The sequence below is a fragment of the Amycolatopsis australiensis genome (genome assembly GCF_900119165.1).
GTDB lineage: Bacteria > Actinomycetota > Actinomycetes > Mycobacteriales > Pseudonocardiaceae > Amycolatopsis > Amycolatopsis australiensis.
Map to the genome: position 1 here is coordinate 3,942,147 of NZ_FPJG01000006.1, position 112,166 is coordinate 4,054,312.

The window sequence follows — 112,166 nt, forward strand, 5'->3', positions numbered from 1 at the left end:
TCGTCCAGTCCGACGGCCAGCTCGGGCAGCTGTCGGACGCCGTCGGGCAGGTCTACCGGTCGCTGCCGCCGCAGCAGCGCGCCCGGACCGCGATCGTGACCGACAGCTACGCGTTCGCCGCCGACCTCCAGCTCTTCGGCGCCGAGCGGGGACTGCCCGCCGTGTACAGCCCGCATCGCGGGTACTACTTCTTCGGGCATCCCGACGAGCGCTGCGACAGCGTCCTGTTCGTCGGCGACCCGAGCCCGGCGGTGGCCGGGGCGTTCGCCCACCGCCAGGACGTCGTGCCGCAGCTGATGACCGTCTTCAGTGGCCGGAAGACCTCCTGGGACGCGTTGTGGCCCCGGCTGCGCACGCAGTGATCAGTTCTTGAGCGGCTCCCACCACGCGCGGTTGTTCCGGTACCAGTCGACGGTGTCGCGCAGGCCGGTGCCGATGTCGACCCGCGGGGCGTAGCCGAGTTCGGTGGAGATCTTCGTGATGTCGACGGAGTAGCGGCGGTCGTGGCCCTTGCGGTCCTCGACCGGCCGGATCGCGGTGTGGTCGCGGCCGGTGACGGCCAGCAGCCGCTCGGTCAGCTCCCGGTTGGTCAGCTCGGCGCCGCCGCCGATGTTGTAGACCTCGCCGGGCCGCCCGCGCTCGGCGACCAGCTGGATGCCGCGGCAGTGGTCGTCCACGTGCAGCCAGTCGCGGACGTTGAGCCCGTCGCCGTACAGCGGCACCTGCAACCCGTCGACGAGGTTGGTGACGAACAACGGGATGACCTTCTCCGGGTACTGGTAGGGCCCGTAGTTGTTGGAGCACCGCGTGATCGACGCGTTGAGCCCGTGGGTGGTGAAGAACGCGCGCACCAGCAGGTCCGAAGCCGCCTTGGACGCCGAGTACGGCGAGTTGGGCGCGACCGGGTGGTCCTCGGGCCACGAGCCTTCGTCGATCGAGCCGTACACCTCGTCGGTGGACACGTGCACGAACCGGCCGGCCTCGCCGTCGAGCGCGGCCTGCAGCAGGGTCTGGGTGCCGAGCACGTTGGTGCGGACGAACTCCGCCGACCCCGCGATCGAACGGTCCACATGCGACTCCGCCGCGAAGTGGACCACCAGGTCGAGGCCCTTCAGCTCCCGCGCGACGAGGTCGGCGTCGCAGATGTCGCCGGCGACCACCCGCAGGCGCTCGTCTTCGGCGACCGGCGCCAGGTTCGCGCGGTTGCCGGCGTAGGTGAACTTGTCGAGCACCACCAGCTCGTCGGGCTCGAAGCCGGGGTAGCGGCCGGACAGCACGGCGCGGACGTAGGCCGAGCCGATGAAGCCGGCGCCGCCGGTGACCAGCATGCGCATGGGAAGGATCCTCCGGGGTTCAGACCGTGGTGAGCGGCCGCGCGCGGCGCGCGAAGTCCATGACGTACTTGCCGTAGCCGGAGCTGCCGATCCGCTCGCCCAGCGCGTAGCAGGCGTCGGCGTCGATGAAGCCCATCCGCAGCGCGATCTCCTCGAGGCAGGCGATCTGCACGCCTTGGCGCGCCTCCAGCGTCTGGACGTACTGGCCGGCGTCGAGCAGCGACTCGTGCGTGCCGGTGTCCAGCCAGGCGAAGCCGCGGCCGAGGTCGACGCAGGTCGCGCGGCCCCGGTCGAGGTAGACGTTGTTGAGGTCGCTGATCTCCAGCTCGCCGCGGGCCGACGGCCGCAGGCCCTTGGCGATCTCGACCACGTCGTTGTCGTAGAAGTACAGGCCGGTGAGCGCCCGGTTCGACTTCGGGTGCGCCGGCTTCTCCTCGATGGAGACCAGGTTGCCGTCGGCGTCGACCTCGCCGATGCCGTGCCGGTGCGGGTCGGAGACCTCGTAGCCGAACAGGACGCAGCCCTTGAGGTCGCGGGTCGCCGCGCGCAGCACGTCGGAGAAACCCTGCCCGTGGAAGATGTTGTCGCCGAGGATGAGCGCCGACGTGTCGTCGCCGACGTGCTCCTCGCCGATGAGGAACGCCTCCGCGAGGCCGTTCGGATGGGCCTGCTCGGCGTAGCCGAGCCGCAGGCCGAGGTGGGACCCGTCGCCGAGCAGCCGCCGGAACGCCGGCAGGTCGTGCGGGGTCGAGATGAGCAGGATCTCGGTGATGCCGGCGAGCATCAGGACCGACAGCGGGTAGTAGATCATCGGCTTGTTGTAGACCGGGACGAGCTGCTTGGAGACGCCGAGGGTGACCGGATGCAGCCGAGAGCCACTGCCGCCGGCGAGGATGATGCCTTTCATGGGGGCCCCACGTTCTCGGTCGGGAAGGTTCGTGACCGGCTCGACCCTAGGGGCGCGACGAGTAGGAGAATCTCCAGTCCTGGCGCCTCAGCGGCGGGCGGGCTTCTGCCGCGTCTCGGTTGTCGGCACATAGGCGGGCAGGTCCGCGGCGATCCGGAAGCCGCCGTCGGGCGTGGGACCGGCTTCCAGGCTGCCGCCGACCAGTTCGACGCGGTGGCGCAGGCTGGACAGGCCGAGCCCGGAGCCGCTGCCGGCCAGCACCGCGTCCGGCGCCCGCCGCGGCGGCGTGTTGACGACCCGGACGGCGACCCCGTCGCGCCGGTACCGCAGCTCCACCCGGATTTCGGCGCCCGCGGCGTGCTTGCGGGCGTTGGTCAGCGCCTCCTGCACGATCCGGTGGACCGTGCGCGCGATGGTCGGGGACATGTGCGCGCGCTCGCCCTCGACGTCCAGCTCCACCGGGATCCCGGCCGCGGCCGACTCCGCGACCAGCGTGGCCGGGTCGGGCACGCTGGTCGCCGAGCCGGCCGCGCCCGCCGGACCGGCCGAGCCGCGCCGCGGGCTCGGGCCCGCCATCCGCTCGGAGAGGTCGGCCGAGGTCGTGTTCAGCACCCCGACCAGGTCGCGCAGCTCGTCGAGGGCCATCGCGCCACGGGCGCGGATCTCCTCGGCCGCCTTGCGGACCTCCGGGTCGGCGGAGCTGACGCCCAGCGCGCCGGCGTGCAGGACCATCAGGCTCAGCCCGTGGGTGAGCACGTCGTGCATCTCCGCGGCGAGGCGGCGGCGTTCCTCGGCCCGTGCCTGCTCGGCCATCAGGTGCTGCTCGCGCTCGGCCCGCTCGGCGCGGTCGCGCAGCTCCTGCAGCAGCTGCTTGCGCGCGTCCAGGTACAGCACGACGACCGGCGGGCCGATCGTGCTGAGCAGGCCGACCGGGGTGATCGTCCAGCTCGGCGCCCACGGCTCGCTCCCGATGATCGCCAGCGCGGCGATGATGGCGAACGCCGTGCGCGGGCTCTCCAGGCGGACCAGGTAGATCACGATGACCGACGTGACGCGGGGCAGGATGAGCGGGCTGGCCGGGTCCACGGGGGACAGCAGCCCGGGGGCGAGCCCGTCGGCCAGCACGGTCGCGAAGGCCACGGCCATCGCGATGCCGGCGACCGTCTTCGGGAAGCGCCGCACCCCGAGCACCGAGACGTCGACCACCAGTTGCAGGACCAGGTCGGCGCGGGGGCCCGCCCAGCCGGTGGTGGGCTGGCTGTTGAGGCAGATCGCGACGTCGAGCAGGCCGAAGATCACCACGAGGCTCAGCAGGGTGGCCAGTTCGTGCTTGGCCCCGAAGCGGCCGCCGAGCCGCTCACTCAGCGTGGCCCGCGGACCTGGGGTGACGTGCGACACGGGCACCACGTTAGCTTCCGGCCCCACCGCCCGGCGGCCGGTCGGCGCTTCCCGCGCCGGACAAGCGACGAAAGTTGCCCGCCCGCGGCCGCGGCGACAACTTTCGTTGGTCGGCATTCACCCCCTCGGCCCACCTGCAACAAGGACCACCTCAAGTCTTGGTTAAATGTCCAGTTTCAACGGCCGGGGAATGCTACAAGTGTGTCACCCGTCCGGGTGGTGGCCTTCGCTGACAGCGAGCGTCGCTCCTGGTACGGTCACCTGTTAGTGGAGGAAGTGGCGCATATCGGGCGCCGGCGGCCCCTTTCCGCGGGCCGGCGGTGTCAATACTGTTCGGACAGTCAGATCCTTCGGCGGCTCTGGGGGCTGCGCGAAAGGCCCGGTTTTGCCGGGCTCGCAGGAAAGGTCGATGCGGCATGTCGGATCCTGCTCCGCAGCCGGTCCGCACCGGGGATTCGGACGCGCTGTCCCGGTGGGCGGCGCAGGCGTGGACGGAGTCCGCGCAGGCCGTGCTGGTCGACGGGACGCCCGGTGGCGGCGTCCGGGCCCTGCTGAGCGCGTTCGAAAGCTCCGGAACTGGCCAAACCGCGAATATTGTTCGCCTTTCCGGGAGGAATGGGGCCGCGTACCCCGAGTTCCACGCGCTCGCGGAACTGTTCGCCGGTGCCGCCGATCCGTCCGGGGATATCCGCCGAGCCCTGGAATTGCCCGCCGGAAACGGTTCGGCGTTGCACCGGAAATTTCGCACTTTGCGGTTTTTGCTGTTGTCGGGATTGTTGCGGGAAAAGAACCTCGTCATTGTGGTCGAAGAAGCACAGTGGTGTGACGAGTCGTCGTTGCGGTTCTTCGACTTCCTGCTGCGCTGCGGCCGCGGGGAACGCTTTCTCCTGGTGCTGTGCCGCCGTCCCGAAGAGCCCGGCACCGGCTCGTGGGCGCTGGGGCAGATCGGCGCGCAGGACCGGTGTCACCGCTGGGAAGTGACGGCCGCGAGCCCGGTCGACGCGCTGGCCGCGTTGCCCGCGCAGGCACGGACGGTGGCCACCGCGGTCGCCGTGCTCGATGATCAGGACGTGGCGCGGGTGGCCGCTTTGTGTGGATTGCCCGCGGGCCCGGTGCGGATCGCGATCATCAGAATGCGGCGGGAAAATCTGTTCACCGGAAGCGTGCTCGACCGGTCGGTCCGATCCCGGCTGCTCGCGGAAACCCCGGCCGACGAACTGGCCTGCCTGCATTTACGCGCGGCGAGGGTGCTCAACGACGACGCCCGCCCGGCCGCGGAAGTGGCCCCGCACCTGGGCGCGCTGCCGCGGCTGGAGGAGAGCTGGATGCTCGACCTGGCCCTGGAGGCGGCAGCGGCGGCGAAAACGGGCGGAAACCCCGAGGCGGCGGTGACGCACCTGACCCGAGCGGCGGCCACCGAGCCATCCCGCTTGGACGTGCGCCTGGCCCTGGCGGCGGCCCACCTGAGCACGAACCCCCAGGCGGCGATGGCGGAACTGACCAGGGCGGCGGCACACGCGGAGGACGAGCGCGACCACTGCGCACTGGCGGCGCTGTACGCACTGGCGGCCACGGCTGCGGGCACTTCGGAGGCGGGTGGCGCGGCTGCGGCAGAGGGCCGGGCGGCGGCCGCGGCCGGCGGCGCGGCTTCTGCGCAGGGCGGTGGCGCGGCCGCGACGCCGGGTGGCCGGTCCGCCCCGGCGAATGGCGCAGCCATCCCGCTCAGCGATCCTTCTCCGCTACCCGCCTCTCTCGGCGACCTCGTCGACCGGCTCGCCGCCGGATCACCCGCCGTGCCGGTGGCCGCCCTCGCCGCGGCCGCCGCGACCCGGGATGCCGCCCGTAGCCTGCTCCGCGACCGTGCCGTGGCCGCCCCGCGCGGCTCCGTCCGGCGTGCCGATGCGCGCGACCTCGCGCAGCGGGCTCTCGGGCTCGCGCTCGCCGGGCGCAGCGTCGAGGTCGCCGCCGCTTGTGCGCGGGCCGTTGTCCGGCTGCCCGTTGCCGCCGCCTCCAGTGCCGATCTGCTCGCCGCCGGGCGGACCCTGCGGCTCGTCGACGATCTGCCGAACGCCGTGCGGGCGCTCGACCAAGCCGTCGCCGAGGCCGTCGTGAGCGGTGACCGGGCCGCGCTCGGGCGGGCGCTCGCCGCCCGCTACTGCGCCCTGCGGGAGAGCGGTGACCGTGACGGCGCGCTCGCCGACGTCCGTGTCGCCGCGCTCGCCGGCGCCGGGGAACGGCCCGGCGTCACCGTCCGCGGCGCGCTCGCGATCGCTCTGCGCGACGACGACCAGCTCACCGCCGCCGAGCACATGCTGCGCGCCGTGCGCCCGCACGAACTCGACGACGCACCCGAGGAACGGCCCCTCTGGCTGCTCGGCCTCGCGCGGATCAGGGCCCTGCGCTCCGACGTCGACGGCGCACTCGAACTGCTCCGCGAAGCCGGCCGGTACCAGGAGACCGGCGGCGTCGGCAACCCCGTCTTCGCGCCGTGGTGGTTCACCGCCACGCTCCTGCTCGCCGGCACCGGACGGCACCGGGAAGCCGCCGCGTACGCCGAACGCGGGCACGATCTCGCCACGGGCTGGCCGACCGGGACGGCCCGCGGCCTCGTGCTGCTCGGGCGGGGCGTGGCCGCCTCGGGGACGCGGGCGGTGGAACTGCTCGCGGACGCGGGCCGGGTACTGGCCGCTTCGCCGTGCCGCGTCGAGTACGCGCGCGCCGAATACCTGCTGGGCAAGGCGTTGACCGGTGTCGGCGACCGCAAGACCGCGCGCCAGCACCTGCGCCAGGCCGCGTTGCTGTCGGCCTGCTCGGGCTGGCGCTCGATCGGCGCGCTCGCGCGGGAGCTGCTGGAGGAGTCGGGCGGCCGGCTGCGCCGGCCCCGCGCCGACGTGCTGACCCTCCGCGAACGCGAGGTGGCCGAGCTGGTCGCGGGCGGGGCGAGCAACCGCGACGTCGCGGGCGCGCTCTTCGTCTCGCCGCGGACCGTCGAGCTGCACCTGACCAACGTCTACCGGAAGCTGACCGTGGACAGCCGCGCCGAACTGGCCGCGGCGCTGCGGGGCAGCCGTCCGGCGGGGACGCCGAAGAGGACCGATGGGCTCGCCGGATAGGGAAGACGGCCAGGTGATCGCCACGCGGACGGCGCCGGGTGCCGCCGGGCTGCCGCACCAGCGCGGCGTCCCCCTGCCCGCGCTCGCCGAGCGCGACGAGGAGTGCGCGCTGCTGACCGGAATGCTCCACGACCTGCCCGAGGGACACTCGGCGGTCGTGACGGTCACCGGCGCGCCCGGCTGCGGCCGCAGCGCGCTGCTGGCGGCCGTCGCGGCGGCGGCCCGGGCGGCGCGGCTGCGCGTCGCACACGTGCCGTGCTGCCCGTCCGACCCCGCCGAGCCCTTCACCGTGCTGCAGCAGGTTTTCACCGGGCTCGGCGTCGCACTCCCGCCGGAGGCGACCGGGCCGGTGCCGCCGGACGAGCGCGTCCTCGGCGCGCTGTGCCGCGACCTGCACACCGCGCTGGACACGCGGCCGCTCGTGCTGGTCGTCGACGACCTGCACTGGGCCGACACCCCGTCCCGCGCCTGGCTGCACGAGCTCGCCGGGCGGCAGGCCGGGGCACCGGTGCTGCTGGTCGTCAGCCAGGTCAGCGGGCTGGACACCTGGCGTCCCCCGGCGACGGCGGCCGCGCACGCGATCCGGCTGCGCCCGCTCGGCGACGCCGCCGTGGCCGGCCTGGTCCGCGAGCAGCTGGGCGCGGAGGCCGGCGAGCGGCTGGTCGGGCACGCCGTGCGCGGCAGCGGCGGCAACCCGGCGGTGCTCGCCGAAGCACTGCAGCGGCTGCGCCTGGAACCCGGCGGCCCGGAGCTGTTTCCCCGGATCGCGAGTGAGCGCTTGCTGCGTCTGCTCGACGGCCTGCCTGCCGAGCTCACCGCCGTGCTCCGCGCGCTCGCGGTGTGCCCGGCGGGGTTCGGGCCGGCGTTGCTGGCTGAACTGGCCGGCTGCCCGCCGGAGCGGCTGGGCGATGCGCTCGCCCGGCTGCGGGCGCTGGGGCTGGCCGACGGGTTCGGCGGGCTGACCGAGCCGGACGTCGGCCAGCGGGTGCTCGGCGGGATGTCCGAAGTGGACCGTGACGCGTTCTTCGCCCGCGCGGCCAAGCTGGGCTACGACCACGGGGTCGCGAACGCGGCCGTCGCGGCGATCCTGCGGCGCACCCGGGTGGTCGGCGAGCCGTGGGCGGTGGAGGTGCTCGTCGCGGCCGCCCGGATCGGCCGGGGCGAGGAAGTGACCGCGTTGCTCAAGCGGGCGCTGCAGGAGCCGCTCGATCCGGCGCGGCGCGCGGCCGTGCTGCTCGACCTCGGGGCCGCGGAGCTGCTCGTCGACCCCGACGCCGGTGACCGGCACCTCGCCCAGGTGCTGTCCGAAGTGGACGGTGGGGGCCTCGGCGAACACCGGCTGGCGGCCGCGGACCTGCTCGTCGCGCGGGGCGGGCTGCCCGGGCGCACGCTCGTGGCCGCCTTCCGCCGCCCGGACGTCTCGGCGGCCGAGCGCGGCGCCCTGCTCGGGCTGTACTGGCTGGCCGACGGCGACCCGCACGACCGGTCGGAGGTCGGTGGCTACGGCATGCCGCCGCTGCCCGAGCGGCCGGCGGACCCGGCGCAGGCCGCCGTCGCCGCGGTCCTGCTCGCCCGCCGTGGCCTGCGGCCCGCCCGGGTGCGCGGGCTCGCGCGAGCCGCACTGGCCCAGCCGGTGGCCGAGGCGTGCTCGCTGACCATGCGGGCCGCGGCGGTCCGGGCACTGACCCTCACCGGGGACCTCGCCGAGGCGGACGCGCACGGCGAAGACGTCCTCGCGCGGGCGCGCCGCCAGGGCTTCCGCATGCTGATCGCCCGCGCCCTCGCCGAGCGGGCCGAACGGCACCTCGCGGCGGGACGGCTCACCGCCGCCGCAGCCGACCTGGCCGACGCGCACGAGCTCGTGCCGCCCCGGCACTGGCACCCGATGCTGCGCGCGAGGGTGATCGGGACCGAGGCGATGGTGCACGTGGCAGCCGGCCGCGCCGACCTCGCCCGCCGCGCGCTCGACCGGGACGCCACCGAGCCGGGACGCGGGCTCGGCGGCGCGTTCCTGCTGTACGCCCAGGGACTGGTGCTGCTGGAAGAAGGCCGCCGGGAAGCGGCACTCGCCCGGCTGCGCGAGTGCGGACGGCGGCTTTCCGCGCGCGGCTGGGCCAACCCGGAGCTGCTGCCGTGGCGCTCGGCCGCGGCGAAGTGCCTGGTGGCGGCGGGGGAGCGGGACGACGCCCGCCGGTTGCTGGCGGAGGAGCTGGCCGCGGCGAAGGAGTGGGGCACCCGCTCCGCGGTGGGTGGCGCGCACCTGGCGGCGGCGCTGGCCCTCGGCCCCGGCGACCCCGGCCACGCGGAACACCTGAAGCAGGCGGTCGAGTTGCTGCGCGGCACCGGAAGCGACCTGCGCTACGCGACGGCGCTGGCGGAGTCGGCGGGGGTCGGGGACCACCTCGCGGAAGCGGCGGCACTGGCGGCCCGCCACGGCTGGCGGAGAGTCCGAACGCGACTGGACGAGCTGACCGGCCGTCCGGCGGAAGATCCGCGGCACGGGCTGTCCGAGGCCCAGCGCCGGGTGGCGAACCTGGCGGCGGCCGGAGTGTCCAACGCGGACATAGCGGCGGCGCTGGAGGTGACGCGGCGCACGGTGGAACTGCACCTGACCAACGTGTACCGCAAGCTGGGCATCGACGGCAGGCGGCAGCTCGCCGGGGCACTGGCCGCCCGGGAGGGGTCCCTCTCCGGCGAGGAGGTCCGGCCGTGACCCTGCCGGAACGCGAGGAAGACCTGCGCCGCCTGCGGGACGCCATCGCGGCCGCCGGGGCGGGGCAGGGTTCCGTCACCGTCGTCACCGGGCAGCTCGGCGCCGGGAAAACCGCACTGCTCAAGGAAATCCGCGACACTGCCGGCTCCGGGACACGGCTGCTCACCGCCTCGGCGAGCCGGTCCGAACAGGACTTCGACTTCGGCGTCGCCTGCCAGCTGCTCGAACCGCTGGTCGCCGAGGCGGGTCCGGCCGATGCGGACCGGTGGTTCGCCGGCGACGCGGCCGCCGCCCGGTGGCTGTTCCCCGGCGTCGCCGGCTGGCCCGGCTGGCGCGGTGAGCAGGCCGAGGTGCTGACCACGCACGGCCTGCTGAGCCTGCTCGCCCGGATCGCCGCCGACCGGCCGCTCGCCGTGCTCGTCGACGACCTGCAGGACGCCGACCGCCAGTCGCTGACCTGGCTGCGGCAGTGCGCGCGGCGGATCGACGAGCTGCCCTGCGCGCTCGTCGGCACCGTCCGCGAGGGCGACCCGGGCGCCGACCGGCCCGCGATCCGCGAGCTGTGGCAGCTGGCGAAGACCCGGATCCGGCCGGCGAACCTGTCCGAAGCGGGTGTCCGCGAACTGCTCGGCGGCGACGCGCGGGCCGCCGCCTGCCACGCGGCCAGCGCCGGGAATCCCTTGTACCTCACCGAAGTCCTGCGGGACGGCCACTCGCGCGACGCCGGGCCCTCCTTGCTGCAGGAACGGCTTTCCGCGCAGCTCGCCGCGCTGCCGCCGCACGTGGGCGCCTGCGCCGAGGCGATCGCGGTGCTCGGCGAACACGCGCAGCCCTGGCTGATCGAGCACCTCACCGGCGGTGACTCGGTGGCCGTCGCGGAGGCTGTGCGGATCCTCCGGCGGCTGGGGATCCTCGGCCCGGCGTCGCCGCCGCGGTTCGCCGCGCCCGTCGTCCGGACGGCGATCGAGGCGTCGATGAGCGCGCACGAGGACCGGCGGCTGCGGGTGCGCGCGGCGACCGCGTTCCACGACGCCGGGTTCGCCGCGGAGACGGTCGCGGCCCAGCTGCTCGAACTGCCCGCGCCGTCGCCGTCGCTCTGGATGGCGGAGGAGCTGCGCACCGCCGCCGACGCGGCCACCCGGCGCGGCGAGCCCGAGACGGCCGCGCGGTACCTGCGCCGCGCCCTGCTCGACCTGCCGCCCGACTGTCCCGAACGCGGCTGGCGGCTGGTGGACCTGGCGCTCACCGAAGCCGTCTTCGACCTGCCCGCGGCGATCCGGCACCTGACGCAGGCGATCGGGCTGCTGCCGACCCCGCGCGAGCGGGCCGAGGCGGTGACCCTGCTGCCGCTGTCGGCGTTCCTGCGCCCGGAGGCGGCCGTCCTGACCGGCCGCGTCAGCCAGGCCGACACCGGCGCGCAGACCGGGCTCTGGCTGGAGGCGCGGATCCGGCTGACCCGGTGCGACGATCCCGCGTCGCTCATGAGCGCGCTCGTGCGGCTCCGCGAGCTGGGCCCGGAGCCGCCGATCCGGACGCTCGCCGAGCGCGAGCTGCTGGCGGTGCTGCTCTACGCGGCCACGCTGACCGCCGGGACGTCCGCGGACACCGTGGCGGAGCTGGCCGGCGAGCTGCTGCGCTGCGCGCCCGCGTCGTCCGCGGAACTGGCGGGTACCGCGCCGCTGCTCATCCTGGCCGCGCTCACCGCGGGCGCGATCGGCCCGACGTCGTCGTGGCTGGACAGCGCGATCGGCGAAGCGAGCGGCCGCGGACCGGTTCGGCTGGCCTCGCTGACCGGGGGCCGCGCCGCGGTGCTGGCCCACTCCGGGCAGCTCACCCGCGCCAGGGCCACGGCCGCGGAGGCGCTCGAGTTCATCGGCGGCGACCTGGCCGAGGCGTCCGCGCCGCTGGTGCTGTGCCTGGTGTCGGTCGCGGTGATCACGCGCGACGAGCGCCTGGCGGCGACGGTGCTCGGCCACTACGACGAGCCGGCGCTGGAGCGGGCCGGCCTGGCGATCCGGGCGGCGGTGCTGATGCTGCGCGGCGCGGTGACGGCGGTCGAGGACCCCCGCGGCGCGCTGGCGCGGTTCCTCGACTGCGGGGCGGTCCTGCACCGCGCGGGCTGGCGCAACCCGGCGGTGTTCCCGTGGCGCACGTGGAGCGCCTGGCTCCAGCGGCGGCTCGGCGACCACGTCTCGGCCGCGGAGCTGATCGACGAGGAGGTCCGCTGCGCCCGGCAGTGGGGCGCACCGGTGGCGCTCGGGCGCGCGCTGCGGATCCAGGCGTCCCTGCATTCGGGCGCCGAGGCCGACCGCATGGTGACGGAGTCGATCGCGGTCTCCCGGGCCTCGGAGGACCGGCTGGAGCAGGTGCGCGCGCTGCTGGCGGAGGGCGCGTCGCTGAGCGGCGCGGAGGCGGCCGACCGGTTCCGCGAGGCCCGCCGGCTGGCGGAGGGCTGCGGCGCACCGTGGCTCACCGGCCGGACGGCGGAGAACACGAGCGGCCCCGGCACCGGCCCGGGCCGGGCCACGGCCCCGGCGCTCAGCGAGGCGGAGGGCCGGGTGGTCGGGTACGTCCTCAACGGCCTGACCAACGGCGAGATCGCGGCGGAGATCAACGTGAGCCGCCGCGCGGTGGAGAAGCACCTGACGAGCTGCTACCGGAAACTGGGCATTTCGGGCCGCGCGGAACTGGCCGCGGTGTTCGGCGCGTGGGGCTTCGGGTCGCGCAGCGGGGTGTAGGTGCCGGGAAGTGCCCGGGCCGGACGGGCTTCGCGGGCGGCGCAGGCTCGCGCATGGGGCAGGTCACGCGGCGGGTGCGGGGCGGTGCCCGGTGCCGGAGCCGGGCATCGCAGGCTGAGCCGGCTCGCGCAGTGCGGTTTCGGGGCCGCGCGCCTGGGCGGCCGAACGCGCCTGGGCGGCCGAAGAGGTGCCGGGCATCCCAAGCGCAGCGCCGTCCGGGTCAGCCGGAGAGACCGGCCTCGTGGGCCAGGAGCCCGGCCTGGGTGCGGTTGGCGCAGCCCAGCTTGGTCAGCATCCGGGACACGTAGCTCTTCACCGTCGCTTCGGACAGGTGCAGCTTGGCCGCGATCGCCGCGTTCGACATGCCCTCGCCCAGGCAGATCAGCATGTCCAGCTCGCGGTCGGTGAGGTCGGACGTGCGCTCGCGCGCCTCCTGTGAGCGCTCGTGCTCGCCCGCCGAGGCGGAGACCATCCGGCGGGCCGCTTCCTTCGACAGCACCGTGTGCCCGTCGGCCGCGACGCGCACCAGGCCGATCAGGTCCTCGGGCGGTGTCGACTTGAGCAGGAAGCCCGACGCCCCCGCGCGCAGGGCCTTGAGGACGTAGCTGTCCGAGTCGAACGTCGTGAGCGCCACGAGGGCGGGCGGGTCGGGCAGCTTGACGATCCGCTCGATCGCGGTCAGCCCGTCCACCCCGGGCATCCGCAGGTCCATCAGCATGACGTCGGGCCGGAAGCGTCCCGCGGCCTCGACCGCCTCGGCGCCGTCCTGCGCCTGCCCGACGATGTCGATGTCCGCCGCGGAGGTCAGCACGGTTCGCAGGTGCGCGAGCACCATCGGCTCGTCGTCGACGATCACCAGGCGGATCGTCTTGTCGGCGTTCGCTTCGGGGGCCACACCCCGCAGTATCGCACTGCCGGGGAACCCGCCGCGCGCAGTGATCCCGATCATGCCGTGTCACAGACACCGGCCGGCCGGTGTCTTGATGCCGACCGACCAAGGAGGACCTCGTGAACACCGCACTCTGGATCGCCGCCGGGCTGCTCGCCGCCGTCGCACTGACCGGGGGTGTCAGCAAGACGTTCGTCCCGCGGCAGAAGCTCGCCGCCACCCCCGGCGGGGCCTGGACCGGCGAACGCGGCGACGGCTTCGTCCGGACGCTCGGCGTCCTCGAGCTGCTGGCCGCCGCCGGCCTGGTGCTGCCCGCCGCCCTCGGGATCGTCCCGGTGCTGGTCCCGGTGACGGCCGCCTGCTGGGTCCTGCTCATGATCGGAGCCATGCGCACCCATCTCCGCCACGGCGAGGCGAAGTTCGCCGCCCTGAACCTGACCTACCTGGCCGTCGCCGTTTTCCTCGCCTGGGGCCGCTTCGGTCCCGCGTCCTTCACCGCGTGACCACGAAAGGGGATCCGGCCGTGACCGACCACGCGACCGAAACGTTCGTCGCCCACCGCAACCTGCTCTTCACCGTCGCCTACGAGATGCTCGGCTCGGCCGCCGACGCCGAGGACGTGCTGCAGGAAACCTGGCTGCGCTGGGCCGACGTCGACCTGGCCGAGGTGCGCGAAGAGCGCGCCTACCTCGTCCGCATCACGACGCGGCTGGCGCTCAACCGCCTGCGCACCCTGCAGCGCCGCAAGGAGGCCTACGTCGGGCCGTGGCTGCCCGAGCCGCTGCTCACCGCGCCGGACGTCGCCGAGGACGTCGAACTCGCCGAAAGCGTCTCGATGGCGCTCATGCTCGTCCTCGAGACGCTGGCGCCGACCGAGCGCGCCGTCTTCGTGCTGCGGGAGGTCTTCGACTTCGGCTACGACGAGATCGCCGCCGCCGTCGGCAAGACGCCCGCGGCCGTCCGGCAGATCGCGCACCGGGCCCGGCGGCACGTCGACGCCCGCCGCCCGCGCGAGACGGTCTCCGCCCGCGAGACCCGGGCCGCGCTCGACTCCTTCCAGCGCGCCCTCGAAACCCGGGACTTCCAGGCGCTGTTCGACGTGCTCGCCCCGGACGTCGTCCTGATGAGCGACGGCGGCGGCGTCAAGCAGGCGGCCCTGCGGCCGATCACCGGCGCGGACAAGATCGTCCGGTTCATGCTCGGCGGCATCGGCCGGACCGAAGCGAACCTCACCAGCGCCCCGACGCTCGTCAACGGCAACCCCGGGCTCGTCCTGCGCCTCGACGGCGAGCTGGACGGCGTCATGGCGGTCCGCTTCGAGGGCGGCCGCATCACCGGCCTCTACTACGTGCGCAATCCGGAGAAGCTGACCCGCGTCGGCACGGAAACCGCACTGACGCTGGGCTGAGCCGCGGGTGCCGACGCCGGACAGTAGTGCGGCGGGCGCGGCTGGTGACCGCGGAACAGGTATGGAGTCAGGTACTTGTACGGGTGCGGCGACGCGGGCCCCGGCGCAAGCTTGACCGGCCCCCGATGACCGCAGGAGGTCGGAAAACCCATGGTGCAAGGCCGGTCGCGTCCCCTCCTCCGGGTCGTCGCCCCCGCGGACTCCCCGGAGCCGCGACCGGCCCCCTCCGGGCCGCGTGACCGCTACGCCGACCTCGCCGACCGGCGGCTGGCCGCCATCCTGGCCGCCGAGGACACCGCGGAGGAGCACGGCCTCAGCCCGCACACGCGCAGCACCTGCTACGTCCACCGGTGCTGGGCGCACCAGTGCGTCGGCGACCCGCTGCACGTCCTCGTCGTCACCGGCCACCGGTGGTGCCGTCGCTGCGAATGCCCGGTCGACGTCGCCGTCGACGAGACGCCGCCCGGCGCGGTGCACCTGTTCTGCCCGCGCTGCGGCCAGGCGGGTTCGGCGGCGAACCGCGAGGTTCGGCAGGCCTGCCGGACGAGCCTGGCCGCGATGCACGGCGGTGACACGCCGACGCTGTACCGCATCCCGGACGCCTGACCCGCGCGGGTTGCTTCCTCCGAGGGGCTCGCATTGACCGGCGCGCCCGGACGTCCTTACGGTTCACGGGTGGGGAAGGCCGGCACGACGGGGGGAAAGGGCAACCTGCCCGCGGACACCACGAGCTTCGTGGGACGCAAGGCCGAGGTGGCCGAGGTCAAGCACCTGCTGACGCGGGCGCGGCTGGTCACCCTGACTGGCGTGGGCGGCGTCGGCAAGACGCGGCTGGCCGTGCAGACCGCCGCGGGCCTGGCCCGCGCGTTCCCGGACGGCGTCTGGCTGGTGGAGCTGGCCGGCCTGGACGATCCGGCGCTCGTCGCGCACACCGTGCTCGAGGCGCTCGGGGTGCACGACGAAACCGGCCGGACGCCGGCGGCGGTGCTCGCCGAGCACCTGCGGGACCGGCGGCTGCTGATCATCCTGGACAACTGCGAGCACGTCCTGGACGCCTGCGCCGCGCTGGCGCACGACCTGCTGCGCGCCGCGCCGGGCCTGCGGCTGCTGGCGACCAGCCGGGAGCGGCTCGCGCTGGCCGCCGAGCACCTCTGGCCGGTGTCGCCGCTGCCGCTGCCGGAACCGGGCCGCCCGCTGCCCGGCGGCGCGTGGCTGCAGTACCCGGCGCTGACGTTGTTCGCCGAGCGCGCGGCCGCCGTCGACCCGGGCTTCGCCGTCACCGACGCGAACCAGGAGCGCGTGGCGCAGGTGTGCCGCCTGCTGGCCGGCATCCCGCTGGCGATCGAGCTCGCCGCCGTCCGGCTGCGCGTGCTGACGCTGGCCGAGCTGGAGTCCGGGCTGGGTGACTGCTTCCGGCTGCCGGGCACGGTCAAGCGCGGCGGCGAGCCGCGGCACCAGACGCTGCTGGCCGCCGTCGACTGGAGTTTCGCGTTGTGCAGCCCGCCCGAACGGCGGGTGTGGGCGCGCGTGTCGGTGTTCGCCGGCGGCTTCGACCTGCCCGCGGCCGAGCGCGTCTGCGCGGGCGGCGACGTCCGGGACGTCCTGGCCGGGCTGGTGGAGAAGTCGGTGCTGATCCGGGAAGGCGAGCGGTTCCGGCTGCTGGAGCCGCTGCGGCAGTTCGGCCGGGACAAGCTGGCGGCGTCCGGGGACGCGGCGGCCGTGTCGCGGGCGATGCGCGACCACTACCTCGAGCTGGCCGTCCGCAGCGAACGGGCCTGGTTCGGCCCGGCGCAGGCGGAGGTCTTCCGGCGGACCCGCGTCGAGCACGCGAACCTGCGGGCGGCGCTGGACTACAGCCTAACCGAGCCGGGGGAGCTGGAGACGGGCCTGCGGCTCGCGTCGACGCTGTGGTTCTACTGGGCGGGGTGCGGGGTCTTCGGCGAAGGCCGCCACTGGCTCGACCGCGCGCTGACCCTGGCCACCGAACCGGGCGCGGCACGCGCCAAGGCGTTGTGGGTCAACGGGTACGTCGCCACGTTGCAGGGCGACACCGCGGGCGCTGTCGCGATGCTGGCGGAGTGCCGGGACTACGCGCGGCGGGCCGGTGACGAGATCGCGCTGGCGTACGCGACGCACCGGCTGGGCTGCAACCTGCTGGTGGGCGACGACGTCAGGGACGCGAAGACGCTGTTCGAGGAGGCCCGGGCACGCTACCGGCAGCTGGGCGAGCTGAACAGCAACGTGATGCTGGCCGGCATCGAGCTGGCGGTGGCGTCGGTGTTCCTCGGCGACCTCGACCGCGCGGCGGAGCTGTGCGAGGAGGCGTGCGCGACGGGCGTCGCGCACGGCGAGCGGTGGGCGCACGCGTACGCGATCTTCGTCCAGGCACTGGTGGCGTTGGGCCGCGGCGACTTCGCCCGCGCGGCCGAGCACGGGCGGCACTGCCTGCGCGTCAAGCGGGAGTTCCACGACCTGCTGGGCATCGTGCTGGCGATCGAGGTGCTGGCCTGGACGGAGGCGGCCCGCGGCCGCTGGGAACCGGCGGCGACGATGCTCGGGTCGGCCCAGCCGATCTGGCAGGCGGTCGGGTTCCCGATGTTCGGCTCCCGGTTTTTCGGTGCCCCGCACGGAGAATGCGAGACGCGCACGCGCGAAGCGCTGGGCGACGGCCCGTTCGAGGCGGCCCTCCGGCGCGGCCGCGAGTTCGGCTTGGCGGAAGCGATCGCGTACGCGCTGGGCGACACGGCACCGTCACCGGCCCCGGGCCCGGCGCGGGCGACACCGCTGACGGACCGGGAACGCGAAGTGGCATCGCTGATCGCGGACGGCCGGTCCAACCAGGAGATCGCGGACAAGCTCGTGATCTCCCGCCGCACGGCGGAAGGCCACGTGAACCGCATCCTGCGCAAGCTGGAGTTCGACTCACGAACCCAGGTCGCCGCCTGGGCGGCCCGCGTGTCGCGGCTGTGAGGCCGTGCGTTGCGGCGACTCGGCAGTCACGCGCCCGAAGGCGGCCTTGGTTGCGTGTGACGCACCGAAGGCCGCCTTGGGGCGCGCGAGCGGCCCCGGGGCCCCGCGGCGCCCGGCGCTAACCGAGCCGCTCGTCCCAGTCCGTGAACGCCGCCACGAGATCGGCGCGCGCGCCGATCTCCGTCAACCGGCGCTGCTGGTCCGCGAGGTAGTACCGGTACAACGGAACCAGCCCCGCCCGCAGCTCCGGCCGGACCTCGTCCGCGGCCAGCGGGTGTCCCGCGCGGACCCGCGAGGCCAGCCGCACCAGTGACTTCGCCGGTGCGTCCGGCCGGGCCAGGTACCACTCGATCGCTTCGTCGTTGTTCGCCGCGCGGCCGGTCGGTGTCGTTCCCGAGTACAGGAACCGCACCGGGAACAGCACCGCCTTGGTGAACCACACCGGGTCCGCCAGGAGGCGCCGCGGTTCGTGGAACTCCGCCGTAACCTCCGGGGTGGCCAGCACCGCGATCGCGAACCGCGCGCTTTCCAGCAGCAGCTCCGCGGCCGGCGGCCGGGCCACCTCGGCGAGGACGTCCGCACCCAGCAGCAGCACGCCGTGGTCGGCCAGCTGGAGGCGGTCCAGCGCCGGGAACCGGCCGTCGTCGCGGCCTTCGCGCAACGCGGGCAGCGTCGCCCAGAACACCGAAAGCTTTCGGTGCACCGGGCTCCGGCCCTGCAGCTGCTCGGTCGTCGCCGCGACCGGGGCGCCGTCGGCCCCTTCGCGCAGCACCAGCGCCACGTCGATGTCGCTGGCCGCCGGGGCGTAGCCGCCGTAGGCCAGGCTGCCCAGCAGGTACGCGCCGATCAGGTCGCCGCCCAGCGCTTCCCGGTACGCGTAGGCGGCTTCGGCGGCGATGGCCCGTGCGGCGGCCGCTGCGTCCGTCGTGGTCATGCCGCCACGGTGTCGCGGCGGGCACACTCGGCGATGCGGTCGGAGACCACGCCGATCACCTGCCACGCGCGGTCGAGCACGGTGATCACCTCGTCCACCGTCCAGTCGCCGCGCCGCCGCAGCACCTCGTAGCCCATCTCGAGGTGCTCGACGTCGGCTTCGTCGTGCAGGCCGAAGTACTCGTCGCCGGGGAACGCGCGCGTGCCGGCCTGGCTGAACACCAGGCTCCCGGCTTCGAGGGCCAGGTGCGCCAGCACCGCGCGCTGCACGCCGGGCAGGATCGCGAACTGGTCGACGAACCACGACGCGCCCGCCTCGATCACCGGGTCCCAGACGACCTGGCGGTCCTCCGCGCGGCTGCGCGCGAGGATCTTGTCGTGGCCGACCTCTTCCTCCTGGTGCTCCAACGCGAGCGCCCGCAGTTCCGGGTCGCTTTCGAAGGTGACCCGGGCGCTGATCATCCGCTGGAAGGCGTTCGACCACGGCTGCAGGTACGTGAGCACCGCCTTCTTCGTCTCCGCCGACGTGCCCTCGTCGGTCAGCAGCCGGATCAGCTCCGACGACTCGTATTCCCGTTGCCGCTGCTCGTTGTGGCGGGCGACGCGCTCGACGTCCTGCTGGGTCACGATCGGCTCCTTACCGTGGTGCTGCGGGAGATCATCTTTCCGGGGAAGCTAGGCAAGATCAACAGGCGCGAGGGGCCGGTCGTAGACGGGGAACCGGAAGTACGTGGTGACGTCGCCGCGCCGGCCGGCTGTGCGGTAGCTCACCAGCTCCAGGACACGGGTTTCGGCCAGCGGACGCGGGGCCAGCGCGGCGGTCAGGAGCCGGAACCGCCCGGGGTCGACGCCTTCGCGGTGCAGCAGCGCCGCGGTGCGTTCCACGGCTTGTTCGTCGTTGGCGGCCAGATCGGGCAGCCGCAGGTACGTCGTGGACTCGGCGGCGCGGTCCAGCCCGGACCGGAACGCCAGGCAGCTCAACGCCGCTTCACCGGCGTCTTCCCGGTCACCGGCCAGGATCGCGTAGGCGGCGCGCGCGTCTTCGGCGTCGTGCCGCAACGCCACCGCCGCGACCCGGTTGACCTGGTCGAGGTCGGCGCCGTGGTTGCGGTAGTAGATCTTGACCCGCGCCTGCGCCTCGTCGGCGAGATCGACCGCGAAGAACTCGATTTCCCGGTCGCCGTCGACGGATTCGACGCGGCGGCGGGTGTCGTCCCACGCGGCGGCCATGCCGAGCCGTGCCATGGCTTCGGCCACGGCGGCTTCGCGCTGCGCGTGCGGCCACGGGTACAGCCCGAAGTAGGTCTTGTGGACGATCCGCGACGGCGGCCGCCAGGCGATCGAGTGCCACAGCGGCGCGGGCGACGGACGGCCCCCGCGCGGCGTGAACGTCTCGTGCACCCGGTCCAGCCTGCGGGAACCGCTTTCCGCGGGCAGGTGCACGTCGTGGCCGAGGCTGTCGAACAGCACCCGCAGCTCGGGATGCCGCCCGGACCAGTTCACCGACATCTCGGCCGGGAACCCGTCGTCCGCCACATAGGACGGCTCGGCGGGCGCGGTCCCGATCGGCTCGTGCGCCCACGGCGGCAGCAGGGCCCGCAGCAGCTGTGCCGTCCGGACGGACTGCTCCACCGGGACCTCGAGCACTTCACTGGCCGTAGCCCAGAGCCCGCACAGGAAGTCACCGAAGAGACGACCGTGGGCCGGATAGTTTTCCCTTGTATATTCAGGAAACTTCGGCACGCGCATCGTCACGTGCGGATGCTATCAGTTGGATGCTTGCTCAACTAAAAAGCTGCACCCGAGTGGTCGAGCCGATTGCGCCATGTGGGTTCGGCGGTGTCCGGTGCGGACACGCAGGGACACATCGGACACCGCCGTTGTCCGGTCCGGACACGAAGTGGACAGTGACCGGACAAACCGCAGGCTCACACCGGTGCCGGCACCACCGTCATCGCGTGCTTGACCAACCGGATCAGCGCGAGCTTGCTGGAGTCCCTGTCACGTGCGTCACACATGACGATCGGCACCCGGTCCGGGACGACCAGGGCCTCGCGGATCTCGTCCGCGGTGTAGCGCGGCGCGTTGTCGAAGCAGTTCACCGCGACGACGAACGGGATCTTGCGGCGCTCGAAGAAGTCGATCGCGGCGAAGCTCGTCTCCAGCCGCCGGGTGTCGACGAGCACGATCGTCCCGATCGCGCCACGCGCCAGGTCGTCCCACATGAACCAGAACCGCGCCTGGCCCGGCGTCCCGAACAGGTACAGCACGTGCCGCGGCGAGATCGTGATCCGGCCGAAGTCGAGCGCCACCGTGGTGGTGGTCTTCCGCTCCACGCCGGACAGGTCGTCGATGCCGGCGCTCGCCTCGGTCAGCACCTCTTCGGTGGTCAGCGGCGGGATCTCGCTGACCGAGCCGACCATCGTGGTCTTCCCGGCCCCGAAGCCGCCGGCCACGATGATCTTGACCGGCGTGGGGACCATTTCGTCAGTACTTGATGAGGCCATCGAGAACCGCCTGGAGTGTTTCGAGGTCCGGCGAGGCCGCCGGGTGGTGGGCAGGGGAGCGCGTGATGACGAGGCCGCGTTCGATGAGGTCGCCGACGAGCACGCGCACGACGCCCAGCGGGATCTTCACGTAGACCGCGATCTCCGCGATCGACACCGGGCGGCGGCACAGCTGCACGATCGCCTGGTGCTCCGGCCCCAGCCCGGCCGGCTCCTGCTCCGTGCGCAGGGTCATCACCTGCGTGGACAGGTCGAGCCGGGCCGTGTCCGACGGCGTCCGGCCGCTGGTGATCGTGTACGGCCGGACCAGCGGCCCGGCGGCCTCGTCGTACCAGCCTTCCTCCGAGCTCATGTGGCCTCCCGCAGGACGCCCGCCGCCTCGCGCGGCGCGGACGCCATGTAGTCCCCGACCCGCTTGACCAGGCGGCTCATCTCGTAGGCGATCATCTCGACGTCGACGTTGTCGGCGGCCAGCACGGCGAGGCACGCTCCCTGGCCCGCCGCGGAGACGAACAGGTAGCCGCGTTCCATCTCGATCATGTTCTGCAGCACCGGGCCGCGGTTGAACTGCTTGCTCACCCCCTTGGCCAGGCTCTGCAGGCTGGAGGCGATGGCCGACAGCTGGTCGGAGTCGTCCTTGCTCATGCCTGCCGACTTGCCGATCAGCAGCCCGTCGGCGGACAGCACGATGGCGTTCTGGGCGCCGACCACGCGGTTCACCACGTCGTCGAGCAGCCAGTTGAGATCGGGTTTGGCGTTCCCGTACTCGTTCATGCGTCAGAGACCTTGACTTTCCTCTGTGGACTTTCCTGTGTGCTGTCGCGGACTACGCATCGCCCGACCCGTCCCGTCCCCGGCGGGTGCCCTTGTGGAACGCCGCGAGCGTGCGCGCGGTCCCTTCCCCTGGCGCGACGACGTCGTCGCTGTCGTCGGGTTCGTTTTCGAGCTGGGCGACGAGGTTCTGCTGCGGCTCGCGCCGGGGCAGCCGGGGCCGGTCGTCGGTCGGCGCCTCGGCCGGCGTTCCGTCGAGCGCCTCCGTGATTGCCGGCGCGGCCGCGGGCACGGCGGGCAGCGAGTCGGGCGAAGCGAGCGCGCGAGCCGGGTACGGCCGGGGCTTGACGTCCCGCTTCATCGGGATCTGGCCGCTGAACGAGCTGGGCGTGTCCAGGGAATCGAGCGGGCTTTCCGCCGCCTGCGCCGCGGACGCGCCCACCGGGGCGAGGACCGCGGTGGTCTCCGCCGGGGACGACCCGGGCTCTTCGGCCGGTTCGCCGTGCCGGCCGGCCAGGTGCTGGGTGGGGATGAGCACGGTGGCGCGCAGGCCGCCGTAGCGCGAGGGGTCGAAGGTGACGGTCATGCCGAGCTTGGCCGCCAGGCGCGCGACCACGAACAGGCCGAGGCTCGAGTCGGCCCGCAGCGCCATCGCGTCGAACTCGGGCGCCTCGGCCATCATCGCGTTGGCCCACTCGCGCACGGCGTCCTTCATGCCGAGCCCCTGGTCCGAGACGTCGACGACGACCCCGCGCGCGACCAGCCGGCTGGTCACCTCGACCGGCGAGCCGGGCGGCGAGAACGACGTCGCGTTGTCGACCAGCTCGGCGACGAGGTGGATCGTGTCGGCCACCGCGGCGCCGACGATCGAGACGTCCGGCACCTGCTCGACCTGGACCCGCGCGTACTGCTCGGTTTCCGACACGGCCGCGCGCAGCACCTCCATCAGCGGCACCGGCTTGCGCCAGCGGCGGCCGGGCTGCTTGCCGCCGAGGATGATCAGGTTCTCGGTGGTGCGGCGGGCGCGGGCGGCGAGGTGGTCGAGCTGGAACAGCGAGGCCAGCTGCGTCGAGTTCTCTTCGCGGGCTTCCATCTCGTCGAGGATCTGCAGCTGCTGGTGGACCAGGACCTGGTTGCGGTGCGCGATGCCGAGGAACACGTTGTGCACGCCGCTGCGGGCCTTGGCCTCGCTGGCCGCGGCGTTGACGGCGGTCAGCTGCGCGGTGTTGAACGCCTCGGCCACCTGGCCGATCTCGTCGCGGCCGTGGTCGAGCTGCGGCAGCTCCGCGGCCAGGTCGACCGGTTCGCCGTTCTTCAGCCGCTCGACGATGTCGGGCAGCCGGTTGCGGGCGAGGTCGAGCGAGTCGTTGCGCAGCCGGGCCAGGCGGGTCATCAGCGCGCGGTCGACGAGCGAGCGGGACACCCGCACCGCGACGATGATCGCCGCCAGCGACGCGAGCAGGGCCAGGATGCTGCCGATGATCACGTTGCGCAGCTGCGCGTCGCCGGAGTCGATCGCGGCGGCGGAGACCTTGTCCGCCTGGGCGATCGCCATGTCGTTGAGGCGCTCGGCGACCTGGGTCGTCGCGTTCTGCCAGTCCGCTTCGGACACCGGCACGCTGTTCTGCTCGCCGGGGGTCCACGGGCCGTGCTTGACGAGCCCGGCTTCCGCGGCGGCCAGCTGCTTCCACGCGGCGCTGCCGGTCAGGGCTTCGTACTTGGCGCGCACGCCGGGGTCGAGGAACGGCGCGATCTGCGCCAGCTGCGTCCGGTAGAAGCCGGACAGCTGCGCGAACTGCGCGAAGTCGTCGGGCGCGAACGTCCCGGCGGAGAACGCGGTCGACACCAGCGACGTCTCGCGCGACATCATGTCACCGGCGCGGAACACCGAGGTCGCGGTGATGCCGCCGGTCGCCGCTTCGGCGTCGGGGACGATCCGGGCCTGGGTGTCGAACAGGTTGGACGCGGTGTCCATCACGCCGTTGTAGTAGGCGTTGACCTGCGCGCGGTCGATGCTGCGGAAGCTGATCTGCGAGCGCAGCACCGGCAGCTGGTCGAACTGGGACTTGAGCGCGTTCACCTTGGCCGCGATCTCGTCCGGGGCGTTGGAGATCGTCGCGGCGAACGCGTCCTTGAGCGCGGACAGCTTTTCGTCGGTGGCCTTCTGCTGTTGCTGCAGGCGTCCCGGGCCGAGCGCCGGGTCGTCCAGGTACTGCAGGGCGGACTGGCGTTCCTTCTGGAACTCGGCCAGCGCGGTGGCGGCGGGGATGGACACCTCGCGCACGGACGCCGCGACCAGCCGGACGTAGACGCCGTTGAAGAGGAAGTAGGAGGACACCGCGATCCACAGCACCAGCAGCGTCACGCTGGGAATGAGGACGGTCCTGGTCAGCCGTTTGCGGATCGACTTGTCGTAGGGCTTGTCCGACTCGTCCTGGACGTCTTTGGTCTGCACGGCGGTTCACGTACTCCTGAGTGACGGTCGGCGAAAACTCCGGACCCGGACGAGGAAGCGGACACGACGAGGGGACACAGCGGCCGCCGTCACCCGTCTTCGCCTCACCCTCCGTGTTGCCGCGGAATCGATCAGGGTCCGTTTTTTACCACGAACCCGGGTGCGGCGGTGGGCGTGACCCGTGTCCCGGACGGCGTCCCGGCAGGCGGCGAACGGCGTTCACCGAGTGCTCCGGGGCGGTTACCCGTGTTTCCTCTGGTAACGGGCCCGCGCCCGGTTTCGGCGTGCTGCACGCTGAGCCGAACGGGTGAAAGTTAATTCGGCCGCCCCGGCGTGGCGGGCGTCCGCGGGGCGGGAACGGCGGCCGCAGCTGTCCCAGCCCGATCCGATGTCTTCGGGGTCTCGGGCGGTCCCGCGCGGCATCTGCGCCGGCTCGCTGTGGCTTTACATTACCTATCTACTTGTCAAGCAAGCTGTACATCATCTATCGTCTTGTACACTCGGCCAACGGAGGAGGGTGTCATGAGCGCAGGAACAGTGCCCGCCGGTTCGACCGAGCTGTGGCGCGACCGCAAGCGTTACCTGTGGCTGATCGGCCTGGTGGTGCCGTCGCTGGCGTTCCTCGCCATCGGGCTGCGCGCGGCCACCGGGTGGGGCGGGTGGTTCTGGATCGGGCCGGTCGTGATCCTCGTGATCGTGCCCGTCATCGACCTGCTCGCCGGGCTGGACCGCGGCAACCCGCCCGACGACGTCATCGAACGGCTCGAGAACGACCGCTACTACCGGTGGATCACGTTCGCGTTCCTGCCGGTGCAGTACCTCGGGTTCGCGGCCGCGTTCTGGCTGATCGCGCACGGCGACCTGAGCGTCGCCGACAAGGCCGGGCTCGCGGTGTCGATCGGCTGCATCGGCGGCATCGGCATCAACACCGCGCACGAGCTGGGCCACAAGAAGGAAAGCCACGAGCGCTGGCTGTCGAAGATCGCGCTGGCGCAAAGCTGCTACGGCCACTTCTACATCGAGCACAACCGCGGCCACCACGTCCGCGTGGCGACGCCGGAGGACCCGGCGAGCAGCCGCGTCGGCGAAAGCTTCTACCGCTTCTGGCCGCGCACGGTCTTCGGCTCGCTGAAGTCGGCGTGGCGGCTGGAGCGCAAGCGCTACGCCCGCCGCGGCAAGCATCCGTTCCGCCTGGGCAACGACGTCCTCAACGCGTGGCTGATGTCCGCGGTGCTGTGGGCGGCGATGGTCGCCTGGCTCGGCCCCGGCATCCTGCCCTACCTGGTGATCCAGGCCGTCATCGGCTTCTCGCTGCTGGAGGTCGTCAACTACATGGAGCACTACGGCATGCTGCGGCAGCGCGTGGGCGCGCCGGGGAAGCGGCGGTACGAGCGGGTCGATCCCAGCCACAGCTGGAACTCCAACAACATCGCCACCAACGTCCTGCTGTACCACCTGCAGCGGCACAGCGACCACCACGCCAATCCGACGCGGCGCTACCAGACGCTGCGCGACTTCGCCGAATCACCGGTCCTGCCGACCGGGTACGCGGGCATGATCGTCCTGGCGCTCGTCCCGCCGCTGTGGCGCCGCGTGATGGACCCGCGGGTGCTCGCGCACTTCGACGGCGACATCTCGCGTGCCAACATCCAGCCGGCCAAGCGCGCGAAAATCCTTGCCCGGTACGGAACGCGCGTCACCGCGTCGGCGTCCGCGCGCGCCGACACCCACGGCGACGCGACCGAAGGCGGCATGTGCCCGGGCTGCGGGTACGTCTACGACGAGAAGCTCGGCGACCCCCGCGAGGGCTTCCCGGCTGGCACGCCGTGGTCGGCGATCCCGGACTCCTGGTGCTGCCCGGACTGCGGCGTGCGCGAGAAGGTCGACTTCGTCGCGCCGGGACGGGTGGGTGCGTGATGCGGATCGAAGCGGACCGCGGGAAATGCGACGGCCTCGGCATGTGCGAGGCGATGGCGCCGGACTTCTTCGAGGTCGGCGAGGACGGCACGGTCGTGGTGCTCGACGAGCGGCCCGGCGAGGAGCACCGCCGGGACGTCGCCGCCGCGGTCGACGCCTGCCCGGTGCTCGCCCTGAAGCTGACATGACGCTCGTCGTCGCCGGCGCCTCGCTGGCCGGGTTGCGCGCGGTGGAGTCGGCGCGCCGCACCGGCTACCGCGGCCGGATCGTGCTCGTCGGCGCCGAGGAGCACCTGCCCTACGACCGGCCGCCGCTGTCGAAGGCGTTGCTCGACCCGGACGGCCCGCGCGCGGCCGAGCCGTTCCACGCCGAGGGCGTGCTGCGGGACGAGCTCGGCGTCGAACTCATGCTGGGCGCTCCGGCCGAAAACCTCGACACCGCCGCGCGCGAGGTCGTCGTCGCCGGGAAGGCCGTGCCCTACCGGGCGTTGGTGATCGCGACCGGGGCGACCGCGCGCCGCCTGCCCGGCGCCCGCACCCTGCGTACCGCCGAAGACGCCGTCGCGGTGCGTGCCGCGCTGGACGCGGGCGCTCGCACCGTCGTGATCGGCGCCGGGTTCATCGGCTCGGAGGTCGCTTCGGCGGCTCGCAAGCGCGGCCTGCCGGTGACGATCGTCGAGGCCGCTCCCGTCCCGCTCGCCCGCGCGGTCGGCGAGGTCGCCGGGGCGGCGCTGGCCGGGCTGCACCGCGCGGCGGGCACCGAGCTGCGGCTCGCCACCGAGGTCACCGGCGTCGGCGGCGACGGCGTGCGCTTGGCCGGCGGCGAAATCCTGCCGGCGGACCTCGTGGTCGCCGGCATCGGCGCGGTGCCCGCGACCGGCTGGCTCGAGGGCAGCGGTTTGCCGCTCCACGAGCGCGACCGTGGCGTGGTGTGCGACGCGACTCTCGCGGCCGGACCGCCGGGTGTCTACGCCGCCGGCGACGTCGCGCACGTGCCCCATCCGCTCTTCGACGGCGAGCCGATGCGCCTGGAGCACTGGACGAACGCGGCCGAGCAGGGTGCGGCCGCGGCCCGGCACGCGCTCGACCCGGCGGCGGCGCGACCGGCGGAGTCGGTGCCGTACTTCTGGTCCGACTGGTACGGCCACCGCATCCAGTTCGTCGGCACCCCGCGCGCCGACGAGGTGGTGGCCGCGGACGGGGTGACGCTGTACCGCCGCGGCGACCGGGTCGCCGGCGCGCTCACCGTCGACCGCCCGCGCGAGATCATGAAGTACCGGCGGCGGATCGCCGCGCGGGCCCCGTGGGCTGAGGCGCTCGCATTCGCGGGCGCCGCCTAGAATGGCGATCATGAGCGGGGCACTTCCGGCACCGCCCGAGGGTGGTCAGCACCGGCGGCCGATCATCACCGCGGCGATCGAGCTGACCGCGCGGTCCGGCTGGTCGGCGGTCACGATGGCCCGGCTGGCCGAGGTCGTCGGCGTCAGCCGCCAGACCGTCTACAACGAGATCGGCTCCAAGGCCGCGCTGGCCGAGGCGATGGTCGCGCACGAGCTCGACCGGTTCCTCTCCGTCGTCGGCGCCGCGTTCGACCGGCACGAGAACGACCTCGTCGAGGCGATCTACGACGCCGTCCGCGCGGTCCTGGAGCTGGCCGACGACAACATCCTGCTGCGCGCGATCGCCTCCGCGACGCACGGCACGGCCCCGGAACTGCTCCCGCTGCTGACCACCGGCGCCGGGACGCTGCTGACGCAGGCGAAGACGATGCTGACCGCCCGCGTGGCCGCCTACCGGCCGCCGCTGACCGCCGAGCAGGTCGCCGTGGTGATCGACCTGGTCGTCCGCACGGTGCTCAGCCACGTCATGCAGCCGTCGGACACCCCGGCCCGGACCGCCGACGCGCTGGCCTGGCTCGCGGCGCGCGTCCTCGGCGTGGACGCGGCCCCGGCGCTGCGGCACACGTGACGGCTCAGCGCAGGCCGTGCCGGTCCAGCCACGCGCCGATCTCGGCGGCGATCTCCTTCGGCCGGTCCTCGTGGGCGTGGTGCCCGGCCTCCCCGCAGGCGACGACGTCGAGCGCGGCGATGTTCTCCCGGCACCACCGCGTCACTTCGTCCCCGATGAGCAGCGTCGGGGAGCCTTCGAAGGTCAGCAGCAGCTTGGGCGTGCCGGTGCTGGCGGCCAGCCACTCGTCGTAGGCCTCGATGCGGGCGACGACCTCGGGCGGCTCGCCGCCGAGCGGCAGCTGCCGCGCCCAGGCGAGCACCGGGCGGCGGCTTTCCGGCGTCGGGAACGGCGCCAGGTACGGCTCGAGATCCGCCACCGGCGTGCGGACGCCCCCGGTGAACGCCTGCCGGACGAACAGGTCCTGCTCCAGCACCATCTCCTCGCCGACGCCCGGCGTCCGGATCTTCCGCGTCCGTTCGGCCGCCTGCGGCGACACGTCGTCCCAGGCGATGGGCTTGACGATGGTCTCGTAGAAGGCCACGCCGCGGACGCGGCCGGGGTGGCGGGCGGCGTGGTCGAAGGCGAGCGCGCCACCCCAGTCGTGTCCGACGAGGACCACGTCGTCGAGGCCGAGCGCGTCGAACCAGGCGTCGAGGTGCCGGGCGTGGTCGGCGAAGGAGTACGCGATGTCCGGCTTGGGCGACCGGCCCATGCCGATGAGATCGGGCGCCAGCAGCCGTCCGCCGCCGACGTGCGGGAGGACGTTCCGCCAGCCGTAGGAGGAGCCGGGGTTGCCGTGCAGGAAGACGATCGGGGTGCCGGTGCCGGATTCTTCGTGGTGCAGCATGTCTTGTCCGTTCAGGGGTTCAGGGGCGTGTCGAGCAGGACGGTGAGTTCGCGAGTCAGCGCCTTCGTGCGCTCGCCGCGGCGGCCGCCCAGCGGGGCGAGGAGCCGGTCGAGCAGCTCGGCCACGGTCGCGATCGCGGGCTCGACGACCTCGCGGCCGCGGGCGGTGAGCGCGAGCCGGACGGTGCGGGTGTCGGCGGGGTCGCGGGTGCGCTCGACGAGCCCGCCGGCGTCGAGCGAGCGAGCGAGCTTGGAGACGTAGAGCGGTTCGAGGCCGGTCTCGTCGGCGAGTTCCCGCTGGCTGGGCGCCGCTCCGGCGCGTTCCAGGCCGGCGAGCGAGGACAGGAAGACGTACTGCGCGTGCGTCAGGCCCATCGGCGCCAGCGCGCGGTCCACCGCCACGCGCCACTTCAGGGAAAGCCGCCAGACGAGATGGCCGGGAGTGCTCATGCCAGAAACTGTACATGGCTACTATGTACATGGCCACTATCCGGCCGGAAGCGGTGCGGCGGAGTCAGGCGGCGAGTTCGCGGATGCGCGCCATGGCGGCCCGCACCTCGGCGAAGCCGGTGGTCAGCGGGCTGAGGCCGACGCGGATGCCGTCGGGACGGCGGAAGTCGATCAGCACGCCGTTTTCGATGAGCAGCCGGGAGAGCCGCTCGGCGTCCGGGTGCCGCAGGGTGACGTGCCCGCCGCGGCGGTCGTCTTCGCGCGGCGAAGCCACCGTGAAACCGAGCGGGACGAGCCACGCGTCGGCGAGGTCGATGACCCAGCGGCCCAGCGCGACGGCCTTCGCCCGCACCCGCTCGATCCCGGCCTCGGCCAGCAGCGCGACGCCTTCCTGGACGCCCACCATGCCGAGCACCGGCGGCGTCCCGGACAGCGCGCGGCGGATGCCCGGCGCGGGCACGTAGTGCTCGGCCATGGCGAACGTGTCGGCCGCGCCCATCCAGCCGGTGATGGGCTGGCCGAACTCGGCGTGGTGGCGCGCGTTGACGTACAGGAACGCGGGCGCGCCGGGCCCGGCGTTGAGGAACTTGTACGTGCACCCCACGGCGAAGTCGGCGCCCGCCGCGTCCAGCTCCACGGGCAGCGCGCCGACGCTGTGGCAGAGGTCCCAGATGGCCAGCCCGCCGCGCTCCTGCACCAGCCGCGTGATCCCGGGCAGGTCGGCGATCTCCGCCGACCGGTAGTCCACATGGGACAGCACGACCGCGGCGGTCCGGTCGCCGGTGACCGCCCCGACGTCCGCCACGGTGTCGAGCCAGCGGACCGTCTTGCCGAGTTCGGCGGCGACGCTCTCGACGAGGAACCGGTCGGTGGGGAAGTTGGCGGTGTCGGTGACGATCTCGTCGCGTCCCGGCCGCAGCGCGACGGCCGCGCGGAGCACCTTGTACAGGCACACGGACGTCGAGTCGGCGACGATGGTCTGCCCGGGTGCGGCACCGAGCGCGACGCGGCCCAGCTCGTCGCCGATCCGCTCGGGCAGGGCGAGCCAGCGCTCGTCCCAGGACCGGATGAGCCGGGCGCCCCACTGCTCGGCGACGACCTCCCGCAGCCGCTCGGCGGTGGCGCGCAGCGGTCGGCCCAGCGAGTTGCCGTCGAGGTAGGCGACGACGCCGGGATCGGTGATCGGGACGAAGCGGTCGCGGAACCCGGCGAGCTCGTCTCCGGCGTCGAGGCGTTCCGCCTCCTGCAGCGTGGTCAGCGGTTCTTCTCCTTCAGCCGCACGGCTTCCTTGCGCACCTCGGCCTGCGTGGCGCGTTCCCGGACCAGCCAGTCGGGGTTCTCTTCCTTCAGCGCTTCGATCTGCTCGGTGGTGAGCGCCTCGGTGATCCCGCCGCGGGTGAGGCCGCCGATCGAGATGCCGAGCTTCGCCGCGACGACCTGCCGCGGGTGCGGGCCGGTCCGGCGCAGCTCCCGCAGCCACTCGGGCGGGTCGGCCTGCAGCGCGTTCAGCTCGTCGCGCGAGACGACGCCCTCCCGGAACTCCGGGGGCGTGGCTTCGAGGTACACACCCAGCTTCTTCGCCGCTGTCGCGGGCTTCATCGTCTGGGTGGTCTTGTGCGACGTCATGCCGTCCAGGGTAGCCAGCGCCCCGCCCGGTAACCTGACCCGGTGACCTCGTTCCGCCTCGCGTACGTTCCGGGAGCGACGCCCGCCAAGTGGGTCCGGACCTGGGCGGAGCGGATGCCGGAGGTGCCGCTGACCCTGGTGCCGGTCGAGGCGGCCGGCGCGACGGGGCTGATCCGCGCGCGCGAGGCGGACGCGGCGTTGCTGCGGTCCCCGATCGACCGCGACGGCCTGCACGCGATCCCGCTCTACACCGAGACGACGGTGGTGGTCGTCCCCAAGGACCACCTGATCGCGGCGGCCGACGAAGTGTCCACTGCGGATTTGGCGGACGACGTCGTGCTGCACCCGCTGGACGACACGATCGAGTGGACTTCGCTCCCGGGCCGCCCGGCGGTTTCGCGCCCCGGGACGACGGCGGACGCCGTCGAGCTGGTGGCGGCGGGCGTCGGTGTGCTGGTGGTGCCGCAGTCGCTGGCCCGGCTGCACCACCGCCGTGACCTGACCTACCGCCCGGTCACCGACGCGCCGCAGTCGAGCGTGGCGCTGTCGTGGCTGGAGGACGAGACGACGGACCTGATGGAGACGTTCATCGGGATCGTCCGCGGCCGCACGGTCAACAGCACGCGCGGACGCCCGCCGCAGGCGCCCGCCGAGCGCAAGCGCCCGGAGCGCAAGCCGGCGGCGGCGAAGAAGCCGGTCCGGCGCGGGGGCGGGGCGCCGAAGCGGGGCAAGCCGCGGCGGCGGTCCTGAGCCCGGCCGGTCAGGACGTCGAGTAGACGCAGTTGCCGTCCACGCGGTCCGGCAGGTCGGGGTCGTCGAACCACAGGCCGTTCTCGCCGAGGTAGCGGAACTGGATGACGGTGCCGGGAGGCACTTCCACCGACGCCGAGCGGCGGCCGTTGGAGCGCGGGGTCAGGTGGTGGCGGCCGGGGGTCCAGTCGTTGAACGACCCGACGACGCTCACCCGCCCGGGCGGTGCCCCGACGGGGAGGCTGAAGGTGACGCGCTGGGTGCCGGCCCGGCTCTTGCTGGTCTTGATCACGCGGCGACGGCCTTTCGGGGGGAGTGGCGGAGGGGACGTGCTCGGCACTGAGCGCCGACATGATGACACAGCTGTGACGATTCGGTCACGTCCAGTGCCCGAAGGGATGACAAGGCCGCTCAACGGTTCGCCTCCGACCGGGTGGTCCTGCGGCGAACCATGATCATCTTGCTGCCGGAGCTGTGTTCAGGTGCGAAACTGACTGCCGTGACCGTCATCGTTGATCGTCATGTCAAGGACCCGTGTGCGTGGTTGCGCGCGGTGACCGGCGAGCTCGCCGGCGCGCCGCCCGCCGACACGCGCGGGGTGCTCCTGACGGTGTGGGACGGGCTGGTGGCCGCCCGGCTGGCCGGGCTGCACGCGGCGGCGGCTTCGCCGCGCTGGCGCGCCCGGCAGCGGCACGCCGAAGCGGTCGAGTTCGATCTGGCCGTCCAGCTGGCCCGCAACTGCACCGTCGGTACCGGCCTGGCCATCCCGGCCCGGCTGAGCGGGGCCGCGGTCGCCTGGCCCGTCGAGCGGGCGGACGCCGCGGTGGCCGCGATCATCGCGTTCTGCGGAACGGCGGAAACGATGCTGCGCCGGGCGGGCGAGCTGACGCCGGTGTGGGAGGACAGCCTCCTGGGCCCGGTGGCGTTGACGCGCTGGCTGGCGGACTGCTGGGCGGGCAGGCACACGGGAGACCCGTTGCGGCTGCCGGTGCCCCCGCCGCCGTGGTGGCGCTGAGGCCGGTCCGTCAGGGGAATCGCGGGGCCGGAGCGACCGGCCCCGGGCGAAAGGAGGCGGGGATGGCGCCATCGGCTGTCCCGCCGTCGAGATTCCCGCACGCGACCCGCGCGGCGGTACACGAGCTGCTGCTGGCCGAGCTGAGGTCAGCGGGAGGCCGTGCGCGCGCGGCGGGCTGCCCACGCGAGGTGGTGCTGGAGGTGTTGAGCACCCGAGTGTGCACGGCAACCGGCGACGGCGAGGACGGGCAGAGCGGATAGCGGCCAGGCCGGGACGGGGCTCGCGATCCGGTGGCCGCTGGTGCGCGCTCGCCGGTCGAGGCAATCCGGTGCACGGCCATCCCGCCGCGCGCGGCAGCCGGTCGAGCGCGGCCCGGCGGCCGCTCAAACGGCGGCAGGTCTACTCGGCCATTCCGCCGCCGCGGCAGCCGGTCGAGCCCAGCCTGCTCGGCCGGGTCAGGCCCGGCCGAGCAGCACTCCCGGCGACCCTCCGCCGTCAACGGCCGAGAATGGCCAGCACCGCCGCCACGATCCGGTCCACGCGTGCCTCGTCGGCCAGGGCCGCGGCCAGCCAGTCCTCCCGCGTCGCTCCTTCATGCGGCAACCGGTCCAGCACGCCACCACCCGCGCCGAACACCCGCCGGACCACCGCCGCCACCGCCGCCGGCGGGGCTTCTCCCCGCTCCAGCCGTGCCTCGATCGCCCGCAGCGCCCGGTCCGCCAGCTCCGCCAAGCGGATGTCGTCCGCCTCGGCCGGGTCCACCAGCGGCAGCGGGGCCGGCTCGGCCGAGCTGTCCGCCGGCATCGGCGCCACCGGCGGCCGCTTGTGCCCGAGCGGGCGTTCCACGTGCTCCGCGTGCCACTTCGGGCGCGTCCGCATGGCCGTCAGCACCGTCCGCACCTCGCGGTCGAGCGTGTCGCGGCCCGGCGGCGGCTCGCCCGTTACCTCGGCGCGGCGGGCCGCCCAGGCGTCCAGTGGCCACAGCCGGGCGCCCGCCGTCGACGGCACCCCCGCCCACACCAGCACCTGGACCGCCAGGTCGCACAGCCACGGGTCGCCGCCCAGCTCGCCGGCGAGCCACGCCGGGAGCCGGGGACGTTGCAGCGCCCCGGTTTCGCCGCGCCGCCGCCGGTGCGCGTCGACCGTTGCCGGGCCCAGCCGGCTCGCCAGCCAGCCGTCGAAGTTGCCGATCGGGCCGCTCGCGCGGTGCAGCGCGTGCTCCACCACGGCCTCGACGTCGTCGTGGAACCGGTCGAGGCAGTCCGGGCGCAGCCACTCGAGCCCGCGGACGCAGTCCGGGTGCCGTCGCCGCCGTTCCAGCGGCCGGGTGATCCGGGCGAACACCAGCGGCCACGCCACGGCGTAGACCGCCCCGCGCAAGCGGGCCAGCTCGCCCGGCGGCGCCGTCGAGGCCGCGACGGCGAGCCTGCCGTCGCGGGCCAGCCGGCGGACCCCGGCGACGTCGGCCGGCCCGATCGGCGCGTGCGTGGTGTCGAGCAACCCGTCCTCCCCGATGCCGTCGACGGGGAAATCGTCGATCAGCCGGGGAACGGGAAAAGGCCACGGCCGGGCCGAATCGCGGCGGAACTGGCCACGGACTGGCCACCGGCGAATCACCTGATCGGCGCAGCCGGTGCCGCCGATCGCGCGGAAGTTCGCGTGCCACAATCGAAATCCCATGGCACACGAGGACGGGTTGCTCCGCGAGCTCACCATTCTGCGCCGCGGCTGGGGAGTGGAAACCGAACGGCTCCGCGGCCGGCTCGGGCCGCTCATTTCCGGCTGGTGCGAAATCCACCGCACGGCGAACGACCGCGAAGCGCGCCGCGTGCTGCGCGAAGCGATTTCCGCCGCCATTGCGGACTTCCCCGCCGACGACCGGCTCGCGGTCAACGTCGCGCTCGGCATCGCCCCGGGCTCGCAGCACGCGCTGCTCAGCGACCGGGTCGGGCTCCTCGCGCAACGGCTGAGCGTCTCCGAACGCACGGCCCGGCGCCGGATCGACCGGTCGTTCGCCCGGCTGGCCGCCGAAATCGAGGCAGGCACCCGGCCCGGTGACGGCGTGCCCGACCCCGAGCAGGGCTGGTTCGTCAAGCGGCTCAAGGCCCTCGTGCGGCTGGACACCGCCGAGCCGCAGCTGATCGAGGAGCGGCTGATCGTGGCGACCCGGGACGGACTGAGCCGGATCTGCGCCCAGTTCACCGTGCCCCGCCTCGAAGACGGCCGCGACGGCGAGCGCGAGGTGGCCGCCGACGCGCAGTACGGCGTGCGGATCATCGGCGGGAACCGCGAAGGGCAGCGCCACTTCCGCTGGCTGCTCGACCTCCCGCGGCCCCTGGCGCGCGGCGGCACCCACACGTACTCGCTGGTGTTCCGGCTCCGGGACGGCCTGCCGATCCGGCCGTCCTACACGTTCGTGCCGCTGGTGACGTGCGAATCGTTCGCCGTGCGGGTCCGCTTCGACCCGTGCCGTCCGCCGCGGGTGGTGTGGCGGCTCGACCGGGTGCCGCCGTCGGTGCTGGCCGACCCGCCCCAGCCGGGCGAGCCGCTGCCGCTCGACGGCGCCGGCGAGGTCGCCCAGGAGTTCGCCGCCCCGCAGCTGGGTTACGCCTACGGCCTCCGGTGGCTCCCGCAAGATATTCCTTGACTCGAATATTCTCATCGGTGAATGCTTCGGGCCGTGGACGGGATCGCGGCAGCACTGGGCGACGCGGCGCGCTGGCGCCTCGTCGAGCTGCTCGCCGAGCGTCCGCGGTCGGTGGGCGAGCTGGCCGAGCTGACCGGCCTGCGCCAGCCCCAGACCACCAAGCACCTCCAGACGCTGGCCCGCGCCGGGCTCGTCACCGCCTTCCCGCTCGGGCAGCGTCGCGTCCACGCCCTCGAAGCCGGGCCGCTGGCAGCGTTCGCGCACCGGCTGGGCGAGCTGGCCAAGGCGACCGAAGCGCACGAAGGCGAGCGGGACGTCGTCGCGCGCTACCGCGCGGCCATCGAGGCGGAGACCGCGATCGCCGGCCGCGGCCGCCGGGCGGACGGACGCACGTTCGCCTTCGAGCGCGTGCTGGCCGCGCCCCGGGAAGTGGTCTGGCGGCACTGGACCGACCCGGACCTGCTGGCGTCGTGGTGGGTTCCGCCGTCGATGACGATCACCGCCTGCCTGCTCGAACCGCACGCGGGCGGCCGCGCGGTGCTGGCCTACCGCGACGCCGGCGGCGCATACCGTTCGGAAGGGCGCGTCCGGCACGCGCAGGAGCCCGGCCGTCTCGGCTTCGACCTGGCGGTGAAGGGAAAGGCGTCCTTCACCGCGCACTACGACCTGGAGCTGACGACGGTGCCGGACGGCACCCGGCTGCGGCTCGGCCTGCGCGTCACCGCGACGACCGTCGAGGCCGTCCCGGCCGTCGCCGGCATCGAGACCGGCTGGGGCCAGGTGCTCGACCACCTCACCGCCGTCCTCACCCGACGAAAGGGCTGACCACCATGACCGAGCCGAGCGGCCGCGCGGTGACCGCGAACCTGAGCCTCACCCTCGACGGGCGCTACCACGGACCCGGCGGCCCCGCCGACATGGGCGCGATCGTCTCGTACGCGACGACCGACGTCGCGCGGCGCCACCTGACGCGGATCTGGGAGAACGCGACGACGGCGGTGCTCGGCCGCCGCAACGCCGAAGGCTTCCTCGGCTTCTGGCCGGCCGTCGCCGCCGACGAGACCGCCGATCCCCGCGACCGCGGCTACGCGAAATGGCTGGTGGACACGGAAAAGGTGGTCTTCTCGACGACGCTGACCGAAGCGCCGTGGGAGCGCACCCGGATCGTGAACGCCCCGGCCGCGGACGTCGTCACGCAGCTGAGGACCACCGGATCGGGGGAAATCCTGGTCAACAGCAGCCCGAGCGTCATCCAGCCGCTGCTGGCGGCGGACCTGCTGGACCGGCTGTACCTGATGGTCTGCCCGGAGATCGCGGGCGGCGGCGCGCGGCTGTTCGAGGACGGCCTGCCCGCGTCGCGGTGGCGGCTGGCGCACCACGAAGCGGGGGAGCAAGGCGAACTGGCGATGGTGTACGACCGGGTGCGCTGACGTCCACAATGGACGCTGGAAAACTCAGTCCCCGCTGGGAATGCGTGGTTCACCGGTGAGCACGTATTCGCCACCACAGGTCTCGGCGAGCGACGGGCCGAACAGCTCCGCCGGCGTGAATGTGCCGGGACGGCCTTGACCGGTCAGCAGCCGGTGGGCGACTTCGGCCGCGACCGTGGCGGTGAAGGCGCTCGCGTCGGTCAGCCGTAGCCAGCCCTCCCGGTGTGTGCCGTCCGCCCACGCCACGCGCGCGTGCGCCCAGGAGTGCTCACGTGGCTTCGGGCGGTCAGGCGTCTTGACCGCCGCCAGGCGCCGGGCCAGGAACCGCCGCAGCGGTCCGATGTGCAGCAGCGTCAGCCCGGCCGGCAGGACCAGGCGCAGCAGCGCGCCGGAGGGCACTTCGCCGGAGGCGGCGTCGACGAACCGGGCTCGTGCCGCGCGTTCGGCGGCGAGCAGCTCGCCCAGTGGCATCAGCGCGCTGGTCACCTGGTCGCCGTCAGGGGTGGTCAGCCGCAACGGCTCGCCGGCGACCGGCGCGGCGGCCAGGCGCCCGCGGGCGATCCGCCGTCCTTGGAACCGCCCGCCGCCCGGCACGCCCGGCAGGCCTTCGACGAGCGTGGCGGCGAGCGCCTCGCCGACCACGCCGGCGGTGCCGGCGAGCGACGGGATCATGTCGACGCGCACCCGCTCGGCCGGCGGACGATCCCCGGCGAGCCAGGTGACGACGCTTTCCGTGGCGGTCACGCCGAAGCCCGCGCCCGCGACCAGCGTGTGTCCGCAGCGTCGGGCGGCTTCGTCGCGTTCTCGCAGCTGGAGCAGCGTCGCGACGTCGTTGGCGAGATCGACGTAGTCGCCCGACTCGAGGACGGCGTCGGCGATCACGGCGGCGGTCTGCTGGAACGGGCCCACGGTGTTGACCACGACCGCGGGCCGCTCGCGCCGGATGGCGGCGGCCATCTCGGCGGGCGACCCCGCGACGACGGACCGGGCCCGCACGGCGCGCGCGGCGGTCTCGAGCCTGCCGGCGTCGCGCCCGACGAGCGTGAGCGGCGCTTCGCGGGCGGCCAGTTCCGCGGCGATCGCGCGTCCCGTCCGTCCGGTCCCGCCGAGCAGCCACACCTCGGGTGGCCGGTGATCCGACATGGCTTTCCCTCCGTCGTAGTTGATGACATACCGTGTCATCGCGGGCCACGCTACATGACACGTCGTGTCATCGTCTAGGGTGAGCAGATGGGCCGATGGGATCCGGACGCGCGGGGCCGGCTGGAACGGGCGGCGCTGGAGTTGTTCGCCGAGCAGGGCTTCGCGGACACGACGGTGCCCCAGATCACCGAGCGCGCGGGGCTGACTACCCGGACGTTCTTCCGGTACTTCGCGGACAAGCGCGAGGTGCTGTTCTCCGGCGAAGAAGAACTGCGCGAGCGGTTCATCGAGATCATCCGGACCGCACCCGCGGACCTGACCCCGGTGCAGCTGATCCGCCACGGCCTGGAAGCGGCGGCGGAGACGATCTTCCAGCCGTTGCTGGAGTATCTCCGCACGTGGCGGGCGATCGTCGGGAGTGACGGCGCGTTGCGCGAACGCGCGCTGCGGAAGCAGGAACTCACGATCGAGGCCGTGCTGACCGTGCTGCGGGAGCGGGGAACGGACGAGCCGGCGGCCGAAATGATCGCGAAGCTGTCGAACCTGGTGCTGCAGACGGCGGTCGGCCGCTGGGTGGCGCAGCCGGTGGCGGAGCGTCCGCTGGTGGCGTTCGTCGAGGAAGTCTTCGAGCAGCTGCGCTCGACGGTCGCGGGTGAGCCGGTCCACCGGTGACGGGAACCGACTGTCCGGTTCGGACGGTGCGAGGACGCCCTGTTGCGCGGCGCCGGATCGGGGTGGGGCGGGCGGGGCTCGAACCCGCGGCCAAGGGATTATGAGTCCCCTGCTCTAACCAACTGAGCTACCGCCCCCTGGCCTCGGCGCAGGCGGCACGAGGATTTGCGTGTGCACAGAAGACTCAGTTCGCTTCAAGTTATCACAGCGGCCATCCGGGGAGACCCGGTAGGCCAAACAGGTTGAAGTGGCCGCCGGCCGGGGCAGGCTCGTCTAGGTTGCAAGGGCGTCACCGCTGACCGCGACGGCGGGAGGGGAAGCGATGGTCCCGCGAGCGACCCCGCCGGCCCCCCGCGCGATCCGGCTGGCGCTGTTGGACGCACTGACCGCCGGGGCGGGCCTGGGCTACCTGGCGCACCAGTACCGGGAGGCGCTCGTGGCGAACCTCGCGCCCATCGGCCTCGGCCTGCTGCTGACACTGGCGCTGGGATACGTGCTCCGATCGGCAATCCGGGCCCTGCACCACGCAAACCGGCGCGTGGACGCGATTCTGGCCGAGGAACTGCGCAAACCCTCGCCCCGGCCCCGGTGAACCCGCGGACTGCCGCTCAGCTCCCGCCACCGGCCGGCGAGGCAGCAGTTGTCGGATCGGCGGTGGTGGCAGGGGTCGTCCACGTCGACATCGGCGGAGCCGTAGTGGTGGGTGCGGGAACCACGATCGAGGTGGTCGGCGGTGCCGCCGGGGCGCCGTAGGTGAACCAGACCTGCCCGAACGCCTTCGGCGAGGTCTCTGTGAACATCGCCCGCACCTGGAACGTGGTCGCGGTGTACGAAGCGAGCACCGTGTTGAGCATGAACCCGTTGTACGCGGCGGGCGTGTTCGCCGACACGACCACAGTCTCCGGACCGTGCCGAGGCCGTGCGTCACCGTGCAGAAGCCGCCGGCGCCGGTGACGGCCCGACGGCCGCCGAGGCGTCGGCGAACACCACCGCGCCTCCGGTGATCACCAAGGCGCCGGCCGACGCGGCCCGTGCGGTTCGTGCGTGTGTTCCCATGACGATCCCTCCCTTCGCGACAACGCACGCGCAGCCGCTCCGCGGGCCTGCCGCTTTGTACGTCCTCTGTACGCGCCCCATGCACCCTCCCGGCCATGAGACTCGCAACCACGCTCCTGGCCGGCGCACTGGCCGCCGCGGCGTTTTCCGGGGTTGCCGCGCAGGCTCTTCCCGCCTGCCCGGTGATCGTCAGCCACGGTGGCTATCCCACCGGGCCCGACCCGTGGGAGCGCGACCAGCTGCGCGCTCCCAACAATTTCAAGGCCGTCGACAGCCTGATCGCCCAGGGCTCCGGTGGCTTCGAAGCCGACGTGCAGCTGACCAAGGTCGCCGCCGGCAGTGACGGCTCCGTCAGCGGCAAGGCCGTCATGTGGCACAACACCTCGACGAACGGGCTCGACGGCGTCAAGAAGAACATCACCGACGTCTACTGGTCCTCCGGCAGCGACAAGCTCCAGGGCCGGACGCTGCAGCGGGGCCCGTACCGGGGCGAGGGCGTCTACTCGCTGCGGCAGTGGCTCGACCACGTCGGATCCCGAGGCGCGTACGCCGAACTCGAGATCAAGCCGGAGACGAAGGTGTTCCTGATCAACGGTTCCGCCTCGGTGAAGGCGAAGGCGTGGAGCGAGATCACCGACCCGGTCCGTGAGCGCTACCGGACCCAGGCGATCACCGTGTACTCGCACGACCCGGACATCGCCGCGGCGCTGAAGTCCCGCGTGGCGGCCGGCGCCTTCCCGGCCGTGCTCGGCGGCGGACCGTCGTGGCCCGACACCGTCAAGTGGGAAGAGCCGCCGCCGTCGTGGAGCGGCAACGCGGCTAGCTGGCAGGCGAACCTCGCCACGGCGCCGAAGCGGGTCGCCACCAGCTGGACGGCCGACTACAAGAAGTGGCTGGCCGGCCGCTGCGCCTGAGCGTCCCTCAGGCGACGCGGTACCAGCCGTTCGTGATCGGCCCGGCGGTGCTCAGCTCCCGTGGTTCCAGCCGGATCCGCGTCCCGCCCGGGTGGTCGAACAGCCGGACGCCGTCGCCGAGCAGGACCGGCGCGACGTGCACCAGCACTTCGTCCAGCAGCCCCGCCTCCAGGCACCGCCGGGCCGTCGTGGCGCCCAGCACCGCGACGTACCCGTCGCCGGCCGCCGCGGCCGCTGCCGCGGCGGCCTCGCCGAGGTCGCCGAGCAGGATGAAGCCGTCCGACGGTGCCGCGTCGCGGGTCACCACGAAGACCGGGCCGGTCCAGCGGCCGCCGTAGACGCGGCCTTCCGCGGTCGTCGCCGGAGCGTACGTGCGGTGTCCCATGAGCACCGCCCCGATCTCGCCGAGCACCCGCTCGACGACCGGGTTCGGCCCGGGGCGCAGGCCGGAAAGCCAGGTCATGTCGTCGCCGGGCGCCGCGACGAAGCCGTCGAGGGACATCGTGATGTGGTACAGGAACTTGGCCATGGGTGCCGCCTTTCGGTCCGGGTCACCTCGTACCGACGGCGGCGGCGCGGAAACTCATCGGTCAGGCCGGGACGAGTTCCGCGGCGGCGTACCGGCGGGCCAGTGCCGCGCACACGATCAGCTGAATCTGGTGGAACAGCATCAGCGGCAGGACGATCAGCCCGACCTGCGCGTGCCCGAACAGGACCGTGGCCATCGGCAGGCCGCTGGCCAGGCTCTTCTTCGACCCGCAGAACACGATCGTGATCCGGTCGGCGCGGGCGAAGCCGAGCAGGCGCGCGGCCCACCCGGTCGCACCCAGCACCGCCGCCAGCAGCACGCCGCACACCACGAGCAGCACCAGCAGGTGGCCGGCGTCGAGCCGGTGCCAGATCCCCTCGGTCATGCCCGCGCTGAACGCCGTGTAGACGACCAGCAGGATCGACCCGCGGTCGAACAGCTTCAGCGGCGCCGAGTTCCGCGTGATCCAGTCCCCGATCCAGCGCCGCGCCAGCTGTCCCGCGACGAACGGCGCCAGCAGCTGCAGCACGATCCCGAGCACCGCCGAACCGTCGACACCGGCGCCGTCCCCGGCCAGCAGCAGCGCCACCAGCAGCGGGGTGAGCACGATCCCGGCCAGGTTGGACAGCGACGCGCTGCAGATCGCGGCCGCGACGTTGCCGCGCGCGATCGAGGTGAACGCGATGGACGACTGCACGGTCGAGGGCAGCACGGCGAGGAACAGCACGCCGGCGGCGAGCTGCGCGGGCAGCGCCGACGCGGGCAGCAGGAGCACGGCCAGGCCGAGCAGCGGGAACAGCACGAAGGTCGCGGCCAGCACGACCGCGTGCAGCCGCCAGTGCCGCAGCCCGTCGAGGGCTTCCTGCGTCGACAACCGGGCGCCGTAGAGGAAGAACAGCAGCCCGACGGCGACCGTGGTGGCGGTGCCGAACGCCCCGGCCACGGCGCCCGAAGCGGGCAGCAGGGTGGCGACGCCGACGGTGGCGAGGATGGCGGCGACGAACGGGTCGAGAAAACGGGACATGGATCTCCTTCCACGGAAATTCTCGCCACCGCGACGCTCATTGTGAACCCCGATGACCGGACTGACTGTTATCGCCATTCGCGATAGGCTGGGTGCGTGCTGGACCCCCGCCTGTGCCGTTCCTTCCTCGCCGTCGCCGAGACGCGCAGCTTCACCGCGGCCGCGCGCCGGCTGGGTGTCGGGCAGCCGACCGTCAGCCAGCACGTCCGCCGCCTGGAGCGCGACTCCGGTGGGCTGCTCTTCGCCCGTGACACCCACACCGTCGAGCTCACCGCGCGCGGGCAGGCGATGCTGGGCTTCGCCCAGACCATTGTGGACACCGAAGAACGCGCGGAGCGCCATTTCCGCGGCGCCGAGCTGCGCGGCCGCGTGCGCTTCGGCGTCTCGGAGGACTTCGCGCTCGGCGAGCTGCCGGAGATCCTGCGCCGGCTGCGCCGCAGCCACCCGCTGGTGGACGTCGAGCTGACCGTCGAGCTGTCGGACGTCCTCACCCAGCGGCTGCGGGCCGGCCGGCTGGACCTGGTGCTGGGGAAGCGCCGCCCGGGCGCGCACCACGGCCGGCTGCTCTGGCGCGAGCCGCTGGTCTGGATCGGCTCGGCGGCCACCGTGCTGGAGCCGGGGCAGCCGGTGCCGCTGGTGCAGTACCCGATGCCGTCGATCACGCGGCAGCTCGCCGTCGAGGTCCTCGAACGCGCCGGTCTGGAGTGGCGGGCCGCGTGCCAGACGTCGAGCCTCACCGGCCTGCGCGCCGCCGCGGCGGCCGGGCTGGGCGTCACGCTGCACGCGCGGAGCCTGGTGCCCGCCGACCTCGTCCCGCTCGACGGCCTGCCCGAGCCGGGCGACATCGAGTTCATGCTGCTCGCCCGCGAGTCGACGGAAGGACCGGCGGCCGCGCTGGAGGAGTTCGTCCTGGAGTACGTCCGGCGCTAGTCGGCTTCGCCGGTCAGGAGTCTTCGCAGGCGGCCGAGCGCGCGGTGCTGGGCGACGCGGACGGCGCCGGGCGTGGACCCGACCGCCGCGGCCGTCTCCTCGGCGGACAGCCCGACGACCACCCGCAGCACGACGATCTCGCGCTGTTTCGGCGGCAGCACGTCCAGCAGCCGGGACAGCCGTTCGGTCAGCTCGGACCGCAGCGTCCGCTGCTCCGGCCCGTCGGCCTCGGAGACGCCGTCGGGCAGCTCGGCCACCGGGTCGGTGCGGTTGCGGGCCGCGGCGCGGTGCGCGTCGGCGACCTTGTGCTGGGCGATGCCGTAGACGAACGCGAGGAACGGGCGGCCCTGGTCGCGGTAGGACGGCAGCGCGGTCAGCACGGCCAGGCAGACCTCCTGCGCGACGTCGTCGGCCGAGGCGAACGACCGCTCGTACCGTCCGACGCGGGCCCGGCAGTAGCGCACCACCAGCGGGCGGATGGTCGCCAGCAGCCGGGCGGTCGCCGCGACGTCGCCCGCGATCGCGTCCGCGACCGGCTCGTCGTGCCGCCGCCAGTGCGCGGGGAACGCCTCGCGGGGCTGCGCCGCGGCGATCTCGCGGACGAGCGCACGGCCGCGCACGCGCAGCAGCGTGCCTTCCACGTCGAGGCCGACGCGCAGCGAGTCGTGCAGCGCGGCGTTGGACTCGCGCAGCAGCTCGGTGATCGCCCGATCCCCGTACTCGGTTGCCGGCATGGTGCTCACCCTTCCGTGTCCTGCTGGTCGCCGGGCGGTGCGGCCCGGTGGCGCCTGAGGCGTTCCCGCACGTGGCGGAGGTTGGAGCGGACGGTCGCGGGCGGGATCCGCAGTGCCCGCGCGATCTGGGTGGGCGTGAACCCGTCGAGGGACCACGCCAGCACCATCCGCTGCTGGCCGGGCAGGGAGGCGAGCAGGCCGAGCAGGTCGGCGTGCTGCTCGACCAGGGCGGCCAGCTTCTCGTCGTCGCGCGGATCACCCGCCAGGCTCCAGTCCGCGCGCGCGTCACCCGCCGTGTCGAGCAGCCGCCCGGCGACCCGGCGGACCCAGGCGCGCGGGTCATCGAGCGCCGGCCACGCCTCCAGCGCGTGCAGCATCGCCTCGGCGGCGGCGTCGCGGGCCGTCTCGACCTCGAACCCGGCCTTGCAGAGGAACGCCACGAGCGGGGGGAACTCGGCGCGGAAGAACGCGTCGAAGCCGTCGTCACCGCACACGGACCCTCACCACCCCTCGCCTCCGAAGAACAAGTGCGCTGGGGTGACCGCCACGTGTAACGATCCGGTCAAGACTGCCCGGGAGGAGTAATGCGCTGCACCGGACCGGTGACGGGATGTGACGAATGGGCGCGGGCAAGCCGGGTACCCGGATTCGATGACCCAGCGAGACACGGTCCGGCGCCTGCTCGAAGCGGCCGGCCGGACCTACGCCGAGGAAGCCGGGATCAGGCTCGCCGACAAGCCGGCGCCGCTGTACCGGCTGCTGGTGCTGTCGGTGCTGCTCTCGACCCGGATCAAGGCGGCCATCGCGGTCGCCGCGGCCCGCGAGCTGCAGGCGGCGGGGATGGGCACGGCCGGGGCGATGGCGGAGGCGCCGTGGCGGCGGCGCGTGGACGCGCTCGGCCGCGCGCACTACAAGCGCTACGACGAGCAGACGGCCACAGCGCTCGGCGAAGGTGCCCGGCTCGTCCTGGACGGCTACCGCGGCGACCTGAGACGGCTGCGCGAGGCCGCGAACGGCGAATTCCGGACACTGGCGCGGCTGCTCGGGAAAGTGCCGCGGCTGGGTCCGGTCGGGGCCGGCATCTTCGCCAGGGAGGTGCAGCTGGTGTGGCCGGAGTTTCGGCCCCACCTCGACCGGAAAGCCTTGCAGGGCGCGGAAAAGCTGGGTCTGCCCGCTCAGCCGGACCGGCTCGCGAAGCTGGCCGGGCCGGACCGCGTGGCGCACCTGGCCGCGGCGCTCGTCCGGGTCACGCTGGAGCGCGGTCTCGCCGATCGGGTGACGTGATCGACATCGAGATCCCGGGAAGAGAGGCGTACTCTCATGTGTTGCAGTCTTGGTTGCCCGGAGGGTGAGCCGGGGACCGAAGCCAAAACCCCTTGACCGCCGCGGTCGCGTTCGCGCGTCCACCGGGATCAAGTCGGTTGACTCGCCGTGACAATGGGAATGAGAAAAGACAGAGGGAGGTGAACGAAGGAAATGGAAGCCACGATGACGGGCTGGGCGGAACTCGCGGCCTGCAAGGACGAGGACCCGGAACTGTTCTTCCCGATCTCCGAGGTCGGCCCCGGCGCCCGCCAGACGGCGCAGGCGAAGGCCGTGTGCGCGCGCTGCCCGGTGCGCGCCGAATGCCTCGGCTACGCGCTCGACAACGGCCTCGACCACGGCGTTTTCGGCGGCACCACCGCGGACGAACGGCGCCGGCTGGCGCGGACGGCCCCGCAGCGGCACCGAGCTGCCTGACTCGCCGCCCGGTGACCTCTCCCCGGCGGCCTCGAGCCAAAACACGGAAACCGGAAGAATTTCGAATCCGGCCTGACGTGTGCGCCCGGGCGGGTGATTCCCCGTGAATCACCTGCCCGGGCTTTTTTCACCGTGCGCCGGTATTCCCGGCGTGCTCAATCGCCGGGCCAGGTCTCCGGCAGATCCCACGCCGCGGCGGAGGCGGATTCGAACGCGGCCATCGCCGTGACCAGCCCGTCTTCGACGGTGAGCAGGCTCACCCCGAACCACCGGTACGCGTCTTCGCCGGGGCGTCGCAGGTAGGTCGCGACCGCGGGCTGGCGGTTGGCGCGTGTCGCACGCATCCGGAACCGCCCGACGCAGTGCGGCGACCCGGGATCCAGGGACAGCGCGAGTGCCGCCACGATGGCGTCACGGCTGCCGAACCACAAGGTGTAGGGCGGCATGACGGCTTGGGCGTCTTCGTGGAGCAGCCGCGCGACGGCTCGGTGGTCACCCGCCTCGTAGGCGGCGACGAATCGCTTGAGCAGCGCGGCTTCCTCGGCGGTCGGGTCGCCCACTGTCCACTCGGTACGGTGCGCGGGCAGTCGTTCACGCAGGGTCGCGCGGGCCCGCTGGAGCGCACTGTTCGCCGACGCGACGCTCGTCTCGAGCAGGCCCGCGGTGTCCTTGGCGGACCACCCCAGCACGTCCCGCAGCACGAGCGCGGCCCGCTGCCGCGGCGGCAGGTACTGGAGGGCGGCGAGGTAGGCGAGTTCGATGGTTTCGCGCTCGACGACGGCCGCGTCGGGCCCGGGAACGTCGAGCAGCCGGTCCGGGTACGGCTCGAGCCACGGCAGATCGGCGGCTTCCAGCGGCCCGGCGGGCTGCCCGGACGGCCCGAGCTGATCGGGCAGCACCCGCCGCGGCCGCCGGGCGAGCACGTCGAGGCAGGCGTTGGTGGCGATCCGGTACAGCCACGTCCGCACACCGGCGCGGCCTTCGAAGCGGTCGCGGGCCTTCCACGCGCGGAGAAAGGTTTCCTGGGTGAGGTCTTCGGCCTCGGTGAGCGAGCCCAGCATGCGGTAGCAGTGCACCTGGATTTCCCGCCGGTGCCGCTCGACCAGCGCTTCGAAGTCCGGTATGTGCCCCACCCGGGCACGCTAGCGCACGCGGGAACGCGAGCCCGGGAGCCTCCCCGGCCCGGCGCCTGGGAGACTGCTGCCGTGAGTGGAACCGTGCTGGTGCTCGGCGGACGCAGTGAGATCGGGCTGGCCGTGGCGAAACGCCTCGTCAGCGACACGACCCGGCGGTTCGTGCTGGCCGCGCGGCCGGGCGCCGACCTCGGTGCCGCCGTCACCACGCTTCGCGAAGCCGGTGCCGAAACCGTCGAAACCGCCGATTTCGACGCCGACGACCTCGCCTCGCACGGCCCTTTCCTCGACCGGATCGCCGCCGCCCACGGGCCGCTCGACGTCGTCGTCCTCGCCTTCGGCATCCTCGGCGACCAGGGCCGGGCCGAGCGGGACGCCGCCCACGCCGCCGCCATCGTGCACACCGACTACGTCGCCCAGGTCGGCGTCCTGACCCACGCCGCGAACCTGCTGCGCGCCCAGGGGCACGGCAGCCTGGTCGTCTTCTCCTCCGTCGCCGGCGTCCGCGTGCGCCGCGCCAACTACGTCTACGGCTCCGCCAAGGCCGGTCTCGACGGCTTCGCGAGCGGCCTCGCCGACGCATTGCACGGCACCGGTGTCCACCTCCTGCTGGTCCGCCCCGGCTTCGTGATCGGGCGGATGACCGAGGGCATGACTCCCGCGCCGTTCTCGAGCACGCCGGACGAAGTGGCCGACGCGACGGTCGCCGCGCTGCGCCGCCGTCGCGGGGTCGTCTGGGTGCCCGGCGTACTCCGTCCGGTCTTCTTCGCCATGCGCCTGCTGCCGCGCGCGATCTGGCGCAAACTGCCCCGGTGACGCGGTAGCCGGAACTGCTGTGGCCGCAACCACAGCACTTGCGCGTGCGCAGTCCGGCACGGTCCGTCGCGAAACGCGCCGATCCGCTCGGCCGATCGGCTGGCGTCACAGCTTTCCGACAACTTTCTCAGCTGATTCCCAGCTAACGCGGTGATCCTCGAAGGAGGTGAACCAGAGGGAAGCAAGGGGAAGTGTCGTGCTGCTGTCGTCCCGGGGGCGTCGCATCGGCGGGCGGGTCGCGCTCGGCGTCGTGTCGGCGCTGGTGCTCGGCGCCACCGGGTACGCCTGGTCGCAGCTGAGCAAACTGGACGACGGCCTGGTGACCGCCGACGTCATCCCGCCCTCCTCGCAGGTCGGCGCCGAGGACACCGCGCCCGGCGAGCCGCTGAAGGCCGCCCAGAACATCCTGCTCGTCGGGATCGACGCGCGGACCGACGCGTACGGCAACGCGTTGCCACAGAACGTGCTCGACGCGTTGCACGCCGGAGGCGGCGAAGACGGCGGCGACACCACGGACACGATGATCGTGGTCCACATCCCGGCGGGCGGCGCGGCGGCCACCGCGATCTCCATCCCGCGTGATTCCTATGTGGACATCGCGGACGGGTTCGGCAAGCACAAGATCAACTCCGCGTACAGCCGCGGCAAGAACGCCGCGATGTCCGGGTTGCGCGCCCAGGGGCTCGCCGGCGCGCAGCTGGAGGTGGCGGCGAACGAAGCGGGTGCCCGGCTCGCGATCCGGACCGTGGAGAAGTTCACCGGGCTGACGATCAACCACTACGCGGCCATCAACCTCGCGGGCTTCGACGCGCTGTCGCAGGCCGTCGGCGGCGTCGAGGTCTGCCTCAAGGCGCCCGTGCACGACAGCTACTCCGGCGCCGACTTCCCGGCCGGGCCGCAGACGCTGTCCGGGCCGCAGGCGCTCGCGTTCGTCCGCCAGCGCCACGGCCTGGCCAACGGCGACCTCGACCGGATCGCGCGGCAGCAGGCGTTCCTGTCCGGCATGGCGAAAAAGGTGCTGAGCGCGGGTACCTTCGCCGACCCGTCGAAGCTGACGGCGCTGGTCAGCGCGGTGCAGGGCTCGGTGGTGCTGGACCGGGGCTGGGACGTGCTCAGCTTCGCGCAGCAGCTGCGGGGGATGAGCTCGGGCGCGATCGCGTTCGCCACGATCCCGGTGCAGAGCCTGTCGCTGCCGACGCCGTCCGACGGTGACGCGGTGAAGGTCGACCCGGCGCAGGTCCAGCAGTTCGTCCGCACGGCGATCAGCATGCCGGCGGTGCGGGCCTCGGGCAACGACACCACCGGCGGCGTGAAGCCGGTCGCGGCGACCGCGACGCCGACACCCGCCTCGGCCCCGGCCTCGCCGACGCAACAGCCGGCGACCACCACGGCCGCCGGCTGCGTCAACTAGCGATTCACACGAACGCGGACTGTCCCGTGATCGCCTTGCCGACGATCAGCGTGTTCATCTCGCGCGTGCCCTCGAAGGAGTAGATCGCCTCGGCGTCGGCGAAGAACCGCGCGACGTCGTAGCCGAGCACGATCCCGTTGCCACCGAAGATCTCCCGGCTCCAGGCGACGACCTCGCGCATCCGCGATGTGACGAACGCCTTGGCCAGCGACGAGTGCTCGTCCTTGAAGATCCCCGCGTCCTGCAGCCGGGCCAGCTGCACCAGCATGCCCCACGACGCGGTGATGTTGCCGAGGCTCTTCACGAGCAGGTCCTGCACCAGCTGGAACTTCGCGATCGGCCGCCCGAACTGCGTGCGCTCCTGCGCGTAGGCCAGCGCGGCTTCGTAGGCGCCGATCATGACGCCCAGCGCCTGCCACGCGACGCCGCCGCGGGTGGCGCGCAGGATCTCGGCGACGTCCCGGAAGGAGTTGATGCCCTGCAGCCGGTTCGCCTCCGGCACCCGGACCTCGGTCAGGGTGATCTCGGCGTTCTCGACGATCCGGAACGCGGTCTTGCCCTGGATCTTCTCGGGCACGAAACCCGGCGTGCCCTTCTCGACGACGAACCCCTTGACGTGGTTGTCGCCGAGGTCACGAGCCCACACCACGACGTAGTCGGCGAAGGTCGCGTTGCCGATCCACTTCTTGGCGCCGTTGAGGACCCACGTGTCGCCGTGACGCTCCGCGGTGGTCCGCATGCCACCCGCGACGTCCGAGCCACCCAGGGGCTCGGTCATCGCGAACGCGCCGATCTTGTCCATCGCGGCCAGCTCGGGAAGCCAGCGGTCACGCTGCTCCCGGCTGCCGCCGCTGTAGATCGAGTACATCGCGAGTCCGTTGTGGACACCGAAGAACGTCGCGACGGACGCGTCGGTGCGGCTCATCTCCATCGCCATCATGCCCGACAGCAGGTGGCTGACGGCGGGCTTGTGCTCGCCGTAGCCCTCGTAGGGCAGGCCGGCGAGACCGGAACCGCGGAACATGCCGATCAGTTCCTTCGGGAACGTCCCGGCTTCCCAGTTCTCGTTCACCAGCGGCTTGACGTCGCGGGTCATGAACTCGCGCGCCTTGACCAGCAGCTTGCGCTCGTCGTCGGGCAGCAGCGCCTCGAAACCGTAGAAGTCGGCGGTGAGCTTGTCGGTCAGCGGTTCCATCTCAGTCCTCCTCCAATGCGGCCAGGACGGCCAGTTGCTTGCGGTCGCGCGTCTCGGCCAGTTCCGAGTACGTGGCGGAGCCGTAAGCCTTTTCGACGGCTTCGATGAGTCGTTCCTGCTCTTCGGGGCTCTGGCTCGGATTGCCCAGCCCGGCCCACATCCGCTTCATGGACTTGCCGATGTGCTCGGCCATGTGGCGGTAGCCGCCGGGGCCGCCGCCCAGATGCGACCCGAGGAACGGCCCGACCGTGGCCCACCGGATGCCGAGCGAACTCGTCAGGATGGTGTCCAGCTCGGCCGGTGTCACCACGCCCTGCTCCACCAGGTAGATCGCTTCGCGGTTCAGGGCGTTCTGCAGCCGGTTGCCGACGAACCCGGGCATCTCCTTGCGTTCCACGACCGGCGTCCGGCCGAGGGAGGTGTAGAAGTCCACAGCGGACTGAACGCTTTCTTCGGCGGTGCGCTCGCCGGGGACGACCTCGACCAGCGGGATCAGGTGCGGCGGGTTGAACGGGTGTCCGATGAGGACCCGGCTGCCGTCGATCTCGCCGGTGAAGGCGGTCGAGGGGATGGCGCTCGACGAGCTCAGCAGCAGGGCGTGCTCCGGGGCCTGCTCGACGAGCTGCTTGAAGAGGTCCTTCTTGAACTCGACGTTCTCGGGCCCGTTCTCCTGCACGACATCCGCGTCCCGCACGGCTTCGCTGACGTCGGCGGCGATGTGCACGCGGCCGGCCAGCTCCCCGGCGGTGGTGCCGAGGTGCGGGGCGAAGGTCTTCAGTGCTTCGTCGACGGCGTCGGCGAGGTCCGGGCGCGGGTCGGTGACCCGCACGGTCAGGCCGTGCCGGGCGAACAGCGCCGTCCAGGACAGGCCGATCGTGCCGGCGCCGATCACCGCCGCGGTGCGGAACGTCATGACCGCGCTCCCTTCAGGTAGTCGAAGACCGGCTTGACCGGGGCGAGCGTCAGGTCGGTGCGGATGTGGCTCGCGGAGACGACCTCCAGCACCGGCAGGTCCGCCAAGGGGGCCAGGACGTGCTGGAACAGCTGCAGCCGCGCGGGGCCCGTGTAGGCCTCCTTGACGACGACGTCGGTGATCTCGGTGCGGACCAGCTCCTGCACCCGCGGCGTGCCGTCGTAGCCGGGAATCGTCTTGAGCATGAACGTCGGGACGGTGATCTGCCGTTCCGCTTCCCGCGCGTCCAGCTCGTGGTGCTTGTAGCCCATGGTCGCGGTCGCGACCCGGAGCGTGCCGTAGTCCAGGGTGCCCACCAGGACGCCGTTGTCGACATACAGACTCGGCGATCCGGCCGCCTTCGGGTACGCGCTGATTTCGCGCCCGGAAGCCGTCGCCGGGAAGTTGTCGAGGTACATCGCGTGCAGGTACTCGCCGCGCTCGCCGTCGAAGCTGACCTCGATCGCCTGGCCGGACTCGGTGTAGGGACCGTAGCCGGAGACGTCGCCCATCTTCATGACTTCGAAGCGCACCAAGGGTTCGCCGACCCGCAGCGGCTCCGGGACGACCGCGCGCAGCGCGTCGGCGTCGGTGCGGTAGACGATGTTCAGGTACTCGCGGTCGGTGAACCTCGGCACCACCGGCGCGAACGCCGGTGCGGTCAGCGGAGTGGTCACGTGCCTGCGGACTTCGTCGATCTTCATGTCACTCACCCGTCCATCGCGGGGCGCGGCGCTCGGCGAAGGCGGTCATGCCCTCGCGGACGTCCTTGGACTGCATCAGTTTCTTGATCTCTTCGCGTTGCGCGGCCGCGGGATCCGCGGCGCGCACGACCTTCTTGACGGCGGCCAGCGCGAGCGGCGCGTTCTCCGCCAGCTTCTCGGCCAGCTGGAGCGCGACCGCGGCGGCGTCGCCGTCCGGCGTCACGCGGTTGACCAGGCCCAGCTCGCCCGCGCGGCGCCCGGTCACCGGCTCGCCGGTGAGCAGGATTTCCATCGCCAGGTGGTGCGGGATCCGCTTCGGCAGCCGGACGACGCCGCCGCCCGCGGCGATCAGGCCGCGTTTGACCTCGGGCAGGCCGAACCGCGCGGTTTCGCCGGCCACGATCAGGTCGCAGCCGAGCGCGAGTTCGAACCCGCCGCCCATCGCGAACCCTTCGACGGCGGCGATGAGGGGCTTGGCCAGCTGCGCCTCGGTCAGGCCGCCGAACCCGCGGCCCGGGATCTCCGGCGACTCGCCCTCGAGCGCCGCCTTGAGGTCCATCCCGGCGCTGAAGGTGTTGTCGGCGCCGGTGAGGACGCCCGCCCGGAGCGCGGGATCGGTTTCCAGCTCGTCCAGGGCGGCGGCCAGCCCGGCCGCGACGGCGGCGTTGACCGCGTTGCGGGCCCGCGGCCGGTCGATGGTGATCAGCAGGGTGCTGCCGATCCGTTCGGTGCGTACTTCCATCGTCGGTGCTTCTTTCAGTTCAGTTCGGCGAGGACTTCGGCGGTGTCCTGCCCGGCCACCGGGGCCAGGCGGCGGATCGACCCGGGCGTCGCGGAGAACTTCACCGGGATGCCGATCGTGCGGATCGCGCCCTCGCTGGGGTGCTCGACGGTGTCGAGCAGGTGGCCGTCGCGGACGTACGGGTCCTCGTGGGCTTTGTCGAGTTCCAGCACCGGGGCCATCGGGATGCTGTGCTTCGCGCACACCTCGGCCCATTCGGCGGTGGTCAACGCCGGCGCGCAGGCCGCGATCTGCGCGCTCAGCCACTCGTTGTCGGCACGGTCGATGGCTTCGCCGTTGACGCGCGGGTCACCGGCGAGGTCCGGGCGCCCGGCCGCCGCGAAGAAGTCGCGGAAGTTCTGCGGGTTGTACGGGATCACGCAGGCGAGGCCGTCCTTGGTGCGGACCGCGGCGTGGCCCTTCGTCATCGACAGCGCGAACCCGGTGGGACCCTCCGCCGGCTCGTAGGTGTGCCCGGCGAGGTGCTCGACCAGGTTGAACGCGATCAGCGTGTCGGTCATCGGGATCTCGACCCGCTGGCCCTGCCCGGTGCGGTCGCGGTGGACCAGCGCGGCGAGCACGCTGTAGGCGATGGTCAGCGACGACACCTTGTCGCCGATGATCGTCGGCAGGTAGACCGGCTCGCCGAGCGCGCGGTTGGCCACGTCGACCAGGCCGGAGGAGGCCTGCACGGTCTCGTCGTAGGCGGCGTGCCCGGCGCGGTCGGAGTCGCCGCGGAAGCCCTGGGCGTGGGCGTAGACCAGGCGCGGGTTGCGCTCGGCGACGTCGGCGTAGTCCAGCCCGAGGCGGCTCAGCGCGCCGGGGCGCATGTTGGTGATCAGCACGTCGGCGGTGTCGATCAGCTTGAGCGCCTGCTCGCGCTCGGCTTCGTCCTTGAGGTTCAGGGCCACGCTGCGCTTGTTGCGGTTGACGTTGAGGTTCAGCGCGGTCATGCCCGGCGTGGTGCGGTAGCTGCCCACGCGGACGGTGTCCGCGGGCGACTCGATCTTGATCACGTCGGCGCCGAGGTCGCCGAGGATCTGAGCCGCGTACGGGCCCATGACCACGGTCGAGAGGTCGATCACGCGCACGCCGTCCAGCGGCCCGGTGATGTCCGTCATCATTCGTCCTTTCGCCCCTTGTTCCTTCGTCTCCGACGTTAGGCGCGCGGGCACGGAAAGGGAATGATCATGATACGAACAATGGTATGACCACCGCGGTCATACCATTGTTTCAGGTGGTGATCGGCTCGGCGAAGATCTCTTTCGCGGCGGCGACGAGCCCGCGCAGGTCACCGTCGGCGCGGTCGTGCCGCCAGAGCAGGCCGGTGTCCAGCTGGGGGCGGAAGTCGGTGAAGGGCAGCACGATGACGTTGTCGAGCCGGTAGCCGTGCATCGGGCTCCGCTCGTCGAGCATGGAAATGGAGAACGCCTCGCCGCTGGAAATGACTTCCGATGTCCCGCCGTAGCCGGTGTTGCTCAGCCGGATGCGTTTCCGGACACCGAGTTCGTGCAATTGGTGGTCGAGCTGGTCGAAATAGGCGGGAGTGATTTCACCCGGCGGGGCGACGTAGGGGAATTCCGCCAGCTCGGCGAGCGAGACGGAGTCCCGGCCGGCGAACTGCTCGGCCGGCACGACCGCACCGAGCCGTTCGGACATCACCGGCAGCTGCGCGAGCGCGGGATCGGTGACCGGCAGCCGGGCGAGGGTGAGCGCGAGCTTGCCCTCGTGGACGCCCTGCACGAGATCGGCGGTGGTGCCGGGCCAGCGCTTGAGCTCGTACCGCGCGCCGACCCGCTCGGCGAGGGCGTTCACGCGGTCCCGCAGATCGGGGTGCACCCCGGCGGGCATGCCGAGGAAAAGGGTGCTCCGCCGCGGCGCGGTGGCCTCGGCGAGCTTCCACGGAATGGCGCCGACCCGCTCGAGAACATCCCGCGCGAGCGGCAGCAGGGCTTCCCCGGCGGGCGTGAGGGTGACGTGGTGGGTGCTGCGGTCGAACAGCTGCTGCCCGAGTTCGTGTTCGAGATCCTTGATCCGCTGTGAGAGCGGAGAAGCGGCCATGTGCAGCTTCCGGGCGGCGGCGGAGAAGTTGAGTTCCTCGGCGACCGCGACGAAGTAGCGCAGGTGCAGCATCTCCATGCCCCGACCCTACGACCCTGCCGTGGCGGCTCGCGCGGTGCGTGGTCGCCGAGGGCCGGACTCACCGGGCGCCGGCGATTTCCAGGTCTCTCCGGCCGGTTTCGGTGAATTCGGCGACGGCCGTGCGCAAGCTCTCCTTGGCTTTCTCGTACCGCGGAGCAAAACGCTGGTCGACTGCGCCTTGGTGGCCGGGTTTGCTCGCCGCCTGGATCTCGGCGGCGAGTTCGGTGAGCTCGGTGGCGGCCCGGACCACCTGGGACACCGCTTGTCCGGTGGCCTCCGGGGCGAAGAAGGCGACCTGGTGACTTCGGCCGACAAGGCGATCGAGCAGCCGGCGCCGCACCTCTGATGTCGATTCCCAGAGGGCCGCGGTCACGATCTCGTAGGCGCAGCCGATGAACTCGGGGTACAGCTTTTCCTTGTGCTCGCGGGAAAGCCTCCGGTGCTCGATCCTGCGCTCAGCCCGCTTGGGAAGTGTCGTGGCCAGCGCGGCCGTGAGGGCGGTCAGCAGGCCGGTGGCCAGGGCGAACATCCCACTACCCCACCAGGGCGTCGTCGAGTTCATGCCGCGACCATATCCGGCCGTCTCGGCCCCGGAATCCGCGAAGAGGGGAGAGATGCCCGGCTTGCGCCGGGCATCTGCTCGCTGTGGCTCAGCACCACCACCAAGCGCACCACCACCAGCCGAGGGACGCGTTCTCTGCGCCAGGAATTTGCGGCCGAGTGCACACGGCATGCGTCAGGTCGTTCACCTTCGAGCCTTGAACCTTTCTTTCGGGGTGAAGTACGCCCGGGTGATCACCGGCGAGCGCGCAACCTGACGCGCGACACTCGGGATTGCCCCGGCTGCCGCGGAGGCTATGCCCTTGCTCCGCGCGAACGCAAGCCCTGCGACGAGTGGACTGCACCAACCATCATCCGTCGCGCGAACGGGTGAGCTGGCGCGCGCGGGCTACCTGCGAAGATGGCTCTCGGAAGGAAAAGAGTGGGTTTGGCGAGACCGAGGGATCACCCGTTCCGGTGGTTCCGTCGGGCCGTCGGCAACGGCGCGGGAAGCGACTCGGTGTCCTCATCGGAAATCCGAGCTTCGGGGATCTCCGGCACGGACGGGGCCTCGTCTAGGAGCCGCTCGATCCGTTCGGCTTTCGCCTTGCGGCGGCGGTCGCGGTAGAGGTCGGCGGCACGTTGCCACGTGACCCTGGCCTCGCGGATTTCTCCGCAACCGGACAGGACGTGCCCGAGCGACGTGAGCGCGCGCGCTTCGGCAGTCGCGGTGTGTGCTCGTGAGGCAAGATCGACGGCGTCCCGGGCGAAGGTGAGCGCTTCGTCGTGGCATCCTTCGTCGGACGCGAGGTGGGCGCGCACCGAGTAGAGCTTCATAGTGGCGACCAAGTCACGGACGAACGTCGAGAGCCGTAGGGCGTGCCCGCACTGTGTGTGGGCCGCCGCGAACTCGCCCAGCTGCCGATGGAGATCGGTGAGCTCGGTGTGGGTGGCGAGCTGTCCGGCGTCGTCGCCGATCAGTGTGCGCAGGTGCAGGGCCCGGTGGAAGTGGTGCAGCGCGTGCCGGCCACGGCCGAGCTCGACAAGTGTCTTGCCGAGTTCGTGGCTGGCCGTCGCCTGGCGCTCGGCGTTGCCGGTGGCTCGGGCTTCTTCGAGGCAGCGTTCGTAGAGCTGCGCCGCCTCGGCCAGTCGCCCGGCGTGGCGGCTGCACCGAGCCATGTTGAGCCGGACGGTCAACCTCCCCACCGGGTTGTCGTGGGCGGTCACGAGGTCGAGAGCCTGTGCCAGGTAGGCTTCGCCCGCCGCGTCGTGCCCCGCGAGAAGGCTGACGTAGCCCAGATCGTTCAGGGTGGCGGCTTCCGCGGTGTGGTCGCCCAGTGCCGCTGCCGAGCGCGCGGCCAGTGACAGGCCCGCCATTATGTCGTCGTAGAACCCGAACCGGTTCAAGATGCCGCCGGTGACGTGCGGCAGCCGCCAAGCATACGAATGCAGTCCGTGGTCGGCGGCGTACGAGCACATGGCGTTGAGGTTCGCCCGTTCGCGTAGGCACCAGCGGATGGCGCCGATCGGATCGGTGAACCGGGTCGGTGTGCATCCCGGCTCGACCGGCGGCATCGGTGGCATGAGCCGGTGTGGGTATACGACCCGGTTGGCGTTGTGTGCAGTGTGCAGGTAGTAGGAGGCCATCCGCAGGCGAGCGCGGTCGGCTTGCAGGCCCGAAGTGACCAGCGTCCGGGCGAAGTGGTGGAAGAGGTCGTGGATGCGGTACCGGTCCCCGTCGTTCGGCTGCTGGACGAGGTGTGCGGCCACCAGGACATCGAGTGCCCGGCGCCCTGCGGCGACGTCGACGCCCGCCGCCGCGGCGAGGACCTCCGCTCCCACCTCCACGCCGGGGTGCAGCCCGAAGAGGCGGAATGTCTCCTGCACCGAAGGGTCGAGACCGTGGTAGGACCACGAAAACGCCGAGAGCAGGTTGCTCGCTTCGCCGTCTCCGTCGTCGCCGATGGACAGCAGCAGGGCAGGGTCCCGCAGCTGGTCGACCAGCGTGCGGAGGCGGCTGCCCGCCCGTGTGGCCGCTCGCTCGGCGACGATCGTCAGGGCGAGGGGGATGCCTCCACACAGCCCGGCGAGGTTACGGAGCGCACTGGGCTCGCGGTCCAGCCGCGTACCGAGGCGCTGGCTGAGGAGCTCCACGGAAGCATCGGGCGACAACGGTGCCAGCGTGATCACGGGACAGTGGTGCCGGCGAGCGAGCTGGGTCAGGCGCTGCCGCGACGTGACGATGACCGCACAGTCCACCAGCACGCGCAGGAGCGGTTCGATGTGCGCGGTGTCGTGGGCATTGTCCAGGACGACCAGCATGGGGTGCTCGCGCAGGAGCCCGCGCAGCCGGGTGGCCCGCACGGCCGTGCCGACGATGCGGTCGACCGGGTAACCCAGGGCCGCCAGGAGGGTGTCGACGACTTGGGCGGGTTCTACCCGCGGAGCGGGCCCCACCCCGTGGAGGTCGATCAGAGCGACTCCACCCGGGAAGCGATCGACCGTCCGGTGGGCCCACCGGACGGCGGTGCTGGTCTTCCCGACCCCCGGCGGGCCGGTCAGCGTGACCAGGGCGGGGACGAACGACGTCGGGGACGGGCTGATCGCGGCGTCCAGTTCGGCGAGCACCTCGGTCCGGCCGGTGAAGTGCCCGACGTCGCGAGGCAATTCGCGCAGTGGGGTGGGGGCATCGTGCTGGCGGGCCAGCGCGGTTTCGAGGTCGTCGCTCCTGTCGGGCACGAGCCGCTCCGGCGCGCGGAGGTGCTCGTTTAGCGCCCGCAGGTCGTCTGCCGCCTCCCCGTCGTGGTCCTGCCGGAACTTCCGGTACATCTCGAGGAAGTACTCGTCCCGTGTCCGGTAGCGGCCGAGACCGGTCAGCGCCTGCAACCGGAGCTTCGCGAACCACAGCTCCGCCGAATAGTCGTTGCCGAGCTCGTCGAGTTGCCTGAGTGCTTCCGCCGGCTTGCCGACGGCAAGCAACTCGGCGAGCAGAAATGTGTTGGCCGGCATCCAGTCGTTGTCCATCACCGAGCTCCGCCAGGTTTCGGCGGGCGGCGAGGTGATTCCGGCCAGCGGTTCTTCTCGCCAGAGGGCGAGCGAGGCGTGCGCGGCTTCGCAGGCTCCCTGGTGATCGCCGGCATCGCTCAGCGTGTGCGCGTCGTGCATCGTCCGGCGGAAGACCTGGTAGTCGATCACGTCCGGGGCAACCTCGAGGCGGTAACCGCCGTTGCTCGCTATCATCTCCGCCGGCGCGCCGGCGGTTTCCAGCGCGTGCCGGATCCTGGCGGCGCACTTGTACAGCGCACCTTTCGGCGCCTGTGGCCGTTCTTCGTCGGGGTTCCACGCCCAGGCGACCAGCGAGTCGATCGACATGCGCTTGCCCGGCTGGGTCAGCAGGGCGGCCAGGACGTTGCGCTCGCGGCGATGAGACCATTTCACGGTCATATTCCCGTGCATGCGCACCGTTGTTTGCCCGAGAATTCCGAACGTGATGTCCATCCCGCTTCCCCTCTCCGCAGAAGCGTTCACCCCCGCTTCGTCGCGATTGATTTTCGCACTCATCTCGTCATAAGGCCAGGTCGGAACGGCTGGACAGAATTGCCGGAACGGTGGTGATCCATTGTCAGTGTTTTGTCCAGGACGCGGAAGTGGCTTGTCCGGAGCGCATTGCACGCTGGCTTCCGTCAATGCATGACGAATACGGGAGGGTGCGTGGAGATGGACCGATGGATTCGTGGGCCGATCGGCGCGGGCGCTGACTTGCGGGTCACTCGGCCTGCCTGCCGGACGGCGTTGGTGGTGGTGCCGACGGTGACCGCGGGGACGCGGTTGCTCGACGTGGTGCCGCTCCTGGAGACCGATCACCGGGTGCAGACGGTGTTCACCGTGCCGCAGACCCACGACAGCTGGCATGGTGTCGAGGAGTTCGTCCGCGCCCAGCACGGCCTGGTGCTGCCCTGGCACCAGGTTCTGCAGCATCGCTTCGATCTCGTCTTGGCCGCCAGCCATCGCCACCTCGAAGAGCTGCGTGGGCGGATCCTGCTGATCGGTCACGGGGCGGGCACCGCCAAGTCGCACCGCTACAGCAGGAAGGCAGGCGCGGCGACCATCCCGGCGACCGGCCTCGATCGCGAGCTGCTCGTCTATCGCGGCCGCATCCTGCCTTCGGTCCTCGCGCTCAACACCGACGCCGAACTGGAGAACGTGCGCAGCCTGTGCCCCGAGGTCGTTCCCTTCGCGGTGGTCACCGGAGACATCTGCCTCGACCGGATGCGGGCCAGTGCGTTCCTTCGCGAGCGATACCGCGACCGTCTGGGCGTCGCACCGGGACGGCGACTGGTCACCCTCAGCTCGACGTGGTCCACCGATTCGTCGTTCGGGCAACTGCCGAAGCTCGCTCGTGCGGTCCTCGACGCCCTGCCGCCGACTCGCTACGCCGTCGCCGCGGTGCTGCACCCCAACGTCTGGGCGGTGCACGGCCGGCGTCAGGTGACAGCCTGGCTGTCCGACTGCGTGCGCGACGGGCTGCTGCTGATTCCACCGGAGTCCGGCTGGCAGGCCACGATGATCGCCTCGGACTGGGTGATCGGTGACCACGGGTCGACCACCGCGTACGCGGCTGCCATCGGCTGCCCGATCACCCTCGCCGCGCACCCCGGGCCCGGCCTGCGGGAAGGTAGCCTCGCGGACCTCGTCCGCCGGCACGCTCCCGCACTCAGAAACGACCGCCCGCTGGCCGAGCAGGAAAACCTGGCGCTCGACGCGCGAGATCGGCTCACGCCGGTGGTTTCCGCCGCGGTTTCCTCCCGGCCGGGAGGAGCGGCCGCCGCGCTGCGGAGAGCGATGTACCGGCTGATGGAACTCGGTGAACCGCGGGGGAGGGCGGAGCCCGCCGTTCTGCCCGCGCCCGTGCCCTGCGGAGTGTGGCCATGACGACTCGCGGAACGGTACCTGGGGACGTCCTGACCCTCACCGTGCGCGCCCAGCCGGATGTACATGGTGTCGTCTGGGTCCGGCTCCAACAGCGCAACCGGACAACGGCCGATCTCCTGGTCGTCGCGGTTGGCCAGGCCCCTCGGGAGTGGGAGTGCTGCGGTGACGTCCTGTGCTGCCTGGACGCCGTGTCGCCGATCCACGCGGACGAGCTGATCGGCAAGGCGTTGGAGGAATACCCGGGAGCCGAGGCTGCGATATGCGCCTTTCCGGCCGGTTGCGCCGCCGGAATGTGCGGCACGGAGGTCCGGCGCTGGTGGCGGCAACCGTCGGCACCAGCGCCCTGGCACCGGTGGTTGCGGTCACTCTCCGGTGGCCGTGGGGAGTTCGGCAGCGCGCGGATCCCCGATGGCGGCATAGAGCTCGCGAGCTTCGGCGAAATGGTGGCGTGCTTCCTTGTCATGGCCACGGTCCAGCTCGAGGCGCCCGAGCGCGGCCAATAGTTCCGCAGTGTAGTACGGCGAGCCCAAGCGGCGGACTGCTTCGAGACCAGCAGACAGCATCCGGCGCGCGACGGCGTAGTCGCCGTCGCGCACCCGGATCGAAGCGAGCGTCATGAGGGCGCGGGCGTGCTGGTTGGCGTCGCCGAGTTCGGCCATCGAATTCGCGGCGGCTTCGAGTTCGACGATCGCCTCGGCGGTCCTGCCCTGCTTGGCCATGACCTCGCCGCAGCGACGCCGGCCAAGGGCGACCCCGCGGTCGTTGCCGAGCTGGGCCTGCAGCGCGACAGCCTGCCGGTAGAAGCCGAGCGCGCCGTTGAGGTCGCCGCGGCCTCGTGCGGCGCGCCCCAGCTGCGACAGGGCGGTCGCGCGCGTCTGTTCGTCTCCCACTTGTTCGCCGAGGCGCAGGGCAGCGAGGTTCTGCGTGACGGCTTCTTCGTACCTGTGGAGCTTGGCGTAGGCGAATCCCAGCTGAGCTCGCAGCCGGGCTTCGACCAGCGGGTGCCCGCACCGCCGTGCCGCTGCCACTCCCGCCACGCTCATCGGCAACCAGGCGTCGTAGTCGCGGTGGTGCAGGAAGTAACCCCAGGCAGCTTCGCAGAACTGCCAGACCTCTTCGTCCCACCCGTTCCGGGTTGCCTCGGTGAAGGTGGCGCGGAGCGTCGGAAGCTCCCTCCGCCACCACGCGACCGCTGCGGCCCGGTCGCGGAACGACGGGCTCGCCGCGGGAGACCGCGCGAACCGTGGCCGGTGCGGGTGGATCAGGTCGTCCGCGAGCTGGGCCCGGGCCAGGTACCAGCGCGCGAACCCGCGGGCGATCGTCTGCCGGTCGGCGGAAGTGTCTTCCCGCTCGGCGCGGATGCGGGCGTCCCGCCGGAGCACCTCGTGTTGTTTCACTCTGTCGTGGTCGGCGTCGGCCAGGAGATTAGCGTCGACCAGGGTCTCGACCTCGTCTTCGATCCGCTCGGCCGGGGCATCCAGTACGGCGATCAGTGTCTCGAGCCCGACCTCCGGGCCCGGATGCAAACCACAGACCCGGTACAGCCGGGCAGCGCCGCTGGGCAATTCGGCGTAGGCAGCGTCGAAAACCGCTTGGACGTCTTGTACGTCTTCCGGGAGCGGGCCCGCTTCTCGCAGGTACCGGTCGTAGGTCCGGGCTTCGCGTTCGAGCCGCCTGAGCGGCCGGGCCCGGAGCCGGGCGGCCACCACGCCGAGGGCCAGCGGCAGCCCGCCGCACGTGCTGACGATGCTCCGGACCGCTGCGGGTTCGGCGGCCAGGCGTTCAAGCCCGACCACCGAGCCGAGGAGCTGGCTGGACCGGGCCTCGTCGAGAGGGGCTACGTCGACGAGCGTCGCGTCGTCGATGCCGAGCCCGGCGAGCCGTCGCCGGCTGGTCACGACGACCAGCACGGACGACGTCGCGGGCAGCAGGGTCCGGACCTGGGCGGCGGACACCGCGTCGTCCAGCAGGACTGCCAGTGTGCGCCCGGCGGTAACCGTGCGGAAGACCCCAGAGCGGCCGAGAGGACCGGATGGGATGTCCCCGGCGGCCACACCCAGCGCGGTCAGGAATCCGTGCAGCACGTCCTCCGGTCGCGCCGGGCTACTGTCGGCGTCGGTCAGCGGGGCGTAGAGGAGGCCGCCGGGAAACTCCGCGCGTCGCCGGCTCAGCCAGTGCACTGCGACCGCGGTCTTGCCGACTCCGCCGATGCCGTTCAAGACGACGAGCGGGCGCCGGGCGTCCCGGCGGGCCCACACGTCGTCGAGCTGCGCGAAAACGTCGTCACGGCCGACGAGGTCCCCGGTCGCGGCGGGGAGCTGGACGGGGCCGGGAATGCGGTTATGCCCGCCCGGCCCGCCTGTCGCCGTGGTCGGCTGGTTCGCCGGCTCGTCCATCCGAGATCTCCCCCGCAAGTCCCGAACTTCTTTGTCTACAGGCCGGCCGGCCGGTTTCGTCGCTGGATGGTGGAAGGACCACTCGAAAGCACGAGCTGCTCCCGTGCAGATGCACGCGAGGAAATCGAAATGGGTGACGACGGACACGATGCGTCAGCTGTCGGGTGTGCCGCGCGTCGACGGGCGCAACTGCACTCCGTGACCGAGCAGCAGCTCGCGTACTCGTTTGTAGTAGAGGCCGTATTTCTTGGCGAGTTGCAAAATGCTGGCGCCTTGGCGGTACTCCTCGGCCAGCTGGTCCACTGGCACCGGGCTTGTCTTCGGGGACGGGCGGCGCCGAAGATCGGCACCTGCCTTGAGAAGCTTTCTCCGCATCCACGTGTAACTCAGTCCCGCCTTCTCGGCGAGTTCGTGGATGGAAGCACCCTGTTCGTAGGCTTGGACCAGCCGCCTGCTCCGTTCAGCGGGATCGCCGTCGTCGCCGTCGTGTTTTCCTTGATCCTCCATCGGTTCCGCACTCCCGTCACACCGTCGGTGCCTGGAATTCGGTGGGTCCGATGTTGCCGAACCGGACACCATTGTGAAGGTGAGACGCACCACTCCAGCGTTTCTGTCGTGGATTCCTGATGCCGAGTTACGAACGGGTGATCAGGGCGCCGAGACGTCGGCGAGCGGGAAAGTCATCGTGAACGCCGCCCCGCCTTCCGGGGCCGGGCCCGCGGTCAGTGTTGCGCCCATGCGGGTCACCAGGCCGTGGACCAGCGCCAGCCCGATCCCGGACCCCACCGGCCGCCGGTCGCGGTAACGCGCGTTCAGCACGCCGCGCTCGAACGCCACCGGGTAGTCCTCCGGGGCCAGGCCCGGGCCGCCGTCGCGGACCGACAGCTCCGCCGACGTCCCCGACACCGTGAGCGAGAACACCATCGGCGCGCCCGCCGGGGTCACGCGCAGGGCGTTCTCCGCCAGCCCGTCGACCACCTGACGCAGGCGGCGGGCGTCCGCCGGCACTCGCACCGGGGACGACGGCGCCGTGACCGACAGCCGCACCTGCTCCCGCGCGCACCGCAGCTGCCAGACCTCCGCGCAGTCGCGGACCAGCGCGCCCAGGTCCACCGATGCGACGTCCAGCCGGAACTCGTCCGCGCCCAGCCGGGCCAGCTCCAGCAGGTCCGTGACCAGCCGCTCGAGCCGCTGCGCCTCCCGCTGGATCGTCTGCCCGGCCCGGCGCGCCTCCGGCCCCGCCGCGACGCCGTCCGCGATCGCCTCCGCGAACCCCGTCACGGCGGTCAGCGGCGTCCGCAGCTCGTGCGACACCGACAACAGGAACTCGCGCTGCCGCGCCTCGCTGACCGCCAGCGCGTCGGCCAGCGAATTCAGCGACCCGGCGACCTCCGCCACCTCTCGCGGCCCCTCCACCGGCACCCGCACGTCTCGCCGTCCCGCCCGCAGCGATCCCGCGGCCGCCGCGGCCCGGCGCAGGGGTCGGCCCAGCAGGCGCCCCGAGACGAACCCGGCCGCCGCCGCCACCAGCAGCCCGATGCCCAGCGCCAGCAGGATGTTGCGCACCAGTGCCCGTTGCGTCGTTTCGGCGTTGCGGGCCGGCAGCACCAGCGCGAACGCCGCGCCGCGCGTGCCGACCACCCGCGTCTCGACCAGGTACTGCGCGCCGCCGACCGTGACGCGGCCGGAGCGGTTCGCGCCGAGCCCGAGCTTCGTCGCGGCCTGCACCGCGACCGCGTCCCCGAGCGCCTGGCCGCCCGCGCGCCGGACGACCACGGAGATGCCCTGCCCGCGCACGACGTCGGCGACCTTCCCGACGCCCAGCCGGTTCCCGATGCCGGTTTCGTCCAGTTGCGACGCGACGACGTCGGCCTGCGCGGCCAGCGACGACTGCAGCGCGTTGTCGGCCGTCGTGCGCACGAGCCGGGCCGCGACGAGCCCGGCCACGATCACCGCCACCCCGGCGACCGCGAGGCAGACCAGGGTGATCCGCCCGGCGAGCGTGCCCCTCACGCCGGGTCCGCCGCGTACCCGATGCCGCGCACCGTCCGGATCGGACTGGCGGCACCGAGTTTCGCCCGCAGCTGCGCCACGTGGACGTCCACCGTCCGCGTGCCCGCCGCCGCCGCGTAACCCCAGACCGCGCTGAGCAGCTGCTCGCGCGAAAGCACCTGCCCCGGGTGCCGGAGCAGGTGCGTCAGCAGGTCGAACTCGGTCGAGGTCAGGGAGATCTCGGTGTCGCCGGCCCACGCACGGCGGCTGGTCACGTCGACCCGCGCGCCGCCGACGGCGAACGTCTCGGCCGCCGGTGACGCGCCTGCCGCGCGCCGCAGCACCGTCCGGACCCGCGCGGCCAGCTCGCGCGGGCTGAACGGCTTGGTCAGGTAGTCGTCCGCCCCGATCTCCAGACCCAGCAAGCGGTCCAGCTCGTCGTCGCGGGCGGTGACGAACAGCACCGGGGTCCAGTCCCCGGCCGCGCGCAGCGCCTTGCAGATCTCGATCCCGTCCATTCCGGACAGTCCGATGTCGAGCACGATCGCCACCGGCTTCAGGCGCCGGACCGCTTCGAGGGCGCGCCCGCCGTCGGCCTCGACGTGCACGCCGAAGCCGTCGCGCTTGAGGTAGAGCGCCGCCAGCTCGGCGATCGCGGCCTCGTCCTCGACCACGAGGACGAGGCCGCGTCCCGGTGACCCCATGCCTGCTCCCGTCTCCGCCGCCGTCACCGGGGAAACGCTAGCCGCTCAGGGCGTGCCATCGCTGTTCATGTCGGACTCGATGCCGTTGAGTGTCGACTCGATCCCGCTCAGCTCCGAAGTCGGCGGCGTGTTGTCCGGCGACCCCACCAGGTCGTCGCGGCAGGCCGAGCAGCTCAGCGCGATGAGCGCGACGGCCCCGGCCGCGGCCGCGATCCGCGCGCTCCTCACTTGCTCGGCGCCGTCGACGGGGCGGCCGGCTTGCAGTGCGCGGCGGCGAAGGCGTCGAGCTTCTGCTTCGCCGCGTCCAGCTCGCCGATGCGGCCCTGCCGCTTGGTGGCGCGCTGGTCGAGCTGGTCGGCGCGGTCGTTGTGCCCCTTCGCGCGCTGGTCGGCGGCCCGGGCCTTCAAGTTGGCGACCGAGCCCTTCACCTCGGGACCGCCGTTGATCCGCTTCTCCAGGTTTTCGGCCCGCTTCTGCAGCTTCGGCACCCAGTCGCCGCAGACCTGCGCCGACTCGCCGGGGCTGAGCGTGATCGGCGCGACCGGCGCCGGCGACGTGGTCTCGGCCGAGGCCAGCGGCGCCGCGGCCAGCAGGCAGGCCGCGCTCGCGCCGCCCGCCAGTGCCAGCCGCGTCCAGGTCGTTCCTCGCATCGTGTCTCCTCGTGTCCGTCCGGGGGTACGAGGACCACTTTCGCCGGACGGTGTTCGAGGGACGTGCGCCTAGTGTTCGGGGTGTGTAAGGCCGAAGCCGACCGACGTCCGCGCGAGGTCGAACGTCAGCGTGTCGCCCAGTGCCGGCAGCGCCGGGTCGAACAGCTGCCCGTCGGTGCCGCCGAGCAGCAGGCCGAGCCGGTGCCCGGCCGGGACGACGTGGTCGAGCGCGGTCAGCGTGAACGTCATGGTGTACGCCCGGCCCGGGACGAGCGGTTCGCCGTGCCACAACGACGCGTGGTGCCCGAGGTCGGCCCAGCCGGCGGCGACGATCCGGTGGTCCGCGCGCACGAGGTCGGTGGCCGTGTCGAGGAAGCACGCGCTGTCCGCCGCCGTGCTGGAACCCCAGCACGACCGGGTGGCCAGGTTCCGGATGCCGCTGCCGTAGTCCGCGGTGTTGCGGACGTCGGCCGGGCCGTAGTCGACGAGCGCGACGCCGAGCCGGGCGACGGGTTTGTCGGACGACGCGGTGACGGTCACCGACGGCGACCCGGCGATCCGCACCGGCGCCGGCAGGGGAGCGCCGGTGAACCGCGCGGCCGACACGCCGGCCGCCCACTGCTCGCGGGTGACCGCGGGGTCGTCGGCCACGGTGGCGGTGCCGGAACCGGTCGGTCCCAGCGCGCCGCCGGCCGACGGGCGGAGCGTCACCGGCAGTGTCGCCGGCGGCCAGCCGCGGAGGTCGGTCCAGTGGTCCGGCGTGGCTTCGAGGTGCACGGCGGGCTGGTGCTCGACGCCGTTGCGCAGGCCGAGCAGCCACCGGTCGAACCAGCGGTGCAGCGTTTCGACCCACTGCGCGCGTTGCAGGTCGAAGGGGTCGGTGTGGCCGGCCTGGCTCAGCCACGCCTTGCGCGGGACGCCGGCCCGGCCGAGCGCGTCCCAGTAGCTCGCGAACTGGTTCGGCGCCACGACCCAGTCGCCGAAGCCCTGCGCGATGAGCACGCTCGCCTGCCCGGGGCGCGGGACGTAGTGCACGCTCTGCCAGTAGGCGTTGTAGTCGCCGTTGGTGCCCGCCCGGGCTTTGACGTCCGCTTCGAACGGCTTGCACAGCTCGGCGGCCCGCGCGTTGTAGGTGAACGAAGACCCGGTGTTCTCCGGCGCGGCCAGGGGAGCGCCGTTCGCGACGAGCTGGGCGTAGTTGTCGGCGACGCCTTCGATCGGCACGATCGTCTTCAGTCCGGGAACGCCCGAAGCGGCCATGCCGATCGCGGTCGCGCCGTCCTGCGACTTGCCGATCGCGCCGACGTCCCCGGTGGCCCAGCCGGCCGTGACGGGGGAGCCGCCGTCGGGCGCGTCGAACGCCTTCGCCCGGCCGTTGAGCCAGTTCACGACCGCGTTGCCGGACTCGACGTCGGCGAAGCAGCCGGACGACCGGTTCGTGCCGCCGACGTCGGCCAGCACCACCGCGTAGCCGCGGGGCACGAAGTAGTTGTCGTAGAACAGCGGGAACTGCTGCGGGGTCCCGTCGGGCGCGTACGTCTTCTTCTGCGCTTCGTTGCCGCGGCCGCAGCACGCGTAATACGGGCTGACGTCGAGGATCACCGGGACGCGGACGCGCGCGGCGGGCCGGATGACGTCGGCCGCGATCCGGTCGATCCTGCCGTCGTGGTCGTGATCGGTGCCGGTCTCGACCCAAGCCGTCTCGCGGATCGCGTCCGCGTAGGAGTAGATCGGCCGGCTTTCCGGTGGTGCCGCCGACGCCGCGGGCGCGAGACCCGCCGTGAGGAGCAAGGAACCGAGAAACCCCAGTAGCAGACGCATCGCGCCAGTATCACGCGTGCCCGCCGGACATGGCCAGGAACCGTTCCATCGCGGCGTCCACGGCGGCGCGGTCGCCGGTGGTGACCAGGTCCAGCAGCAGCCCGCGGGCCACGGCGAGGCCGAGCCGGGCGTGGGCGGCCCGGTCGGCTTCCGGGACGCCGAGCCCGGCCAGGAGGGCTTCGATCGGGCCGAGCCAGTCGTCGACGACGCCGTCGAGCAGCCCGGTGGTGCCCGGCGTGCCGCCGAGTGCCTGGCCGTAGAGCTGGAAGAACAGCTTCTCGTTGGCGCGCAGGGACTCGTCGGTGAGCCGCCGCCAGAACTCCCGGCCCGCGTCGGCCGGGCCGAGGCCGGCCAGCGCCGCCCGCTGCCGGGCTTCCACCTCCCGCGCGACCGCCGTGAGCAGGCCTTCCTTCGAGCCGAAGTGGTAGATCAGCATGCGGTGGCTGGTGCCGAGGTCCGCGGCCAGCGCCCGCAGGCTCTTGCCCGCGCCGCCGTGGCGGGCGATGTGGTCGATCGCCGCGTCGAGCAGCTTCGCGCGCGGGCTTGTCCCGATCATGTACCGAATGGTACATGTACCGGATGGTACAGAGAATCTCGGTCCGCGTGGTGACGCCCGCGGACGCGGACACCGTGTACGCGTTGCTGCGGGACGGCGCGAGCTGGCCGCGCTGGTCGCCGCTGGGCTCCTTCGAACTGGTCCGCGAGGGCGACGGCGAGCCGGAGGGGCTCGGCGCGGTCCGGCTGTTCCGGACCGGCCGCGTGCGCTCGTACGAAAAGATCGTCGCGCTCGAGCCCGGCCGCCGGTTCGGCTACGCGCTGGAGCACGGCCTGCCGCTGCGGGACTACGTCGCCTACGTCGACCTGTCGCCGGTCGAGGGCGGGACCGAGATCCACTGGCACTCGACGTTCACGCCGAAGATCCCCGGCACCGGCTGGTTCTACCGGCGCTTCCTGGGGTCGTTCATCAAGCGGGTCGCCGCCGGGCTGGCCGCCGCGGGACGCACCACCACCGTCTGAACGGCGTGTTACTCTCCCCGGGAAACCGAGGAGGCGGCCCGTGTTCCCGGACCCGTACGACCGCAACTGCCCGACCCGCCAGCTGCTCGACCGCATCGGCGACCAGTGGACGGTGCTCATCGTCGGCGCGCTGAAGGCCGGTCCGCTGCGGTTCACGGAGATCGCCCGCCGGGTCGACGGGATCTCGCAGAAGGTGCTGACGCAGACGTTGCGCAGCCTGGTCCGCGACGGCCTGCTGACGCGCACCGCGTACCCGACGATCCCGCCGAAGGTCGAGTACGAGCTGACCCCGCTCGGCCGCACCCTGTCCGAGCCGCTGGACGTGCTGGACCAGTGGGCCCGCCGCCACATGAGCGCGGTCCAGCGGGCCCGGGACGCCTACGACGCGGAACACACGCCCGCCTCGGCCTGAGGCTCAGGCGCCGAACAGCCGGTCCAGGTAGTAGTCCACAGTGGACACCGCGTCCGCCGGGGTCCGGTGGCCCATCAGGATTTCCGAGCCCTGCGAGTCGGCCAGCGCCCACAGGATCGCCGCCTCCGCCGCCGGGTCGGCCGACGCCGGGACGTCGCCGGCCGCCTGGGCCTGCCGGATCTGGCCGGCGAAGAACTGCAGCAGCTCGGGCGTGCCCTCGCCGAAGACCTTCGCCATCGCCGGATCGGCCACCGCGCGGATGAAGTACGCGACGCCGATGAGGAAGTCGGCTTCGCTCTCGGGGTCCCGCGGCAGGATCTCGACGAGGCAGGCGCGCAGGATCGACCGCGGCGTGGGCGGGCCCTCCGCCAGGACCTTCGCGGTGATCCGTTCGGTGCGCAGCTTGTGCCGGTGCTCCAGGGCGAAGAGCAGCATCTCGTCCTTCGTCTTGAAGTAGTGCTGCACCGACCCCATCGACATGCCCGCTTCGGCGGCCACCTGGCGCAGGCTGACGCCCTCCAGCCCGGCGCGGGTGGTCAGCCGCTGCAGTGCCTCGGCGATCTGCACCCGGCGCTGGTCGTGGTCCACCCGTTTCGGCACGTCGCTCCCTGACCCGGCGGTTGTCATGCGATCGCATTGCGAAAGCCGTGGCTCCGCGGTTACGATGCGATCGCATGGTAACCGACCTCCGGGGGGATTCCGGTGCCGACCGGACCAGTGAAACTCAGGCCGCCGCGCCATCCGCTCGACCGGCGGGCGATCGCCTGGTGGCGCGCGCAGGGCGCGCTCGTCTTCGGAACGGCGGCCCTCGTCCTGGCCCTGCCCGGCGCGCTCGTCCCGCCCGCCGCGCCGTGGCTGCTGGGGCCGGCCGCCGTCGTCGCCGTGCTCGGCGCGGCCTGGTGCGCCGTGCTGCCGCGGTGGTGGTTCGGCCTGCACCGCTGGGAAGTCACCGGGACCGCCGTCTACGTGCGCTCGGGCTTCCTGCGGCAGGAGTGGCGGGTCGCGCCGCTGTCGCGCGTCCAGACCGTCGACACGCTGCGCGGGCCGCTGCAGCAGCGCTTCGGGCTCGCGACGGTCACGGTGACGACGGCGTCCGCGCGCGGCGCGGTCAGGCTCCGCGGGCTCGACGCGCGGGTCGCCGCCGACGTCGCCGAGCAGCTGACCGAACGCACCGAAGCCACGCCCGGGGACGCGACGTGACCGGCTGGCGCCGGCTCGACCGGCGCACCCTCGGCGTCACCGCCGTCGTGCTGAGCGGGGCGGCCGTCCCGCCCGCGGTCCCGGTCGCCGCCGGCCTCCGGGCGCCGTGGCTCGTCCCGGTGGCCGTCCTGCTGGTCGCCGGTGCCGGGGTGCTGGCGGACTTCCTCCGGTGGCGGCACACCCGGTTCCGCTGCACGCCCGACCGCCTGGAGCTGGAGTTCCGGTTCGTCGCCCACACGCGCAAGTCCCTGCCGTGCGACCGGATCCGCACCGCCGACCTGACGGCGGGCCCGCTGCACCGCGCGTTCGGCCTCGCGGTGCTGACCGTCGGCACCGGGCAGCACGAGAGCGCCGGGCGGGGCCGGCTCACCCTCGCCCCGCTGGCCAGGGCGGACGCCGAAGCCCTGCGGACCGAGCTGCTGCACCGCGTCACCCTGCCCCCGGCCACCGGCGGCCCGCTGGCGCGCTTCGACCCGCGCTGGATCCGGTACGCGCCGCTGTCGTTCGTCGCGCCGGCCCTCGGGCTGGCCGCCTTCGGCACGGTGTTCAAGGCCGCCGACTGGTTCGGCGCCGGCAGCGGGCTGTGGCACTGGCTGCTGGCCCGCTTCGGCGGCCTGCCCCTGGCCGTGAGCATCCTGCTCCTGCTGGTGGCCGCCATCGTGGCCGGCGTGGTGGGGGCGGTGGGGCTGTTCACCGAAAGGTGGTGGAACCACCGGCTGGAGCGCGAGCGCGGTGGCACCCTGCGCGTGCGCCGCGGCCTGTTCACGACCCGCTCGACCACGCTCGAGGAGCGGCGGCTGCGCGGCGTCGAACTCGTCGAGCCCCTCGGGGCCCGGCTCGCCGGCGCCGCGCGGGTGGACGCCATCGCCACCGGCATCGAGCACGACGACGACCGGGCCGAAGCCAAGACGCTGCTGCCGGTGGCACCACGCGAAACGGCCCTCGACGTGGCCGCGCGGGTCGTGGGCGAGCCCGTCGACGGCGTCGCGCTGGTGCCGCACCCGCCGGCCGCGCGGGGACGGCGGCTGCGGTGGGCCCTGCTGACGGCCCTCGCGCCGGTGCTGACGCTGCTGGCGCTGGGCGCGCTGCTCACCGACGTCCTGCTGGTGCTGGGCGGCGTCCTCGCCGTGGTCGCGCTGCCGGCCGCGGTGCTGCTGGGCCTGGACGCCTACCGCGGCCTCGGGCACGGCCGCACCGGCCGCCACCTGCTCACGCGGGCCGGCACCCTCCGCCGCGGCACAGCCGTGCTGGCGCGGGACGGGGTGATCGGCTGGACGGTGACGCAGTCGGTGTTCCAGCGCCGCCGCGGGCTCGCGACCTTCACCGCGACCACCGCGGCGGGCTCCGGCGCCTACTCGGTGCGCGACGCCGATGCCGACGAAGGCCTCGAGTTCGCCACGGCGGCCGTGCCGGGGTTGCTGGCGCCGTTCGCTTCGGTGCCCGCCGAAGCGTCGCGGGCCTAGGTTCGGGGCATGGACGAATTCCGTGCCCTGCACGTCCCCGGGAACCCGCTGCTGCTGCCGAACGCGTGGGAGTTCGGCGTCGGCGCCTTCCTCGCCGCGCAGGGCTTCCGCGCCCTCGGCACGACCAGCCTCGGCGTGTCCGCGGCGGCGGGCGAGCCCGACGGCGCGCCGTCCACGCGGGACGCGACCGTCGCGCTGGCCCGCCGCCTGGCCCGGCTGGACGCGCTGGTCAGCGTCGACATCGCCGACGGCTTCAGCGCGGACCCCGCCGAGGTGGCCGACCTCGCGGCGGAGCTGGCCGACGCCGGCGCGGCCGGCGTCAACCTCGAAGACGGCCGCGCCGGCGGCTCCCTCGCCCCGGCCGAGGTCCACGCCACCCTGGTCGAGGCGGTGAAGGCGCGGGTCCCGGACCTGTTCGTCAACGCGCGGACCGACACGCACTGGCTGGGTGACCGTTCGATCGCCGAAGCCGAGCGGCGGGTGCGGGCGTACGCGGCGGCGGGCGCGGACGGCGTCTTCGTGCCGGGCCTGGCCGCCCCGGCGGACGTCGAGCGTGTCGTCGCCGCCGGGATCCCGGTCAACCTGCTGTTCCTGCCGGGGAAGGTCACCGTGGCCGGGCTGGCGGAGCTGGGCGTCGCGCGGGTCAGCCTGGGCTCGCTGCCGTACCGGGTCGCGCTCGCGGCCGCCGCGGAGACCGCGCTGGCCGTGCGCGACGGCCGGGAACCGCCGTTGCGCCCGCCGAGCTACGCCGACGTCGTCGCCTTGCTGCCGTAAACGGGTTGCCCCGGTCTGCTTGGCTCGGCTCATGCGCGCCTTCGGAACCGAGTTCGCCTGCCCGCCCGGATACCTCAACACGGCCAGCGTCGGCATCCCGCCCGCACCGGTCGCCGCCGCCGTCGCCGAGTCGGTCGAGCGGTGGCGCACCGGGGCGAGCCGGCCCGGGGACTTCGACGCCTACGTCGCGCGGTCGCGGGCCGGGTTCGCCCGGCTGCTCGGCGTGGACCCGGGGCGCGTCGCGATCGGCGCGTCGGTCTCGCAGCTGGTCGCCAACGTCGCCGCCGCACTGCCCGCCGGCACCCGCGTGCTCGCCGCGGAAGGAGACTTCACGAGCGTGACGTTCCCCTTCGCGGCGAACGGCGCCACGGTCACCGAAGCGCCGCTGGAAGCGCTGCCCGCGCGGGTCGAGGGGCACGACGTCGTCGCGGTGAGCGTCGTCCAGTCCGCCGACGGCCGGATCGTGGACCTCCCGGCGCTGCGGGCCGCGGCCGAGGCGGCCGGCGCGGCGGTGCTGCTGGACGCCAGCCAGGCGGCGGGCTGGCTGCCGCTGGAGGTCGCCTGGGCGGACTGGGTGGTCGCGGCGGGCTACAAGTGGCTGCTGTCGCCGCGCGGGAGCGCGTGGCTCGTGGTGCGGCCGGACGCGGGGGAGCGGACCCGGGCGGTGGCGGCGAACTGGTACGCGGGGGAGGACCCGTGGTCGACGGTCTACGGCCTCCCGCTGCGCCTGGCCGGCGACGCCCGCGCGTTCGACCTCTCGCCGGTCTGGCTGGCCCAGGTCGGCGCCGCGGCGGCGCTGGAGTACCTCGGCGGCCTCGACCTGGCGGCCGTCGCGGCGCACGACGTCGGCTTGGCCGACTCGCTGCGCACGGAGCTGGGGCTCCCGCCGGGTGGCACGGCGATCGTCTCGCTCGACGGCGACCCCGAGCGGGCCGCGGCGGCGGGGATCGTCTCCAGCGTCCGCGGCGGCCGCGTGCGCGTCGGCTTCCACCTCTACAACACCGCTGACGACGTCGAACGCGTCTTACACGCGTTCGGGTGAACTCGCCGGGGGCGGTGAACCACCTCCCGGGGGCTTGCGGGCGAAGCCCGCGGCGGGGGTCTGGGGGCGGCGCCCCCGGGGAAGAGCACTACCGTATGGCCCCGTGGTTGGTGCGCATTTCACCCCAGGCCCGTCCGACACGGCCCCGCTCGGCGCGGTTCCCCCGCAGCCCCGCCCGCCCGTGCCGGGACCGCCGGCGCGGGACACCCGGTCCCTGCTGCTCAAGGGCGCCGGGCTGGTGGCGATCGCCGTCGTCTCGGGGCTGCTGTGGTTCCTGATCCGGCACGACTCGACGCCGGAAGAGCCGGTCGCGCAGCCGCCGGCCCAGAACACCGGGCAGTTCCAGTTCACCCAGGTCGCCGGGCCGGAGAAGACCACGGACTGCGCCGCGAAGTCGTACGGCAAGACCCACGACTTCTTCCAGGACAACCCGTGCCAGTCGCTGGTGCGCGCGCTCTACACGACCGAGTCGGGCGGCGCTAAGGCGCTCGTGTCGGTGGTCGTGGTCGGGATGCCGGACTCGGCGAAGGCGAAGGCGCTCAAGGCGCTGACCGAGAAGGACGGCACCGGCAACGTCACGGACCTGGTGAAGGACAAGACGTTCGCCGGCAAGGGAACCCCGAGCGTGAGCGGCTCCGACGCGGCGTACGCCTCGAAGGTCGAGGGCACGAACACGACGATCGTGCTGGCCGACTTCTACGCCCAGCACACGGACGAGACCCTGCTCAAGAAGATCGCCGCCGACGCACTCCGCCTGTCCGCCGACCTCAAGGGCTGACCACCCGGTCAGCCCGGCCGGCCGGGCAGCGCGATCGCCGCCGGTTTCTCGCCCGCCTCCGCGCGCCACGGCGTTCCGCGCCGGGACGCCGCCACCAGGGCGTGCAGCGCCGTCGTGCGCAGGCTCGCGTCGTCGGTGTGGCCGACCACCGCCAGCCACGCCGACGCGCAGTCGGCCTCCGCCGTCGCGACCACCCTGGCCGCCGACTTGGCGTCCGTCACCGGGTCCTTCGGCACGTACGCCGGTTCGGGCGCGACCGGCGTCGCCCCGGCCGCCGACAGCATCGTCTGCAGCAGGTCGCGGCGGACCGCGTGCTCGGCGGCGCCCGCCTTCTCGGCGTCGGCGAAGTCGGCCGGCAGGAACGCGCTGACCAGGCCGTACACCCAGACGGCGGCGTGCTCGGCGGCGAGCGCGGTCTGCAGCGGGTCCACCACCTCCGGGGCCGGCGCGCCCGATGGCGCGGTGACCGCCGGAGCGTCGTCGCCCGGCCCGAGCGCCGGGTCGGTGCGCTGCAGGGCCGCGCAGCCCGCCGCCACCGCCGCGACCAGCCCGGCGCGGTAGCGCGGCAGCGCGCCGACGAGGTCCTCGGCCTGCTTGCGCGCGGCGGCCAGCCGGTCTTTCATGCCGCCCAGCGCGGCGGGGGCCGGCGGCGTGGCGGACGGCGACGGCTTCGGCCGGTTCAGCCGGTCCACTTCGGACTTCAACGCGGCCGCGTGCGCCGCGCGCGCGTCGGCGAGCTGGCCGGCGGGGCCGGCGTCCTCGCCCTTGGCCAGCGCCCGCGCGGCGGCGGCGTCCGCCTCGGCGGCGGCCAGCAGCGGCTGCAGCGGGTCGGGGCTCTCGTCGTAGCCGGGCCCGCACGCGGCGAGCGGAACGGCCAGCGCGGCCAGCGCCCCCGCGCGGAGGGCGGCACGACGGGTCAGGTCGGTCGGTCTTCCGGTCACGTCGGCCCATCCTGCCAGGCTCCCGGCGGCCCCCGCCGCTCGCGCGGGGTGACCGGGCGACCGGATAAGCTGGTCCACCACCGACCCGCCCGAGACAGGAGAGCCCCACGTGCCAGGAGAACTCGCCAGCCGGCTTCAGCCGATCGTGGCCGAAGCCGTCACCGCCGCGGGTTTCGACCTCGACTCGTTCGAGGTGCAGCAGGCCGGCCGGCGTCAGCTGGTCAAGGTCGTCGTCGACGCCGACGACGGGGTCGGGCTGGACGAGGTCGCCGAGGTCAGCCGCAAGGTGTCGGCGGCGCTCGACGAAAACGAGCACGTGCTCGCGAGCGCGTACACGCTGGAGGTCACCTCACCGGGCCTCGACCGCCCGCTCACCCAGCCCCGGCACTGGCGGCGCGCGCGGTTCCGCCTGGTGAAGATCACCCCGGCCGAAGGGGCGCCGTTCGTCGGCCGGGTCGGTCACGCGGGCGAGGACGCCGCCCGCGTCCTCGCGGGCGGGAAGCTCCGCGACGTCCGCTACGCCGACGTGGCGAAGGCGGTCGTGGAGATCGAGTTCAAGCAGCCGCCCGCCGAGGAACTGAAACTGCTGGAAGACGACGCGTCCGGCATGATCGGCGCCGGTCAGGCCGAGACGGAGAAGGGGTCGAAGTGAACGTCGACATCGCCGCGCTGCGGGCGATCGAACGGGACAAGGACATCCCCTTCGAAACGGTGATCGAGGCCATCGAGACGGCCCTGCTCACCGCGTACAAGCACACCGAAGGCCACCAGCCGCACGCCCGCATCGACATCGACCGCAAGACCGGGCTGGTGCGCGTGCTCGCGCACACGCTGACCCCCGACGGCCAGGTCGACGAGGAGTGGGACGACACGCCAGAGGGCTTCGGCCGGATCGCCGCCACCACCGCGCGCCAGGTCATCCTGCAGCGGCTGCGCGACGCCGAGCACGAGAAGACCTTCGGCGAGTTCTCCACCAAGGAGGGCGAGATCGTCGCCGGCGTCATCCAGCGCGACGCCCGCGCGAACGCCCGCGGCATGGTCGTGGTCCAGGTGGGTGACACCGAGGGCGTGCTGCCCGCCGGCGAGCAGGTGCCGGGGGAGTCCTACGAGCACGGCAGCCGGATCAAGGCCTACGTGGTCACCGTGTCGCGCAGCAACCGCGGCCCGCAGATCACGCTCTCGCGCACGCACCCGAACCTGGTGCGCAAGCTGTTCGCGCTCGAGGTGCCCGAGATCGCCGACGGCACGGTGGAGATCGCCGCCGTCGCGCGGGAGGCCGGGCACCGCACGAAGATCGCGGTCAAGTCCACCGTGCCGGGCGTCAACGCCAAGGGCGCGTGCATCGGCCCGGTCGGCGCCCGCGTGCGGAACGTGATGAGCGAGTTGGCGGGCGAGAAGATCGACATCATCGACTACTCCGAGGATCCGGCCCGCTTCGTCGGGAATGCGCTGTCGCCCGCGAAGGTTGTTTCGGTACGAGTCGTGGACGAGCGGGCGAAGACCGCCCGCGTCGTGGTGCCGGACTTCCAGCTGTCGCTGGCGATCGGCAAGGAGGGCCAGAACGCCCGCCTCGCCGCCCGCCTGACCGGCTGGCGGATCGACATCCGCAGCGACGCCGCACCGGCGGACGACGAGGGTGATCAAGACCACGCCCGTCCGCCGCGGCCCGCCGCGACAACCGGTTCGGCTGAGTGAAGGTCGAAGCGCTAGACTCAGGAGTGGTTCGAAGCCCGCGGCGGGTAGCCGAGCACCAGCCCCACCGGAAGGTCCCGGTGCGGACTTGTGTCGGCTGCAAGCGGCGGGCCTTGATCGGTGAGCTGCTGCGCGTGGTCGCGGTGGCCGGGCGGGTGGTCGTCGACGAGCGTCGGCGGCTGCCGGGCCGGGGGGCTTGGCTGCACCCCGACCCGGACTGCCTGGCCAAGGCCGAACGGCGGCGAGCATTCCCGAGAGCCCTGCGGGCTCCCGGGGCGCTCGACGCCCGCGAGGTCCGCGAGCACGTCGAGCGCACCACCCCGCACCACGAAACCGGGACGTCCCCGGGTTCGCGAGGAACGAAGGAAGCAGGTCGACCCGTCATGAGTCAGCCGTGAAGCTGAAGCCATGAGCGTCAGACAATAAGGACGAGGTCAGCGGGTTTTCCGCCTGGCCTCCCCTAGATGAGGAGAGTTGTGCCAGGCAAGGCCCGCGTACACGAGCTCGCGAAGGAGCTCGGCATCACCAGCAAGGACGTTCTCGCGAAGTTGAAGGAACAGGGCGAGTTCGTCAAGTCCGCGTCATCCACGGTCGAGGCGCCCGTCGCCCGCCGTCTCCGCGACGCGTATGCCCCCAAGGGCGCCAAGAAGCCCACCCCCGGCCCGTCGGCGCGCCCCGGTCCGCCGGCCGCCAAGCCCGGACCCGCCGCCCCGAAGCCCCCCGCACCTGCCCAGCAGCAGGCACCGGCGGCCCAGGCGGCGCCCGCTCCGGCTCCGGCCGCACCCCAGCAGCAGGCGCCCGCGGCGGCGAAGCCGGCCACCCCGGGGCAGCGTCCCGGCCCGCGGCCCGGCCCGCGCCAGCAGCCCGCCGCGCCCGCACCCCAGGAGCAGGTACCGGCCGCCAAGGCCGAAGCGCCTGCCGCACCCAAGCAGGACACCCCGGCCGCGCCCGCGCAGGGCACCGGCTCGGTCGTCCCGCCGAAGCCGCAGGGCCCCAAGCCCGGCGGTCCCAAGCCCGGTCCGCGCACCCCGCGGGTCGGCAACAACCCGTTCGGCGTCGGTTCCGGCGCCCCGGCTCCGCGTCCGCAGGCCCCGCGCCCCGGTGGCGGTCAGGGCGGCGACAACCGCCCGCCGCGTCCCGGTGGCGGTCAGGGCGGCGGTGACCGTCCGGCCCCGCGGCCCGGCGGCGGCGCCGGCGGCAACCGGCCGAGCCCGGGCAACATGCCCCCGCGGCCGAACCCCGGCATGATGCCGGGCCGCACGCAGCGTCCCGCCGGTCCCGGTGGCGGCGCCCGCGGTGGTCCCGGTGGCGGCGCCCGTGGCGGTCCCGGTGGCGGCGGCCGTCCCGGTGGCGGCGGCGGTTTCCGCGGCGGTCCCGGTGGCGGCGGCGGTGGCGGTGGCTTCCGCGGCGGTCCCGGTGGCGGTGGCGGCGGTGGCGGCTTCCGCCCGGGCGGCGGCACGGGTGCCCCGGCCGGTGGCGGCGGCTTCCGCGGTGGCGGCGGCGGCCGTGGCGGCCCCGGTGGCCGTGGCGGTACCGCGGGTGCCTTCGGACGCCCGGGTGGTCCCTCGCGCAAGGGCCGCAAGTCGAAGCGGCAGAAGCGCCAGGAGTACATGGACAACATGCAGGCGCCCAGCGTCGGCGGCGTCCGCCTGCCCAAGGGCCAGGGCGAGACGATCCGGCTGCCGCGCGGTGCCTCGCTGACCGACTTCGCCGAGAAGATCGACGCCAACCCGGCTTCGCTGGTGCAGGTGCTCTTCCACCTCGGCGAGATGGTCACCGCGACGCAGTCCGTGTCGGACGACATCCTCGAGCTGCTCGGCGGCGAAATGAACTACAACGTTCAGGTCGTCAGCCCCGAGGAGGAGGACCGCGAGCTGCTGGAGACCTTCGACATCACCTACGGTGAGGACGAGGGTGGCGAGGAGGACCTGCAGGTCCGGCCGCCGGTCGTGACCATCATGGGTCACGTCGACCACGGTAAGACCCGCCTGCTCGACACGATCCGGAAGACGAAGGTCCGCGAGAGCGAGGCCGGCGGCATCACGCAGCACATCGGTGCGTACCAGATCGAGACCGAGCTCGACGGCACCCCGCGGCTGATCACCTTCATCGACACCCCGGGTCACGAGGCGTTCACCGCCATGCGTGCCCGTGGTGCGAACTCGACCGACATCGCGGTGATCGTGGTGGCGGCCGACGACGGTGTGATGCCGCAGACGGTCGAGGCGATCAACCACGCGCAGGCCGCCAAGGCCCCGATCGTGGTCGCGATCAACAAGATCGACAAGGAAGGCGCGAACCCGGACAAGATCCGGCAGCAGCTGACCGAGTACGGCCTGGTCGCCGAGGAGTACGGCGGCGACACGATGTTCGTGGAGATCTCCGCGCGGGAGAACATCAACATCGACGGCCTGCTCGAGGCGATCCTGCTGACCGCGGACGCCGCGCTGGACCTCCGGGCCAACCCGGACATGGAGGCCCAGGGTGTCGCGATCGAGGCGCACCTCGACCGCGGCCGCGGCCCGGTGGCCACCGTCCTCGTCCAGCGCGGCACGCTGCGCGTCGGTGACTCGGTCGTGGCGGGTGACGCCTACGGCCGCGTCCGCCGGATGGTCGACGAGCACAACGTCGACGTCACCGAGGCGCTGCCGTCGCGGCCCGTCCAGGTCATCGGGTTCACCTCGGTGCCGGGCGCGGGCGACACCTTCCTGGTGGTCGACGAGGACCGCGTCGCCCGGCAGATCGCCGAGCGCCGGTCGGCCCGGACGCGCAACGCGCTCAACGCGTCGCGTCGCAAGCGGGTCAGCCTCGAGGACCTCGACTCCGCCTTGAAGGAGACGAACAGCCTCAACCTGATCATCAAGGGTGACAACTCGGGTACGGTCGAGGCCCTGGAGGCATCGCTGCTGCAGCTGGACGTCGGCGACGACGTCGAGCTGAACGTGGTGCACCGCGGTGTCGGTGGCGTGACCGAGTCGGACATCGACCTGGCGACCGCGTCCGACGCGATCGTCCTCGGGTTCAACGTCCGTGCCCAGGGCAAGGCGACCGAGCGGGCCACCCGCGAGGGCGTCGACGTCCGGTACTACACGGTCATCTACCAGGCGATCGACGAGATCGAGCAGGCCCTCAAGGGCATGCTCAAGCCGGAGTACGAAGAGGTCGAGCTGGGCCGCGCCGAGGTCCGCGAGGTCTTCAAGTCCTCCAAGATCGGCACGATCGCGGGTTGCCTGGTCATGTCCGGCGAGATCCGGCGCAACGCCCGGGCCCGTCTGCTCCGCGACGGCACCGTCGTGGCGGAGAACCTGCCGATCAGCTCGCTGCGGCGGTTCAAGGACGACGTGGTCGAGGTCCGCGAAGGGTACGAGTGCGGTCTGACGCTGGGCTCGTACAGCGACATCAAGGTCGACGACGTGATCGAGACCTACGAGCAGCGCGAGAAGCCGCGCGCGTAGTGCTCGGGGCCGGGTGCGTGCGGGATTCCCGCACGCACCCGGCCCATCCCTACTACACCACCAAAACTGCCTATGTACGTCGGAGCTCTCGAGCTCGACATCCTGCTCGGCGACGTTCATTCGCTGAAGCAGAAGCGGTCCCTGGTCCGGCCGGTGCTGGCCGAGGTGCGCAAGCGCTTCGCCGTGTCGGTGGCCGAGGCCGGCCACACCGACCTGCACCGGCGCACCCTCATCGGGGTGGCCGTGGTGGCCGAAGGTGGCGAGCACGTCCGGGACGTGCTCGACTCGTGTGAGCGGTACGTGGCGAGCAGGCCGGAGTTCGAGCTGCTCTCCGCGCGCCGCCGGCTGCTCGGTCCCGAAGACTGATCTAGGAGAAGACATGGCCGATCCTGCTCGGGCTCGCAAGCTCGCCAAGCGGATCTCGCAGATCGTCGCGTCGGCGATCGAGCACGAGGTCAAGGACCCGCGCCTGGACTACGTGACCATCACGGACACGAAGGTCACGGGCGACCTGCACGACGCCACGGTGTACTACACGGTGCTGGGCGAGAAGCTGGACTCCGTCCCGGACTTCGCCGGCGCCGCCGCCGCGCTCGAATCGGCGCGCGGCGTGCTGCGCACCAAGGTCGGGCAGGGCACCGGCGTCCGCTACACGCCGACGCTGACGTTCGTCGCCGACACGATCCCCGAAGAGTCGAAGCGGATCGAAGACCTCCTCGCCAAGGCCCGTGAGGCCGACGCGGAGGTCGCGCGCCGCGCGACCGGGGCCCAGCACGCGGGTGACGCCGACCCGTACAAGCCGCCGCGCGAAACGGCAGAGGACGACGAGTTCGCCGAGGAGGAGAGCCGGGGCTGAAGCCCGTGCTCTCCCGGCGCGGTGTCCTCGCCGGCGGCGTTCTGGCGCTGCTGGCGGGCTGCTCGTCCGCGCCCTCCGGTCCGCCGCCGGGGCCGCCCGCGGTACCGGCGCCGACCCGGCCGTCGGCGTTGCGTGACCCGGTGACGGTCCAGCGCATGCGGTCGGCCGCCCGCGGCACGGACGTCGACTTGGTGCTGATCACCCCGGCCGGCGTCCCGGCCGGGGGGTTGCCGGTGTGCCTGGCCCTGCACGGCCGAGGCGCCCGGGCCCGCACGTTCCTCGAACTGGGCGTCCCTGACCTGCTGACCGCGGCCGTCCGGGCGGGCACGCCTCCGTTCGCGGTGGCGGCCGTGGACGGCGACCACTACTGGGTCGAGACGGGCGACGGCGACGATCCGCAGCGCATGCTCACCGACGAGGTCCCGGGCTGGCTGACGGCCCGCGACCTGCGCCCGGCAGCGGGCGTGTTCGGCATCTCGATGGGCGGCTTCGGCGCACTGCGGTACGCCCGCGCGCACCCGGACCTGAAGGCGGTGGCCACGGCGAGCGCGGCGCTGTTCGTCAGCTGGCCGGACGCCCGCTCCCGCAAGGTGTTCGCGGACGAGGCGAACTGGCGCGCGGAGGAACCGTTGCTGCACACCGAAACCCTGCTCCCGGCAGCCGTGGGAGTCTGGTGCGGCGACGCGGATCCGTTCCTCGGCGCCGATCGCAAGCTCGTGCAGGCGGTGAACCCGGCGGTGGCCCGGTTCACGCCGGGCAAGCACGAAGACGGGTACTGGCGCGGGATCCTGCCGGAAGTCCTGAAGTTCGTCGGCCCGCGCCTGGCGTGACGCGCCTCGACGGCCGGCCGGCTGCGCGAGATCGCGGCTCGTGACGCCGCCTCAGGCCGACGCGAACAGGATCGCTTGCGGCGTCTTGTTTTCCGGGTCGAGCAGCCATTCGGCGTCGATCGTGAACCCGGCCTTCCGGACGTGCCGCGCCAGCCACCACGGCTGCCGCAGGTGGATGTGGACCCGCATCGGGTGCCCGCCGTAGCCTTCGGTCTTCAGCCGCGTGCCGGCGCCGACGTGGTAGCCGATCATCAGCAGGCCGCCGGGCCGCAGCACGCGCCGGAAGTGCCCGAGCACGCCGGGGACGTCGTCGTCGGGGATGTGGATCAGCGACCAGGACGCCAGCACGCCGGCCACTGACGCGTCCGGCCGCGGCAGGTCCGTCATCGAGCCCACTTCGAACCGCAGGTCCGGGTGGGCCCGCCGGGCCAGGCCGATCATCGCCGGGGAGAGGTCGATGCCGGACGCGTCGACGCCCAGCGAAGCGAGGTACGCCGTGAAATGGCCCGGCCCGCAGCCGACGTCCGCCACCGGCCCGTCGACCTGCGAGGCGAACAGCGTGAGCGCCGCCCGCAGGTACGGCTGCTTCTCGAGGGCGTCCGAGACGAACTCGGCGTAGCTTTCCGCCACCGTGTCGTAGGACGTGCGGGTGTCCGCGAGCCAGGTCATGCCCGCGAGCGTAGGCCCTCGAGCACGACGGCGAGCCCGCGCCGCCAGTCCGGCGTGGCGGTCGCCGCGGCGAACACGATCGCCAGGTCCTCGCCGCGGAAGTCCGCGCGCAACGCCCCGGTCTCGCGGGCGCGGGCGATGAGCCGCTCGATCCGGGACGCGTTGTCCTGCTTGACTTTTCCCACTCCGGAGCCGGGATCGAACGCCCGCGAGCACACCTGCATGAAGCCGCGGTCGGTGACCTGCATGCGCACCAAGCGCTCGAGGAACAACACGAAGCCTTCCCAGGGGTCCGCGCACGCGAGAGCTTCGTCAGCGACCACCCGGGCTTTCTCCAGCACCGGCAGGAAGGCGGCTTCGACGAGGTCCGCCCGCGTCGGGAACCGGTTGTAGAGGGTGCCGATGGCGACCTCGGCCCGCCGCGCGATCTCGTCGAGCGGGGCATCGATCCCCTTGACGCCGAACACTTCCCGCGCGGCGGCGACCAGCGCCTCCCGGTTGCGCCGGGCATCGGCGCGCAGCGGGCGGTCCTCGACGGTCACGCTCCGGAGTATAGCCGTCGCCCGTACGCCCGGACGTCACGTCCGGTTGCCTCCTGATCGGAACCTCACAATGCCTCCCGGCCGCCCGCGCCGGGAGCACAATGGGGTGAGCGGGGGTGAACCCGCGTCGAGGCGGCCACCGAGGGAGGTCGGCAGGTGCACTCCGATCTCTCCCCGTCCGGCCGCACCGGAGTCCTCCTGGTCGGCACCCGCGGGCAGCGGGGCCCCGGGGAGGTGCTGATCAGGATCCGGGGTGGCTTGGAAACCTTCCTGGCCTGGTCCGACACGGAGCTGCCGAAGGGGACGACCGTGCTGGTCGTGGACACCCGGGGCCGGCGCACGGTCGACGTCGTGGCGTGGGACGCCTCGGAACCCACTTCCTAGTGTTCGCAGAAGGACAGGCGATGTTCGGTTATCGCGTTCCGGCACCCAACGAGGCGATGCTGATCTCGGGCGGGAAGAACAGCAAGGGCGCATCGCCGTTCCGGGTCGTCACCGGCCACGGCGCGTTCGTCATGCCGGTTTTCCGGAAGGTCCGGTTCCTCACGCTCGCCATGTGCGAGGCCGAGGTGACCGAGGTCTGCGTGACGAAGCAGGCCATCGCCCTCACGGTGCGGGCGGTGATCGCGTTCAAGGTCGGCAACGACACCGAGAGCATCGTCAACGCCGGCCAGCGGTTCCTCTCCGACCAGGACCAGATGTCCGTGCTGACCGGCCGGATCTTCGCCGGGCACCTGCGCTCGATCATCGGCTCGATGACCGTCGAGGAGATCATCACCGAACGGCAGAAGCTCGCGACCGAGGTGCTCGACGGCTCGGCGGTGGAGATGGCCAAGATCGGGCTGACCGTCGACGCGCTGCAGATCCAGTCGATCGACGACATGAAGCTCGGCTACATCGCCGCGATGGCCGCGCCGCACAACGCCGCCATCCAGCGGGACGCCCAGATCGCGCAGGCCGTGGCGAACAAGACCGCGGCGGAAGCCGAGCAGGAGTCGCAGCGGACGCAGGCGGAGTACGCCCGGCAGACGTCGATCGTGCAGGCGCAGTACCGCGCCGAGGTCGAAGCGGCCCAGGCGCAGGCGGCCCAGGCCGGCCCGCTCGCCCAGGCGAAGGCGCAGCAGGAGGTCATCGACGCGCGTACCGAGCTGGCCCAGCGCGAGGCCGAGCTGCGCCAGCAGCAGCTGGTGGCGGAGGTGATCAAGCCCGCCGACGCCGAGGCCGAGCGGATCCGCATCCTGGCGGTCGCGGAGGCGGAGAAGATGCGCATCCAGGCGGAGGCGGCCGCGTCGCACAACCGGGTCGCGCTCGACCGGATGCTCATCGACCAGCTGCCGCAGATCGTCAAGGAAGCCGGGCGCGGCCTGTCCGGCGCGAACGTCAACATCCTCAACGGCGCCGACGGCCTCGGCGAGATGGCCGCGGGCCTGGTCGGCCAGGGATTGTCCATTCTGGACTCGGTGAAGCGCGGCCTGAGCACACCGCCGGCGCCGGCGGGCATGCCGGAAGAGAACGGCCAGGCGCCCAAGGGCGAGCTGACCGCGTCCTGAGGCGCGGTGCCGGCTCAGGAGGCCGGTTTCACGGCGACGACCAGGTCACGCAGGATGGCCTGGTCCACCCGGTGGGCGAACTCCGCCCACGGCCCGCCTTCCCGGACGTCGAGCCCGGCCTTCCGCAGCACCTCGACCAGCTCCTCCCGCGGCAGCACCGTCGTGTTCCACGAGATGCCGATCGCCCCGCCGGGACGCAGCACGCGGGTCCACACCGGAACGGCCGCCGCCAGCAGGTCGCGCGGGCTGCGCTGCAACCCCGCTTCGCGGTGGCTGCCGTGCTGCACGCCGTAGGGCGCGTCGGTCACGATCACGTCGAACGAGTTGGCCCGCAGCACTTCGTCGGTCGTCAGCGTGTCGGCGTTGAAGTACGTGAGCTTGCGCGTGTCGCCCGCCTTGTACTGCTCCTTCGTCAGCGCGTACTCGATGTCGAGCCGGCGGCCGAGGCGCACCTTGTTGCGGCGCAGCTGCCCCGACTCGGCCGTGTGCTTGACGCGCTTGGTCCGCAGCCACGTCTTGATGAACGCCTCGTAGGCCTCGAAGTCCTTCGCGTCGACGTCCAGGCCGGTCGCGTGCAGGCCGTACATCATCGCCTGGTTGAGCGTGGTGCCGCGGCCGCACAGCGGGTCCAGCAGGTACTTCGGCCCGCCCGAGAACGGGTCCGCCGTCGCCATCAGCGTGACGTTCACCAGCAGCTTGGTGAACAGCTCGTTCGTCTTGCCCGGGTACTTCTGGATGGTCAGCAGGTCCGAGTCGGCCTTGGCCAGCGGTGTCACCGGCACCGGACGGAGGACGCCGTCACCCAGCTCGAACAGCGCATACAGCGACGACAGGTTCGACAGGACGGCGAGGTCGCGCTCGGCCAGCGGCACCGAACTGGTGAACCGCACGTAGCCGACGCCGCCCAGCTCGGCCTCCTCGATCGCGGACAGCTCGGCCGCCAGGCCCGTGCCGAACACCGCCAGCTCGGCGCGCAGCAGCGCGGGGGAGGAGGCGGCGTAGACCCGGTTGGCCGACGGGTAGACCAGCATCGCGTACTCAGGCATCTCGCAGAGCGTAGCGTGACGCACCGTGACCCCTACTTCGGCGCAGGACATCCGGGACGCGGCCGCGCTGCTCGCGCCGGCCACCGACGTGACGATCCTCGGCCACGTCCGCCCGGACGCGGACGCCCTCGGCAGCGCGCTCGCCCTCGGCCGGGCACTGCGGCAACGCGGTGCCCGCGTGCGCGTCTCCTTCGGCGAGCCCGACGAGGCACCCGAGACGTTGCGCTGGCTCGACGAGGACGGCCTGCTCACCCACCCGGACGACCTGCCGGACACCGATGCGCTGCTGGTCTGCGTCGACACGCCGGTGCCGAAGCGGCTCGGCCGGCTCGCCGGGCGCGTCGAGCCGGCCGGCGCGGTGCTGGTGATCGACCACCACGCGACCAACACCCGCTACGGCACCTGCAACGTGGTCGACGAGAGCGCCGAGGCCAGCGCGGTCCTCGTGTTCCGGATCCTCGAGGCGATGGGCGCCGAACTGGACGAGCCGATCGCGCGTGGCATCTACGCCGGGATCGTCACCGACACGAGCGGCTTCCGCCGGGCGAGCCCGGAGACGCACCGGATGGCGGCGCGGCTGCTGGAGGCGGGCGTCGACGCCGAAGCCGTGGTGCGGCGGATCGTCGACGAGCGGCCGTTCGCGTGGCTGCCGATGCTGTCGTCGGTGCTGCGCGAAGCCGAGCTGGAGCCGGAAGCCGCGCGGGGCAAGGGGTTCGTGCACGCGGTGGTCCGGGCCGACGCGGCGCGGACGGTGCGCGCCGAAGAGGTCGAGTCGGTGATCGACGTCGTCCGGTCGGTGCGCGAGGCCGCGGTCGCGGCGGTGCTGAAGCAGGACCTGGCGAACCCGGGGCAGTGGCAGATCTCCTTGCGCAGCAAGGGCGTCGACGTCTCGGTGGTGGCGGCCGGGTTCGGCGGCGGCGGGCACCGGCAGGCCGCGGGCTGCACGATCGCCGGCACCGCTTCGGAGGTGCTGGCCGGCCTGCGCGCCGCGCTGGAGCGCGCGCCGCTGCTGTGACCAGGCCCGGGTTCCCGCGGGCCGGAACTGTCGGTGGCGGCGGTTAGAGTCCGGTTCGTGGCGAATGTGGAGGAGATCGAGCGGGTCCCGGCGAAGCGCGTGCTGGGCCTGGCCGTGCCCGCGCTCGGGGTGCTGGCCGCCGAGCCGCTGTACGTGCTGGTCGACACGGCGGTGGTCGGCCACCTGGGCGCGCTGCCGCTGGCCGGGCTCGCGCTCGGCGGCGTCGTGCTGGCCCAGGTGTCGAGCCAGCTGACGTTCCTGTCGTACGGCACGACGTCCCGCACGGCCCGGCTGCACGGCGCCGGCCGCCGGGCCGACGCGGTCCGCGAGGGCGTGCAGGCGACGTGGCTGGCGCTGCTCGTCGGGCTCTTCGTGCTGGTCGCGGGGCAGCTGCTGGCCTGGCCGATCGCGCGGGCGCTGTCGGGCAGCGACGAGATCGCGGCCGCGGCGGTGTCCTGGCTGCGGATCGCGCTGTTCGGCGCACCGCTGATCCTCGTGACCATGGCGGGCAACGGCTGGATGCGCGGCGTGCAGGACGCCGCGAAGCCGTTGCGGTACGTGCTGGCGGGCAACGGGATTTCGGCCGTGCTGTGCCCGGTGCTGGTCTACTCGGCCGGGCTCGGGCTGGAGGGCTCGGCGATCGCGAACGTCGTCGCGCAGGTGATCTCGGCGTCGCTGTTCTTCGCCGCGCTGGTGCGCGAGAAGACCGGCCTGCGGCCGGACTTCACGGTGATGCGCGCGCAGCTGGGGCTCGGCCGCGACCTGGTCCTGCGCAGCCTGGCGTTCCAGGCGTGCTTCGTCTCGGCGGCGGCCGTGGCGGCCCGGACGTCGACCGAGGCGGTCGGCGCCCACCAGGTGGTGCTGCAGCTGTGGACGTTCCTGGCGCTGGTGCTCGACTCGGTGGCGATCGCCGCGCAGTCGCTGGTGGGGGCCGCGCTCGGGGCGGGCTCGGCCCGGCAGGCGCGCGGGGTGGCCGCGCAGATCACCGCGTACGGGCTGCTGCTGGGCTGCTTCCTGTGCGTGCTGTTCGCGGCGTTGTCGTGGGTGCTGCCGCACGCGTTCACGTCCGACCCGGGTGTACTGGGGCAGATCCCGCACGCGTGGTGGTTCTTCGTGGCCCTGCAGCCGATCGCGGGAGTGGTCTTCGCCCTGGACGGCGTGCTGCTGGGCGCGGGCGACGCGGCGTTCCTCCGCAACGCGACCCTCGGCAGCGCGGCGCTGGGCTTCCTGCCGCTGATCTGGGCGTCGCTGGGCTTCGGTTGGGGCCTGACGGGCATCTGGACCGGCCTGTCCCTGTTCATGGTCTTGCGCCTGGCGGCGGTGCTGGCCCGCTGGCGCTCGGGCAACTGGGCGGTGACCGGCGCGATCCGCCCCGCCTGACCCCGCGGGCACGCGTGATGCCGGTTACCTGTGGTGAAAACCACCCGGGTCACGGCTATGTTTCGTCGTTGCTTAGGCGCTACAACTGGTCGGGACGGCAGCGCAGGCGTCCGCCCGACCCCGCACGCCGAAACCCTGGAGGAACTTGTGCCGCCCGCCACCGGCCGCGCCACCGCCCGGTCCTGGCTCATCTGGCTCGCCGCCGTCACCGTCTACCTCCTCGCGGTGTTCCACCGCACCTCCTTCGGCGTCGCCGGGCTGCAGGCGGCCGAACGCTTCGGCGTCGGCGCGGCCGCGCTCGGCACCTTCACCGTCCTGCAGGTCGGCGTCTACGCCGCGATGCAGATCCCGACCGGTGTCCTGGTCGACCGCTACGGCCCGCGCCGCGTCCTCACGGTGGCCGTGCTGGTCCTCGGCGCCGGGCAGCTCCTCCTCGGCGTCGCCCACTCCTACGGCCTCGGCCTGCTCGCCCGCGGCGTGCTCGGCCTCGGCGACGCACTGACGTTCGTCAGCGTGCTGCGCCTGGTCGCGGCCCACTTCCCGGGCCGCCAGTACGCGCTGCTGACGTCGTTCACCGCGGCCGTCGGCTACATCGGCAACCTCGCGGCCACCGTCCCGCTGGCGCTGCTGCTCGACGCCTCCGGCTGGACGCCGACGTTCCTCGCCGTCGGCGCCGTCACGGTCCTGTACACGCTGGTTGTGGCGTTGCGGGTCCACGACGTCCCGGCCGGCGAGCCGCTGCCGGTCCGCGAAGCGGTCCGCCCGCGCGAGCTCGCCCACCAGGTCGCCGAGGCCTGGCGGACGCCCGGGACGCGCCTGGGCTTCTGGGTCCACTTCAGCACGATGTTCGCCCCGAACGCCCTGACGCTGCTGTGGGGCGTCCCGTGGCTGGTCCAGGGCCAGGGGCAGTCGAAGGCGACGGCGAGCGCGCTGCTGACGGTGTTCGTGTTCGGGTCGATGGCGGGCGGCCCGCTGCTCGGCAGCGTGATCGGCCGCCACCCGTCGACGCGGATGCCGCTGGTCGGCGGCTACATCGGCGGGGCGGCGCTGGTCTGGGCGGTGCTGCTGAGCTGGCCGGGCCGGGTCCCGCTCCCGCTGCTGGTGCCGGCGTTCGCGTTCCTCGCCCTGGGCGGCCCGGCATCGATGATCGGCTTCGCACTGGCCCGCGATTACAACCCGTTGAGCCGCGTCGGCACGGCGACGGGGGTGGTGAACGTCGGCGGCTTCGTGGCGACGACCATCGCGGCGCTCGGCGTCGGCGTCCTCCTGCAGTGGACGGGCGGCAACTTCCGCATCTCACTGCTGGCGATCGTGGCGATCCTGGCGCTGGGCACGTTCCGCATGCTGGTGTGGTGGCGCCGCACCCGGGCCCACCTGTTCCTGGCGGCGGCCCGCGGCGAGGAACTGCCGGTCCGCATCACGCGCCGCCGCTGGGACGCCGCCCTGCCCGAGACGCCGATCGTGGCCGCCTGACCTGCGCCTGCAGCAGCTGCCGCGCCGCCGCGAACCCCCGTCGCTCGTACGCCCGCACCGCCCGGGTCGACGAATGCACCGTGACGCGCTCCAGCCCCAGCTCGGCCGCCAGGCGAAGGACCCGTCGATGAGCCGGCCGCCGAGCCCGCTGTCGCGGGCCTCCGGCACCACGTACACGCTCTGCACGTCGCCCGCGGCGCGGGTGAACGCCGCCGGCGTCGGCACGCGCGGGGTGATCGCCAGGAACGCCATCCCGATCACCCGGTCGTCGCGGACCAGGACCAGGCAGCGGTGGCTCTCGGCGTGGGCACGCGCCCATCGGGTGAACTCGCGGACGAACTCCGCCCGGTCGTCGCCGGGCGGGCCGTCCTGCTCGGTCACCCAGCGCCACCGCAGCTCGGCGACCGCGGCCAGCTCGCCCGGCCGGGCGGCCCGGACTTCGATCTCCGTCACACCCCCATCCTGGCGGCGGCGAGCGGCCTGATCGACCCACGACCGGCGGCCGCTAGGGTTGCCGCGTGTCGAGCCCCAAACCGCCCCGCCGCCCCGCCCCGCCGCCCGGCCTGCTCATCGTCGACAAGCCCGCCGGCATGACGTCGCACGACGTCGTCGCCCGCGCCCGGCGCATCATGGGCACCCGCAAGGTCGGGCACGCCGGCACGCTCGACCCGATGGCGACCGGCGTCCTGGTCCTCGGCATCGAACGCGCCACCAAGCTGCTCGGCCACCTGGCGCTGGACCGCAAGACCTACCTGGCCACCCTGAGCCTCGGCAGCAGCACCACCACCGACGACGCCGAGGGCGAAGTCCTCACCACCGCGGACACCGCGAACGTGACAGACGAAGACATCGCGAACGGCGTGCGCAAGCTGACCGGCGGCATCCGGCAGGTGCCCAGCGCGGTCAGCGCCGTCAAGATCGACGGCAAGCGCGCCTACGCCCGGGTCCGCGCCGGCGAGGACGTCGTCATCCCGGCCCGCCCGGTCACCGTCTACCGCTTCGACGTCCTCGCCGTCCGCCACGAGGAGGACCACGTCGAGGTCGACGCCGTCGTCGAATGCTCGTCCGGCACCTACGTCCGCGCGCTGGCCCGCGACCTCGGCGCGGACCTCGGCGTCGGCGGCCACCTGAAGGCCCTCCGGCGCACCACCGTCGGCCCGTTCACCCTGGCCAGGGCCAAGACCCTCGACCAGCTCGAAGAGCGCCCCGAACTGAGCCTGGACCTCGACGCCGCCGTCGCCGCGGCCTTCCCGCGCCGCGATCTCGACGCGGCGACGGCGAAGGCCGTCCGCCACGGCCAGCGCATCCCCGCGGCCGGCGTCGAAGGCACCTACGGGCTCTTCGGGCCCGACGGCCGGGTGCTCGCGCTGGCCGCCGACGAACAAGGCGTGTCCCGCGCGGTGGTCGTGTTGCTGCCCGCCTAGGGTGGGCTCGAGAGACGGGAGTGTGACGTGCTGCGGTGGCGTGGGCTGGGGGACCTTCCCGGCGGCTGGGGCCGGTGCGTGGTCACCATCGGCGTGTTCGACGGGGTGCACCGCGGGCACCAGGAGCTGATCAGCCGGACCGTGGCGGCGGCGGCCGAACGCGGGCTGCCGAGCGTGATGCTGACCTTCGACCCGCACCCGTCGGAGGTGCTGCGCCCGGGCAGCCACCCGGCCCAGCTGACCACGTTGCGGCGCAAGGCGGAGATCGTCGAAAGCCTCGGCATCGACGTCTTCTGCGTGCTGCCGTTCACCCTGGAGCTGTCCCGGCTGCAGCCGGAGGAGTTCGTGCACGAGGTGCTGGTCGACCGGCTGCACGCGGCCGCGGTGATCGTCGGCGACAACTTCACCTTCGGCGCCAAGGCCGCCGGTGACGTCGCGATGCTGCGCACCCTCGGCCGCCGGTTCGGCTTCGCCGCCTACGGCGCCGAGCTGCAGGGCAAGGAACTGTCCGAAGAGGACCAGTCGGCCATCACCTTCTCGAGCACGTACGTCCGGTCGTGCATCGACGCCGGTGACGTCGTCGCCGCCGCCGAAGCGCTCGGCCGCCCGCACCGCCTGGAGGGCATCGTCGTCCGCGGTGACGGCCGCGGCCACGAGCTCGGCTACCCGACGGCGAACCTCTCGACGCCACGCTTCGCCGCCGTCCCGGCCGACGGCGTGTACAGCGCGTGGTTCACCCGCTCGGCGGACCCGGCACGCCGGTTGCGCGCCGCGGTCTCGGTGGGCACGAACCCGACGTTCTCCGGGCGCGAGCGGACCGTCGAGGCGTTCGTCCTGGACGTCGACGAGGACTTCTACGGCCAGCACGTGGCCATCGACTTCGTGACGCGGCTGCGCGACCAGGTGCGGTTCGCCGACTCGGCCGGGCTGGTGGCGCAGATCGACGAGGACGTGGCCGCGACGAGAAAGGCACTGGAGGTGCCCCCCGGCGCCTCGGCCGGGGGCGAATAGGGGATTTCGCGTTCACGCACGTCACCGCGATGGCAAGATGCTCACGGACGGTGCGCGCAGGCAAAACGGGCGAAGCGGGTTTAGGGGAGCGGAACTGGTGGAGGACCACAAGATCGTCCAGCGCAACATCGCGTTGCAGCGCGAGTGGTACGGGGAGCCGCTGGGCGACCGCGTACGCCGGCTCGTCGTCGCGTTCGACGTTTCGCAGGCGTTCCTGGCCGAGGTCCTCGGAATCAGCGCCCCCATGCTCAGCCAGGTGATGAGCGGGCGGCGGGCGAAGATCGGCAACCCGGTCGTGCTGGCCAGGATGATCATGCTCGAGCGCAAGATCCTGGTCCCCGAGGTCGCCGCAGGCAACCGCGACGCGATGCTGGCCGCCCTCGAAGACGTGCGTGACTCGCGGCCCACCGTCGGCCGCGACAACATCCCGGTCGTCTCCGAAGACCGGAAGGTCCTCGCCTACATCCGCGACGTGGCCGAGGACGAGGACCTGGTCGAGGCGGCCAAGCGGCTCGACGACGAGTTCCCGGCCATCGCCGACCTGCTCCGCCGGGCGGGCCACGGCTCCTGATGCCGGTCCTGTTCAGCGCGCTGCTGCCGCCGGACGACGTGGCCGGGGCGGTCGCCGAGGCGATCGGCGACCCGGCCCCCGGCCTGCGCTGGGAGCCGCCGGAGCGCTGGCACATCACCCTCGCCTACTACGGCCGCGACGACGTCGGCACGCGCGGAGCCTGGCTCGCCGACCGCCTGGCCGGGCGTGCGAGCGTCGACGTCCGGCTGGAAAAGGCCGCGACGTTCCCCGGGGTGCTGTGGTTGACTGCCGCCGGCGGGGAGCTGACGCCGCTCGCGCACGCCGCGGGTGCCGGCGCCGAGGCGAGGCCGTACGTGCCCCACCTGACGCTGGCGCGGTTCCCCCGGGAACAACCGGCGCTCGCCGAGCGTTGGACAGACAAGCTCTCGGGCTTCGTCAGCCCCGGCTGGACGGCCACCGAGGTGGTGCTGATGACCAGCGAGCGCGAACCGGGCGGGACCCGCTACCGGGTCGTCCGCGCGTTCGAGCTGAACCGCGCTTGAAGGCGCAGTTCAGCGGGCTGGTAACCTCAACGATCGGGTCCGGCTGCAGTCCGTGGCGGCCGTGACCGTCTTCCCGGCGCGCACCCGCGTCCGGGGCCGCACGGCACCCAACACATCGAGGAGCAACACACGTGGCGCTGTCCACCGAAGAGAAGAAGTCGATCCTGGCCGAGTACGGCGTGCACGACTCGGACACCGGATCCCCCGAGGCCCAGGTCGCGCTGCTGACCAAGCGCATCGTCGGCCTCACCGAGCACCTCAAGGCTCACAAGCACGACCACCACTCGCGTCGCGGGCTCCTGCTGCTGGTCGGCCGCCGCCGCCGGCTGCTGAACTACGTGATGAAGGTGGACATCGAGCGTTACCGTGCGCTGATCCAGCGCCTCGGCCTGCGCCGATAGCTGCACCCGAGGGGGAGTGACCGCCGGTCGCTCCCCCTCGCTGCAAAAACCGAACACACGCGGCGCGAGCGCGCACGAGGGTCTCCGTCGGTCCTCGGTAGTGGTTCCCGGGCAGCGGCCCGGGGGCTTCGATCGAAGACCGGCCTCATTCCTCGAGCGTCCTCAGGCGAAACGGGTCCCAGGATGGGAGACTCGCGTCGTACGAAGGAACTAAAGAGGAGAAACACCCTATGACCGACTCCACCGGAGTCACCGTGCACGAGACTGAAGCCGTCATCGACAACGGCAAGTTCGGCACCCGCACCGTCCGCTTCGAGACGGGCCGCCTGGCCAAGCAGGCCGCCGGCGCCGTGGTCGCGTACCTCGACGAAGAGACCATGCTGCTCTCGGCGACGACCGCGTCGAAGCACCCGAAGGAGCACTTCGACTTCTTCCCGCTGACCGTGGACGTCGAGGAGCGCATGTACGCCGCGGGCCGCATCCCCGGCGCGTTCTTCCGCCGCGAGGGCCGCCCGTCGACCGACGCGATCCTCACCGCCCGCCTGATCGACCGCCCGCTGCGCCCGTCGTTCACCGACGGCCTCCGCAACGAGATCCAGGTCGTCATCACCGTCCAGAGCCTCAACCCGGACGACCCGTACGACGTGCTGGCGATCAACGCCGCGTCGGCCTCCACCCAGATCGCCGGCCTGCCGTTCTCCGGCCCGGTCGGCGGCGTGCGCGTCGCGCTGATCGAGGACCAGTGGGTCGCGTTCCCGACCTGGTCGCAGCTGGAGAAGGCGACGTTCAACATGGTCGTCGCGGGCCGCATCGTCGGGGACGACGTCGCGATCATGATGGTCGAGGCTGAGGGCACCGAGCACACGCTCGACCTCATCGCCTCCGGCGCGAAGGCGCCGGACGAGGCCGCCGTCGCCGAGGGCATCGAGGCCGCGAAGCCGTTCATCAAGGTCCTCTGCGAGGCCCAGCAGAAGCTGGCCGACGTCGCCGCCAAGCCGACCGGCGAGTTCCCGCTGTTCCCGGCCTACGAGCAGGACGTCTACGACGCCGTTGCGGCGATCGCGACCGACGACCTGGCCCGTGCCCTGCAGATCCCGGGCAAGCAGGACCGCGACGCCGCGACCGACGAGGTCAAGGCCGCCGTCATCGAGAAGATCGGCCTGGGCGAGGGCGAGGCCTTCGAGGGCCGCGACAAGGAGATCGGCGGGGCGTTCAAGGCCCTGACGAAGAAGATCATGCGCCAGCGGGTCCTCACCGAGAAGATCCGCATGGACGGCCGTGGCCTCACCGACATCCGGTCCCTCGCGGCCGAGGTCGCCGTGATCCCGCGGGCGCACGGCTCGGCGCTGTTCGAGCGCGGCGAGACCCAGATCCTGGGCGTCACCACGCTGAACATGCTGCGCATGGAGCAGCAGATCGACTCGCTGTCGCCGGAGACGACGAAGCGCTATCTGCACCACTACAACTTCCCGCCGTTCTCCACCGGCGAGACCGGCCGCGTCGGCTCGCCGAAGCGGCGCGAGATCGGCCACGGCATGCTCGCCGAGCGCGCGCTGGTGCCGGTGCTGCCGAAGCGGGACGAGTTCCCGTACGCGATCCGCCAGGTCTCCGAGGCGCTGGGCTCCAACGGCTCGACGTCGATGGGCTCGGTCTGCGCGTCCACGATGAGCCTGTACAACGCCGGCGTGCCGCTGAAGGCGCCGGTCGCGGGCATCGCGATGGGCCTGGTCTCGGACGAGGTCGACGGCGAGACCCGCTACGTCGCGCTGACCGACATCCTCGGCGCCGAGGACGCCCTCGGTGACATGGACTTCAAGGTCGCCGGCACCAAGGACATCATCACCGCGCTGCAGCTGGACACGAAGCTCGACGGCATCCCGTCCGAGGTGCTCGGCGCCGCGCTGAAGCAGGCGAAGGACGCTCGTCTCACCATCCTGGAGGTCATCGCCGAGGCGATCGACGGCCCGGACGAGATGAGCCCGTTCGCCCCGCGCGTCACCAGCGTGAAGATCCCGGTCGACAAGATCGGCGAGGTCATCGGCCCGAAGGGCAAGATGATCAACTCGATCACCGAGGAGACCGGCGCCGACATCTCCATCGAGGACGACGGCACGATCTACGTGGGCGCGGCCGACGGCCCGTCGGCGGAGGCGGCGATCGACAAGATCAACGCCATCGCCAACCCGCAGCTGCCCAAGGTCGGCGAGCGCTTCCTCGGCACCGTGGTGAAGACGGCCGCGTTCGGCGCGTTCGTCTCGCTGCTGCCGGGCAAGGACGGCCTGGTGCACATCTCGAAGCTGGGCAACGGCAAGCGGATCGCCAAGGTCGAGGACGTGGTCAACGTGGGCGACAAGCTCCGCGTCGAGATCGCCGACATCGACAACCGCGGCAAGATCAGCCTGATCGTGGTCAAGGACGAGGACGCGGCGAAGCCCGCCGAGGGTGACGACAAGAAGGCCGACGCCGAGAAGGCCGACGCCGAGAAGGCCGACGCCAAGTAGGACCCGTTCACGCGAAGGCCTCCTGATCCGCTCGGTGCGGGTCGTGGGTGAGAAACAGGGTTGGAACACCGTTTCTCACTCACGACCCCGGCGGCAGGGGGCCTTCGCGGCATCGTGAGTAAGGATTCCATGGCACGGCAGGTTTCCGGGCACGAGCAGCCCGTCGGCACCACTCGCACGCTCGAGTCCAGTTCGGACGGTGCGGTCGTCAAGCGCAGCGTCCTGCCCGGCGGCCTGCGGGTGATCACCGAGCACGTCCCGGCGTCCCGGTCGGCCACGGTCGGGCTCTGGGTCGGCATCGGCTCGCGCGACGAGCCGGTCGCGGTCGCCGGCGCCGCGCACTACCTCGAGCACCTGCTGTTCAAGGGCACGAAGAACCGCGACGCCACGCAGATCGCCGAGGAGATCGACGCCGTCGGCGGCGAGTTCAACGCCTTCACGGCCAAAGAGCACACCTGCTACTACGCGCAGGTCCTCGACGCCGACCTGCCGCTCGCCATGGACCTGGTCACCGACGTCGTGTTCGAGGCGCTCTGCACCGACCGCGACATGGACATGGAACGCAGCGTCGTCCTCGAAGAGATCTCGATGCGCGACGACGACCCCGAGGACCTGCTGCACGAGACGTTCGTCAGCGCCATCCTGGGCGAGCACCCGCTCGGCCGCCCGGTGCTCGGCACCGAGAAGTCGATCATCGGCATGTCGCCGTCGGCGCTGCGGAACTTCTACAAGCGCCGCTACACGCTGCCGCGGATGGTCCTGTCCGTGGCCGGGAACATCGACCACAACCAGGTGCTCCGGCTGGTCCGCAAGGCGCTCGGCGGCCGGCTGACCGGCTCGGCCACGCCGTTCGCGCCCCGCGAAGGCCGGGCCCGGATCAAGACCGTCCCGAAGCTGGCCCTGCACACCGACGACACCGAGCAGGCGCACGTGATGCTCGGCCTGCGGTCGCTGTCGCGCCACGACGACCGCCGGTTCGCGCTCTCGGTGCTCAACGCCGCGTTGGGCGGCGGCATGTCCTCGCGGCTGTTCCAGGAGATCCGGGAGCAGCGCGGGCTGGCCTACCAGGTGTACTCGTCGGTCGCGAGCTACGCCGACACCGGGCACATGGCCGTGTACGCGGGCTGCCAGCCGGAGAAGCTCGGCGACGTCGCCGGCGTCATCCGCGAGGTCCTCGACAAGGTCGGCGTCGACGGCCTGACCGACGCCGAGGTGGCCCGCGCGAAAGGCCAGCTGCGCGGCGGGCTCGTGCTCGGGCTCGAAGACACCTCGTCGCGGATGTCGCGGGTCGGCAAGAACGAGCTCAACTACGGCCGCTACCTGGGCGTCGACGACACGGTCGCCCGTATCGACGCCGTCACCACCGAAGACGTGTGTGCGCTGGCTCGCACTTTGTTCGCACGGCCGGGCGGGGTCTCGGCGGCGGCGGTCGTCGGGCCGTACGCTCACGCCGACGACCTTCCTGACGACCTGCACGAGGTGATCGCTTCATGACCATCAACGTCGGTGTGCTCGGCGCTCGCGGCCGCATGGGCGCGACGGTGGTGAACGCTGTCGAAGGCGCTTCGGACATGAAGCTCGTCGCGGCGCTGGACGCGGGCGACGACTTCGCGCCGCTCGCGGACGCCCAGGTCGTCGTCGACTTCACCCACCCCGACGCCGTCATGGACAACCTGAAGTACCTGGTCGAGCACGACATCCACGCGGTCGTCGGCACCACCGCCTTCAGTGAGGAGCGGCTGGCCACCCTGCGGAGCTGGCTGGAGCCGAAGCCGTCCCTGGGCGTGCTGATCGCGCCGAACTTCGCCCTCGGCGCGGTCCTGGCGATGCGCTTCGCGGCCCAGGCGGCGAAGTTCTACGCCTCGGCCGAGGTCATCGAACTGCACCACAACCGCAAGGCCGACGCGCCTTCGGGCACCGCGGCGCACACCGCGCGGATGATCGCCGCCGCGCGCGCCGAGGCCGGCGTGACGCCGGGCCCGGACGCGACGACGTCCGAGCTGGACGGTGCCCGCGGCGCGGCGGTCGAGGGCGTCCACGTCCACTCGGTCCGGCTGCCGGGCCTGGTCGCGCACGAGGAGATCCTGTTCGGCGGCGAGGGCGAGACCCTGACCATCCGCCACGACTCCCTCGACCGGACGTCGTTCATGCCGGGCGTGCTGTTCGGGGTCCGCACGGTCCTGACGCGCCCCGGCCTGACGGTCGGCCTGGAAAACGTGCTCGACCTGTGAAGGCACGCAACACGGCGCTGCTGCTGACGGCGGCGCTGGTCGTCTACCTGGTCCTGCTGGCCGACCGGGCGGTCATGCTGTTCGGATCCGGGACGGGCACCGGCATCGCGTTGGGCGCCGGCGTCCTGCTGCTGCCGCTGCTGGGCGTCTGGGTCATCGTCGTGACCTGGCGCAACGGGCTGCAGATCCAGCGGCTGTCCCGGCGCTTGGACGAAGAAGGCGCCCTGCCGGACGTCTCGGATCTCCCGCGACGGCCGTCGGGCCGGGTGGACCGCGCGGCGGCCGACGCGTGGTTCGAGGAGCGCCGCGCGGAGGTCGAGGCCGACCGGGGCAACTGGCGCGCCTGGTACAAACTGGCGTACGCCTACGACATCGCGGGCGACCGCCGGCGTGCCCGCGAGACGATGAAGAAAGCCGTCGAACTGGAGGCGGCCGACCGCTGAATCGGCGGTGTGGCCATTTGCTGACAGTTGTCGTTCATTCGGGAAATGTGCGGTGTTCGTACGATCCCCGGCATGAAACCGTCGTTGTCTTACCCGAGTTTGCGGGCGTTGTCCGCCTCGCTGCGCGAAGTACGCGAAGCGCGGAAATTCGGGTTACGCGAGCTGGCGCGCGCACTCGAGATCGACCCGCGGGTGCTGTCCCAGTGGGAGCTCGGGGTGCGGGTGCCGCCGCTCGAGGAGGTGGCGCGCATCCTCGGGTACCTGCGCGCGGACCGGACCGTCACCAGCCGGATCCTTTCCCTGGCCAAGCACGCCAAGGACCCCAACTGGCTGGATTCCCACCCCGCCGACGTGCCGAGTGCGCTGACGGCGGTCGTGCAGTGCGAGCGCTCGGCGAGCCTCATCACGAACTGGTCCCCGCTGATCGTCCCGGGTTTGCTGCAGACGCCCGACTACGCCCGCGCGCTGCTCACCGCCTCCGGCATCCGAGTGGAGGAGGTCGATGCGCGGCTGGTGGTTCGCTTGGACCGGCAGCGAATCCTCTCCGGACGCGAACCGGTCCGGCTGCACGCCATTGTTTCCGAGCTGGCGATCCGCGAGGTGGTCGGCGACGAAGACGTCATGTCCGACCAGATCGACCATCTGCTCGCCGTGGCCGAGGCAGCCACCGTCTCGCTGCGCATCGTGCCCGCGGAAGTGGTGTGCCACCCTGGCAAGACCGGCATGTTCGCCATCTACGACTTCCCGGGCGATGCGGCGATCGTCCACCTGGAGCATTACCACGCCAGTGCCTTCCTCCACGATCCCGAAGGTGTCGCTCCCTACCGGAAGCTCGCGAAGCTGCTGGCCGGCAAAGCACTGAGCGAAGAGGCTTCGAAAGCGTTGCTCCGGGACGCGGCGCGATAGTGCGGAGGCAACGGGACGCTTGTGCTCAGTGGTGCAGCCAGCCCGCGAACACCGCGGGTGAAGCAGCGATCAGGCTGAAGCGGATCCAGCGTCCGGCGAGCCCGGTCGTCAGGAACATCGCGAGCCGCATGCGGACGACACCCGCCAGCACGCTCGTCGCCATGAACGGGGGCAGGCCCACCAGGGAACTGACCCCGTAGGTGCCGGCCATCCAGTGCGGGTGCCGGTGGCAGCGTTCGCGCAGCCGCTCCAGCCACGCGCGGATCCGCTTGGTCCGCAGCTGCCAGCGCACGCGCCGCGGCGTCAACGGGCGCTCGCGGTGCAGGCGGTCGTGCAGCGGTTTCGGCAGCTTGATCGTCCCGCGGGCGGCGAGGAAGTACAGCGTCTTCCCGGCGATCTGCCCGACCGCCACCGCCGCCCCGAGCCACAGCCAGTGCAGCCCGGGCTGGCTGGCGCACAACCCGATCAGGAACACTTCGGCGTTGATCAGCGGCACGATGGCCGAACCGAACGCCACGCCCAGCGTCAGCAGGATCCAGCTCATCGTGTCACCTCCCGAACCGCGCTCGTGTTCTTCCAAGTTATCAGTCCGAAATCTCCGCGCACTGGGGTTAACCCCCCTCTACGGCGGGTGGCCGGCACCGGAAGATCACCTGCCGGACCGCTTCCGGTCACCTCACGCTGGAACCCTGTCGGGGTGGCCGCCGAGCAACCCCGTACGCCCGCCGACCGGTTCGGCGCCCTCTGCCGGGCGATCGTGCGCGTCCTGCCGCTGGGTCTGTCGCGGCTGGTGGCGCCGACGTTTCTCGGCTTTTGCCTGATCAACGGCTGCACGTTCGGCGTCGACCTCGGGCTGCTGAGCGTGTTCCACGGGCTGCTCGGGTGGCCCGTGTGGCTGTCGATCACGCTGGCGTACGGCTGCGCGTTCGGGTTGAGCTTCGTGCTGAACCGGACGTTCAACTTCCATTCCCACGCCGCGGTCGGAATTCAGCTCGCGCTTTACATCGTCGCTATTGCTGTCAATTACGCGGCGTTTTTGCTGGGTGTGGGCGCGGGCCTGACGGCGCTGGGCGTCGAATACCACCTGTCGCGGGTGCTCGCGGGCGCCTGCGAGGGCGTGTTCATGTATTCGGTGATGCGGTGGGTGATCTTCCGCGGGTCAGGCGAGCGTGAAGTCGAGGGTGCCGGTGAGGCGGACTTCGCGGACCATGCGGTCCCCGGTGTCGAGCGTGCGGACGGTGCCGTCGGGGTTCCAGCCGGCGCGGCGGTAGAAGGCGAGGGAGGCGTGGTCGCCCTGGGCGACCCAGGTGATGCCGCGGGCGGCACCGGCGGCCCGCAGGCCCGCGGCGGCCGTCGCGAGTAGCCGTCCGGCGTGCCCGCGCCGTCCCCACCGCGGCTCGACGAGCAGGGTGGCGATCAGGCCGGTGCGGTCCGCGTCCGCCGGCAGGCTCCCGTCGGCCGCGGCGACCTCGCCTTCGGGGGCCCGGCCCGCGACGCAGAAGCCGACGGTGGACTCGCCTTCGGTGGCGACGTAGACCTGGCTGGCCGGGTGGTCGATGGTCTCGCTCCAGGTGCCGACGAGGTCGGCGGCGTCCAGCTCGGCCAGCGCGTTCTTGCCGAGGAGGTCCGCGTAGGCGGCGTGCCAGGTGTCGCGCTGGATACGGGCGATCTCCGCGGCGTCGGAGAGGTCGGCGGGACGGACGGCGGCGTCGCTCATGGCGCAGAAGTTAGTACAGCGGAGCGAAGCTTCTCCGTTGAGGGCGGTGGCGGGGGCATGGATGGAGTACAGCGGAGCGAAGCTTCTCCGTTGAGGGCGGTGGCGGGGGCATGGATGGAGCGCGGCTCCGCCGTCGAGGACGGGTGCGCGTTTTTGTCGGTGGTGGGTGGCACCATGACGGCACCATGCAAACGATCAGCGTCAAGACGGCCCGGAAGACCTTCCTGGCCGCACAGGGCTTCGCCGACCCGCGTCCGTCCGTCGCGCCTTCGCGGCGGCACCTGAAACGGGTGCTCTCGCGGGTCCAGCTGCTGCAGCTGGACTCGGTGAACGTCGCGGTCAGGGCGCACTACATGCCGGTGTTCTCGCGGCTCGGGGCGTACGACCCGGCGCTGCTGGACACGGCGGCGTGGTCGCACTCGGCGCGGCAGCCCCGGATGCTGGTCGAGACGTGGGCGCACGAGGCGAGCCTGCTGCCGATCGAGGACTGGCCGCTGATCCGGTCGGGCGCGAAGCGTGACGGCTGGTGGCGCCACTACGGCCCGCTGATCGAGAAGTCGCCGGGGCTGGTCGACGAGATCCTGTCGGTGGTCAAGGAGCTGGGCCCGATCGGCGCGGGCGGCATCGAGCGCGAGGTGGCGGCGGACGCCCAGCGCCGCGGCCCCGGCTCGTGGTGGGAGCGCTCGGAGGTCAAGCGGGTCTGCGAATACCTGTTCGGCATCGGGCAGCTGACCACGGGCACGCGCCGGTCGTTCGAGCGGCTCTACGACCTCACCGAGCGGGTGGTGCCGCCGGAGATCCTGGCCCGCTCGGTGACCGCGGAGGAGGGCGCGCGCGAGCTGATCGAGCGGTCGGCGCGGGCGCTGGGCGTGGCGACGGAGACGGACCTGCGCGACTACTACCGCCTCGGCCCGGGGCCGGCCCGCCAGGCGGTGGCGGAGCTGGTGGAGGCGGGCGTCCTGGAACCGGTCGAGGTGCACGGCTGGAAACCAACGGCGTACCGCCACACGGCGTCGCGTACGCCGCGGTCGGTGCCGGGCCGGGCGCTGCTGTGCCCGTTCGACCCGCTGATCTGGGAAAGAGCCCGCACCGAGCGCCTGTTCGGCTTCCGGTACCGCATCGAGATCTACGTCCCGGAGCCGAAGCGGGTGTACGGGTATTACGTGTTCCCGTTCCTCCTGGACGGCGAGCTGGTGGCACGCGTGGATCTGAAGTCCGACCGCGCGGCGGGCGTGCTGCGGGTGCAGGGAGCGTTCGCGGAGGAAGGGGTGGACGTGGCCCACGTGCTCCCGGAGCTGGCGGCGGAGCTGAAGCACATGGCGGAATGGCTGGGCTTGTCCGGCGTGGCGGTGGGTCCCCGCGGCGACCTGGCCCCGGCGCTGAAGAAGGTGGTGCGCTGACGTTCCGGAGCGCGGTGGTCGAGGAATCCGTTCCGGGCGCGGGCGAACGCCCGTTCCGGTGCGGTCGCGGACCTGACAGGATGGTGGGTCGCCGGGCATCGAGCGGGGGACGGGATGGCGGGAGAACGGGCGAAGCTGGCGGAGGTCCTGCGCGCGGTCACCGTGCCGCTGATCGCGCCTTCCGGTGCCGAGGGCACGGGCTTCTTCGTCGCTCCGGGCGTCATCGTCACCTGCGCGCACGTCATCACCGGCGCCGCCACGGGGGTGGCCGAGGTCGTCCGCTCGATCGGTACTGAACACGTCGGCGCCATGCGGTTCCGGGTCGTTCCCGGCACCTACCATGCGAACGACCCCGCCGCCGCGGATCTCGTCCTGCTGCGGGCGGAGCAGGAGGCCCCTGCCGCTCACGTCTTGCTGCACCCGGCGGCCGAACCCGGGGATCCGTTGTGGGCGTTCGGCTATCCCGCGGGCCGCTACCGCGCCGGCGACTCGGCGACGCTCATGCTGGCCGGGCCGTCGCAGCGGACCGAGGGCGCCGAACTGCTGAAGACCGTCCACGGGCCGGTCGGGCCCGGCTACAGCGGCGGCCCGGTGCTGAACTGGCGGACCGGGGCCGTCTGCGGCGTCGTGCGCTACCGGGACACCGAACGCACCGACACGGCGCGGCTCATTCCGGTGTGGTCCGTCTTCGCGGCCTACCCCGACCTCGAGCCGCTCCACCGGGCGGTGTCGCCGGGCACTCGCGGCTGGCTGGAGCTGCTCGACGATGAACAGATCGTCACGACGGGGATCCGGTTTCCCGGGCCGCGGCTGCGGGAGTACCTCGAGGCGGCCAAGGCGGCGGACGACCGGCACCCGCACGCCGAGCTGGCCGGCACCGAGGTGACCCCACCGCTGTGGAAGGTGTACCTGCGCCAGCACACCAGCCGCTACGGCGGCTCGGCCGACGACGACCCGGCGCGGGTCGACGCGGACAGTCTCCTGGCGACCTACCCCGGCGTGCAGATCCTCGGCGGTCCGGGCGCCGGCAAGTCGAGCCTGGTCCGGCACCTGACCGCGGAGATCGCGAAGCAATGGCTCCGCGGCGAAGGCGGCGAGTTCGTGCCCGTCCCGGTGCCCGCGGACGCGCTGCGGGGCCATCGCGGCCTGACCGAGCTGCTGGCCCGTGGCGTGCACAGCTTCGACCTGGACCTCGACCGCGGCCGGCTGGAAGAGCTGTTCGCCGCCGACCCGGCACCGGGCGCGCGCTGGCTCGTGCTGGCCGACGGGCTCGACGAGATCGTCGATCCGTCCGACCGCCGCGTCGTCGCGAAACTGGTGCAACGGCTTCGACGGCGGGGCCGGTTCGGTTTCCTGCTCACCACCAGGCCGACCGGGGCGGACTACCACACCGAGCTTTCGGAGAACGACCGCTATCCGACGTTCGTCATCGAGCCGTTCGCCCGGCATCAGCTCGGCGAATTCGCGAAGGCGTGGTTCGAAGCCCTCGAAGTGCCGGACGCCGATGCCGAATCGGCCCGCTTCGTGGTCCGCGCCGACGAAGCCGGGCTACGGGACCTTGCCACGATTCCGCTGATCGCCACGATGATGTGCGTGCTGTACGCGCAGGAACCCGGGCGGCGGCTGCCCTCCAACCGGGTCGACCTGTACCGGCAGTTCGTCGAACTGCTGCTCGACAAGCGCCGGGCCACCGCGCGCAAGCTCCTGCGGGAGTGGGGCGGGCGGAGTGGTGCGAAGGCCGAGCATGCCGTCGACGAGCTGTTCGACAACGCCCTTCCGGTTTTGCGTGAGTGGGCGTACGCGCACTACGAGAACGCGGCTGCAGCGTTCCCGACCGGACGCCCGGTGCCGACCCTGGTCGAGGTCGCGTCCCGGCACGTGCCGAGGCCACCGGACACCGTCCCGGAGGCCGAGTGGACGAAGATCGTCCATGAGGTGTTCCTGGCCACCAGCCTGCTCATCGGCCGGCGCGGCGGTCCGGAGTTCCTGCACCAGACCATCCTCGAGTACCTCGCCGCCGAACACCTGGTGCGCCGCCACCCCCGGCCGGGACGGCGGTGGCTGCCGCCCCGGCTGCAGGACTGGAAGAACTGGGAGGTCGAGCTGTTCCTGGTCGGCCTGTGGGCGGCGGGCGGCAAGGACGTGACGCGGGTGCTGACCCGCATGCTCCGGCGGCGGCACTGGAAGCACAACCACGGCTTCGTGGCCGACGTGATCCGCCAGGGGCTGCCGGTACCGGACAAGGTCCGTGACCGGCTCCGCCGCGGGCTGATCGAGCAGGTCGCCCACCCGCAGACGCTGGACGACTGGCGGGAGGCCGTCGCCGAGCTCGCCCACCTCGACGCCGGTGCCGCCGAGGACAACCTGGAAGCCCTTCTCCGCGAGGAAACCGAGAGCGTGGCGCGCTTCGAGGCGCTGCGGCTTCTGCTCGACCTGGACCGGAGCCGGGGCATCACGGCCGCCAACTACCTCGTCTTCAGCGGCCGGCCGGACGCCGAAGAGCGGCTGCGCGTGGCCAAGATCGTCCTCGAGGCCGACCGGCCGCACGGGCTGCGCACCTTGATCCAGCTGGCCGCCGCCCCGGAGTTGCGTGGGCTCCGGCTGGAGGCCGCGCAGCTGGTGTTCGCCGAAGACCCCGAGCGCGGCCGGGAAACCCTCCGCCGGCTGGTCGAGGACCCCGGCTGCCCGGACCCGGCGCGGCTGGCCGCGGCCGAGGCGATCTGCGCCCGTGACCCCGGCGAGGTGCCGGCCACGTTGGCGTTGCTGAGCAGGGACCGCACCGTCGGGTTCGAGACCCGGTGTGGCGCGGCCGTGGCGGCTCGGCACCGCCAGCGCGCGCTGGGGGCCGACCTGCTGGCCGAGCTCGCGGAGGACCCCCGGCACCCCCCGGCGGCGCGGCGCCGCGCCGCCCGGGCGCTGGGCGACACCGACCTGCGAGCGGTGGAGATCCTGCGCGGGCTGGCACTGGCCGCGCAGGGCGATCCCGAGGAACGGTTCGACGCGGCGAGCGCACTGGCCGAGGTCGATCCGGGCGCGGGACTCGACGTGCTCTCGGCCCTCGCCCGCGATCCCCGGCTCGACGCGTGGCAGGTCGACGCGGCCAAGATCGCCGCGCAGTACCCCGGCACACGGGACCGGGCGCTCGACCGGTTGACCGAGCTGGCCGGGGACGCGGAAGCCGAATTCGCGATCCGCCGCTTCGCCGCGCACGCGCTCCACGAGCTCGACCCGGTCCGCGGCATCGACGCGCTCGTCGAGCTCGCGACCGGCCCGGGTGCCTCGGACGACCGGATGTCCGCCATCACCGACCTCGCCGACGGGCGGGACGAAGAGCGGGCCGCCGGCCTGCTCCGGGCGATCGTGGAGAGCCGCGCCGAATCGGTGCGGATGCGTGGCAAGGCGGCCGCGGAGCTGGCGTCGCTCGAACCCGGGCTCGCGGCGAGCGCCTACGCGACCCTGGCCCAGGACAGCGACTTGCCGATCCGCCGCCGGGCCGACTACGCGGTCAAGGTCACCCAGATCGACCGGGCGGAAGGGATCGCGTTGCTCCGGCAGGTCGCGGCCGCGGCGCCGGGGGAGCAGGCGCTTGACGTCATCGAGCGGCTGGAGCAGCTCGATCGCCTGGCCGCGAGGGCTGCGTACCAGCGCGTCGCCGTATCGCCAGGCGTGGGTCACCGGACCCGCCTGGCCGCGACGAACCGGGCCGCCCGGTTGTCGCCGGAACCATCGGCGAAGTCCCGGTCGGAGGCGCCGGAACGTGGCGGCGGGAGCGACGACGACGTCTTGCGCCTCGGCAAGAAGCGGCAGCTGCAGGTGCGCGTCGCCCGAGCCGGGGATCGCAAGCTCAAGCCCGAAGAGCGGTTCGCCGCCGCCGAAGCGGCGGCGAAGCTCGATCGCGAGGAGGGCAGGAACGTCCTGCAAGCCCTGATCGACGACCGCAAGACACCCAAAGCCGTCCGCATGAAAGCGGAGAAGGCGATGAAGCGGCTTCGCTGACCGTCAGTCCCCGCCGGGCTTCCATTCCATCGTGACCTTCAGGTTCGCCTTCGCGGTGCCCTTCACCAGGATGGCGGTCAGCTGACCGCTCTCCATCCCGACCTCGCACCCGAACTCCACGGTCACCTTGGCGGGCTTGACCTTCGTCAGCCCGGCGTGGACGGCGTCGGTCACGGTGTTCGCGACCTTGCTCAGGGTCTCGGTGAACCCGTCGAACTTGAGCAGCCGTCCGGCGACCTCTTCGTCGCCGCTGCCCACCGGACGGGCCTCGACGTAGAGCGTGCGGTCATCGAGTTGCACGGGAACGATGTGCGTTCCGGCCGAGTGCGGGGTCCCCAGGTAGTCGTCCACGCGATCATCCTGGCGGGCCGGCGGCCGGAGCCGCCAGCTCCCGGTGCCGTTTTCGCCGGGACGGCGGCATGACGAACGGGCCGTTCCCGCGGATCCCCGCCGGGAACGGCCCGCCACCCCCTCGGCCAGGCGGCCGCGGGCGTCGCCTGGCCGTGCGGGGTCGCTCCCGGCCCCCACCGGGAACGACCGCGATCAGCCGGCCGCGCGCGTCACCACGGCGTTGCCGGAGCCGGTGCGGGCACGGACCTTCAGCTGCACGCCGCCCTCGGGCGCGGTGTCGGCGACGTCCAGCTCGCTGGACACCCGGCCGCCACTGGATGTCAGGTCGATCTCGGCCGTCGTGCCGCCGCGGATGCCGATGCGGACGTCGCCCGAGCCGGTGATCAGGTCGAGCGTGCCCGAGGCCGCGTCGGCCACCGACACGTCGCCGCTGCCGGTGCGGGCCATCACCTCGCCCGACACCGCGCCCAGCCACACGTCGCTGGTGCCCGTGGCCAGCGTCGCCGAGCCGGCGATCGACGACGCCTCGACGCTGCCGCTGCCGCTGCGCAGCTGCAGCCCGCCCAGCGTGGGCCCGAGCTTGATGCCGCCGCTGCCGGTGCGGATCGTCGCCGGCCCGTCGGCGCGGTCCAGCTTGACCTGGCCGGAGCCGGTCAGCAGGTCGACGCGCCCGGCCGAGCCGGTCACGGTGACGTCGGCCGCGCCGGCCCGCACGTCCACGTGCGAACCCGCCGGGGCGCGCACGGTCACCGCCAGGGCGACGTTGCGCAGCTGCCACGCCTTCGGTGCCTGCACGACGAGCCGGTTGCCGAGCTTCTCGATCCGGGCCTGCCGCACCGCCTCGGCCGGGGAGGTCCCCGACGGGTCGACGCCGAGCTGGTCGCCGAAGCGCTCCCCGACCCAGGAGAGCAGGCTGTTGACCCCCGCCACCCACGGCTGCTGCTCGCCCCGGTCGTGCCGCAGCTCGACGCGGGCGCCGGAGTCGCCTTCCAGCACGACCTCGACACGGCCGATCGTCACGCCGACGTCGAGCTCCAGCGGGACGTCCGTCTCGAACTCGTCGATCCGCACCAGCTCGTCGTTCGGTGCCGTCTGTTCTTCGCTCATCGTCTTCCCCCTCAGCCTTCGACCCAGCCGTGCAGGCGCGACCCGGATCGGTCGCCCTTGCCGTGGTGCTTCGGGCCCGCGCCCGGCGAGCCGTGTCCCAGCGCCCCCTGCACGGCCTGGGAGACGAACGTGTTCAGCGACACGCCCTGGGCCGCCGCCGCGCGTTCGGCCTGGCCCTTGATCTGCTCGACCAGCCGCAGGGTGATGCGCGTGATGTCACCGCCGTCGACGGGTGGTGGCGGTGTGGTGTCACGTAGTGTCTCGCGCGGCGGCGCCTCGTCGGCGGTGCCGGTGACGACCACGCGGACGTCCCGGCCGTCCAGCCGCACGTCGACCACCTGCCCCGGCAGGGCGGCCGTGACCTCGGCGGCGAGGTCGGCGAGCGCGCTCATCAGCGTCAGCCGGACGGCGGGTTCGATCGCCGAGGACAGCAGCGCGGCCGCGCGCCGCGTGTGCTCGTCCCCGGCCGCGGCCGTGTTCGCGAGGTCCTCGCGCAAGGTGGCGATGTACGGCGTCAAATCCATGACACCACTATGACGTCATCAGTGACGTCAGTCAAGAAAGCCGATGGCGTCACGTGTCCCCCGGGAGTGGCCGGCCGCCCGCGGTTAGGCTGCGCGGGGAGTCGTGAGCCGGGAGGAGTGCGGACGTGGCCCGAACCGTGTCACCGAGGGTGCAGCTGATCGCGAAGACCGAGTTCTTCCCGCCCGAGGACGTGCCGTGGTCGACCGACGCGGACGGCGGCGAAGCGCTCGCCGAATTCGCCGGCCGCGCCTGCTACCAGTCGTGGAAGAAGCCGAACCCGGCCACCGCGACCAACGCCGGCTACCTCCAGCACATCATCGACGTCGGCCACCTTTCGGTGCTCGAACACGGGTCGGTGACCTTCTACATCACCGGGATCTCCCGGTCGCTGACCCACGAGCTGATCCGGCACCGGCACTTCTCGTACTCGCAGCTGTCCCAGCGGTACGTGCCCGAGCGCGACGCCGAGTTCGTCGAGCCCGAGGTCATCGCGAACGACCCCGTGCTGCACGAGAAGTTCCTCGCCGCGGCCCAGGCGAGCGTCGACGCCTACACCGAGCTGCTGGCCGGCCTGGAGGAGAAGTTCGCCGACGTCCCGAGCGCGACCCTGCGCCGCAAGCAGGCCCGCCAGGCCGCGCGCGCGGTGCTGCCGAACGCGACCGAGACCCGCGTCGTCGTCACCGGCAACTACCGGGCCTGGCGGCACTTCGTCGGGATGCGCGCCACCGAGCACGCCGACGTGGAGATCCGCGGGCTGGCCGTGGAGTGCCTGCGGCAGCTGCAGAAGGCCGCGGCGAACGTGTTCGCCGACTTCACCATCTCGACGCTGCCGGACGGCACCGAGATCGCCACGAGCCCGAAGGTGTTCGAAGGCTGATGAAACGCCTCGCGATCGACGTCCGGCCCGGTGAGTACGCCGTCGTCCGGCTGCCCGCGGACGCCCCGGTGCCCGGCGGGCTGCTCGACCCGGGCGAAGCCGCGTTCGTCTCGGTGACCCGGACGCCCGGGGAGCTGTCGGTGATCTGCCCGGCCGAGCGGGCCCCGCAGGGCGGCACGGCCGAGGACGGCTGGCGGCTGCTGTCGGTCCGCGGCCCGCTGGAGTTCACGCTGACGGGCATCATCGCCGCGCTGGCGTCCGAGCTGGCCGCGGCCGGGGTGGCGCTGTTCTCGATGTCCACTTTCGACACCGACCACATCCTGGTGCGCGCGACCGACCTCGACCACGCCGTGAAGGCGCTGCGCGAGTCCGGTCACGAAGTCGCGCACCCCTGAGCTTTTCGGCGCCCGATTCACGGGTAACCCGGGCGAGACGGTGGGCACCGTCACCCTTGAAATCGAAAGTTCGGCACGCCTAAACTTCGATTTGGGGTCCTCGACACCCGTGGAGAGGCAGGCGGCATGGCGGTCACCGAGGCGGTCCGGCCGAGGCTGGCCTCGCGCCTGCGCACGGGCTCGGCCCTGCTCGGGCCCGCGTTCGTCGCGGCGATCGCGTACGTCGACCCGGGCAACGTCGCCTCCAACGTCAGCGCCGGCGCCCGCTACGGCTACCTGCTCGTCTGGGTGATCCTCGCGGCGAACCTGATGGCCGTGCTGGTGCAGTACCTCTCGGCGAAGCTCGGCCTGGTCAGCGGGATGTCGCTGCCCGAAGCCCTGCGCGCCCGGCTGTCGCGGCCCGCGCGGCTGGCCTACTGGCTGCAGGCCGAGGTCGTCGCCATCGCCACCGACCTGGCCGAGGTCGTCGGCGGGGCCATCGCGCTGAACCTGCTGTTCGACCTGCCGCTCGTCGCCGGCGGCCTGATCACCGGCGCCGTCTCGCTGACGCTGCTGGCCGTCCAGGACCGCGGGGGCCAGCGGACGTTCGAACGGGTCGTCACCGGGCTGCTGGCCGTGATCGCCATCGGGTTCCTGGCCAGCCTGTTCGTCGAGCCGCCTTCGGTGCCGGACACGCTCGGCGGGCTCGTGCCCCGGTTCGACGGCACCGGCAGCGTCCTCATCGCCGCGGCCATGCTGGGCGCGACGGTGATGCCACACGCGGTCTACCTGCACTCCGGCCTGGTCCGCGACCGCCACGGCCGCCCGGACGGCACCCGCCGCCGTCGCCTGCTGCGCGCCACCCGCGCGGACGTCGGCCTGGCGATGCTCCTGGCCGGCGCGGTCAACCTGGGCATGCTCCTGCTGGCCGCGACGAACCTGCAGGGCCAGGCCGGCGTCGACAGCATCGAGGGCGCCCACCATGCGGTCGCGCAGGCTCTCGGCCCCGGCGTCGCGCTGATGTTCGCCATCGGCCTCCTGGCGTCGGGCCTGGCCTCGACGTCGGTGGGTGCGTACGCGGGCGCGATGATCATGCAGGGCCTGCTGCACAAGCGGATCCCGCTGGTCCTGCGCCGGCTGGTCACGCTGACCCCGGCGATCGTGGTGCTGGCGCTGGGCGCCGACCCGAGCACGGCGCTGGTGGTCTCCCAGGTGGTGCTGTCGTTCGGCATCCCGTTCGCGCTGGTGCCGCTGATCCGCCTGACCGCGGACCGGACCCTGATGGGCGCGGACGCGAACCGCCGCCTGACGACGGTCGCGGCGTGGGCGGTCGCGGCCGTCATCATCACGCTGAACGTCGTGCTGATCTGTCTCACCTTCACCGGCTGAGTCACGAATTCCGCGGAACCCGGGGCGCGCCGCGACGGTCCGACTAGCATCTGCGCGACCCCGCCCGAAGGAGCACCGTGACCGACGAACAGACCCGCCCCTATCCGCCGCAGGCGCCCGCCATGCCCGGCCAGCGGGTGGTCGCGGGCCGGTACCTGCTGCTCGGCGAGCTCGGCCGCGGGGGCATGGGCGTCGTCTGGCGGGCCCAGGACCAGGTCATCGGGCGGCAGGTCGCCGTCAAGGAGCTGCGGCTGCCCGACGCCGAGTCCGCCGCCGTCTTCTCCGAACGCGCGCTGCGGGAGGTGCGCACCGGCGGGCGGCTCAACGATCCGGCGATCGTCACCGTCTACGACGTCGTGACCGACGGTGGCACCACCTTCATCGTCATGGAGCTGGTCGAAGCGCCCAGCCTCGCCGAGCTCGTGCGCCGGCACGGGCCGATGCCCGCCGCGCAGGCCGCGCAGGTGGGGGAGCGGGTGCTCGCCGCGCTGCAGGCCGCGCACGCCGCCGGGATCGTGCACCGCGACGTCAAGCCGGCCAACATCCTCGTGGCGCCGGACGGCCGCGTGAAGCTCACCGACTTCGGCATCGCCCACGCCGTCGACGACCCGCGCCTGACCACCAGCG

At 72.7% G+C, this 112,166-nt stretch carries 111 protein-coding genes, 1 tRNA gene and 2 pseudogenes (2 of these 114 cut by a window edge); 62 read left to right on the forward strand and 52 right to left on the reverse strand.

From position 1 onward, the window contains the following. Positions 1–362, forward strand: the final stretch of a protein-coding gene (locus BT341_RS19710) for an ArnT family glycosyltransferase (RefSeq protein ID WP_072477696.1). Its footprint begins 1,132 nt before the window's first position; the window shows 362 of its 1,494 coding nt (coding positions 1,133–1,494); the start codon falls outside the window, past its left edge; the stop codon is at positions 360–362. Here the strand turns inward: BT341_RS19710 and rfbB are convergent, their stop codons facing one another. The 3 genes from rfbB to BT341_RS19725 all read right to left on the reverse strand — a co-directional run bounded on the left by rfbB (position 363) and on the right by BT341_RS19725 (position 3,639). Continuing rightward, entirely contained in the window at positions 363–1,334 is a 972-nt protein-coding gene (rfbB, locus tag BT341_RS19715) for a dTDP-glucose 4,6-dehydratase (protein WP_072477697.1), read from the reverse strand. Positions 1,335–1,353: 19 nt separating this feature from the next. Further along, entirely contained in the window at positions 1,354–2,241 is an 888-nt protein-coding gene (gene rfbA, locus BT341_RS19720; RefSeq protein WP_072477698.1) for a glucose-1-phosphate thymidylyltransferase RfbA, read from the reverse strand. Between the two features lie 87 nt (positions 2,242–2,328). Further along, positions 2,329–3,639, reverse strand: a complete 1,311-nt coding sequence (locus BT341_RS19725) for a sensor histidine kinase (RefSeq protein WP_245805034.1) — start codon at positions 3,637–3,639, stop codon at positions 2,329–2,331. A 416-nt stretch (positions 3,640–4,055) separates the two neighbouring features. Here BT341_RS19725 and BT341_RS19730 point away from each other — a divergent pair, with 416 nt between their 5' ends. Genes BT341_RS19730 through BT341_RS19740 form a run of 3 tightly spaced genes read left to right on the forward strand, consistent with a single transcriptional unit; the run spans position 4,056 to position 12,203 of the window. Beyond that, complete coding sequence (locus BT341_RS19730; protein WP_143168600.1) at positions 4,056–6,752, forward strand: helix-turn-helix domain-containing protein; 2,697 nt, start codon at positions 4,056–4,058, stop codon at positions 6,750–6,752. Beyond that, on the forward strand, positions 6,736–9,465 hold the full coding sequence (locus BT341_RS19735; protein ID WP_084742938.1) for an AAA family ATPase: 2,730 nt from the start codon (positions 6,736–6,738) through the stop codon (positions 9,463–9,465). Before BT341_RS19730 ends, BT341_RS19735 begins: the two co-directional genes overlap by 17 nt. Further along, positions 9,462–12,203, forward strand: coding sequence for an AAA family ATPase (locus tag BT341_RS19740; protein WP_084742939.1), 2,742 nt, complete (start codon positions 9,462–9,464; stop codon positions 12,201–12,203). Before BT341_RS19735 ends, BT341_RS19740 begins: the two co-directional genes overlap by 4 nt. A gap of 220 nt (positions 12,204–12,423) precedes the next feature. Here BT341_RS19740 and BT341_RS19745 read toward each other — a convergent pair whose 3' ends face one another. Further along, a complete protein-coding gene (locus BT341_RS19745; protein WP_281255998.1) occupies positions 12,424–13,098 on the reverse strand; it encodes a response regulator in 675 nt (224 codons plus the stop codon). A 113-nt stretch (positions 13,099–13,211) separates the two neighbouring features. Between BT341_RS19745 and BT341_RS19750 the strand changes: the two genes are divergently transcribed. The 4 genes from BT341_RS19750 to BT341_RS19765 all read left to right on the forward strand — a co-directional run bounded on the left by BT341_RS19750 (position 13,212) and on the right by BT341_RS19765 (position 17,470). Then, on the forward strand, positions 13,212–13,595 hold the full coding sequence (locus tag BT341_RS19750) for a DoxX family protein (protein WP_072477702.1): 384 nt from the start codon (positions 13,212–13,214) through the stop codon (positions 13,593–13,595). A gap of 20 nt (positions 13,596–13,615) precedes the next feature. Beyond that, on the forward strand, positions 13,616–14,500 hold the full coding sequence (locus BT341_RS19755; RefSeq protein ID WP_072477703.1) for an RNA polymerase sigma-70 factor: 885 nt from the start codon (positions 13,616–13,618) through the stop codon (positions 14,498–14,500). 150 nt (positions 14,501–14,650) lie between these two features. Next, entirely contained in the window at positions 14,651–15,106 is a 456-nt protein-coding gene (locus BT341_RS19760; protein WP_072477704.1) for a hypothetical protein, read from the forward strand. A 69-nt stretch (positions 15,107–15,175) separates the two neighbouring features. Further along, entirely contained in the window at positions 15,176–17,470 is a 2,295-nt protein-coding gene (locus tag BT341_RS19765) for an ATP-binding protein (RefSeq protein WP_072477705.1), read from the forward strand. Positions 17,471–17,588: 118 nt separating this feature from the next. Here the strand turns inward: BT341_RS19765 and BT341_RS19770 are convergent, their stop codons facing one another. The 7 genes from BT341_RS19770 to BT341_RS19800 form a co-directional block, all read right to left on the reverse strand. Next, positions 17,589–18,404 (reverse strand): hypothetical protein, encoded by an 816-nt coding sequence (locus BT341_RS19770; RefSeq protein WP_072477706.1) that lies wholly within the window; start codon positions 18,402–18,404, stop codon positions 17,589–17,591. After that, positions 18,401–19,030 carry a hypothetical protein gene (locus BT341_RS19775; protein WP_072477707.1) on the reverse strand — a complete coding sequence of 210 codons (630 nt, stop codon included), beginning with the start codon at positions 19,028–19,030 and terminating at the stop codon, positions 18,401–18,403. Before BT341_RS19775 ends, BT341_RS19770 begins: the two co-directional genes overlap by 4 nt. Before the next feature lie 48 nt (positions 19,031–19,078). Next, positions 19,079–20,050: a hypothetical protein gene (locus BT341_RS19780; protein WP_245805035.1), complete on the reverse strand. Its 972-nt coding sequence runs from the start codon at positions 20,048–20,050 to the stop codon at positions 19,079–19,081. 281 nt (positions 20,051–20,331) lie between these two features. Next, positions 20,332–20,886 (reverse strand): GTP-binding protein, encoded by a 555-nt coding sequence (locus BT341_RS19785; RefSeq protein ID WP_072477708.1) that lies wholly within the window; start codon positions 20,884–20,886, stop codon positions 20,332–20,334. A 4-nt stretch (positions 20,887–20,890) separates the two neighbouring features. Beyond that, the gene (locus BT341_RS19790; RefSeq protein WP_072477709.1) at positions 20,891–21,262 is read right to left on the reverse strand and encodes a DUF742 domain-containing protein; all 372 of its coding nucleotides are present in this window, start codon (positions 21,260–21,262) and stop codon (positions 20,891–20,893) included. After that, positions 21,259–21,684, reverse strand: a complete 426-nt coding sequence (locus tag BT341_RS19795; protein ID WP_072477710.1) for a roadblock/LC7 domain-containing protein — start codon at positions 21,682–21,684, stop codon at positions 21,259–21,261. Before BT341_RS19795 ends, BT341_RS19790 begins: the two co-directional genes overlap by 4 nt. Before the next feature lie 52 nt (positions 21,685–21,736). After that, positions 21,737–24,136, reverse strand: a complete 2,400-nt coding sequence (locus BT341_RS19800; protein ID WP_072477711.1) for a sensor histidine kinase — start codon at positions 24,134–24,136, stop codon at positions 21,737–21,739. 522 nt (positions 24,137–24,658) lie between these two features. Between BT341_RS19800 and BT341_RS19805 the strand changes: the two genes are divergently transcribed. Genes BT341_RS19805 through BT341_RS19820 form a run of 4 tightly spaced genes read left to right on the forward strand, consistent with a single transcriptional unit; the run spans position 24,659 to position 28,020 of the window. Beyond that, entirely contained in the window at positions 24,659–26,053 is a 1,395-nt protein-coding gene (locus BT341_RS19805) for a fatty acid desaturase (RefSeq protein ID WP_072477712.1), read from the forward strand. Further along, the gene (locus BT341_RS19810) at positions 26,053–26,241 is read left to right on the forward strand and encodes a ferredoxin (RefSeq protein WP_072477713.1); all 189 of its coding nucleotides are present in this window, start codon (positions 26,053–26,055) and stop codon (positions 26,239–26,241) included. Before BT341_RS19805 ends, BT341_RS19810 begins: the two co-directional genes overlap by 1 nt. Further along, complete coding sequence (locus BT341_RS19815; RefSeq protein ID WP_072477714.1) at positions 26,238–27,392, forward strand: NAD(P)/FAD-dependent oxidoreductase; 1,155 nt, start codon at positions 26,238–26,240, stop codon at positions 27,390–27,392. Before BT341_RS19810 ends, BT341_RS19815 begins: the two co-directional genes overlap by 4 nt. A gap of 1 nt (position 27,393) precedes the next feature. Further along, positions 27,394–28,020: a TetR/AcrR family transcriptional regulator gene (locus tag BT341_RS19820; protein ID WP_072477715.1), complete on the forward strand. Its 627-nt coding sequence runs from the start codon at positions 27,394–27,396 to the stop codon at positions 28,018–28,020. 4 nt (positions 28,021–28,024) lie between these two features. Here the strand turns inward: BT341_RS19820 and BT341_RS19825 are convergent, their stop codons facing one another. The 4 genes from BT341_RS19825 to BT341_RS19840 form a co-directional block, all read right to left on the reverse strand. Continuing rightward, a complete protein-coding gene (locus tag BT341_RS19825) occupies positions 28,025–28,849 on the reverse strand; it encodes a haloalkane dehalogenase (protein ID WP_072477716.1) in 825 nt (274 codons plus the stop codon). Between the two features lie 11 nt (positions 28,850–28,860). Further along, positions 28,861–29,298, reverse strand: a complete 438-nt coding sequence (locus BT341_RS19830; RefSeq protein WP_072477717.1) for a MarR family winged helix-turn-helix transcriptional regulator — start codon at positions 29,296–29,298, stop codon at positions 28,861–28,863. Positions 29,299–29,362: 64 nt separating this feature from the next. Then, positions 29,363–30,556: a kynureninase gene (locus BT341_RS19835; RefSeq protein ID WP_072482061.1), complete on the reverse strand. Its 1,194-nt coding sequence runs from the start codon at positions 30,554–30,556 to the stop codon at positions 29,363–29,365. Further along, the gene (locus BT341_RS19840; protein ID WP_072477718.1) at positions 30,553–30,924 is read right to left on the reverse strand and encodes a DUF5997 family protein; all 372 of its coding nucleotides are present in this window, start codon (positions 30,922–30,924) and stop codon (positions 30,553–30,555) included. The genes BT341_RS19835 and BT341_RS19840 overlap by 4 nt, the downstream gene beginning before the upstream one ends. 42 nt (positions 30,925–30,966) lie before the next feature. Here BT341_RS19840 and BT341_RS19845 point away from each other — a divergent pair, with 42 nt between their 5' ends. Next, positions 30,967–31,674, forward strand: coding sequence for a LysR substrate-binding domain-containing protein (locus BT341_RS19845; RefSeq protein WP_072477719.1), 708 nt, complete (start codon positions 30,967–30,969; stop codon positions 31,672–31,674). Between the two features lie 10 nt (positions 31,675–31,684). On the opposite strand, the gene BT341_RS19850 is transcribed toward BT341_RS19845, so the two are convergent. Next, positions 31,685–31,966: an early set domain-containing protein gene (locus BT341_RS19850; RefSeq protein ID WP_072477720.1), complete on the reverse strand. Its 282-nt coding sequence runs from the start codon at positions 31,964–31,966 to the stop codon at positions 31,685–31,687. A gap of 207 nt (positions 31,967–32,173) precedes the next feature. Here BT341_RS19850 and BT341_RS19855 point away from each other — a divergent pair, with 207 nt between their 5' ends. Beyond that, entirely contained in the window at positions 32,174–32,689 is a 516-nt protein-coding gene (locus BT341_RS19855; RefSeq protein WP_072482062.1) for a hypothetical protein, read from the forward strand. A 495-nt stretch (positions 32,690–33,184) separates the two neighbouring features. On the opposite strand, the gene BT341_RS19865 is transcribed toward BT341_RS19855, so the two are convergent. After that, a complete protein-coding gene (locus BT341_RS19865; protein ID WP_245805036.1) occupies positions 33,185–34,369 on the reverse strand; it encodes a hypothetical protein in 1,185 nt (394 codons plus the stop codon). Between BT341_RS19865 and BT341_RS19870 the strand changes: the two genes are divergently transcribed. The 3 genes from BT341_RS19870 to BT341_RS19880 are packed head-to-tail and all read left to right on the forward strand — an operon-like array spanning position 34,368 to position 36,766. Beyond that, a complete protein-coding gene (locus BT341_RS19870; protein ID WP_072477722.1) occupies positions 34,368–35,336 on the forward strand; it encodes a hypothetical protein in 969 nt (322 codons plus the stop codon). The genes BT341_RS19865 and BT341_RS19870 overlap by 2 nt on opposite strands. A gap of 33 nt (positions 35,337–35,369) precedes the next feature. After that, positions 35,370–36,161: a metalloregulator ArsR/SmtB family transcription factor gene (locus BT341_RS19875; protein ID WP_072477723.1), complete on the forward strand. Its 792-nt coding sequence runs from the start codon at positions 35,370–35,372 to the stop codon at positions 36,159–36,161. Between the two features lie 5 nt (positions 36,162–36,166). Next, positions 36,167–36,766, forward strand: coding sequence for a dihydrofolate reductase family protein (locus tag BT341_RS19880; RefSeq protein WP_072477724.1), 600 nt, complete (start codon positions 36,167–36,169; stop codon positions 36,764–36,766). Positions 36,767–36,790: 24 nt separating this feature from the next. Here BT341_RS19880 and BT341_RS19885 read toward each other — a convergent pair whose 3' ends face one another. After that, positions 36,791–37,948, reverse strand: coding sequence for a saccharopine dehydrogenase NADP-binding domain-containing protein (locus BT341_RS19885; protein WP_245805037.1), 1,158 nt, complete (start codon positions 37,946–37,948; stop codon positions 36,791–36,793). A 48-nt stretch (positions 37,949–37,996) separates the two neighbouring features. On the opposite strand from BT341_RS19885, the gene BT341_RS19890 reads away from it, so the two are divergent. Further along, complete coding sequence (locus BT341_RS19890) at positions 37,997–38,581, forward strand: TetR family transcriptional regulator (protein ID WP_072477726.1); 585 nt, start codon at positions 37,997–37,999, stop codon at positions 38,579–38,581. A 63-nt stretch (positions 38,582–38,644) separates the two neighbouring features. Here BT341_RS19890 and BT341_RS19895 read toward each other — a convergent pair. Then, positions 38,645–38,718: transfer RNA gene (locus tag BT341_RS19895), tRNA-Ile, on the reverse strand. A 236-nt stretch (positions 38,719–38,954) separates the two neighbouring features. Here BT341_RS19895 and BT341_RS19900 point away from each other — a divergent pair. Then, a complete protein-coding gene (locus tag BT341_RS19900) occupies positions 38,955–39,173 on the forward strand; it encodes a hypothetical protein (protein WP_245805038.1) in 219 nt (72 codons plus the stop codon). A gap of 16 nt (positions 39,174–39,189) precedes the next feature. Here BT341_RS19900 and BT341_RS46560 read toward each other — a convergent pair whose 3' ends face one another. Beyond that, the gene (locus BT341_RS46560) at positions 39,190–39,471 is read right to left on the reverse strand and encodes a hypothetical protein (RefSeq protein WP_245805039.1); all 282 of its coding nucleotides are present in this window, start codon (positions 39,469–39,471) and stop codon (positions 39,190–39,192) included. Positions 39,472–39,732: 261 nt separating this feature from the next. On the opposite strand from BT341_RS46560, the gene BT341_RS19910 reads away from it, so the two are divergent. Further along, on the forward strand, positions 39,733–40,551 hold the full coding sequence (locus BT341_RS19910) for a hypothetical protein (RefSeq protein WP_072477728.1): 819 nt from the start codon (positions 39,733–39,735) through the stop codon (positions 40,549–40,551). 7 nt (positions 40,552–40,558) lie between these two features. Here the strand turns inward: BT341_RS19910 and BT341_RS19915 are convergent, their stop codons facing one another. Both BT341_RS19915 and BT341_RS19920 read right to left on the reverse strand, forming a co-directional pair. Beyond that, on the reverse strand, positions 40,559–41,080 hold the full coding sequence (locus tag BT341_RS19915) for a dihydrofolate reductase family protein (protein ID WP_072477729.1): 522 nt from the start codon (positions 41,078–41,080) through the stop codon (positions 40,559–40,561). 61 nt (positions 41,081–41,141) lie between these two features. Beyond that, the gene (locus BT341_RS19920; protein WP_072477730.1) at positions 41,142–42,104 is read right to left on the reverse strand and encodes a bile acid:sodium symporter family protein; all 963 of its coding nucleotides are present in this window, start codon (positions 42,102–42,104) and stop codon (positions 41,142–41,144) included. Between the two features lie 96 nt (positions 42,105–42,200). Here BT341_RS19920 and BT341_RS19925 point away from each other — a divergent pair, with 96 nt between their 5' ends. After that, positions 42,201–43,034, forward strand: coding sequence for a LysR family transcriptional regulator (locus BT341_RS19925; protein WP_072477731.1), 834 nt, complete (start codon positions 42,201–42,203; stop codon positions 43,032–43,034). On the opposite strand, the gene BT341_RS19930 is transcribed toward BT341_RS19925, so the two are convergent. Both BT341_RS19930 and BT341_RS19935 read right to left on the reverse strand, forming a co-directional pair. Then, positions 43,031–43,627, reverse strand: coding sequence for a sigma-70 family RNA polymerase sigma factor (locus BT341_RS19930; RefSeq protein WP_072482064.1), 597 nt, complete (start codon positions 43,625–43,627; stop codon positions 43,031–43,033). The genes BT341_RS19925 and BT341_RS19930 overlap by 4 nt on opposite strands. Positions 43,628–43,773: 146 nt before the next feature. After that, positions 43,774–44,262 carry an RNA polymerase sigma factor gene (locus BT341_RS19935; RefSeq protein WP_072477732.1) on the reverse strand — a complete coding sequence of 163 codons (489 nt, stop codon included), beginning with the start codon at positions 44,260–44,262 and terminating at the stop codon, positions 43,774–43,776. A gap of 157 nt (positions 44,263–44,419) precedes the next feature. Here BT341_RS19935 and BT341_RS19940 point away from each other — a divergent pair, with 157 nt between their 5' ends. Beyond that, positions 44,420–45,052: an endonuclease gene (locus BT341_RS19940; protein WP_072477733.1), complete on the forward strand. Its 633-nt coding sequence runs from the start codon at positions 44,420–44,422 to the stop codon at positions 45,050–45,052. Between the two features lie 192 nt (positions 45,053–45,244). Then, on the forward strand, positions 45,245–45,508 hold the full coding sequence (locus BT341_RS19945) for a WhiB family transcriptional regulator (protein WP_072477734.1): 264 nt from the start codon (positions 45,245–45,247) through the stop codon (positions 45,506–45,508). A gap of 155 nt (positions 45,509–45,663) precedes the next feature. On the opposite strand, the gene BT341_RS19950 is transcribed toward BT341_RS19945, so the two are convergent. Then, positions 45,664–46,641: an RNA polymerase subunit sigma-70 gene (locus BT341_RS19950; RefSeq protein ID WP_072477735.1), complete on the reverse strand. Its 978-nt coding sequence runs from the start codon at positions 46,639–46,641 to the stop codon at positions 45,664–45,666. A gap of 72 nt (positions 46,642–46,713) precedes the next feature. On the opposite strand from BT341_RS19950, the gene dprE2 reads away from it, so the two are divergent. Then, positions 46,714–47,457 carry a decaprenylphospho-beta-D-erythro-pentofuranosid-2-ulose 2-reductase gene (gene dprE2, locus BT341_RS19955; RefSeq protein WP_072477736.1) on the forward strand — a complete coding sequence of 248 codons (744 nt, stop codon included), beginning with the start codon at positions 46,714–46,716 and terminating at the stop codon, positions 47,455–47,457. Positions 47,458–47,653: 196 nt separating this feature from the next. Further along, positions 47,654–48,868 carry an LCP family protein gene (locus BT341_RS19960; protein WP_072477737.1) on the forward strand — a complete coding sequence of 405 codons (1,215 nt, stop codon included), beginning with the start codon at positions 47,654–47,656 and terminating at the stop codon, positions 48,866–48,868. Positions 48,869–48,872: 4 nt separating this feature from the next. On the opposite strand, the gene BT341_RS19965 is transcribed toward BT341_RS19960, so the two are convergent. The 8 genes from BT341_RS19965 to BT341_RS20000 form a co-directional block, all read right to left on the reverse strand. Then, positions 48,873–50,063, reverse strand: coding sequence for an acyl-CoA dehydrogenase family protein (locus BT341_RS19965; RefSeq protein WP_072477738.1), 1,191 nt, complete (start codon positions 50,061–50,063; stop codon positions 48,873–48,875). Between the two features lies 1 nt (position 50,064). Beyond that, positions 50,065–50,976 carry a 3-hydroxyacyl-CoA dehydrogenase NAD-binding domain-containing protein gene (locus BT341_RS19970; RefSeq protein ID WP_072477739.1) on the reverse strand — a complete coding sequence of 304 codons (912 nt, stop codon included), beginning with the start codon at positions 50,974–50,976 and terminating at the stop codon, positions 50,065–50,067. Then, the gene (locus BT341_RS19975; RefSeq protein WP_072477740.1) at positions 50,973–51,719 is read right to left on the reverse strand and encodes an acetoacetate decarboxylase; all 747 of its coding nucleotides are present in this window, start codon (positions 51,717–51,719) and stop codon (positions 50,973–50,975) included. The genes BT341_RS19970 and BT341_RS19975 overlap by 4 nt, the downstream gene beginning before the upstream one ends. 1 nt (position 51,720) lies before the next feature. Beyond that, a complete protein-coding gene (locus tag BT341_RS19980; RefSeq protein ID WP_072477741.1) occupies positions 51,721–52,461 on the reverse strand; it encodes a crotonase/enoyl-CoA hydratase family protein in 741 nt (246 codons plus the stop codon). A gap of 14 nt (positions 52,462–52,475) precedes the next feature. Further along, the gene (locus tag BT341_RS19985; RefSeq protein WP_425426393.1) at positions 52,476–53,624 is read right to left on the reverse strand and encodes a CaiB/BaiF CoA transferase family protein; all 1,149 of its coding nucleotides are present in this window, start codon (positions 53,622–53,624) and stop codon (positions 52,476–52,478) included. 109 nt (positions 53,625–53,733) lie between these two features. After that, the gene (locus BT341_RS19990) at positions 53,734–54,639 is read right to left on the reverse strand and encodes a LysR family transcriptional regulator (RefSeq protein ID WP_072477742.1); all 906 of its coding nucleotides are present in this window, start codon (positions 54,637–54,639) and stop codon (positions 53,734–53,736) included. Between the two features lie 61 nt (positions 54,640–54,700). Further along, the gene (locus tag BT341_RS19995) at positions 54,701–55,204 is read right to left on the reverse strand and encodes a hypothetical protein (protein ID WP_072477743.1); all 504 of its coding nucleotides are present in this window, start codon (positions 55,202–55,204) and stop codon (positions 54,701–54,703) included. 443 nt (positions 55,205–55,647) lie between these two features. Further along, positions 55,648–58,743: an AfsR/SARP family transcriptional regulator gene (locus BT341_RS20000; RefSeq protein WP_245805329.1), complete on the reverse strand. Its 3,096-nt coding sequence runs from the start codon at positions 58,741–58,743 to the stop codon at positions 55,648–55,650. Between the two features lie 150 nt (positions 58,744–58,893). Here BT341_RS20000 and BT341_RS20005 point away from each other — a divergent pair, with 150 nt between their 5' ends. Beyond that, positions 58,894–60,114 carry a hypothetical protein gene (locus BT341_RS20005; protein ID WP_072477745.1) on the forward strand — a complete coding sequence of 407 codons (1,221 nt, stop codon included), beginning with the start codon at positions 58,894–58,896 and terminating at the stop codon, positions 60,112–60,114. 362 nt (positions 60,115–60,476) lie between these two features. Here the strand turns inward: BT341_RS20005 and BT341_RS20010 are convergent, their stop codons facing one another. From BT341_RS20010 to BT341_RS20045, 8 genes are all read right to left on the reverse strand, one after another. Continuing rightward, the gene (locus BT341_RS20010; RefSeq protein WP_072477746.1) at positions 60,477–62,510 is read right to left on the reverse strand and encodes a tetratricopeptide repeat protein; all 2,034 of its coding nucleotides are present in this window, start codon (positions 62,508–62,510) and stop codon (positions 60,477–60,479) included. Between the two features lie 153 nt (positions 62,511–62,663). Further along, positions 62,664–63,017 (reverse strand): helix-turn-helix domain-containing protein, encoded by a 354-nt coding sequence (locus tag BT341_RS20015; protein WP_072477747.1) that lies wholly within the window; start codon positions 63,015–63,017, stop codon positions 62,664–62,666. 141 nt (positions 63,018–63,158) lie between these two features. Then, positions 63,159–64,523, reverse strand: coding sequence for a sensor histidine kinase (locus BT341_RS20020; RefSeq protein ID WP_072477748.1), 1,365 nt, complete (start codon positions 64,521–64,523; stop codon positions 63,159–63,161). Next, a complete protein-coding gene (locus BT341_RS20025; RefSeq protein ID WP_072477749.1) occupies positions 64,520–65,206 on the reverse strand; it encodes a response regulator transcription factor in 687 nt (228 codons plus the stop codon). Before BT341_RS20025 ends, BT341_RS20020 begins: the two co-directional genes overlap by 4 nt. A gap of 45 nt (positions 65,207–65,251) precedes the next feature. Further along, complete coding sequence (locus tag BT341_RS20030; RefSeq protein WP_072477750.1) at positions 65,252–65,434, reverse strand: hypothetical protein; 183 nt, start codon at positions 65,432–65,434, stop codon at positions 65,252–65,254. Beyond that, positions 65,431–65,856, reverse strand: coding sequence for a hypothetical protein (locus tag BT341_RS20035; RefSeq protein ID WP_072477751.1), 426 nt, complete (start codon positions 65,854–65,856; stop codon positions 65,431–65,433). The genes BT341_RS20030 and BT341_RS20035 overlap by 4 nt, the downstream gene beginning before the upstream one ends. A 69-nt stretch (positions 65,857–65,925) precedes the next feature. Continuing rightward, positions 65,926–67,677: a CocE/NonD family hydrolase gene (locus BT341_RS20040; protein WP_072477752.1), complete on the reverse strand. Its 1,752-nt coding sequence runs from the start codon at positions 67,675–67,677 to the stop codon at positions 65,926–65,928. A gap of 10 nt (positions 67,678–67,687) precedes the next feature. Continuing rightward, positions 67,688–68,233 carry a TetR/AcrR family transcriptional regulator gene (locus BT341_RS20045; protein WP_072477753.1) on the reverse strand — a complete coding sequence of 182 codons (546 nt, stop codon included), beginning with the start codon at positions 68,231–68,233 and terminating at the stop codon, positions 67,688–67,690. 23 nt (positions 68,234–68,256) lie between these two features. Between BT341_RS20045 and BT341_RS20050 the strand changes: the two genes are divergently transcribed. Together BT341_RS20050 and BT341_RS20055 are read left to right on the forward strand one after the other, a co-directional pair. Next, entirely contained in the window at positions 68,257–68,694 is a 438-nt protein-coding gene (locus BT341_RS20050) for an SRPBCC family protein (RefSeq protein WP_072482066.1), read from the forward strand. A gap of 40 nt (positions 68,695–68,734) precedes the next feature. Further along, positions 68,735–69,106, forward strand: coding sequence for a winged helix-turn-helix transcriptional regulator (locus BT341_RS20055; protein WP_072477754.1), 372 nt, complete (start codon positions 68,735–68,737; stop codon positions 69,104–69,106). A gap of 3 nt (positions 69,107–69,109) precedes the next feature. Here the strand turns inward: BT341_RS20055 and BT341_RS20060 are convergent, their stop codons facing one another. Next, positions 69,110–69,706 (reverse strand): TetR/AcrR family transcriptional regulator, encoded by a 597-nt coding sequence (locus tag BT341_RS20060; protein WP_072477755.1) that lies wholly within the window; start codon positions 69,704–69,706, stop codon positions 69,110–69,112. A 117-nt stretch (positions 69,707–69,823) separates the two neighbouring features. Here BT341_RS20060 and BT341_RS20065 point away from each other — a divergent pair, with 117 nt between their 5' ends. From BT341_RS20065 to BT341_RS20085, 5 genes are all read left to right on the forward strand, one after another. Further along, positions 69,824–70,306, forward strand: coding sequence for a PH domain-containing protein (locus BT341_RS20065; RefSeq protein WP_084742941.1), 483 nt, complete (start codon positions 69,824–69,826; stop codon positions 70,304–70,306). After that, positions 70,303–71,769 (forward strand): PH domain-containing protein, encoded by a 1,467-nt coding sequence (locus BT341_RS20070; RefSeq protein ID WP_072477757.1) that lies wholly within the window; start codon positions 70,303–70,305, stop codon positions 71,767–71,769. Before BT341_RS20065 ends, BT341_RS20070 begins: the two co-directional genes overlap by 4 nt. A 9-nt stretch (positions 71,770–71,778) precedes the next feature. Beyond that, complete coding sequence (locus tag BT341_RS20075; RefSeq protein ID WP_072477758.1) at positions 71,779–72,543, forward strand: isocitrate lyase/PEP mutase family protein; 765 nt, start codon at positions 71,779–71,781, stop codon at positions 72,541–72,543. 31 nt (positions 72,544–72,574) lie between these two features. Beyond that, positions 72,575–73,585 (forward strand): aminotransferase class V-fold PLP-dependent enzyme, encoded by a 1,011-nt coding sequence (locus BT341_RS20080; protein WP_072477759.1) that lies wholly within the window; start codon positions 72,575–72,577, stop codon positions 73,583–73,585. 181 nt (positions 73,586–73,766) lie between these two features. After that, entirely contained in the window at positions 73,767–74,363 is a 597-nt protein-coding gene (locus tag BT341_RS20085) for a hypothetical protein (protein ID WP_072477760.1), read from the forward strand. An 8-nt stretch (positions 74,364–74,371) separates the two neighbouring features. On the opposite strand, the gene BT341_RS20090 is transcribed toward BT341_RS20085, so the two are convergent. After that, the gene (locus BT341_RS20090; protein WP_072477761.1) at positions 74,372–75,304 is read right to left on the reverse strand and encodes a ferritin-like domain-containing protein; all 933 of its coding nucleotides are present in this window, start codon (positions 75,302–75,304) and stop codon (positions 74,372–74,374) included. 109 nt (positions 75,305–75,413) lie between these two features. Here BT341_RS20090 and rimP point away from each other — a divergent pair, with 109 nt between their 5' ends. The 7 genes from rimP to BT341_RS20125 all read left to right on the forward strand — a co-directional run bounded on the left by rimP (position 75,414) and on the right by BT341_RS20125 (position 82,137). Next, on the forward strand, positions 75,414–75,956 hold the full coding sequence (gene rimP, locus BT341_RS20095) for a ribosome maturation factor RimP (protein ID WP_072477762.1): 543 nt from the start codon (positions 75,414–75,416) through the stop codon (positions 75,954–75,956). Next, entirely contained in the window at positions 75,953–76,999 is a 1,047-nt protein-coding gene (nusA, locus tag BT341_RS20100) for a transcription termination factor NusA (protein ID WP_072477763.1), read from the forward strand. Before rimP ends, nusA begins: the two co-directional genes overlap by 4 nt. Positions 77,000–77,076: 77 nt before the next feature. Further along, on the forward strand, positions 77,077–77,394 hold the full coding sequence (locus tag BT341_RS20105; protein ID WP_084742942.1) for a YlxR family protein: 318 nt from the start codon (positions 77,077–77,079) through the stop codon (positions 77,392–77,394). Between the two features lie 78 nt (positions 77,395–77,472). Further along, positions 77,473–80,451 (forward strand): translation initiation factor IF-2, encoded by a 2,979-nt coding sequence (infB, locus tag BT341_RS20110; RefSeq protein WP_072477764.1) that lies wholly within the window; start codon positions 77,473–77,475, stop codon positions 80,449–80,451. A 72-nt stretch (positions 80,452–80,523) separates the two neighbouring features. Continuing rightward, positions 80,524–80,817, forward strand: a complete 294-nt coding sequence (locus BT341_RS20115) for a DUF503 domain-containing protein (RefSeq protein ID WP_072477765.1) — start codon at positions 80,524–80,526, stop codon at positions 80,815–80,817. Positions 80,818–80,830: 13 nt separating this feature from the next. Next, entirely contained in the window at positions 80,831–81,307 is a 477-nt protein-coding gene (rbfA, locus tag BT341_RS20120; RefSeq protein WP_072477766.1) for a 30S ribosome-binding factor RbfA, read from the forward strand. A gap of 5 nt (positions 81,308–81,312) precedes the next feature. Continuing rightward, positions 81,313–82,137: an alpha/beta hydrolase gene (locus tag BT341_RS20125; protein ID WP_072477767.1), complete on the forward strand. Its 825-nt coding sequence runs from the start codon at positions 81,313–81,315 to the stop codon at positions 82,135–82,137. A 51-nt stretch (positions 82,138–82,188) separates the two neighbouring features. Here BT341_RS20125 and BT341_RS20130 read toward each other — a convergent pair whose 3' ends face one another. Then, positions 82,189–82,806, reverse strand: coding sequence for a class I SAM-dependent methyltransferase (locus BT341_RS20130; protein ID WP_072477768.1), 618 nt, complete (start codon positions 82,804–82,806; stop codon positions 82,189–82,191). After that, the gene (locus tag BT341_RS20135) at positions 82,803–83,348 is read right to left on the reverse strand and encodes a TetR/AcrR family transcriptional regulator (protein ID WP_072477769.1); all 546 of its coding nucleotides are present in this window, start codon (positions 83,346–83,348) and stop codon (positions 82,803–82,805) included. Before BT341_RS20135 ends, BT341_RS20130 begins: the two co-directional genes overlap by 4 nt. A 156-nt stretch (positions 83,349–83,504) precedes the next feature. Between BT341_RS20135 and BT341_RS20140 the strand changes: the two genes are divergently transcribed. Both BT341_RS20140 and BT341_RS20145 read left to right on the forward strand, forming a co-directional pair. Continuing rightward, entirely contained in the window at positions 83,505–83,732 is a 228-nt protein-coding gene (locus BT341_RS20140; RefSeq protein WP_072477770.1) for a hypothetical protein, read from the forward strand. A 20-nt stretch (positions 83,733–83,752) separates the two neighbouring features. Continuing rightward, entirely contained in the window at positions 83,753–84,898 is a 1,146-nt protein-coding gene (locus BT341_RS20145; RefSeq protein ID WP_072477771.1) for an SPFH domain-containing protein, read from the forward strand. Positions 84,899–84,912: 14 nt separating this feature from the next. On the opposite strand, the gene BT341_RS20150 is transcribed toward BT341_RS20145, so the two are convergent. After that, the gene (locus BT341_RS20150) at positions 84,913–85,944 is read right to left on the reverse strand and encodes a TRM11 family SAM-dependent methyltransferase (protein ID WP_177328861.1); all 1,032 of its coding nucleotides are present in this window, start codon (positions 85,942–85,944) and stop codon (positions 84,913–84,915) included. Between the two features lie 25 nt (positions 85,945–85,969). On the opposite strand from BT341_RS20150, the gene BT341_RS20155 reads away from it, so the two are divergent. From BT341_RS20155 to BT341_RS20165, 3 genes are all read left to right on the forward strand, one after another. Beyond that, on the forward strand, positions 85,970–86,959 hold the full coding sequence (locus tag BT341_RS20155) for a DHH family phosphoesterase (protein ID WP_072477773.1): 990 nt from the start codon (positions 85,970–85,972) through the stop codon (positions 86,957–86,959). 57 nt (positions 86,960–87,016) lie between these two features. After that, the gene (locus tag BT341_RS20160) at positions 87,017–88,339 is read left to right on the forward strand and encodes an MATE family efflux transporter (RefSeq protein WP_072477774.1); all 1,323 of its coding nucleotides are present in this window, start codon (positions 87,017–87,019) and stop codon (positions 88,337–88,339) included. Between the two features lie 147 nt (positions 88,340–88,486). After that, the gene (locus BT341_RS20165; RefSeq protein ID WP_072477775.1) at positions 88,487–89,812 is read left to right on the forward strand and encodes an MFS transporter; all 1,326 of its coding nucleotides are present in this window, start codon (positions 88,487–88,489) and stop codon (positions 89,810–89,812) included. On the opposite strand, the pseudogene BT341_RS20170 reads toward BT341_RS20165, so the two are convergent. Beyond that, positions 89,757–90,265 (reverse strand): annotated as a pseudogene (locus BT341_RS20170) (GNAT family N-acetyltransferase). The gene BT341_RS20165 and the pseudogene BT341_RS20170 overlap by 56 nt on opposite strands. Positions 90,266–90,330: 65 nt before the next feature. Here BT341_RS20170 and truB point away from each other — a divergent pair. The 10 genes from truB to BT341_RS20220 all read left to right on the forward strand — a co-directional run bounded on the left by truB (position 90,331) and on the right by BT341_RS20220 (position 99,803). Further along, positions 90,331–91,236, forward strand: a complete 906-nt coding sequence (gene truB / locus BT341_RS20175) for a tRNA pseudouridine(55) synthase TruB (protein ID WP_072477776.1) — start codon at positions 90,331–90,333, stop codon at positions 91,234–91,236. A gap of 27 nt (positions 91,237–91,263) precedes the next feature. Next, positions 91,264–92,247, forward strand: coding sequence for a bifunctional riboflavin kinase/FAD synthetase (locus tag BT341_RS20180; protein WP_177328862.1), 984 nt, complete (start codon positions 91,264–91,266; stop codon positions 92,245–92,247). 97 nt (positions 92,248–92,344) lie between these two features. Next, entirely contained in the window at positions 92,345–92,818 is a 474-nt protein-coding gene (locus tag BT341_RS20185; protein ID WP_072477777.1) for a helix-turn-helix domain-containing protein, read from the forward strand. Continuing rightward, positions 92,818–93,321, forward strand: coding sequence for an RNA 2',3'-cyclic phosphodiesterase (gene thpR, locus BT341_RS20190; protein ID WP_072477778.1), 504 nt, complete (start codon positions 92,818–92,820; stop codon positions 93,319–93,321). Before BT341_RS20185 ends, thpR begins: the two co-directional genes overlap by 1 nt. Positions 93,322–93,452: 131 nt before the next feature. Next, on the forward strand, positions 93,453–93,722 hold the full coding sequence (gene rpsO, locus BT341_RS20195; protein WP_003084034.1) for a 30S ribosomal protein S15: 270 nt from the start codon (positions 93,453–93,455) through the stop codon (positions 93,720–93,722). A gap of 230 nt (positions 93,723–93,952) precedes the next feature. Further along, complete coding sequence (locus BT341_RS20200; RefSeq protein ID WP_072477779.1) at positions 93,953–96,223, forward strand: polyribonucleotide nucleotidyltransferase; 2,271 nt, start codon at positions 93,953–93,955, stop codon at positions 96,221–96,223. 129 nt (positions 96,224–96,352) lie between these two features. Then, entirely contained in the window at positions 96,353–97,717 is a 1,365-nt protein-coding gene (locus BT341_RS20205; RefSeq protein ID WP_072477780.1) for a M16 family metallopeptidase, read from the forward strand. Then, the gene (gene dapB / locus BT341_RS20210) at positions 97,714–98,454 is read left to right on the forward strand and encodes a 4-hydroxy-tetrahydrodipicolinate reductase (RefSeq protein WP_072477781.1); all 741 of its coding nucleotides are present in this window, start codon (positions 97,714–97,716) and stop codon (positions 98,452–98,454) included. The genes BT341_RS20205 and dapB overlap by 4 nt, the downstream gene beginning before the upstream one ends. After that, positions 98,451–98,897 carry a tetratricopeptide repeat protein gene (locus tag BT341_RS20215; RefSeq protein ID WP_072477782.1) on the forward strand — a complete coding sequence of 149 codons (447 nt, stop codon included), beginning with the start codon at positions 98,451–98,453 and terminating at the stop codon, positions 98,895–98,897. Before dapB ends, BT341_RS20215 begins: the two co-directional genes overlap by 4 nt. 108 nt (positions 98,898–99,005) lie before the next feature. Further along, positions 99,006–99,803, forward strand: a complete 798-nt coding sequence (locus tag BT341_RS20220; RefSeq protein WP_084742943.1) for a Scr1 family TA system antitoxin-like transcriptional regulator — start codon at positions 99,006–99,008, stop codon at positions 99,801–99,803. Between the two features lie 25 nt (positions 99,804–99,828). Here the strand turns inward: BT341_RS20220 and BT341_RS20225 are convergent, their stop codons facing one another. Further along, positions 99,829–100,347 (reverse strand): YqaA family protein, encoded by a 519-nt coding sequence (locus tag BT341_RS20225; protein ID WP_072477784.1) that lies wholly within the window; start codon positions 100,345–100,347, stop codon positions 99,829–99,831. 318 nt (positions 100,348–100,665) lie between these two features. Between BT341_RS20225 and BT341_RS46565 the strand changes: the two are divergent. Beyond that, positions 100,666–100,896: pseudogene (locus tag BT341_RS46565) on the forward strand (GtrA family protein); the annotation flags it as partial. A 66-nt stretch (positions 100,897–100,962) separates the two neighbouring features. On the opposite strand, the gene BT341_RS20235 reads toward BT341_RS46565, so the two are convergent. After that, entirely contained in the window at positions 100,963–101,520 is a 558-nt protein-coding gene (locus BT341_RS20235; protein ID WP_072477785.1) for a GNAT family N-acetyltransferase, read from the reverse strand. Between the two features lie 185 nt (positions 101,521–101,705). On the opposite strand from BT341_RS20235, the gene BT341_RS20240 reads away from it, so the two are divergent. Continuing rightward, positions 101,706–102,920 carry a winged helix-turn-helix domain-containing protein gene (locus tag BT341_RS20240; RefSeq protein ID WP_072477786.1) on the forward strand — a complete coding sequence of 405 codons (1,215 nt, stop codon included), beginning with the start codon at positions 101,706–101,708 and terminating at the stop codon, positions 102,918–102,920. Positions 102,921–103,034: 114 nt separating this feature from the next. After that, on the forward strand, positions 103,035–106,916 hold the full coding sequence (locus BT341_RS20245) for a trypsin-like peptidase domain-containing protein (protein WP_072477787.1): 3,882 nt from the start codon (positions 103,035–103,037) through the stop codon (positions 106,914–106,916). 3 nt (positions 106,917–106,919) lie between these two features. Here BT341_RS20245 and BT341_RS20250 read toward each other — a convergent pair whose 3' ends face one another. The 3 genes from BT341_RS20250 to BT341_RS20260 all read right to left on the reverse strand — a co-directional run bounded on the left by BT341_RS20250 (position 106,920) and on the right by BT341_RS20260 (position 108,898). Continuing rightward, on the reverse strand, positions 106,920–107,267 hold the full coding sequence (locus BT341_RS20250; RefSeq protein ID WP_084742944.1) for a CU044_2847 family protein: 348 nt from the start codon (positions 107,265–107,267) through the stop codon (positions 106,920–106,922). Positions 107,268–107,459: 192 nt separating this feature from the next. Continuing rightward, on the reverse strand, positions 107,460–108,374 hold the full coding sequence (locus tag BT341_RS20255; RefSeq protein WP_072477788.1) for a DUF4097 family beta strand repeat-containing protein: 915 nt from the start codon (positions 108,372–108,374) through the stop codon (positions 107,460–107,462). Positions 108,375–108,385: 11 nt separating this feature from the next. Continuing rightward, complete coding sequence (locus tag BT341_RS20260) at positions 108,386–108,898, reverse strand: toxin-antitoxin system HicB family antitoxin (protein WP_072477789.1); 513 nt, start codon at positions 108,896–108,898, stop codon at positions 108,386–108,388. A 125-nt stretch (positions 108,899–109,023) separates the two neighbouring features. On the opposite strand from BT341_RS20260, the gene thyX reads away from it, so the two are divergent. The 4 genes from thyX to BT341_RS20280 all read left to right on the forward strand — a co-directional run. Next, positions 109,024–109,776: an FAD-dependent thymidylate synthase gene (gene thyX / locus BT341_RS20265; RefSeq protein ID WP_072477790.1), complete on the forward strand. Its 753-nt coding sequence runs from the start codon at positions 109,024–109,026 to the stop codon at positions 109,774–109,776. After that, a complete protein-coding gene (locus BT341_RS20270; protein WP_072477791.1) occupies positions 109,776–110,171 on the forward strand; it encodes an ACT domain-containing protein in 396 nt (131 codons plus the stop codon). Before thyX ends, BT341_RS20270 begins: the two co-directional genes overlap by 1 nt. Before the next feature lie 126 nt (positions 110,172–110,297). Further along, entirely contained in the window at positions 110,298–111,539 is a 1,242-nt protein-coding gene (locus BT341_RS20275) for an Nramp family divalent metal transporter (protein WP_072477792.1), read from the forward strand. Between the two features lie 77 nt (positions 111,540–111,616). Continuing rightward, positions 111,617–112,166: the beginning of a serine/threonine-protein kinase gene (locus BT341_RS20280; RefSeq protein ID WP_072477793.1), read on the forward strand. It continues 923 nt past the right edge of the window; only the first 550 of its 1,473 coding nucleotides appear in the window; its start codon is at positions 111,617–111,619; the stop codon falls past the right edge of the window.

What these genes read in the sequence shown, in the direction of transcription:
- rfbB (WP_072477697.1), bottom strand. Translation starts at nt 1,334, where the DNA reads ATGCGCATGCTGGTCACCGGCGGCGCCGGCTTCATCGGCTCGGCCTAC.
- rfbA (WP_072477698.1), bottom strand. Translation starts at nt 2,241, where the DNA reads ATGAAAGGCATCATCCTCGCCGGCGGCAGTGGCTCTCGGCTGCATCCG.
- BT341_RS19730 (WP_143168600.1), top strand. Translation starts at nt 4,056, where the DNA reads ATGTCGGATCCTGCTCCGCAGCCGGTCCGCACCGGGGATTCGGACGCG.
- BT341_RS19735 (WP_084742938.1), top strand. Translation starts at nt 6,736, where the DNA reads ATGGGCTCGCCGGATAGGGAAGACGGCCAGGTGATCGCCACGCGGACG.
- BT341_RS19760 (WP_072477704.1), top strand. Translation starts at nt 14,651, where the DNA reads ATGGTGCAAGGCCGGTCGCGTCCCCTCCTCCGGGTCGTCGCCCCCGCG.
- BT341_RS19770 (WP_072477706.1), bottom strand. Translation starts at nt 18,404, where the DNA reads ATGACCACGACGGACGCAGCGGCCGCCGCACGGGCCATCGCCGCCGAA.
- BT341_RS19785 (WP_072477708.1), bottom strand. Translation starts at nt 20,886, where the DNA reads ATGGTCCCCACGCCGGTCAAGATCATCGTGGCCGGCGGCTTCGGGGCC.
- BT341_RS19790 (WP_072477709.1), bottom strand. Translation starts at nt 21,262, where the DNA reads ATGAGCTCGGAGGAAGGCTGGTACGACGAGGCCGCCGGGCCGCTGGTC.
- BT341_RS19795 (WP_072477710.1), bottom strand. Translation starts at nt 21,684, where the DNA reads ATGAACGAGTACGGGAACGCCAAACCCGATCTCAACTGGCTGCTCGAC.
- BT341_RS19805 (WP_072477712.1), top strand. Translation starts at nt 24,659, where the DNA reads ATGAGCGCAGGAACAGTGCCCGCCGGTTCGACCGAGCTGTGGCGCGAC.
- BT341_RS19810 (WP_072477713.1), top strand. Translation starts at nt 26,053, where the DNA reads ATGCGGATCGAAGCGGACCGCGGGAAATGCGACGGCCTCGGCATGTGC.
- BT341_RS19815 (WP_072477714.1), top strand. Translation starts at nt 26,238, where the DNA reads ATGACGCTCGTCGTCGCCGGCGCCTCGCTGGCCGGGTTGCGCGCGGTG.
- BT341_RS19820 (WP_072477715.1), top strand. Translation starts at nt 27,394, where the DNA reads ATGGCGATCATGAGCGGGGCACTTCCGGCACCGCCCGAGGGTGGTCAG.
- BT341_RS19825 (WP_072477716.1), bottom strand. Translation starts at nt 28,849, where the DNA reads ATGCTGCACCACGAAGAATCCGGCACCGGCACCCCGATCGTCTTCCTG.
- BT341_RS19830 (WP_072477717.1), bottom strand. Translation starts at nt 29,298, where the DNA reads ATGAGCACTCCCGGCCATCTCGTCTGGCGGCTTTCCCTGAAGTGGCGC.
- BT341_RS19840 (WP_072477718.1), bottom strand. Translation starts at nt 30,924, where the DNA reads ATGACGTCGCACAAGACCACCCAGACGATGAAGCCCGCGACAGCGGCG.
- BT341_RS19870 (WP_072477722.1), top strand. Translation starts at nt 34,368, where the DNA reads ATGGCACACGAGGACGGGTTGCTCCGCGAGCTCACCATTCTGCGCCGC.
- BT341_RS19865 (WP_245805036.1), bottom strand. Translation starts at nt 34,369, where the DNA reads ATGGGATTTCGATTGTGGCACGCGAACTTCCGCGCGATCGGCGGCACC.
- BT341_RS19880 (WP_072477724.1), top strand. Translation starts at nt 36,167, where the DNA reads ATGACCGAGCCGAGCGGCCGCGCGGTGACCGCGAACCTGAGCCTCACC.
- BT341_RS19885 (WP_245805037.1), bottom strand. Translation starts at nt 37,948, where the DNA reads ATGACACGGTATGTCATCAACTACGACGGAGGGAAAGCCATGTCGGAT.
- BT341_RS19890 (WP_072477726.1), top strand. Translation starts at nt 37,997, where the DNA reads ATGGGCCGATGGGATCCGGACGCGCGGGGCCGGCTGGAACGGGCGGCG.
- BT341_RS19910 (WP_072477728.1), top strand. Translation starts at nt 39,733, where the DNA reads ATGAGACTCGCAACCACGCTCCTGGCCGGCGCACTGGCCGCCGCGGCG.
- BT341_RS19915 (WP_072477729.1), bottom strand. Translation starts at nt 41,080, where the DNA reads ATGGCCAAGTTCCTGTACCACATCACGATGTCCCTCGACGGCTTCGTC.
- BT341_RS19920 (WP_072477730.1), bottom strand. Translation starts at nt 42,104, where the DNA reads ATGTCCCGTTTTCTCGACCCGTTCGTCGCCGCCATCCTCGCCACCGTC.
- BT341_RS19940 (WP_072477733.1), top strand. Translation starts at nt 44,420, where the DNA reads ATGACCCAGCGAGACACGGTCCGGCGCCTGCTCGAAGCGGCCGGCCGG.
- BT341_RS19945 (WP_072477734.1), top strand. Translation starts at nt 45,245, where the DNA reads ATGGAAGCCACGATGACGGGCTGGGCGGAACTCGCGGCCTGCAAGGAC.
- BT341_RS19965 (WP_072477738.1), bottom strand. Translation starts at nt 50,063, where the DNA reads ATGGAACCGCTGACCGACAAGCTCACCGCCGACTTCTACGGTTTCGAG.
- BT341_RS19970 (WP_072477739.1), bottom strand. Translation starts at nt 50,976, where the DNA reads ATGACGTTCCGCACCGCGGCGGTGATCGGCGCCGGCACGATCGGCCTG.
- BT341_RS19975 (WP_072477740.1), bottom strand. Translation starts at nt 51,719, where the DNA reads ATGAAGATCGACGAAGTCCGCAGGCACGTGACCACTCCGCTGACCGCA.
- BT341_RS19980 (WP_072477741.1), bottom strand. Translation starts at nt 52,461, where the DNA reads ATGGAAGTACGCACCGAACGGATCGGCAGCACCCTGCTGATCACCATC.
- BT341_RS19985 (WP_425426393.1), bottom strand. Translation starts at nt 53,624, where the DNA reads ATGATGACGGACATCACCGGGCCGCTGGACGGCGTGCGCGTGATCGAC.
- BT341_RS19990 (WP_072477742.1), bottom strand. Translation starts at nt 54,639, where the DNA reads ATGGAGATGCTGCACCTGCGCTACTTCGTCGCGGTCGCCGAGGAACTC.
- BT341_RS19995 (WP_072477743.1), bottom strand. Translation starts at nt 55,204, where the DNA reads ATGAACTCGACGACGCCCTGGTGGGGTAGTGGGATGTTCGCCCTGGCC.
- BT341_RS20000 (WP_245805329.1), bottom strand. Translation starts at nt 58,743, where the DNA reads ATGAGTGCGAAAATCAATCGCGACGAAGCGGGGGTGAACGCTTCTGCG.
- BT341_RS20010 (WP_072477746.1), bottom strand. Translation starts at nt 62,510, where the DNA reads ATGGACGAGCCGGCGAACCAGCCGACCACGGCGACAGGCGGGCCGGGC.
- BT341_RS20015 (WP_072477747.1), bottom strand. Translation starts at nt 63,017, where the DNA reads ATGGAGGATCAAGGAAAACACGACGGCGACGACGGCGATCCCGCTGAA.
- BT341_RS20025 (WP_072477749.1), bottom strand. Translation starts at nt 65,206, where the DNA reads ATGGGGTCACCGGGACGCGGCCTCGTCCTCGTGGTCGAGGACGAGGCC.
- BT341_RS20035 (WP_072477751.1), bottom strand. Translation starts at nt 65,856, where the DNA reads ATGCGAGGAACGACCTGGACGCGGCTGGCACTGGCGGGCGGCGCGAGC.
- BT341_RS20040 (WP_072477752.1), bottom strand. Translation starts at nt 67,677, where the DNA reads ATGCGTCTGCTACTGGGGTTTCTCGGTTCCTTGCTCCTCACGGCGGGT.
- BT341_RS20045 (WP_072477753.1), bottom strand. Translation starts at nt 68,233, where the DNA reads ATGATCGGGACAAGCCCGCGCGCGAAGCTGCTCGACGCGGCGATCGAC.
- BT341_RS20050 (WP_072482066.1), top strand. Translation starts at nt 68,257, where the DNA reads ATGGTACAGAGAATCTCGGTCCGCGTGGTGACGCCCGCGGACGCGGAC.
- BT341_RS20075 (WP_072477758.1), top strand. Translation starts at nt 71,779, where the DNA reads ATGGACGAATTCCGTGCCCTGCACGTCCCCGGGAACCCGCTGCTGCTG.
- BT341_RS20080 (WP_072477759.1), top strand. Translation starts at nt 72,575, where the DNA reads ATGCGCGCCTTCGGAACCGAGTTCGCCTGCCCGCCCGGATACCTCAAC.
- BT341_RS20115 (WP_072477765.1), top strand. Translation starts at nt 80,524, where the DNA reads ATGTACGTCGGAGCTCTCGAGCTCGACATCCTGCTCGGCGACGTTCAT.
- rbfA (WP_072477766.1), top strand. Translation starts at nt 80,831, where the DNA reads ATGGCCGATCCTGCTCGGGCTCGCAAGCTCGCCAAGCGGATCTCGCAG.
- BT341_RS20130 (WP_072477768.1), bottom strand. Translation starts at nt 82,806, where the DNA reads ATGACCTGGCTCGCGGACACCCGCACGTCCTACGACACGGTGGCGGAA.
- BT341_RS20145 (WP_072477771.1), top strand. Translation starts at nt 83,753, where the DNA reads ATGTTCGGTTATCGCGTTCCGGCACCCAACGAGGCGATGCTGATCTCG.
- BT341_RS20150 (WP_177328861.1), bottom strand. Translation starts at nt 85,944, where the DNA reads ATGCCTGAGTACGCGATGCTGGTCTACCCGTCGGCCAACCGGGTCTAC.
- thpR (WP_072477778.1), top strand. Translation starts at nt 92,818, where the DNA reads ATGCCGGTCCTGTTCAGCGCGCTGCTGCCGCCGGACGACGTGGCCGGG.
- BT341_RS20200 (WP_072477779.1), top strand. Translation starts at nt 93,953, where the DNA reads ATGACCGACTCCACCGGAGTCACCGTGCACGAGACTGAAGCCGTCATC.
- BT341_RS20205 (WP_072477780.1), top strand. Translation starts at nt 96,353, where the DNA reads ATGGCACGGCAGGTTTCCGGGCACGAGCAGCCCGTCGGCACCACTCGC.
- dapB (WP_072477781.1), top strand. Translation starts at nt 97,714, where the DNA reads ATGACCATCAACGTCGGTGTGCTCGGCGCTCGCGGCCGCATGGGCGCG.
- BT341_RS20225 (WP_072477784.1), bottom strand. Translation starts at nt 100,347, where the DNA reads ATGAGCTGGATCCTGCTGACGCTGGGCGTGGCGTTCGGTTCGGCCATC.
- BT341_RS20235 (WP_072477785.1), bottom strand. Translation starts at nt 101,520, where the DNA reads ATGAGCGACGCCGCCGTCCGTCCCGCCGACCTCTCCGACGCCGCGGAG.
- BT341_RS20240 (WP_072477786.1), top strand. Translation starts at nt 101,706, where the DNA reads ATGCAAACGATCAGCGTCAAGACGGCCCGGAAGACCTTCCTGGCCGCA.
- BT341_RS20245 (WP_072477787.1), top strand. Translation starts at nt 103,035, where the DNA reads ATGGCGGGAGAACGGGCGAAGCTGGCGGAGGTCCTGCGCGCGGTCACC.
- BT341_RS20255 (WP_072477788.1), bottom strand. Translation starts at nt 108,374, where the DNA reads ATGAGCGAAGAACAGACGGCACCGAACGACGAGCTGGTGCGGATCGAC.
- BT341_RS20260 (WP_072477789.1), bottom strand. Translation starts at nt 108,898, where the DNA reads ATGGATTTGACGCCGTACATCGCCACCTTGCGCGAGGACCTCGCGAAC.
- BT341_RS20270 (WP_072477791.1), top strand. Translation starts at nt 109,776, where the DNA reads ATGAAACGCCTCGCGATCGACGTCCGGCCCGGTGAGTACGCCGTCGTC.
- BT341_RS20275 (WP_072477792.1), top strand. Translation starts at nt 110,298, where the DNA reads ATGGCGGTCACCGAGGCGGTCCGGCCGAGGCTGGCCTCGCGCCTGCGC.